This window comes from Clostridium sp. TF06-15AC, from assembly GCF_003481165.1.
Taxonomy (GTDB): domain Bacteria; phylum Bacillota; class Clostridia; order Lachnospirales; family Lachnospiraceae; genus Otoolea; species Otoolea fessa.
Window position 1 is genome coordinate 1 of the sequence record NZ_QUKS01000001.1, and the last position, 115,343, is coordinate 115,343.

Sequence of the window (115,343 nt, forward strand, 5' to 3'; positions counted from 1 at the left end):
TCCGGAAAAAAGAAACAAAAGCTTCATTTATGGAGAAAGCGGGATATTCAGAAGCTATGTGAACATCAGGCACATCGGAACAGGATTCGTGTGTCCAGAGTTAGTGCACGGAACACCAGCAGGCTGGCCTGTGACGGAAGTGGAGCGGTAGTAAGAAATCCGGAGAACCATAGCCTATGTATCTTCCAGACAGGAAAGCAGTATAACTGTGATTTGTCAGCAACTTATAATATCGGAGCGAGATATTTTATACGGGAACTTTTAAAACCCTTGCCGGAAACGGGAAGGTCTTCACTGGAGGCAAAAGTACCTGCAGTGAAGCGTAGAACCTCATGTGTTTATGCAGATTTAAGAAAGCTTTATGTAGAAGTAAACAATTTAAAAGCGGCATAAACGCAGGCAGATATACAGCGGACTACCTGTAATGTGGAAACCAGCCGTATCCGGCATGGGAAAAGTGCGTATCCGCACGAATTCTAAGTTACTGGCGTATCCGCCGATATTTAGTCTTGCCGTTTAAAACGGCCGAGAAGCACGTGACTTTAGCCATGTGAGGTTCACTGGCGTTGAGCATATTGTTAATACCTTTTTCCGTTTCTGCAAGCTGCTTTTTCAAAAGAGGCAGATCGGTGCTTTCTTTCTTCTGCAACTCCATCAGCGTATCAATCAGTCGTTCCATGACTTCATCATTCATAATTGCTTTCATACAGTAATTGAGCGTACATATAAATTAGAGGAGACCGAGGCAGTGATGCAGAAACAGATCCGGGTGGCAAACCATCGGATCGCAGATTTGGAAAAGCAGATGGAGGGATAAGGTATGCAGATTAAAGATTATGTAAAGCCGGAATTACTTGTGGTAGCAGTAGTGCTGTACTTTATTGGGATGTGGCTGAAGCAGAGTGAGACAGTGAAAGACAAATACATCCCACTCATTAATGGGCTGATTGGCGTTGCGATTTGTGCCATCTATGTGTTCGCCACCTGTGCCTGCGGCAGTGGTCAGGATATCGCGCTGGCAGTTTTCACGGCACTTACGCAGGGCGTCCTTGTGGCGGGATTGTCTACGTATGTAAACCAGATTTTTAAGCAGTCAGGAAAAGAAGAGTAGAAGGAGGCGATCCGACTATCTCCCGCGGCAGTTCGGGGCGTGGCTGCCGTTGCGGCATCGCAACAATAGGGGAAAATCGACGAAAGCCGATAGTAGGAATAAAAACCCCCAAGGAGTCGCGATCCTTGGGGGTTTTGTCGTTGCCTGTGATGGACAACTACTATCTCTTAGCCTATCGGCATTATAGCATATGCGAAAATTCTTTGCAAGATACCCCCGGAAAACAAAATGTCATATTTTTCATATCATAAAGAAAAGAGGACAAATCTATGAGAGATATCACATTATGCCATCCGCGTCTCCAGGCGCTGACTGCGCAGCTCGTTGATAAGTGTGTCGGTGCAGGTTTGCCGATTAAAATCGGGGAATCTTTCCGGAGCGTCGCCGAACAGGACGCTTTGTATGCACAAGGGCGGACTCGGCCGGGCAGTATTGTCACGAATGCTAGGGGCAGCAGCTATAGCAGCCAGCACCAATGGGGCATTGCAGCAGATTTCTACCGGGCAGATGGAAAAGGCGCCTATAATGAGTCTGGAGATTATTTTAAGAAAGTCGGAGAGCTTGCCAAAAATCTGGGGCTTGGATGGGGCGGCGATTGGAAAAGCATCGTAGACAAGCCACACGTATATTTGCCGGATTGGGGCAGCGGTACTGGGATTTTGAAACAGAAATATGGGACATTTGAGGCGTTTAAAAAGACCTGGGCGGCGGAGAACAGCACGGTACCAGAACAGTCAAAAACGGTGATCACCGATCTTAAAGAAATTAAGAGCGGCATACGCGGGTTGAGAGTCACTGCGTCCTCACTTATCATACGAACAACTCCAAAAGGTACAGACACAGGCAAGCGCTACACCAAGGATCAGCGTGTGCAGCCAATTAATAAATGCTTTGCCGACGGCGATCCGTGGATCCAGACTGCGGACGGCTGGGTGTCTGGCAAGTATCTTACTGGCTGGGTGTGCCAGGACGGGCGCTGGTGGTATCTGCTGAGTGAGTACACCTACCGGCACGATGCAGTCTGCCAGATTGACGGGCAGGCGTATGCGTTTGATTCGGATGGCTGGATGATTACCGCAGATCGGATAGCAGAGGATGGACATATACGATAAAATATGATGAAAAACACAATATAAGCGCATAATAAGGGGCTGTCATTCCTTGAAAATAAAGGAAAAACAGCCCTTTTTTCGTGTGATATTTCGTGTGATATTTCCCCAGAAAAAGGGGTTCTTTATACTGAAATATGCTTTCGTGGTAGATGCTCCAAAAACACCGGAAACCCTTGTAAATAAAGGAAAAATCCAGCATTTACAAGGGTTTCCGCATCCATCAAAAAAGCAGATAACGGGAATCGAACCCGCCTTTCCAGCTTGGGAAGCTAGCGTTCTACCGATGAACCATATCTGCCAATATATATTAAGTATACTGTTTTTTCTGAAAAAGTCAAGAAATTTATCTTGCCAAAAAGGGAGGAAAGTTACTGTACACGGGTAGGCACTTTTGGGATCGAAAGAGACAAATATATTCAAAACACCCACAAAATGCCCTCTTAACACAATTTATATTTCAAAAACTCGCAGAAGGTGTTATAATAATTCCGTATGGATTAGGGCGCGGTTTTCAGGCACCCTTTTTCCGTCATAGGAAAGTGTTAAGGCACATTTTTTATTTTGTATATAAAATAGAGACTTTCTGTATCGGTATGGCGGATAAACAGAAAATAACGGAGGAAACTATGGATATAATCATTATCGGATGCGGCAAGGTTGGTACGACGCTGGCGGAGCAGCTTGTCCGGGAGGATTACAATGTGGTGATGATCGATACGTCTGCGGAGCGGATGCAGCGGGTGTCAGATGATATCGATGCGATCAAGCTGGTGGGAAATGGTGCCAGCATTTCCATGCAGATCGAGGCAGGTGTGCAGACGGCGGACATGCTGATTGCCGTGACAGGGTCGGATGAGATGAACCTTCTCTGCTGCCTGATTGCGAGAAAAGTGGGGCATTGCCACACGATTGCGCGTGTGCGGAATCCGATTTACAGTAACGAACTTACCTTTATCAAGCAGCAGCTGGGAATTTCCATGATTATCAACCCGGAATATGCGGCGGCGACGGAGATTTCGAGAATTCTGCGCTTCCCGTCAGCGATCAAGATCGATCCATTTGCCAAGGGAAAGGTAGAGCTTCTGAAATTTAAGGTAAAACCGGAGTTTAAGCTGGACGGGCTTTCGGTCATGGATATTGACAGCCAATTCCGCTGTGATGTCCTGATAGGCGGTGTTGAGCGCGGCGATGAGGTGGCGATCCCGGATGGTAAATTTGTGATTAAAAACGGGGATATGGTGTCGATCATCGCCTCCCCGGCAAATTCGGCAGAATTTTTCCGCAAGATCGGCATCCAGACAAACCAGGTCAGAAATACGATGATTGTCGGAGGCGGTACGATTGCTTATTATCTGGCGAAACTTTTGGCGGCGATGAAGATCCGGGTTAAAATTGTGGAGAAAGATAAAGCGCGCTGCGAGGTTCTGACAGAGCTTCTGGACGATGCGTTGATCCTCAACGGCGACGGAACGGATCGGCAGCTTCTTCTGGAAGAGGGGCTGATGACGGCGGAGGCATTTGTCACCCTGACGAATATGGATGAGGAAAATGTCTTCCTTGCGCTGTATGCGAAGGAAAATTCCAGCGCGAAGCTGGTGACGAAGGTTAACCGGATCGCCTTTGACGAGCTGATCAGCAAGCTGGACCTGGGAAGTCTGATTTATCCGAAATACATCACAGCGGACTACATTTTACAGTATGTGCGCGCGATGCAGAATACGATCGGCAGCAATGTGGAGACGTTGTACCATATTCTCGACGGTCGGGCGGAGGCGCTGGAGTTTGTGATCCGCGAGGAGTCGGAAGTGACGGGCATTCCGCTGATGAATTTGAATCTCAAGAGCAACCTGCTGATCGGATGCATCAACCGCGGCGGCAATATCAAGATCGCGCGTGGACAGGACTGCATCCAGCAGGGCGATACAGTGATTGTCCTGACGAGTCAGAAAGGTCTGCGGGATATCCGTGACATCCTGAGAAAGTAGGCGGCATAGATGAATTATTCGATTGTATTTTATATCATAGGCTGGATCCTGAATTTTGAGGCGGCTTTTATGGCGCTTCCGACGGCAGTGGCACTGATTTACCGTGAGTCGGAGGTATGGTGCTTTCTGGCAACGATGGCAGTATGCCTGATGGTTGGTATGATTCTGGTACGCCGGAAACCGAAAAATCAGATCTTTTATGTGGCGGAGAGCTTTGTGGCGGTTTCTCTAAGCTGGGTTTTACTCAGTGTGATGGGAGCGGTGCCGTTTGTATTAAGCGGCTATATTCCGAATCCGATCGACGCCTTGTTTGAGACGGTATCGGGCTTTACGACGACCGGTGCAAGTATTCTGAGCAGTGTGGAGCAGCTGCCGAAATGCTTATTATTCTGGCGGAGTTTTACGCACTGGATTGGCGGTATGGGCGTTCTGGTATTCCTTCTGAGTGTCCTGCCAATGGTGGGCGGTTCCCATATGAATTTGATGAAGGCGGAGAGCCCAGGACCGATCGTGAGTCGTCTCGTTCCGAAGGTCCAGATGACGGCGAAGCTGTTATACCAGATTTACCTGGGAATGACGATCCTCGAGGCTGTGATTCTGATTCTTGGGAAAATGCCGATTTTCGACGCGATCACGATCACGGTCGGAACAGCAGGTACGGGTGGTTTTGCAATCCGGAATGATAGTCTGGCGAGCTACACGGCATTTCAGAAAAATGTCGTGACGGTGTTTATGATTCTGTTCGGAGTGAATTTTAACTTTTACTTCTTCCTGCTGATGCGAAAAATAGGACAGGCCTTTAAAATGCAGGAGGTGCGGGCATATTTTCTAATCATTGCATCGGCGGTTGGCATCATTACAGTCAATACGGTATCACTCTGCGGCAATGCACTGCAGGCATTCCAGGATGCGGCATTCCAGGTCGGTTCGGTTATCACGACGACCGGTTACGCCACGGTGGATTTTGATAAATGGCCGCAGCTTTCAAGAACGATTATGGTACTTTTGATGTTTATCGGCGCCTGCGCGGGCAGTACAGGCGGCGGTATCAAGGTGTCGCGCGTCTTGATTCTGCTTAAATCGGTAAAAAAGGAACTGAAGCAGTACCTGCATCCGAGTGTAGTGGAGAAGATCAAAATGGATGGAAAGATCGTAGAGCATGAGGTTGTGCGCTCGACGAATGTGTTTATGGTTGCGTATGTGCTCATTTTTGCGGTATCTGTTCTATTGATTTCTCTGGATGAATACGATCTGGTGACGAATTTTACGGCGGTTACGGCTACGTTTAATAATATCGGACCGGGTCTGGCACTGGTCGGACCGACCGGAAACTTTGGGTTTTTCAGTAATTTCTCAAAACTGGTTTTAATCTTTGATATGCTGGCAGGACGTCTGGAGATATTTCCGCTACTTCTGCTGTTTTCAAGGGAAACCTGGAAACGGTTCTAGGGGAGGAGAATACGGATGGATATACTGTTCTTTTTGACGGGGTGTCTGGGACTGGCAGAGACAATTGATTTGTTCTGCGGCAAAGATTTCCTGATTTTTATATCGGATTCGATCGATCCGAAGAAATATAACCTGAAAAAGGTGTATGCGGTTGAAAAATGGCTGTTTGCGATTGATACGCTGTCGCTGTTTGGCATGGCGTTTCATCTGGGCGGCGGTACGGGCGATCTGGTGCTGGCGGCAGTTGTGCTGGTGACACTGTTCGCACATGTGTATGTGTTTAAGAGCCGGAACTTCCGGGTGTAAGTAGATAAAAGTGGGCGTGATGTGTCTGGCATGCGCCCATTTTTGCTGCCATGATGCAGAGAAAATGGCTGGTGGCTGGTTTGGGGATAGATGCTTGAAACGGCTGACAGTGTGGCTTCCGGGGAAGTGGGACACACTTTGCGTTGACAGGCATATGATATAGTATCAATGAAAAATGAAAAGGAGATTATCATATGTGTTGGTCTTGGGGTAATGGTTGTGGACACTGCGGAGGATGCGGCGGATGCGGAAACAATGGATGGGGCTGGAATAGCTGTGGAAATAACGGAAGAAATTCCTATCGGAGAGGTTTCAACGATGGTTATGCCATCGGCTACCGGGATGGCTACGATGCAGGAAGAGACAGCCAGTCTGGCTGCGGCTGCAGTAATAATGGCGGCTGTGGCTGCGGAAATTAGAGATGGAGATTCAGCTTGCATGGGGGATGAACTGAGAGGAAGAAAGCCGGGCGGTGAGAGCTGCCCGGCTTTCTTCCCTTCAGTTATTAAGAACTCTAAGAATACGCTAAAAATCGGGGCAACAGGATTTGAACCTGCGACCTCTCGGCCCCCAGCCGAGCGCGCTACCAAGCTACGCCATACCCCGAAAATAAATCATAGCTGCACTTTGCCAAATGTTCAGCTGACATATACCGCCATTTGTTGAAGTATTATATGCGTATCATTATATCAAAATTACATCAAAAATCAACTATGACTTCTAAATTTTCGCTGCCGGATGTTTGTTTTTTGATGTAATTTTGATGGCTGAGTGGAATTTTACGAATCGATGGAATGGATCAATAGAATGAATATTTTCCCAATATTGACTCCAAATTTGAAAAATGGTATGATGAAAACGTGGATAATTAAAAGAAAAGGTCATAGCAGAGTCTTCGGCTGTGACCTTTTGTAGTAACCAACCCCAAGGAGAACATCATGATAAGTTTTGACCTCGACATGACCCTCTTAGACCACCGGACGGATCAGATCACACCGAGTGCGCTGGAGGCGATTGAAAAGCTGCGCCCGAAGCACAGGATTGTGCTGGCAACGGGGCGCGATATGGATAATTATTACAGTACATCGTACCGGGACATCGTCCGTCCGGATGCGATTGTACATATGAACGGGACGAAGATCACAGTAGGAGATAAGCTGCTGTTTGAGCACATCTTTGATCCGGAACTCCTGCGCCGGGTGCTGAGTTTCTGCGATGAAAAGGGATTCGGAATCGGCATGACGGTGGGGAATGAAGATTACTATATCCATCCGGAGATCATTGCGGCTAATGATATCCGCTTCTGGGGAAGCTGCGGGCGGCAGTTCCAGGATCCGTGGAAGATGCTCACGATGCCGGTCCGGACACTGGCGTTTGTCGGCAGCCGTGAACAGGTGAAGGAGATGGAACGGGAATTTCCGACCCTGAAATTGCCGATGTTTGCGAGCGGACATGGCGCGGATGTGGTCGAGAAAGGCAATTCCAAGGCGGACGGACTCCGCAGGCTGGCGGTGTATTTTGGAGAAAAAGAAGATCTCTCCGATACAGTGGCATTTGGCGACAGCATGAATGATATTGAGGTTGTGCAGGAAGCCGGCATCGGCGTGGCGATGGGAAATGCAGTGGATGCGCTTAAAAAAGTAGCCGATTACGTGACGGCACCGATCGGGGAAGATGGAATTTATAAAGCGTGCGAACACCTTCATTTATTTTAAAGAAGTTATTTTCCTATTTTACCTGTTCCCATTTTCCTATATAAATGATATAATAGCTACCAAACGGTTATTGTCCACAGGTGAGTTTCTTTGAGTAGAAATTTCATGCAGTACAATAACAAGAAATGACTTAAAAGGCGCGTGCCTGCAAGCTTTGACTAAAAGGATGAACTGCGGCTGCAGAAATCGGCAGTGCGGCAGGGAACCGGACACGCACCGGGAAAAAAGAGAGGATGTAACAGATGGAACATTTAATTACTCCGGCTGGTTATAAACCGGTATTGGATTTGAGAGAAACACAGGTTGCTATCAAGGAAATCAAGGACTTTTTTCAGAGAGAACTGGCAAAACAGCTCAATCTGACCCGTGTGTCCGCACCGCTTTTTGTACTGCCGGAATCTGGTCTGAACGATAACTTAAACGGCGTAGAGCGCCCGGTATCCTTTGGAATTCTGGAGCAGAAGGATCGGAAGGCTGAGATTGTACATTCTCTCGCCAAATGGAAACGTCAGGCATTAAAAGAGTACGGATTTCAGGAAGGTGAAGGCCTTTACACCGACATGAGCGCGATCCGTCGTGATGAGGATACAGACAACATCCATTCCATTTATGTGGATCAGTGGGACTGGGAGAAGATCATCAGTAAAAAAGATCGTACCCGTGAGACACTGGAATCCATTGTCCGTTCGGTTTACAAGGCACTGAAAGTGACCGAGGACTATATGGCATATGAGTATGAGTACATTGGACGTTATCTTCCGGAAAATATCACATTTGTGACGACCCAGGAGCTGGAAGATATGTATCCGGATTGCACACCGAAGGAGCGCGAGTACAAGATTGCGAAGCTGCACGGTGCGGTATTTATTGAGCAGATTGGTGACAAGATGAAATCCGGTGAGAAGCACGATGGTCGTGCCCCGGACTATGATGACTGGAAATTAAACGGCGATATTCTGGTATATTATCCAGTTCTGGATATCGGACTGGAGCTTTCTTCCATGGGTATCCGTGTTGATGAGGATTCCCTGAAAGAGCAGCTGGTAAAGGCGGGATGTGAGGAACGCGCGGAGCTGCCATTCCAGAAAGCAGTTCTGGAGGGAGAGCTTCCGTATACAGTCGGCGGCGGTATCGGTCAGTCCCGTATCTGTATGTTCTTCCTGCGGAAAGCACATATCGGAGAGGTGCAGGCGTCGATCTGGCCGGACGGTGTGCGCGCAGAGGCAGAGGCTCACAACATTCATCTGCTGTAAAAATAAAATTGATGAAAAGCTGCCCGGGAAAGTGATTTTCTGCGGCAGTTTTTTGTGTAATGGAAAGCCCATAGAATGAGAGGATAGGATATTTATATGACGGATCATATCTATGATTTAATTATTATCGGTGCGGGACCGGCGGGATATACGGCAGCGCTGCGTGCGGCGGCGATGGGGATGGATGCAGTTCTGATCGAGAAAAAAGCGCTGGGCGGCTCATGCGTCAATACCGGCTGTATTCCTGCCAAGGCGCTTCTGCAGGCGACGGCGGTCTACCGGGATATGTTGAAAGCATTCCGGTTTGGCATCGTGGCGGAGAAGGTCAGCTTTGACTGGCGGCAGATGCAGATTTATAAAAATGAGTCCGTGGAATCATTCCGCTCAATGATTCAGGGAATGTTAGAAAAAGCGGAGGTGGAGATGATTCACGGCGATGCGCGCCTGCATGCGGATAATGTGGTGCGTGTGACGACCTCCAAAGGCGCATTGACGCTGAAAGGAAAAAATGTGATTCTGGCAACCGGTTCCAGCCCTGTGATTCCGGATATCCCGGGAATTGATCTGCCGCAGGTTATGACAAGCCGTGATATTCTGCGGATGGATGACTGGAATTTTGACTGTCTGACGGTCATCGGCGGCGGTGTCATCGGTGTGGAGATCGCGACGATCTTCGCGGCGCTCGGTTCCCGCGTGACGCTTTTGGAGCAGGCAAATCGTCTGCTGGAGTCGATGGATCCGATGATTTCCGAGCAGATGGAAGCAAATCTGCGTTCTAAGGGTATTGAAGTCCACTGCAATGTACAGGTCATGGAGATCAAGGATCGCGGCAATGACACGGTGTCGGTCAATTACCGTTGTGAGCGCGGCTGGAAGGAAAGCCCGGCGGACCGCGTGCTGGTGGCGGTCGGCAGACGCCCGAATATGTCGAAGGTTCTGGCGGACGATTGTCAGGTACAGCTGGAAAATGGGCGTCCGCTCATCAAGGGAACCTACCGCACGACGCAGGAAAATGTCTATGCGATCGGCGATACTGTGGCGCGGAAACGTCTTGCCCATGTGGCAGCGTCCCATGCGGCTTATCTGGTCGAAAACCTGGCGGGACGCGGACACCGGATGCAGCTTTCGGTCGTGCCGAACGGTATGTATGTCGTGCTTCCGGTTGTGCCGACCTGTATTTATACGGAGCCGGAGATTGCGGCGGTTGGATTTACGGAAAATGACGCCCGCCTTTATAATATGAAGATCAAGTGCGGTGTGGCATATATGACGGAAAATGGAAAAGCGCTTCTGGCGAGAAACAGCCGCGGCTTTGTGCGCCTGATTTTTGAGGCGTATACCAACACGCTGATCGGGGCGCAGATCATGTGTGCGCGTGCGACGGACATGATTGGAGAGATGGCAACGGCGATCGCCAACGGTCTTACGGCATATCAGCTCTCGACGGCGATGCGCGCGCATCCGACGTACAGTGAGGCGATCACGGAGGCGATCGAAGATGCGTTGAAAAATGGATAATAGAGAAACAACAGGAGGCAGAAAAATGGGACGTGAGGTTCGGGCGAGAATTGAACAGCTTCGCGAGAAGATGGCGGAGCGTGGAATGGACGCATATCTGATTCCGACATCGGATTTCCATGGCTCGGAATACGTGAGCGGGTATTTCAAATGCCGGAAATATATGACAGGCTTTACCGGTTCGGCGGGAACGGCGGTCATTACGATGGAGGACGCAGGTCTCTGGACGGATGGCAGATATTTTGTGCAGGCGGCAGCAGAGCTTTCCGGCAGCGGGGTGGAACTTTACCGCTCCGGTCAGGAGGGCGTGCCGACGACGCTGGAATTTTTGAAAAAACATATGCCGGAACAGGGTGTTCTGGGTTTTGACGGCAGAGTGGTCGATACGACCGAGGGCGAGCGCATCGCGAAAGCACTGTCCGGGAAAAAGGTACGCATTTCGGAGGGTGAGGATCTGGTTGGAAGCATCTGGGACGACCGCCCGGCGCTTCCGATGAATCCGGTCTGGATTCTGGAAGAGAAGTATGCGGGAAAATCGGCGGAGGAGAAGATTGCAGATCTGCGCGGGGAGATGAAAAAGCGTCAGGCGACGGTGCATCTGCTGACGAGTCTTGATGATATCGCGTGGCTTTTAAATATCCGGGGTGATGACATTGTACATACGCCGGTTGTATTGTCCTACTTAATTGTAACAAAACAGGAATTATTCCTCTTTATTCATGAGAAGACGCTGAACGAAGAAGTACGTGCCTATCTGCATGGACTGGGCGTTCGGATCATGCCATATGAGGCGGTATACCAGATTGCATCCGCATTCCGCTATGAGCGAGTTTTATTGGAAAAGTCGAAGATCAATTACCGTCTGTTCCGGTGCCTGGATGCGAGCGTGAAAGTGATCGAGGCGATGAATCCGACGGCAGCGGCAAAAGCAGTCAAAAATCCAGTGGAACAGGAAAATATGCGCCGTATGCATGTGCAGGACGGTCTGGTATTGACCCGTTTCCTGCGCTGGGTGAAGGAACATGCAGGCGAAAAAGGACTGGACGAGTGGACCGCAGGGGAATATCTGGATAAGCTGCGCCTGGAACAAAAAAACTGCCTGGATATGAGCTTTACGACGATCTCTGCGTGGGGACCGAACGCGGCGATGTGCCATTATACGGCGTCTGAGACAGAGAAGAGCAGTGTGCCGAATAAGGGGCTGTATCTGGTCGATTCCGGCGGACAGTATTATGAGGGAACGACGGATGTGACGCGTACCATCGCGGTCGGACCGATCACGCAGGAAGAAAAACGCTGCTGTACGCTGGTGGCGTGCTCGATGCTGCGTCTGCTGGATGCGAAGTTTATGTATGGCTGCCGCGGTATCAATCTGGACTATATTGCGCGCGAACTCCTGTGGAAAAACGGCATGGATTTCAATCACGGAACAGGGCATGGCGTCGGATATCTGGGCTGTGTGCATGAGCGCCCGAATTCCATCCGATGGAGGCTGCTCACATCGCCCGCTGAAAATGCGGTTCTGGAGGAAGGTATGGTTACATCTGATGAGCCGGGTCTTTATCTGGAAGGAAAATTTGGCATCCGGACGGAGAATCTGATGCTCTGTGTGAAGGATGTGAAGAATGAATTTGGTCAGTTCATGAAATTTGAAAATCTGACCTGGGTTCCGATCGATCTGGACACGATCGACATATCGCTGATGGAAGCGCGCGACCGCGAGCTTTTGAACGCGTACCATAAGGGCGTGTATGAGAAGCTGTCTCCGTATATGACGGAGGAAGAGAAAGCATGGCTGACAGAGGCGACGCGAGCGATTTAGAGGAGGAGAACAAGGAAGATACGGCAGTAAAACATTAAAAAGCGGTTAAAAACCGGCATAGATAAAAGATGCCGGATATAAACTGTAAATGACCATGTAAAATAAATGTGAGGCTGCGTGTATGCGCTATCATTTGTTCGACCGTGTTCGAATCTGTGAGACAACTGGAATGCAGGACGGCTATCTGAGGATCGATGTGGTAAACCGTGAAAACAATTTCCCGATTGAGGGAGCAGAGGTTTCGGTCAGCTATGGCAATTCAGGACAGACGCAGGAAGTGCTTAGAACCAATTTATCCGGGCAGACGGAGGAGATTGCGGTAGCGGCGCCTCCTGCGTTGCTTTCACTGGAAGAACAGAACCGGGAAAAGCCGTATGCGAATTATACGGTGGAAGTGCGGGCAGCGGGCTATGAGCCGGTAAGGGTAAAGGGAACAGAGGTGCTGGCGGGCGTGCTGGCAGTCCAGCCGATCCGGATGATTCCGCTTCCGGCTCAGACCGGAGCGGAGGAGAATATCCAGATTCCGGACCATACCTTATATGGTTCCTATCCGCCCAAGATTGCCGAAGATGAGGTAAAACCGGTGCAGGAGAGCGGCGAGATCGTGCTGAGCCGCGTGGTGGTGCCGCAGACGATCGTCGTGCATGATGGCGTACCGACCAATGCCTCCGCAAAAGATTACTATGTGGCATACCGGGATTATATCAAAAACGTGGCGTCGAGCGAGATCTACGCGACCTGGCCGCGCAGCACGATCGTCGCCAATGTGCTTGCGATCATGTCATTTACACTGAACCGGGTGTATACGGAGTGGTATCGGAACCAGGGCTACGATTTTACAATCACTTCCTCGACGGCATTCGATCACAAGTGGATTTACGGGCGTGATATTTTCGAGCCGATCTCAGAGGTGGTGGACGACATTTTTGACAACTATCTCTCCCGCCCCGGTGTGCGGCAGCCGATTCTGACACAGTACTGCGATGGGCGGCGGGTGTCCTGCCCGGGCTGGATGACCCAGTGGGGTTCGTGCAGTCTGGGAGAACAGGGATACAGCGCGATCGAGATATTGCGGCGCTTCTATGGAAATAGTATTTACATCAACACTGCGGAACAGATATCAGGAATCCCGATCTCCTATCCGGGGGAACCGCTTAAGGTGGGGTCCAGCGGCGATAAGGTGCGGCAGCTGCAGCAGCAGCTTGACGCGGTGGCGACTGTGTATACAGCGATCCCGCGGGTTACGCCGGACGGGATCTACGGATCCGGAACGGAGGCGTCCGTACGGGCGTTCCAGTCGGTGTTTGGACTTCCGCAGACGGGCGTGGTCGATTTTGCTACCTGGTACAAGATTTCTCATATCTATGTGGGGATCTCGCGGATTGCGGAGCTGAATTGAGTTGGAAATGGGATTTGCGGGAGAAGAATAACGAAAAGACATATGAATTCATATAGGTGAAATATCTGTGAGCAGGATGCATACAGGAAACAGAGACAAAGAACATAAGAGGGGGTGGATTGGATGAAAGATACCAGACGGGAAGAGGGAGTCAGACAAACCGGGGGGACTGGCCGGGCAAATGCGATCACAGAGGGAGTGATCTGGAAACAGCTTCTGCTATTTTTCTTCCCGATTTTATTTGGAACTTTTTTTCAGCAGCTCTATAATACGGCAGATGCGGTGGTAGTAGGCCGTTTTGTCGGAAAGGAAGCGCTGGCGGCGGTCGGCGGAAGCACATCGATGCTTACGAACCTGCTGGTTGGCTTTTTTGTGGGACTTTCTTCGGGTGCGACAGTTATCATCGCCCAGTTTTACGGGGCGGGACGCGGTCAGCGGGTCAGCGAGGCAGTCCACACGGCGATTGCCTTTTCGCTGCTGTGCGGTATCCTCATGACGGTTGGCGGACTCCTTTTTTCTGACACGGCGCTTCGCCTGATGGGGACGCCGGAGGATATCATGGACAATGCAAGCGGGTATCTGCACATTTATTTTGTCGGAATCACGGCGAACCTCTTATATAATATGGGTGCCGGAATCCTGCGGGCGATCGGTGATTCCAAAAGACCGTTCTATTTCCTTGTGATCAGCTGTTTTACAAACATTGCGCTCGATCTGTTGTTTGTAGTAGGACTTCGGATGGGCGTGCGTGGTGCGGCGGTGGCGACGATCCTTTCCCAGGTGGTCAGCGCGTGTCTGGTATTGGGAACGCTGATGCGTGCGGATGGCTCGTACCGGTTTGAGATCCGGAAAACGCGGATCACACCGGTGATTCTGGTGCGGATCATCCGGATTGGGTTTCCGGCTGGACTCCAGTCGGTTATGTATTCCTTTTCCAACCTCGTGATCCAGAGCAGCGTCAATGCACTGGGAACAGACACGGTGGCGGCGTGGGCTGCATATGGAAAGATCGACAGCACTTACTGGATGATCATTAATGCGCTGGGGATCTCCATCACGACCTTTGTCGGACAAAATTACGGCGCGGGGCGGCTGGACCGTGTGAAACGCAGCGTGTACGTCTGCCTGGGAATTTCCTGTATTATCACGGTGGGGCTGAGCACGATCCTGTATCTGACGGGCGGCTATATTTATCTGTTGTTCACAACGGATGCGGAGGTAATCGCGATCGGCATGAAGATTCTTCACTTCCTGGTGCCGGCATTTGTGACATACCTCTGTATTGAGATTTATTCCGGCGCACTGCGCGGTGTGGGAGACTGCTGGATTCCGATGATTATGACGGCGCTGGGCGTGTGCGTCCTGCGGGTTGTCTGGATCCTGATCGCTGTTCCGATCCGCCCGGATATCCTGACAGTGGTATTCAGCTATCCGCTGACCTGGACGATCACAACGGTTCTCTTTAATATTTATTATTATTTTTTCAGTGCACTGAAAAAATGGAATGTGCCGCTTCCGTGGAAGAAAAAGAGGCGGGAGCTTCATAACCTGTAAACAGTTATAAATGGTTTCGAAAATGATTGACAAAACGGGGTGACACTGGATTTTTTTCAGAAAGTGTGATATTCTTACGTTACAAAAGATAGGTGACAGTGTTTCTTCCTGGATGGATGCCGCGCAAGCGGCAGATAAAACGGAGATTCGAAACAGAGGGCAGAGGCACTTGCCGCTGGTCAGAAAGAGAGGCAGAATTATGGGCTATGAACCAATGAATGAGTCCTGGCAGATGGCGGGGGAACGCCATGAGACACTGGGACAGTATGTAGCGAAGACATATTTATGGATGTTTGCAGGGCTTCTTGTGACATTTGGCATCGCATTAGCCGGATACGTGACGGGAGCGATTCTGTATGTATTTCAGGTTCCGTATGCGACCCTCGCATTGACGGGACTGGAGCTTTTGACGGTGATCTGGCTGAGTGCCCGGATTCACAAGTTATCGGTGGGAGCGGCGAGAGGGCTGTTTCTATTCTATGCAGCTTTAAACGGCGTCGTTTTCTCGATGTATTTCCTGATCTTCGGTGTTGTGGAGATGGTGTTTGTATTTGCAGCAACCGCGCTGTTCTTCGGAATGATGGCGGGTGTCAGCCTGATCTTCAAGCTGGACTTGAGCGGAATCCGTCCACTGCTTGTTGGCGGACTGCTGTTTCTGATTCTCTTTGGTCTGCTTTCAATGTTTTTAAATCTAGGCAGCTTTGAGACAGTGCTCTGCTATGCCGGTATCGTGGTATTCTTAGGCTTTACCGCTTATGATACAACCAAGATCCGGGATAATTACCAGATTTTCTCTGCGGATCCGGAGCTGCTTCAGAAAGCATCGGTATTCTCGGCGCTGCAGCTGTATCTCGATTTTATCAACCTGTTTCTGTACATTATCCGCCTGATGAACCGGAATCGGAAATAGGAAAAAATCTTTCAGGAGAACGGAAGTTCCTTTGCAGGAATAAAGAAAAGTGGAATTTTGCGGAAAACTGAATAAGCAAAAATGAAATGCCGGAACGGGGGAAAGCTTTGTTCCGGCATTATTGTGTTTTTCTGCTTGAAAATCCTGTTTTTGGCATGGACGGCTTCATTCTTTTAGCAGAAAGGGAAGCATTCTGTAATAAATTTGACAGATTTTATTTAAAGTTTCTCTATTGAAGTGGATGGGGAGTATCTGTTAAACTAGGTTATAATAGGAAATGTTCTGCTGTTGGTTACACAGTGTGTGGATGAACCATATTTGTTTCGCATATGCCCCCGCCGGATCAGGCGGGGAAATGTATATAAATGGTGAACAGACAACAGGGATAAAAGGATAATCAAGGAGGTTTTTTGGCATGAATCGGAATAGAGTGAACAAAAAAAGGATGGGGGGCGCGCGTGTGCTTTCACGGGCAGCGGCTGGCATGCTGGCAGCAGCGCTGTGCTTTCAGCCGATGACAGCGCTGGCAGGACCGGCGGGAGATTCTTCTCTTACATCGTCATCCTCGAATGCGGGGCCGGGCGGCGGTTCGGGCAGCTCCAATTCGGGAAGTACAGGCAGCTCTGGCGGTTCGACTTCTGTTTCCAATGGGAGTGTGAGCGCGGTCACATCGGGGCTTGGCGTGTACCGGGTGACGGAGAATGAGGGGATCGGTGCGATTGCGCGCGGCGTGGATGTGTCTTACTGGCAGCAGAATGTAAATTGGAGTCAGGTGGCATCGGATAATGTACAGTTTGCGATGCTGGCAACCCGGTTCCGCGGTAATGTGGATCCGTTTTTCGCTATGAACGCGGCAAATGCGAGCCAGGCAGGGCTGCGGCTGGGCGCGTACATTTATTCGTATGCGACTTCGGTCGAAATGGCGCAGCAGGAGGCGGATTTTGTCCTGAATCTTATCAAGGATTATCCTATCTCTTTCCCGGTTGTCTTTGATGCCGAGGATGCTAATACGCTGGGAACCCTGACGCAGTCTCAGGTCAGCGATGTGATCAACGCGTTCTGTAAGCGGATTCAGGATGCAGGATATTATCCGATGGTCTATGCAAATGAATACTGGATTGCCAATAAGATCGATATGTCGAAGATTTCGTATGATATATGGGTGGCAAAATACCAGCAGAAGTATACATATTCAAAGACCTCGATGTGGCAGGCGTCCAACACCGGTTCGGTCAAGGGCGTGAACGGCAATGTGGATATTGATTATCTGTATAAAGATTATACGCAGATCATTCCGGGCAATACCTGGCGGACGATCGCGGGGAACCGTTACTATTATCAGAACCATGTGATGCAGAAAGCGGCGTGGATCAACGATGGTCAGAATTGGTACTATATGAATGCGGCGGGCAATCCGTCCACAGGATGGCTGGAGCTTTCGGGCAAAAAGTATTATTTGGAGGCGGACGGTCATATGATTACCGGCTGGAAGACGCTGGACGGCGGCTGGCGTTACTTTGACGCATCCGGCGAACAGGCGACGGGCTGGCGTGCGGTCGATGGAAGCTGGTATTTCATGGCGGACAATGGTCTGATGCAGACCGGCTGGCTGGAGACGGGCGGCAAGAAATATTATCTGAACGCATCCGGCGCGATGCAGGCGGGCTGGCAGAACCTGGGCGGAAGCTGGTATTACTTTGACGGCTCCGGCGCCATGACGACGGGCTGGCAGGCAGTCGGCGGAAAGTGGTATTACATGAATGAGTCCGGCGTGATGCGGACCGGCTGGCTGGATCTTGGCGGTAAGAAATATTACCTGGATGCCAGCGGCGCGATGTACGCAGGTATTACGTTCGAGATGGATGGAAATACCTGGCAGGCAGCGGCAGACGGAAGCTGCACGGTAGTTCTGCCGGAGGAGAATGCGGCGGGAAATGGCGGTTCGACGGACGGACAGACTCCGATAACCGGAAGCCAGTCACCGGTGCAGCCGTCCGGTCCGGCAGGGGTATAATATAAATATGATTTGAACCAGTACCCAGATATTGGAGCTGATTCAGTTAAAAAAATGAAAAAGTAAACAAATTCGAACGGAAATAACTTGCTTTTTTGCCGACCTCATTATACAATGTTAAACAGGCAAAAAAATGGACTTGCTTATGGGATGGAGGAAACCAGCATAAGTAATCTGGCATAACATGACGTTTCAAACTGCTATATCAACTGTATGTGCAAGATAAGCTGCGGCTGTTCCGGTGCGGATTTGACGAAAGATGCGAGGCTCTTCTGGCTGCAAATTAGGAAGAGCCTCGGTATGCGTTATATCGGCAAAAGCGCAGAATCGGGATGGCGGGCACAGAAGTAGTGCGAAAGCGGGGGCGTTTGTCAGCAGGAAACTGTGAAAGCAGTGGTTCGCAGGCAGACAGCTGCGCTAAGACGCAGGCAGGGAAAGGTCGGAGAATGCAGATTCCGGATTTAGTACTGCATGGAAGCAGCGTGTTTTTACATATTGTATAATGATTATATAATCAGAACCGTCGGCGGAGTTGTAGTGCTAAAAAAGGGATGTCAGTGCGGCTGGCTGCCGGAATCATTTCCGGAAACAGGGATGAGGGCAGTGTTTGTCATCAGTCAGGCACCGGACAGCGCTTATGTGAGAATCGAATAACAAGTCAGTGGTACAGATGTTTATGTATGCATGGCTATTAAAGTCGGATTCGCATAGACGGAAGTGCATGCCATTTATGTATGCAGAGGAGATTGTACAATCCTCTGTTGCCGCAGCGTGTCAGATGGAGAATTCCCGGAGTGGATGACAAGCTCTGGAAATTTTGCAAAAACACCTGCAAACACAGATAGGTGGGAAGTATCACGGATGGCGCCATGAAAGAAACATGGATGCTGTCAGGATATGATTCACGAAGAAAGAGGGACGTCCGTCAAAGCATGGAACGATCTAATTACGAGGTGACACATTTATGAAACAGAATATGAAAAGAATGCTGCTTGTACTTTGCATGGCAGTCTGCTTTTTCGCTCTGTCCGCCTGTGGTAGCGCTTCTGAAGAAGCGGTAGAGCCGATTTCTCCGGAGATCGAGCAGACCATGAGCGATGGCGCTAAGAGCTATCTGGAGCAGTTCGCCAGCTACAGTGACGAAGATCTGGCAGCACAGCTGAAACAGGCTGAGAAGCAGAAAAACACAGTCATTGAGTCTGCAATTTCTTCCTGGACCAGTTCTAAGGACGATTTAGGCAAGATGGGTGAGATTCAGAGCGTGACCGTAGAGCGCGCCGATGATGACAGCTACACAGCAGTTGTTCAGGCTTCCTTTGAGAAGAGAGACTTGACTTTCTCCCTGACCGCTGAGGAGAGCGTAAGCAGCTACGGCGGTACTTCTCTGGTACCGACCGAGTTATCCTTTGTTGTAAACTACAGCTTCGGTGAGAAGATGGAGAAGGCAGCATTAAATACCCTGATGGGTATGGGTACCGTATTCCTGGTACTGATTTTCATCAGCTTAATTATCAGCAGCTTCAAGAAGGTTAACGAGATTGAGGCAAATGTAAAGGCTAAAAAAGCAGGAGCAGAGGCACCGGCAGCAGCACCGGCACCTGTACAGACTGCAGCGCCGGCACGTACCGCAGCACCAGCAGCAGGCAATGCGGCAAACGATGGAGAACTGGTAGCAGTTATCACTGCAGCGATCGCAGCAGCAACCGGCGTACCGGCAGACAGCGTAAATATCCGCTCCATTACACGTAAATAATCATCGATAAAATCTGGAGGAATTTAAAATGAAGAATTATACTATCACCGTAAATGGTACAGCATATCAGGTAACCGTAGAAGAAGGATTTGCAGGCGCAGCAGCACCGGCTCCAGCAGCAGCTCCAGCACCGGCAGCAGCTCCGGCTCCAGCAGCAGCACCGGCAGCAGGCGGCGTAACCATCACATCCCCGATGCCAGGTAAGATCCTTGGTATTAAGGCAGCAGCTGGCACAGCTGTAAAACGTGGTCAGGTTATCCTGCTTCTGGAAGCTATGAAGATGGAGAACGAGATCGTAGCTCCTCAGGACGGTACCGTTGCCAGTGTTAATGTTGCAGTAGGCGATATGGTAGAACCGGGCGCAGTTCTTGCTACATTAAACTAATCTAATTTTTATAAAACTGGCTGAAAAAATACGGGATATGTTATTCCGTTTGGAGGAATTAATATGGAATATATAACAACTACATTGTCCAATCTTCTTCAGCAGACAGCATTCTTAAACCTGACATTTGGAAACATCGTTATGATTTTCGTAGCGCTGATTTTCCTGTATCTGGCAATCGGAAAAGGATTCGAGCCGTTACTGCTTCTTCCGATTTCCTTTGGTATGCTGCTTGTAAATATCTATCCGGATATTATGAGATCGATTGAAGACTCATCGAACGGAGTTGGTGGACTTTTACATTACTTTTATTTACTGGATGAGTGGAGTATCTTACCATCCCTCATCTTCATGGGTGTCGGTGCGATGACAGACTTCGGTCCGCTGATCGCTAACCCGAAGAGCTTCCTGCTCGGTGCAGCTGCTCAGTTCGGTATCTACGGCGCTTACTTCATGGCTATCTTCATGGGATTCAACGATAAGGCTGCGGCTGCTATCTCCATTATCGGTGGTGCAGACGGCCCGACCTCTATCTTCCTGGCAGGTAAACTTGGTCAGACAGGTCTGATGGGACCGATTGCCGTAGCAGCTTACTCCTACATGGCTCTGGTTCCGATTATCCAGCCGCCGATCATGAAACTCCTTACCACCAAAGAGGAGAGAGAGATCCGTATGGAGCAGCTTCGTCCGGTATCCAAACTGGAGAAGATTCTGTTCCCGGTTGTTGTTACAATCGTTGTCTGCATGATTCTGCCGACAACTGCTCCGCTGGTTGGTATGCTTATGCTTGGTAACCTGTTCCGTGAGTCTGGTGTTGTTAAGCAGCTGACAGAGACTGCTTCCAACGCCCTGATGTACATCGTCGTTATCTTCCTGGGTACTTCCGTAGGTGCTACTACCAGTGCAGAGGCTTTCTTAAACCTGGATACCATCAAGATCGTAGTTTTGGGTCTGATTGCATTCGCTCTGGGTACTGCAGCAGGTGTTATCTTCGGTAAGATTATGTGCAAGGTAACTCATGGTAAGGTAAACCCGCTGATCGGTTCCGCAGGTGTATCTGCAGTTCCGATGGCAGCACGTGTATCCCAGAAGGTTGGTTCTGAGGCAGATCCGAGCAACTTCCTTCTGATGCACGCAATGGGACCGAACGTAGCTGGTGTTATCGGTACTGCCGTAGCAGCAGGTACATTCATGGCTATCTTTGGCGTGAAATAGGATCGAGCAGATTTATTCTGAATAATGTATTTATATAGTAGGGTGGGATTCTTCGGGATTCTGCCCTATTGTTATATGCAAACGCCGGTTGCTGTTCACAGGTAGGAATTTTCTGAACTGAAAATTCCGTACGATACAGTTCCGGCAGCAGATTTTGCCGATTTGGAATGCGTAGCATCGGCAAAATCCCGTTGCTGGGCACACGTGTGTGAACAGTAACAAACGTCGTTTTTTGTCGAATTTAATCGGTCGAAATAGTTTGCTTTTTGCTGGTGGAAGACGTAAAATGACAGTGAAGTAAGGAGGAATGGCACTAGAGAATAGAAAAGGAGAATGCATAGGATGGCGGATATGAGAGAAGAATTAGTTCAAAAGATTGAACGGGCAAGACAGCAGCTGAATCAAAATATTGACACAAAGGCAGCATATGACACAATTTATCACTACAGTGTGGAGCTTGACAAACTCTTAAATCAGTATATCGGGCTGGAGACGGAGACTGAAAGAGGGCTGGAAACGGCGCTATAAAATAAGAGTGGAAATAGAAACAAATATAGATAAGTACAGAAAACTCAGGTACATGTGTTCGGAAAAAGAACCGGTGCCTGAGTTTTCTGATTTTTTTTCGATTTAGACCTTGCCATTTTGATGGGCATGTACTAAAATAAACATAACAAGTGGTAGAAAGTGGTGAAAAGTGGAACGAAATGGATTTTCGGGACACAAAAGTGGTACACATCGGATGACGGGTGATTGATATGTTCATGGGAGAATACAATCATACAATCGATGCGAAGGGACGTTTGATCGTTCCGTCGAAGTTCAGGGAACAGCTTGGAGACGAATTTGTGGTGACAAAGGGGTTGGATGGCTGTCTTTTTGTGTACGATAACACCGAGTGGAAAAAGTTCGAAGAGAAGTTACAGGCACTCCCACTTACCAATCAGAATGCCAGAAAATTCTCCCGTTTCTTTCTGGCAGGTGCCTCGGCGTGTGAGGTGGATCGTCAGGGACGAATCCTGCTTCCTTCGGTTCTGCGGGATTTTGCAGGACTCGAGAAGGAGGTTGTCCTGGTCGGCGTCGGAAGCCGGATCGAGATCTGGAACAAGGCGACCTGGGCGGAGAAGAATGTCTATGATGACATGGAAGAGATTGCAGAAAATATGGAAGGCCTTGGCATATGATATTTAATCACAAATCAGTATTATTAAATGAGACGGTTGACAGTCTCTGTGTAAAGCCCCAGGGTATCTATGTGGATGGGACACTGGGAGGTGGCGGTCACGCGAGCGAGGTGGCGGCACGGCTGGGAGACGGCGGACGCCTGATCGGGATTGATCAGGATGCGGACGCGATTGCGGCTGCGTCAGAACGTCTGGCTCCCTTTGGAGATAAGATAACCGTTGTGCGGAGCAATTATGAGCGGATTGCACAGGTGTTAGATGAGCTGGAGATTCCGCAGGTGGATGGAATTTATCTGGATCTGGGTGTTTCTTCCTTCCAGCTTGACACAGCGGAACGGGGATTTACCTATCGCGAGGACGATGCACCGCTGGATATGCGGATGGATCAGAGAAATGAGCAGACCGCGAAGGACATCGTCAATACCTACAGTGAGATGGAACTGTACCGGATCATCCGGGACTACGGTGAGGATCGGTTTGCGAAGAATATTGCAAAACACATCGTACAGGCACGACAGAAAAAAGAGATTGAGACGACAGGCGAGCTGACGGAGATTATCCGGGCATCGATTCCGGCAAAGGTCCGGGCGACCGGCGGTCATCCGGCAAAGCGTACGTTTCAGGCGATCCGGATCGAGTTAAACCGGGAACTGGATGTGCTGGAAGATTCGATCGATACGATGATTGAACGCCTGGCACCGGGCGGACGGCTTTCGATCATTACGTTCCATTCCCTGGAAGATAGAATCGTAAAGAACCGTTTCCGGACGAATGAAAATCCATGCATCTGCCCGCCGGATTTTCCAGTCTGTGTCTGTGGACGCAAAAGCCGCGGCCGGGTGATTACAAGAAAACCGATTCTTCCGACCGATCAGGAGATGGAAGAAAACCCGCGTTCCAAGAGCGCAAAGCTCCGGGTATTTGAAAAATCATAAACAAAAGCATAACTGCACCTCAGAACAGAGATCGTTTCAGGTGCGGGGGAGATAAAAGAGAGAAAAAGCGAAAGAGCAGGGAGGGAACGTTATGTCTGTCAGAAGGAGACAACATGTATCGGCCTCCACGTATGTGGACGGTAATACCGTGCGAAAAGTTCAGAGAACCGTGGAGATAAGACCAGAAAGAGATGAGAGAGAGGAGTACCGGCATAAACACGCCGTGCGCCGCAACCAGGAAAAGGCGCTTTACATGAACGGACCGTATGTGCTGGCGCTGACCATCGCTGCGCTGATCACGCTGGTTTTATGTATGAATTATCTGCATAAGCAGGCGTCGATCACGACCCGTATCAACCACATTGAGGATCTGGAGCTGAAACTGGAGAACCTGAAGTCCGAGAATGATGCACTTCAGACCCGGATTGACACGTATGTGGATCTGGATCATGTATATAAAGTGGCGACCGAAGAGCTCGGCATGGTATATGCAAATAAGGATCAGATTCTTTTATATGACAAGACGGAAAGCGAGTATGTAAGACAGTATGAGGACATCCCAAAACACTAACGGCAGACAGACCTTTCGGAAATATATGCAGGAAAAGCTGGCAATTACCGTCCTGGTAATTATGCTGGCTTTGTTTGCATTGGTGCTGGTGCTTTATAATCTGGTAAAAAGTAAGGGCGAGTCGTACAATCAGATAGTCCTGAGCCATCAGGACTATGAGAGCCGCACGATTCCCTACAAGCGCGGCAATATTATCGACCGGAACGGGACGTATCTGGCGATTAGCGAGAAGGTTTACAATCTGGTCGTCGATCCGAAGCAGATTCTGGATACGGAGGAGAACTACCAGTATCTCGATGCCACGCTGGACGCGCTGGTGGAGTGCTTCGGTTACAAGCGGGACGAGCTGCAGGCGATGATCGAGGAGAAAAAAGACAGCCAGTATGTGATCTATGCGAAACAGCTTCCAGCGGAAGACAAAGAGAAGTTTGAGACTTATGAGAAGGACAAGAACAAGGAATACCGGGCGCTGCCGACGGAGGAAGGCGGCAACCAGCGTATCACGGGCGTATGGTTCGAGGAAGAATATAAGAGAACGTATCCGTACAATGAGCTGGCATGCAATGTGGTTGGTTTTGCCCTCAAGGATGGCAATGCATCTGGCGGTGTTGAACAGTATTATAATGATATCCTGAACGGTGTGAGCGGTCGTGAGTATGGTTATTTAAACGGCGATTCGAACGTCGAGCGAACGGTAAAACCGGCGCAGAACGGAAAGACGCTGGAGTTGACGATCGACGTCAACATCCAGAAGATTGTCCAGAAATATCTGGATGAGTGGCAGGCGGGCATTGGAAGTAATCTGGCGGCGGCGATCGTCATGGATCCGAACAGCGGTGAGATCCTGGCGATGGATACGACGACCCGTTACAATCTGAATGATCCGTACAATTTAAGCACCTACTATACGGATGAGGAAATCCAGGCGATGGATGAAAAGGCGAAGTCCGAGGCGTGGTATAAAATGTGGAGAAACTTCTGCGTGAGCGACTCCTATGAGCCGGGTTCTCCACAGAAAGCATTTACGGTAGCCGGGGCGATCGAGGAAGGCGCGATTTCCGGAAACGAGGTCTTTGAGTGCGGCGGAAAACTGCATTTCGGAGACTGGGATATCCGGTGTGTTGCCCGAGCCGGTCACGGACCGCTGACGATCACACAGGGATTGATGAAATCCTGCAACGTCGTTATGATGCGTATTGTATCACTGGAAGGAAAAGAGAAGTTTGTCCAGTATCAGAAGATTTTCGGATTTGGCGAGAAGACGGGCATCGACCTTCCGGGCGAGGCGTCCGGTCTGATTTATCAGGCATCCAATATGGATCCGGCTTCTCTGGCGACCAACGCATTTGGACAGAACTATAACTGTACGATGGTGCAGATGGCAGCCGGATATGCGTCCTTAATCAACGGCGGTTCCTATTATGAGCCGCATGTGGTAAAAGAGATTCTGAACGACGAAGGATCCGTTGTCAAATCCGTTTCCCCAAATCTGGTGCGAGAGACGGTTTCGGAATCGACCTCGAACTTCATTAATAATGCGCTTTACCAGACAGTATCAGGTGATGGCGGTACCGCGGGCGCGGCGGCAGTTGCCGGTTACGAAGTGGCTGGTAAGACAGGTACGGCGCAGAAGCAACCGCGTGCGGAGAAGAATTATCTGGTTTCCTTTATCGGATATGCACCGGCATACAATCCGCAGGTGCTCTGCTATGTGGTAGTAGATACTCCGCATCTGCCGGGCGAGCAGCAGGCACATTCGACTTTTGCCAGCGAGATTTTCAGCAAGATCATGGCGGAAGTCCTTCCATATAAGAATGTATTCCCGGCAGGCGGCGCGGCACAGGATCTCGAGACCAATCTTTCCAGCCAGGAAGAAGGCATTATAAGCGGCACAGCGACCGAGGATCCGAATGCAGCTGAAACACCGGCAGAGACGACTCCGGCTCCGGAGGGCGGCTGGGCGAACTACGATGAGGAATTTATCGATTCCGGAGACGAGTACAGCTATCCGGATACGATGGGAAATGTGCAGGATGAATCGGCGGCGGTTGGAAACGGTGAAACGGCTGGAACGGGCAGAGACACCGGAACAGCGGATAATGCCGGAGAAACGGCATCTTCCCAGGAAGCGCAGGCAGCGGGAGATTAAGAATTGTGCCTGTCGGGAAGAGTTATCTATCCTGCGTGGAAAATACGTAACTGTTCACAGGTAGGAATTTTCTGAACTGAAAAATCCGTACGATACAGTTCTGGCAGCAGATTTTGCCGATTTGGAATGCGTAGCATCGGCAAAATCCCGTTGCTGGGCACACGCGTGTGAACAGTAACGAAAATACAGAATAAAGAAACGGTTCTTATGATATACTGTAGCAATGAGATCAGACAGGAAGCAGTATGAATCGGAACCGGACGCATCACAGAGGAAGAACTGTCTTTTTGTGCGCCGCCATCTGCCTGTGCATGGCAGGATTGGCGGGGAGACTGTTCTTCCTTATGCTGTATAAAGCGGATTATTACAGTCAGATGGCGGAGGAGCTGCATCGGCGGGAGCGCAGTATCAAAGCGCCGCGCGGGCGGATCCTTGACCGGAACGGAACGGTGATCGCTGATAACCGGACTGTGTGTACTATCTCAGTGATTCATAATCAGGTAAAAGATCCGGAGACAGTTATCCGGGTTTTAAGCGAAGAACTGGGACTTCCGGAGGCGGAGGTGCGGAAAAAGACGGAAAAACGATCTTCCAGAGAGGTGATCAAGTCTAATGTAGAGAAAACGCGGGGCGATGCGATCCGGGCAAGGCGCCTGGAGGGGGTCAAGGTAGATGAGGACTATAAGCGATATTATCCATATGGACGTCTGGCATCGAAGGTACTGGGATTTACCGGGGGAGACAACCAGGGGATCATCGGTCTGGAAGTACAGTATGAGAAGTATTTAAAGGGCACGGATGGCAAGATCCTGACGCTCACGGACGCGGCGGGGATCGAGCTGGAAAATGAGGCGGAGGATCGCATCGAGCCGGAGGCAGGGCGGGATCTGCAGGCGAGTCTGGATGTCAATATCCAGATGTACGCGGAACAGGCGGCGTACCAGACGATGCAGAAAAAGAATGCGAACCGCGTCTCGATCATCGTGATGAACCCGAAGAACGGGGAAATCTATGCAATGGTAAATGCACCGGAGTTTTCATTGAATGAGCCGTTTGAGCTGGTGACAGATGGAAAAAACGAAGATTCAGAAACAGAAGAAGACATATCCTGGAAGAATGAAGTGCGGTCACACGCAGCATCAGCGCAAAATAAACAAGCTCTCCTCAATCAGATGTGGCGCAATCCCTGTTTAAATGATACATACGAACCGGGGTCTACATTCAAAATCGTGACTGCCGCTGCGGGACTGGAGGCGGGCGTGGTCAACCTGACTGATCAGTTTTCCTGCCCAGGATTCCGGATCGTGGAAGATCGGAAGATTCGGTGTCACAAGGTGGGCGGACACGGCGGGGAGACGTTTTTACAGGGAATGATGAATTCCTGCAATCCTGTTCTGATCGATGTCGGACAGCGGCTGGGACCGGAGCGGTACTATCAGTATTTTAAGCAGTTTGGTCTGCTGGGAAAGACTGGGATTGATCTGCCGGGTGAGGCGGGGACGATCATGCACCAGCCGGATCAGATCGGACCGGTGGAGCTGGCGACCGTCTCTTTTGGGCAGTCGTTTCAGATCACGCCGATCCAGCTCATTACAACGACATCCTCCCTGATCAACGGAGGCACGCGCATCACACCGCACATCGGGATCCGTGCCGTGCGGGCAGATGGTCAGGCAGTCCACGTGTTTACCTATCCAAAAGGGGAGAGAATCTTATCGGAGCAGACGAGTGAGACGCTGCGTTATATTCTGGAACAGGTGGTGGCGGAGGGGAGTGGAAAAAACGCCCGGATCGAGGGCTACCGGATCGGCGGAAAGACGGCAACCTCGGAGAAACTTCCAAGGAGCCGGAAAAAATATATTTCCTCATTTTTAGGGTTTGCACCGGCGGACGATCCGCAGGTGATCGCGCTTATCACCATCGATGAACCGGAAGGAATCTACTATGGCGGGACGATTGCCGCCCCGGTGATCCGCGATCTGTTTGAGGTCATTTTGCCGTATCTGGGGGTGGAGAAAAGAGGTTGATTATTCCCCTAAAAAGACGTATACTATTGAAGTGTATAATTTGAGGAACTATCTCTGTATACATAGGAAGATAAGTTAGAGGTGTGACATGGTAAATGAAACAATACTGGCGGTTATCATCGCATTTGTGGTCAGCGCAGTGCTGTGCCCGATCGTGATACCGTTTCTCCACAGGTTGAAATTCGGACAGCAGGTGCGCGATGACGGGCCGCAGACGCATCTGAAAAAGCAGGGAACCCCGACGATGGGCGGTCTGGTAATTCTTTCCAGCATCATCATTACGTCCCTGCTCTATATCCGGGATTATCCGAAGATCATTCCGGTGCTGTTTATGACCGTCGGATTCGGCGTGGTTGGATTTCTGGACGATTACATCAAGATCGTGATGAAACGTTCGGAGGGCTTAAATCCGATTCAGAAGCTGATCGGACAGTTTGTGATCACAGGTATTTTTGCCTATTATATTGTAACCTCACCGGACATCGGAACAGGGATGCTGATTCCATTTACCGGCAAGTATTTACAGCTTCCGGTCTGGCTGTTTGTACCGGCACTGTTCTTCATCATTCTGGGAACTGACAATGGCGTGAACTTCACAGATGGTCTGGACGGTCTGTGCACCAGTGTGACGATTCTGGTAGCAACGTTCTTTACGATCGTGGCGATCGGGGAGAACAGCGGCATTAGCCCGATTACCGGCGCAGTAGTTGGAAGTCTTCTGGGCTTTCTTCTGTTCAATGTCTATCCGGCGCGTGTGTTCATGGGCGATACCGGTTCACTGGCACTCGGCGGTTTTGTCGCTTCCAGTGCCTTTATGATGCAGATGCCGATCTTTATCGCGATCGTGGGTCTGATTTATCTGGTGGAAGTATTATCTGTTATTATTCAGGTAACCTATTTTAAGAAGACGGGCGGAAAGCGCTTTTTCAAGATGGCGCCGATCCATCATCATTTCGAGCTCTGCGGATGGTCTGAGACCAGGGTCGTAGGCGTATTTTCGATTATTACGGCAATCCTTTGCCTTATAGCATACTTAGGATTATAGGAGGAAGATTATGAGTCAGAAAGTATTAGTAGCAGGAACAGGTATCAGCGGTATTGCAGCTGCAAAGCTCCTTCTCTCAAAAGGCGGGGAGGTAGTGCTTTACGATGGCAATGAAAAACTGGATCCAGAGGAGCTGAAAAAGAAATTTGACGAAGGCGCGACGATCACGTTCGTCCTCGGAGAGCTGAAAAAGACGGATTTGTTAGGCGTGGAGCTGGCAATTTTAAGCCCGGGCATCCCGACCGATGCACCGTTTGTAGAGATGATCCGTGAAACCGGTATTCCGATCTGGGGCGAGATGCAGCTTGCATATCACTGTGCAAAAGGACGTATGGCAGCCATTACCGGCACGAACGGAAAGACAACGACGACTTCCCTGACCGGCGAGATCATGAAGTCATTCTATGACAGCGTATTTGTAGTTGGAAATATCGGTGAGCCGTTTGCATTCCACGCATTGGAGACAACGGATGAGACCGTAACCGTCGCAGAGGTATCGAGCTTCATGCTGGAGACCATGACTGATTTCCACCCGAATGTAAGCGCTATTTTAAATATTACCCCGGATCATCTGGATCGTCATAAGACGATGGAATGCTACATCGAGACGAAAGAGAGCATTACCAAGAACCAGAAAGAGGGCGATGTCTGTGTCCTGAACTATGAGGATCCGGTACTGCGTGAATTTGGTGAGACTTTAAAAGACATCAAGGTGGTATATTTTTCCAGTCTGCGTACCCTGAAACAAGGTTTCTACCTGAAAGAGGATGAGATTGTATACAACGACGGCGAGAAAGAGACCGTGATTGTCAATATCCACGATCTGAAGCTACTTGGCCGTCATAACCATGAAAATGTTATGGCAGCGGTTGCTATCAGTATGAACATGGGCGTTCCGCTGGAGAAGATCCAGAAGGTGATCAAGGAATTCAAGGCAGTTGAACACCGCATTGAGTTCGTAACCGAGCGTTTCGGCGTCAAATACTACAACGATTCCAAGGGAACCAACCCGGATGCAGCGATGCAGGCGATCAAGGCGATGCCGGGACCGACCTTATTAATTGCAGGCGGATATGATAAGCATTCCGAGTTTGACGAGTGGATCGAGAGCTTTGGCGGAAAGGTACGCTATCTGGTGCTGATCGGCCAGACCCGCGACAAGATTGCCGAGTGTGCAAAACGCCACGGCTTCAATGATATCATGTACGCGGAAGATCTGCAGGAGGCTGTACAGGTATGTGCATCCTACGCAAATCCGGGCGATAACGTCCTGCTTTCACCGGCATGTGCAAGCTGGGGGCAGTTCAAGAACTTTGAAGAGCGCGGACGCAAATTCAAAGAGTTTGTGAGAAATTTGTAATACCAAGGTTCAAAGGTCGGAAATCCGACGTAAGATTGCTTGCAGGAGGAATTGTGACTTTTGAGAATTGTGGAGTGCAAAGCACGCAGCAATTCGGTATTGGAAGAATAAAGGTTACTGGGCACGTATGCGTGAACAGTAACGAATAAAGGCTTAATGTATTTAAGGGGGCTGTCGCAGCCGGCATTTGTCTGCGGCAGCCCTGATTTGAAGGAAAACTGTCGTTTACAGGCAGAATTTCGAAACTGTAACAACAAAAAGCAGGGGAGTGGAAGTATGCCGGAACCGGGAAAAATTAAAAAGAAAAAACCACATCGGTTTTATGATTACAGTCTGCTGTTTACCATCATTTTCCTGACGGTATTCGGACTGATCATGATTTACAGCGCGAGCTCCTATAAGGCGCAGCTTGATTACGGCAATCCGGGATATTTTATGCTTCGTCAGGCGGGCATCGCGGGTGTCAGCTTTGTTGCGATGTATATCGTCTCCAAGATAGATTATCACTGGTTTGCGCGGTTTGCGATGCTGGGATATATCGTTTCATACGTGACGCTGCTTCTGACGCGTTTTACACCTCTGGGCGTGGCATCGCATGGTAAGAAGCGCTGGCTGCGCCTGGGACCGCTCCAGTTCCAGCCGACCGAGATTGTCAAGATTTCCCTGATTCTGCTTCTGGCGGTTCTGATTGCCAATCTGGGCGTGCGGATCAACCAGCTGCGGGCAGTCGGATTTATCGTGGCGCTGTCGGCGCCGCTGGCACTTTTAGTTACGGCGAACAACTTAAGTTCTGGTATCATCATCTGCGGCATCGTGTTTGTGATGCTGTTTGTGGCGTGCAAGATCAAATGGCCGTTTTTCCTCTGCATCGGAGGCGGCGTCGGACTTCTGGCGGTCGCCCCCTATATAGGGCATCTGCTGGTAAAGCTCCATATCCTGAAGGATTATCAGCTGGGACGAATCAATGTCTGGGTCAACCCGGTGCAGTATGCTCGTTCCGGCGGTTATCAGGTGCTCCAGGGTCTGTACGCGATCGGTTCCGGCGGTCTGTTTGGAAAGGGACTGGGCGAGAGTCTTCAGAAGCTCGGTTTCGTGCCGGAGGCGCAGAATGATATGATTTTTTCGATTATCTGTGAGGAATTAGGTCTGTTTGGCGCGATTTCGGTCATTCTGATTTTCATGTTTATGATTTACCGCTTCATGGTAATTGCTGGAAATGCACCGGATCTGATGGGTGCGATGATCGTGATCGGCGTGATGGCACACATCGCGATTCAGGTTATCTTAAATATCGCGGTTGTTACGAATACGATCCCGAACACGGGTGTTACGCTGCCGTTTATCAGTTACGGAGGTACGTCCGTCATGTTCCTGATGCTGGAGATGGGGATGGTGTTAAGCGTCTCGAACCAGATTAAGCTGGAGCAGTAGGAATATTTGGCGGAGTTACATATTTACTTCGGGAAATGTAGAAAATGAGAACCATTTTCTCTCGTTGGCATATAATAATACATAGATGCCGGTGGGAGGGGATTGTTTGGCTTTCATCGAGATTCACGGACCGTGCCGGATTCAGGGCGGACTCACGGTGCAGGGATCGAAAAATGCAGTTTTGCCGATAATGGCGGCGTCGGTGTTAAACCGCGGAATTACCGTGCTTGAAAATGTCCCCAGAATACAGGATGTGTTCTGTATGATGGGGATTCTTGATTCTCTGGGATGCCGGTGTGCGTTGCACGGAAACCGTCTGGAAATCGATACTTCAAAGATGAATGGCTGGCGGATCGAGCAGAAAGCGATGGGGAAAATGCGCTCGTCCATTATGCTTTTGGGAGCGCTCTTGGGACGCTTTTGCGAGGCGGGGATCTACAGCCCCGGCGGATGTATGATCGGAAAACGTCCAATCGACTGGCATTTGCGGGCACTCCGTGCGCTGGGCGCGGAAATACAGGAACCGGAGCCGGACGGCTTCCTGCATGCACAGACAACGGGACTTCGCGGGGCAGAGATTATTTTTCCGTTTCCGAGTGTCGGCGCGGTGGAAAATGCCCTGTTTGCCGCTGTGGCAGCGGTGGGGCGGACGGTTCTGCGGGGATGCGCGCGGGAACCGGAGATTGGACAGCTGTGCCATTTCCTAAATGGTATGGGGGCATCGATCCGGGGGATCGGGACGGATGCGCTGATCATAGAAGGCGGATTGCCGCTCCATGACAGCCGGTTTGTGATCGGCGGCGACCGGATCGTAGCCGGGACCTATCTTCTTGCCGCTGCGTCCTGCAGCGGTGAGGTGATCGTGGACGGCGTGCAGACACAGGAGCTGCGTGCATTGACCGGGGTGCTGGAGCATATGGGCGTTTCGCTTTATCAGGAACCGGAACTTATATATGTACACAGCGGACAGCGCCTGCGGGCGGTATCGGTGAAAACCGGACCGTATCCGGCGTTTCCGACCGATCTGCAGCCGTTTTTGATGGCGGCGCTGTCACGGGCAGATGGAACCAGTATGCTGCGGGAGACGGTATTTGAAAACCGGTTTGGCACAGCGGCGGAGCTTCAAAAAATGGGGGCGAACATCGAATGCAGCGGGAACATTGCCCGGATTGACGGAGTGGAAACCTTGCGGGGAGCTTTGGTGCGTGCCCGTGATCTGCGGGGCGGTGCAGCCCTGACGGTGGCAGCCCTGGGGGCGGACGGATGGACCAGAGTATCAGAATGTGAACATATTGAGCGGGGATATGAAGATATTTGCCGGGACTTGCGGGCATTAGGAGCAGAGATCCGGCGCCGGGAGGATGATGGAGATAGAGAAGATACAGATTGAAAAAAAGACAGAGGAAAAGGTATGGCGCCGCCGTGGAAAAAAACATATCTGGATCACGGCGGCAGCACTTCTTGTGGCAGCCGCGTTTTTTGTCGGTCTGTCGCTGCTTCGGATCAATACAATCCATGTCAGTGGAAACCGGCAATATACGGCAGAGCAGATAGAGGCGTCTATTTTCGATTCGCGGCTGAGCCGGAATCCGGTGTTCTGCTATCTGCAGTACCGCTTCCGGCCGCACAAGTCAATTCCGTTCGTGCAGGATTACAAGCTGGTGTTCCGCAGCCCGTCGGACGTGGAGGTGATCGTCTACGAGAAGAGTGTGGTTGGTTACGTTTCCTACATGAACAGCCGGATGTATTTTGACAAGGACGGCATCATTGTGGAGAGCACAAGCGAGACATTGCCGGGTGTGCCGAAGATTGCCGGACTTTCCTTTGGACATATCGTGCTGCATCAGCCGCTGCCGGTCGAGGATATCAGCGTTTTCAACGAGATTCTGAACCTGACGCAGGTGCTGTCGGTCAACGAGGTTGCGGTGGACGAGATTCGTTTTAATAAGGAAAAGGAAGCGACGCTTCAAATCAGGAGCTTGAAGGTTGAGCTGGGAAGCAACAGTGAGATGAACGGGAAACTTTCGGAGCTGACGGATATTCTGCGGGATTATCCGGATCTGTCCGGAACCCTCTATCTGGACAGCTACGATGAATCGAATGCAAATCCGATGTACCGGTTTGATAAAAACTAGGAAGAATCGGCAAAATCCGTTACTGGCACGTATGCGTGAACAGTAACATTGTGACTGGTTTATTGAAAATTTATAAAAGAAACGATTGATTTTTTGCTGAAAATCAAATATAGTATTAGGTAGGCTAGATTTAAAAGACCCTAATTTTAGTATAAAAATGATAAAACCGGAACAGATGGGAAAATGAAGGAGGAAGTATCTTGTTAGAGATAAAGATAAATGAAGCAGAGAACTCTGCCAGAATTATAGTAGTAGGTGTCGGCGGAGCCGGTAACAACGCTGTCAACCGCATGATCGATGAAGATATTGCCGGTGTAGAATTTATCGGTATCAATACAGATAAGCAGGCACTGCAGTTCTGCAAGGCGTCCACAGCTATGCAGATTGGTGAGAAGCTGACCAAGGGACTTGGTGCAGGCGCAAAGCCGGAGATCGGTGAGAAAGCAGCTGAGGAAAGCCAGGAAGAACTGGCACAGGCTCTCAAGGGTGCAGATATGGTATTCGTTACCGCAGGTATGGGCGGCGGTACCGGTACAGGTGCAGCTCCGGTTATTGCACGTATCGCAAAAGATATGGGCATTCTGACGGTCGGCGTTGTCACAAAGCCGTTCCGTTTCGAGGCAAAGACCCGTATGAGCAACGCGCTCAATGGTATCGAGAAACTGAAAGCAGCTGTCGATACTCTGATCGTTATCCCGAATGATAAACTTCTTGAGATCGTAGACCGCCGTACCACGATGCCGGATGCACTGAAGAAAGCAGATGAGGTTCTTCAGCAGGCAGTACAGGGTATTACCGACCTGATCAATGTTCCGGGTCTTATCAATCTTGACTTTGCAGATGTTCAGACCGTTATGGTGGACAAGGGTATCGCTCATATCGGTATCGGTCATGCGAAGGGTGATGACAAAGCACTTGAGGCTGTTAAGCAGGCTGTATCCAGCCCGCTGCTTGAGACAACCATCGAGGGTGCAAGCCACGTTATCATCAATATTTCCGGCGATATCAGCCTGATCGAGGCAAATGACGCAGCCAGCTATGTACAGGAGCTTGCAGGCGACGATGCCAATATCATCTTCGGTGCGATGTACGATGAGAATGCACAGGATGAGGCGACGATCACTGTTATCGCGACTGGACTGGATTCCCACGGTGTGAACACACCGGTCGCAAAAGCGATGACTGAGTTCAAGACTCCGTTCAAGGCAAAGACGACTGGCAATACATACGCTCAGCCGGCAGCACAGACTGCAGCGGCAGCGCAGCCGACCTACAAGGCACCGACCTTCCGTGCACCATCTGCAGCAGCACCGGCACAGCCAGTCGCTCCGAAGGAAGCACCGCAGTCGGCACCGGCACAGCCGTTCCGCCCGATGCGCCAGGAAACACAGATCAATATTCCGGATTTTCTGAGAAATAAGAAATAATATAAGAGTGAGAGATGAACTGCTCTTGCTTTCGTAAAAATATGAAATATTTACAGAAGCAGTTGCTTTTGGAAGAGACACGCATTAGAAGTGAAAATTTCTGATGCGTGTTTTTTTGTCGATTCAGATCTTCGACTTATGTCGAATCTACTCAAATTTTACGTTTTCCCCCGATTTTTGGCGATCAAAACAGGCGTTTTGCGCCCTCGGTTTGACAAATTTTGCGGATTTTTTTTCTTATAATATCCCGTGTCGGACAGAAAGGTGGGAAGAGACAGTGACTTATCGTGTGTATGCGGATGTCATCCTGCTGCAAAATCTGGCAGCGGATTTCCTGCTTCTGTCGGTGGTGAAGAATTGCCTGCGTCTGCCGGAACGCCGGTATGGGCGGTTGGCAGGGAGTCTTCTGGGAGCCGTGTATGCGTTAGGAATGGTGTTAGCTCCGATTCCGCTGGGATATGCCGGGCGGATGCTCCTAAGCGCCACGATGAGCGTGCTGATGGCATGGACGGCATTTTCCATCCATAGGAAGTCGGAGGCGGCAGAAGCTGCGATCGGGCTTTACATAGCATCTATGCTGGCGGCTGGCTGCATGGAACTGGTTCAGCCGCTTGGAATACGGGTGAATCTTCTGTTCTGGCTGTTTACCGCGGGGGGGAGTTTTCTGATTCCATCTGCGGTGTGGCGGTTTGGTATGCAGCGGTGTATGAAGCTGGAACACCAGTACGCGGTAACGCTTTTTAACAAAGGCAGGGAGCGGCATGTGCAGGCGATTCTCGACACAGGCAACCATCTGACGATGCCGCTTTCGGGGCGTCCGGTGCAGGTGCTGGATGCGTGTGCGGCAGAGAAATTTTTTTCCTGGGAGGACGGTGTCCAATACATCCCATTTCGGAGTGTCGGAAAGGGCGGCGGCGTGATTCCGGCATATCAGGCGGAGCGGATGGAAGTGTCCGGTCAGGGCGGTATGCGGGTGATTGAGAAGCCGTGGATTGCCATTTCACAGGAGGCGCTGTCGCAGAAGGGCGAGTACCAGATGCTGCTCAATGAAAAATATTGGTTGTGAAGAAAACCATGCAGACAATCGAACCATAGCGAACAACATAAGGGGGAAAGCGTATGTTTATAAAAGTTTCAGTTCCAGGTCAGTTTCGTTTAAAAATGATGCCGTCGTTCCGGTCATTTCTGATGCACCGGGACGGGGAAGTTCATTATATCGGGGGAACCGATATCCTTCCGGCACCGTTTGACAGTGTGCGGGAGGCGGAGGTTTTAAGAAAATTTGGAACCAGTGAGGATAAAGAGGCGCGTTCGGCGCTGATCGAACACAACCTGCGCCTGGTGGTCTACATAGCAAGAAAGTTTGACAACACCAGCGTGGGCGTGGAAGATCTGATTTCGATCGGGACGATCGGTCTCATCAAGGCGATCAACACGTTTGACGTGGATAAAAATATTAAGCTGGCGACCTATGCATCCCGTTGTATTGAAAATGAGATTCTGATGTATCTCCGGAGAAATAATAAGACGAAGCTCGAGGTTTCGATCGATGAGCCGTTGAATGTGGACTGGGATGGAAATGAATTGCTTCTGTCGGATATTTTGGGAACGGATGAGGATATTATTTACCGGGATCTGGAGGATGAGACAGAGCGGAAACTGTTGAATGCGGCGATCGACCGCCTGAATCCGCGGGAACAGAAAATCGTGAAGCTGCGCTTTGGTCTGGGGAGAGAGCAGGAAGATGAAATGACCCAGAAGGAGGTTGCCGACCTTCTGGGTATCTCGCAGTCATACATATCGAGGCTGGAAAAGAAGATTATGAAACGCCTCAAAAAAGAAATTTCGCAGCAATGCGGTCTATATACCAGCCGATAAGTGCTGGAAGAAACAGACCGATCAGGATGTAAAACGGACCCATTTCATAGCGGAAGGAGACCGGGAAGTTGGAAAGCGTTTCCGGTATTTCCTTCAAAATGAAGCGGGCATAGGCAAAATCGATCAGCTTGAACAGCGTGAAATGAATCGCCATAATGTCAAAGGAATGGCGTCCTAAAAAGGCAAGGACCTTTGCCAGCGGTCTGATGCGCTCGGACAGGTCAGAGAGCGAAAGGACGAAGTAAATTCCAATGATGGAGATCGGATAAAATAAGACGCCCGGAATGTGCATGCTTGCCAGATCGATGAAAATGTGAAGCTTTGTGTTCGTCAGGTGCAGAAGCAGGGCGCTTATCAGGCAGCCGTACCAGACCGTATAGTGGCGGAAATTGGAGAAAAACTGCTGCATCAGCCAGGCGATGAGATAGACCGGAACAACGAGCAGCGCCGCCTGCAGATTGTAAGGGAGCGGGCAGCTTCTCATATTTAAGAAGACACCGGCAAGGCCAATCAGGATGCATGCAAATGCACATACAGGAAGCTTGACATTATCTTTCCGGGCGAAGCGGGCAGCTGCGCGTCCAAACCAGACGCATCCGGCAAAGAGTCCGGAGGACACCAGCCAGACCGGCAGAAACCAGAGGGCACCCTGAACCTGTTCCGGGGAGTTGAAGGAAAGACTGCTCATCCATGCCGTAAGCATTCTGGTATGGTTGTAAAGTTCCTGTCCCGCATAGAGCCTGTGCGTTACAAAAAAGTTGTGAAGCAGGACAAAAAACAGCGTGTAGAACATATACCTGGGCCATGCACCGGCGAGACGGGAGCCGAAGTAGAGAAACGGCGTATCCCCGTATTTCGTTTCATTATAAAAATAGCCTGTGATAAAGAAGAACAGTGCCAGGTGGAACAGATAGACGAACGCACCGGCGAAATATCCGGTATGCCCCAGCACGATCGCAATAATGCCCCATCCCTTTACGATATCCCAGTAGAGGGAACGGGCTTTTTTTTGTGTGTTCATGAATGGATCTCCTTGTGGTTGAATTCTATTTTCTATAAATAATATTGATCGTAAAACCCCTGAAAATATATTTTACTATGGAACGGCAGAAAAGGCAAGAAATTGGAATGGGTGAAAACGGTTCTCATTTGTCCGGGTATAAATGAGCTTTGAATTGTCCATTCTAATGTATAGGTGACAAAACAAAAATCAAAACGATTCAACCGTTTGCGTTGATCGTCCATCATACGGAGGGAATGGAAATGCCGGTCTATAAAGTGGAAATCTGCGGGGTCAATACATCCAAGCTGCCTCTTTTAAGTAATGAGGAGAAAGAAGAACTGTTTCGCCGGATTCTAAAGGGCGATCGGGAGGCAAGAGAACAGTATATCAAGGGGAATCTGCGGCTGGTGCTCAGTGTAATACAGCGCTTTTCGGGTAGCCGGGAAAATGTGGACGATCTGTTCCAGATTGGCTGTATCGGCCTCATCAAGGCGATTGATAATTTTGATATTACCCAGAATGTCCGTTTTTCGACGTATGCGGTTCCGATGATCCTGGGGGAGGTGAAACGGTATTTGAGGGATAACAATTCAATCCGGGTCAGCCGGTCGCTCCGCGATACGGCATACAAAGCGATCTATACCCGTGAAAATCTGCTGAAAAAGCAGTCAAAGGAGCCGACACTCTGCGAGATTGCCAAAGAATTGGGAGTCAGCAAAGAGGAGATTGCGTATGCGCTCGATGCTATCCAGAGCCCGGTCAGCCTGTACGAACCGGTCTATACGGACGGCGGCGATCCGCTCTACGTGATGGATCAGCTCAGTGACAAGAAAAATTCAGAGGAACATTGGGTCGAGGATCTGTCGCTGGGGGAGGCGATGCAGCGCCTGCCGGACCGGGAACGCCGCATTATTGATATGCGCTTTTTTGAGGGAAAGACCCAGACAGAGGTTGCCGAAGAAATCCATATTTCGCAGGCGCAGGTGTCACGGCTGGAGAAGAGTGCGTTAAAAAGCATGAAGCATTATTTGAGCTGAATGTTGATAGGGATTGTGTTATAGGGATTGTGTGAGATTCTTCTGATTGATTGTTTGGCGGCTCTGTGTTAAAATATAGGAGATATAGTCTGCAAAAAGAATCTGAAAATCAAGCAGATGATTGTTATCTGAACTGGGGTTGAGCGGAGTATTCCATCTGATATAGTGATAAAGGCAGCTTGGCGATGCGACACTCAGGCAGTCATGGACAGCAGACAGAGTAGAAAAGACAGGCGCAGGCGGATTGAGCCTCGCGCATGATAAAATGTACTCTCGGAGTCTTTTCTGCACTCGCTTTTGTGGCTGATTTTCCGCCAGCCGTACCCGAATTTCATCAACGTACGCACCGCGTACGCCTCAGAAATTTGGGCACAGCTGACAAAAAATCATCTCACAAAATCAAGCACAGAAAGATTCCGAGAGTACATTAAAAAGAGCCGGAGGAATTCAAATGGAGAAATTACGTGAGCTGATGAAAGAACATCAGGATAAAGCAGATAAAAAAGTGATGGGAGAGGTTCTGGAGCTGCTTCAGAGAGAGCCGGGACTGTTTGTTGTGACTGTCCATGCGACGAAAAACTTCTTCCTGGGTGCAGAGAACGGCAAGGCGGCTGCTTTCCTTTACACCAGCCGCGAGTATGCAGATGAGTTCGTGAAAGGGCTGGAGATGGTCGGTGTAGAGACGAAGGTACTGGAGATCCGCCCATTACAGCGTATTTCCTTTTTCAACGACCTCTACCGCAGCGGTTTTGAGGCAGTTGTGATCGACAAGGGACAGGAAAATCATATGTCCATGTCGCTGTTCAGCATCATCGAGAAACCAAAGGATACATCCGAGATCGTGATGAACCCGTCCCTGGTCCGTTCTGCAAATCAGTTCTATCAGGCACTGGTACAGCACCAGGCATTCCCACAGATGCAGGATCTGATGTGCAAAGAGCTTTACGGTGCGCGTCTGCTGGTTCCGGTTGCTGACCCGCAGAAGACGACGGCAGTACCGGTTCTGACCACCGGAAAGGGTGTACGCTATTACCCGGCATTTACGGATTTAGTAGAATTTGGCAAATTTGACCGTAAACATCAGTTTGGAGCGATGGAAGTCCGCTTCCGCGATCTGAAAAAATATCTGGATTACGTGAATGGAATCGTGGTAAATCCGTTTGGATTTGCACTCCGTCTGGACGGCGAGAAGCTGGATCGGATTGAGAAAGAGAATATGAAGCTGAAGGTTGTAAAATAAATGCTGCTGTGACCGTGACCGGTAATGAATAGATGTCAGCATAATAAACTGTGGTGAAAAGGCTGTCTCCCATCAGAATGTATCATATAGATGCATCTGCCGAGAGACAGCCTTTTTGATTATTCGGTTCTCCTGTTTTTTTCATATAAATGTAGTAATCCCTTCATCAACAGCGCCCCATCATACGTGATCGTATGCGAACAGAGCGGCAGGACAATCTTGGAGATGCCGCCGGTGGCGATGATGGAAGTTTTCTCTCCGAGTTCTTCCTCGATGCGATCCAGCATACCGTCGATCATCGCGGCATTGCCAAATATGACGCCGCTTCTCATGCAGTCTATGGTATTTTTGCCAATGACACGGCGCGGCGTATCGAGGCTGATGCGCGGCAGCTGGGCAGTGCTGGCGCTCATGCTGTCGAGGGAAACGCGAAGTCCCGGCAGGATCGCGCCGCCGACATAGCGTCCGTTTTTGTCGATGACAGACATGGTCGTAGCGGTTCCCATTTCGATGATGATGATTGGCGGTTCATGCTCTGCAAGGGCACCGACTGCGTTTACGATCATATCACTGCCGACGGATTTCGGGTTGTCCATCAGGATGTTTAAGCCGGTTTTCATGCCGGAACCGACCAGCATTGCGTTTAGTCCCGTTATTTTACGGATGGCGGCAAGAATCGTCCGGTTAAGCGGCGGAACGACCGAGGAGACGATCGCACCATCAAGCTGATCTGGGGCAATATGGTAAATTTCAAGAATACTTTTCAGCGCCACGGCATATTCCAGATTCGGTTTTCCGATGGTGGTCGTGATGCGTTCTACAAAATACGTTTTTTTTGCGTCGATCACGCCGATAATAATGTTGGTGTTTCCAACGTCGATAGCTAGAATCATAAAATAACTCCTTTATATCTCCTGCATCTCTACAATAATCAACATCTCTTATAAAAAGTTGATTGTATAGTTATCGCAACGGTTTCATATGTTCAACTGTTACTATTTATTATATATCCACGTTAATAGTATGATTATATGTTTTTTAAAGAAAAGGATCAAGAAGAAGATGAAAAATGTTTTTAAGATCTGTTACCGATCGCGCGTGAGTGAACCGTAACTTGGACTTGCGTATTCGTTTAAAATAATATAGAATAAATACGTTTAGACAAAGTTAAAGAATGGTAGTAAGTTTGGAGGAAGATTTTTTTGGAAAATATAGCGGAGCAGATCAAAAAACGGCGTACATTCGCCATTATTTCCCACCCGGATGCTGGTAAGACAACCCTGACGGAGAAGTTTCTTCTCTACGGAGGCGCGATCAACCTGGCTGGTACGGTCAAGGGAAGAAAAGCGGCCAAGCACGCGGTTTCTGACTGGATGGAGATAGAGAAGGAGAGAGGTATTTCGGTTACCTCTTCCGTATTACAGTTTAATTATGAGGGATTTTGCATCAATATCCTGGATACACCGGGACATCAGGATTTCTCGGAGGATACCTACCGTACTCTGATGGCAGCCGATTCGGCGGTCATGGTCATCGATGGTTCTAAGGGTGTCGAGGCGCAGACGATCAAGCTTTTCAAGGTTTGCGTTATGCGCCACATCCCGATTTTTACCTTTATCAACAAGATGGACCGCGAGGCGCGCGATCCGTTTGAGTTGATGGATGAGATCGAGAGCGTGCTCGGCATCCGTACCTGCCCGGTCAACTGGCCGATCGGCTGCGGTAAGAATTTTAAGGGCGTGTATGACCGTGCCACAAAGAAGATCACAACCTTCACAGCAGCAATGGGCGGACAGAAGGAGGTCGCATCTCAGGAGTTCTCGTTAGAGGGCGATGAGGTTAACTCCATCATCGGTCCAGACTACCATCGGCAGCTGATGGATGATATCGAGCTTCTGGACGGCGCATGCGATGAGCTGGATATGGAGCGTGTCAGCCGCGGAAATTTATCCCCGGTATTCTTTGGTTCGGCGCTGACAAACTTTGGTGTAGAGACATTCCTGGAGCATTTCCTGAAAATGACAACCTCGCCGCTGCCGAGAAATACGACAACCGGCATGGTGGATCCGTTCTCTCCGAATTTCAGCGCGTTTGTCTTCAAGATTCAGGCAAATATGAACAAGGCGCACCGCGACCGTATCGCATTTATGCGTATCTGTTCCGGCAAATTTGAGGCGGGCATGGAAGTAACGCATGTGCAGGGCGGACGCAAGATCCGTCTCTCCCAGCCACAGCAGATGATGGCGCAGGATCGAAAGATCGTCGAGGAGGCATATGCGGGCGATATCATCGGTGTATTCGATCCGGGTATTTTCTCGATCGGTGATACACTTTGTACAGGTGAAAAGGTAGAATTTGAAGGCATTCCTACGTTCGCACCGGAACATTTTGCACGCGTGCGCCAGATGGACACGATGAAGCGCAAGCAGTTCATCAAGGGCATCAGCCAGATCGCCCAGGAAGGTGCGATCCAGATCTTCCAGGAGTTCAACACAGGTATGGAAGAGATCATCGTCGGCGTAGTCGGCGTCCTCCAGTTCGAGGTACTGACCTACCGTCTGGAAAATGAGTACAATGTAGAAGTCAAGCTGGAAAAACTTCCATACGAGTACATCCGCTGGGTAGAAAACGCTGACGAGATCGACGTAGCTAAGATCCAGGGAACTTCGGATATGAAGCGGATCAAAGACCTCAAAGACAATCCACTGCTTCTGTTTGTCAACAGCTGGAGTGTGGGAATGGTGGAAGAGCGGAATCCGAAGCTTAAGTTAAGCGAGTTTGGGCGTAACTAAAGCCATGCAGCGGAAAGCACCGTTTCAGCGAATGGAAAATTTATTTTTCAGGCGCTGAAAGGGGGATTTCTGCTATACGGCGCAGCCGGACAGAGGTGTGAAACCGCAGGTTTTGCACCCCTGGGCATGGTAAAACAAGAGAGAGTCCCTATTGCACCCCTGGGCATGGTGAAACAAGAGAGAGTCCCCATCGTCCCATCTGGGCATGGCGAGACCATAAAAAAAGAAAAGGAGACATTTCATATGAGCAGAGTAGATGTAGTACGTGCAGCCATGGTAGAAGCCATGAAAGCAAAGGACAAAGCAAGAAAAGATTCCTTATCCATGCTGTTATCCGCACTGAAAAATGCGGAGATCGACAAGCGTTCTCCGCTGACTGAGGAAGAGGCGGACGCAGTTGTAAAGAAAGAGATCAAGCAGACGAAGGAGACTCTGGAACTGGCTCCGGCAGATCGTGCGGATATCCGCGAGGAGGCACAGGCACGTCTGGCAGTTTATCAGGAATTTGCACCGGAGGATCTGACCGAAGAGCAGATCGCAGAGGTGATCAAAAGTGTTCTGGCAGAGCTTGGCATTGAAAATCCGGCACCGTCTGACAAGGGCAAAATCATGAAAACCCTGATGCCGAAGGTAAAGGGCAAGGCAGACGGAAAGGTAGTGAACCAGGTACTGGCTGGAATTCTGTCCAAATAATAACCAAAGGAAAAGAACGAGGCGGAAGATTTATGTATAAAAAGAAAATCGAGCAGTATATCGAGGCGCACAAGCAGGAGATGTTAGATGACATATGCGCGCTGTGCAGCATCAACAGCGAGCGTTCGGCATACCAGGAGGGCGATCCGTTCGGCGAAGGTCCGAGCCGCGCACTGGCACAGGCACTCAAAATGGCGGAAGAGTATGGATTTTCCATCAACAATTACGATAATTATGTAGGAACCGCCGATTTAAACGACGGTGAGCACCAGCTAGATATTCTGGCACACTTGGATGTTGTCCCGGCAGGCGAGGGCTGGACTGTGACACAGCCGTTTGAACCGATTGTAAAAGACGGAAAGTTGTACGGACGCGGCACGGCGGATGACAAGGGACCGGCGGTAGCAGCTCTGTATGCGATGCGTGCGGTCAAAGAACTGGGAATCCCGGTGACAAAAAATGTCCGCCTGATTCTGGGAACGGATGAGGAGTGCGGCAGCAGCGATATTGAACATTATTATAAAGTGGAGAAGGAAGCGCCGATGACATTTTCCCCGGATGCTTCGTTCCCGGTTATCAATATCGAAAAAGGACGTTTCCCGGGGCATGTGACAGCTTCTTTTGAGGTATCGACGGAGAATGCGCGGATCCTGTCCATCGAGGCTGGCATCAAGATCAATGTTGTTCCGGGCAAGGCGCATGCGACAATTACAGGACTGACCGAGGAAGAGGTACGTCCGATGGCAGAGGGCGTGACGAAGGAGACTGGCGTACAGTTTGAGCTTCAGGCAGAGGAAGATGTGATCGTGATCACCGCAGTCGGTGAGGGCGCACACGCCTCGACACCAGAGGAAGGCAAAAATGCGCTGGCATCCCTGCTTCTGCTTCTGGATCGCCTGCCATTTGCATCCTGCGGACAGACGAAGCTGATTCACAGCCTGACTGAGTGCTTCCCGTGGAATGATACCGAGGGAAAGGCGCTTGGCGTGGCGATGCAGGCAGAAGGATCCGGAGCGCTGTCTCTGGCATTCACGATGCTTACGATGACGGAGACACGGATGGAAGCGTACTTTGATGGACGTTTCCCGATCGGCGGCAATGATGACAACCTGTTGAAACCGGTGGAGGCAAAACTTGCGTCCCACGGCATGAAGTTGGAGTCCCCGCAGCTGCGAGAGCCGCATTTTGTAGATGGCAATTCCGAGTTTGTCAGAACACTTCTGAATGCTTATGAGCTTTATACCGGCAACAAGGGCGAGTGCAACTACACCGGCGGCGGCACATATGTGCATGACCTGAAAAACGGCGTTGCATTTGGCGCGTCGATGCCGGGCGTGGACAACCGTATGCATGGGGCGGATGAATTTGCCTATGTGAGTGATCTGGTGGCAAGCGCGAAGATTTTTGCACAGGTGATTGCGGATTTGTGTAAGTAACAGAAAATTTCGTTTTTTCCGCCGTAAGAATTAAAGAAACCTTAATTGATTCGCCGCAGGTTCTATGTTAGACTGAAATCCACAACCGAGAGGTACTGTGCATGTTTGAAGACAGCTGCAGGAACTCCGGCGAGAGGGAAAGGAGAGAACGATTATGAAAAAATCATTCCATACAGTTAAAAAGGCAGGGATTCTGACGGCGGCAGCGGTTCTGGGAACAGCGGCACTGGCGGGATGCGGCAGTAAGGCAGATACAACAGAGAGTGCAGCGGCAAGCGAGGAAGCAACCGAAGCGACCGGAGAGGCAGAAGCATCGGATGCACAGCTTGTCATCGCAGGTGGAGACAGCGCCGGACTGATCGCGGCGGTTCAGGCGGCAGCCGAGGGCATGGATCCGTCGAAGATCCTGATTCTGGCACCGGGCGAAGAGCTGGCGGCAGATATGACGGAGATGGCACCGTATGTCAATGCAGCCGATACGGATGAGCAGTTCCAGGCGAATCTTACGGATGATTTTGAGATTTATCTGTCCGATATTATGACGGCAGGAAATAATACGAACAATTCGGATATGGCGGCATATGTATCGGAGAACAGCGAAGAGGCGAAAGACTGGCTTGCCGACACACTGGGAATGGAGTATGGCGATCTGGCACAGGAGGCAGGTTCCTCGGTGGCCCGCAGTTTCCCGGCAAAAGAGGGAAATCTGAACGAGCTTGCACAGGAAGCGCTGCTTAAAAAAGTCGAAGAGCTGAAGATTCCGGTTGAATATAAGGCAGAATTAAAGAGCGTCGCTTACAATGAAGAAGGTGCCCTTGACCGCATCACTGTGACGGTGGACGGCAAGGATCAGGAGATTGACTGCCTGGCACTGGTAGCGACCGATGTCTCCCTGATTCCGGTTTTTGAGGAATCTCAGGTATATGAGGCAGATGGAAAGGCAGCTGCCTTGGTTGTCAGCAACAATGCGGAACAGCTAAACAAAGATAGCGGCGAGCTGATCAATGGTCTTTATGCAGCAGGTCCGATCCTGTCAGCGGCAGTAGACGGTGAAGGTGTGCTCTCCGGCAATGAGCTGACCGAGGCGGTTGTGTTTGGTTCGACTGCAGGAACAGAAGCAGCGGTTTATGTTTCGGATAACCAGTAAAAGCTAAAATGATTCACATATAATGCCATTTCTAAAAAGTAGATGATGCAGACGAAATAAAATAGAAACCTTTAAGAAGAAGGTTCAAGCAAGAAGCGGGTAAAAGCGAAAAAACTTTTACCCGCTTTTGGTATTTTACAGAAAACAGCACGGAACTGATTTGCAAAAATAAAATTGTTTTTATTATGGAGATAATACCTAAAAAGTAAGTCAGAACTAACTCTGTATCACTGAATTATTATAACTTATTCGCGATTCGATATATTTGTTTATAATAATCCGGCTTTTTGATACTATGTAGTCAAACCTCATGAGGAACACGAGAAATAAAAAACCATTACATAAGGGGGTATCACATGGTGGAGAAAACTAAAAATGGGGCGGAGAAAAAAGAAACTCCGTTGTACGTGAAAATATTCATTGCATTGTTTGCAGGTATCGCGTTTGGTTACGTCTTAAATTTTATGGGCGGCGTGGAGAATGAGATCATTAACGGATATGTCCTTCCGTTCTTCCAGTTCATTGGAGATTTGTTTATCAAGTTGATCAAGATGATTGTCGTTCCGCTGGTGTTCTTCTGTATCATCGACGCGGCGCTCTCACTGGGTGATATCAAGAAACTTCGAAGCATCGGCGTTAAAACCATCATCTGGTTTTTAGCAACGGGCGGTATTTCGGCAACCATCGGTCTGATACTTGCCAATATTATCAAACCGGGACACGGCTTGCAGCTGGGAACGGCAGAGACAGCAATGGAGGTGAAAGAACTTCCGGGTATCTACCAGACACTGCTTGACTTAATCCCATCCAACCCATTCCAGGCACTGACAAGTGGCGAGATGATGCAGATTATCGTCTTCTCCCTGTTTCTTGGATTTGCCATCATCAGCATCGGCAAGGAAGCGCAGCCGTTATGTGACATCATCAGCCTTTGCTCACGGACGATGTTTAAGGTTATCGATATGATTCTTGGAATCATCCCTTACGGCGTATTCAGTTTGATGACGGTAGCACTTGCAAAATATGGCGTTGCCATCTTCGGACCGGTTCTGAAATTCATCTTAACTGACTATCTTGCCTGCATCACCATGAGTATTGTTGGATACAGCATTTTCCTTAGCGTGATTGGAAAGGTAAATCCGATGAAGTTCTGGCGCAAAGCGTTTGAACCTTGGATGATCGCATTCAGTACCTGTACCTCTTCCGCAGCACTTCCGGTATCGATGGAAGTAGCACCGAAGAAGATGGGCGTTCCGAGAGATATTGCGAGTTTCGTACTTCCACTTGGATGTACCGCTCAGATGAACGGAACATGTGCATACTTTGGTATCGTTGTTCTCTTTGCCGCACAGCTGTACGGCGTAGAGTTAAGTATTCAGCAGCAGATTATGCTGGTTGTACAGGCAACCTTCTTAAGCGTTGGCTGTGCAGCAACTCCGCAGATTGGTCTGGTTATCAGTTTAACCCTGATGACCCAGATGGGACTTCCGCTGGATGCATACGCACTGGTAGCTGGAATCTATCGAATCATCGACCAGATTCACACATCTACTAACTCTGTAGGCGACCTGGTAGCATCTGTCTGCATTTCTCAGATGGAGGGCGAACTGGATCACGAGATTTTCAATCAGGAAGAAGCCAAAAAGGCAGCTTGAGTTTTAGAAAGAGACATCCCGGATTCGTATGAAATGTGAAATATATCTGGGCAGTAGTTATGTATGGAACCCGGAAAGCGGGGAAACGACAAATTTGTGCAGAACGTGAATCAAAGATGGAATATGGAACACCCGGTTCTGAAAAGTCCACGTTTTCCGGATAAAAAGGAAAAAAACAGAAATAATTCCCACTTGCAAAGGTGCAAAAATTTAAGGAAACCAGACAAAACAAGAAAAGGAGATTAAAACTATGAGTGATAACAGAATTATCGAATGTATGGAACGTGCACAGTATCTTCTTGGCAACCTGATGGCTGTTAAACCGGGCGAGGAAGTTTTGATTGTCGTTGACCCTCAAACCGACGAGAGAATGACCCAGGCGATGGCAGCAGCCGCTTTAAACTGCGGCGCTGAGTACGGCGTATACATGATGCCGATTCGTGGAAAAGACAAAGCAACCATTTTCCCGAAGTCACTGGAGCTTGGCATGGATGCCTGCGATGTATTTGTCGGCATGACCACCGCATCCGGTGCAGCTATCTACAATAACCACCTGAAAGAGCTCATCAACCAGAAGAAACTTCGCGAGGTTTCCATCTGCTTAAGAAGCATCGATAACTTCACAAGAGGCGGCGCACTGGCAGATTATGAAGCAGTTTACGCAGACGGCGAGAAGCTGCAGGCAATCTGGAGAGGTCATAAGATGGCTCACATCACCACACCGGCTGGTACCGACCTGTACATGGAAATGAATCAGATGGAGCCGATCATCGAGTGTGGTATCGCGAGAAATCCGGGCGATGCAATGGCATGGTCTGACGGAGAGGTTTCCTTAGGACCGGTGATCGACACAACCCATGGCAAACTGGTAATTGATGGACCTATCTGCTACTACGGCTGCCCGACCACACCGGTTGAGTTAAAGATTGAGAAAGGCCGTATCGTAGAAGTAGTCGGCGGCGACCCGAAGATCTGCAAAGAGATCCGTCGTCAGATTGCAGAAGTCAAAGATTCCGACAACATCGCAGAGATCGGACTTGGACTTAACCCGGCTTGTATGTTCAACGGAGACTTCGAGGAAGAGAAGAAGGCAAGAGGAACCTGCCACATCGCAATGGGCAACGGCTTCTACTATGGACAGCCGGCACGTTCGACCGTACATATCGACATGGTACAGTACAATCCGACCGTTATCTTCGACGAGGGAACACCAGAAGAAGTTCTGATCGTAAAAGACGGCAAGGTTGTTTGTTTGGGCGACAAATAATATGGCTATATATTAAGAAATATCAAGAACGAATTGTCAATGAAAGACTGCATGAATTGCGGCTGTGATTTCCCCTTGAGCAGCCGCAATATAAAACATCAGGAATTTGTAAAAGCTTAGGAATTGAATAAACCTCCATATTAAAAATGGAAGCTGTGGACGCAGGTTAGCTGCCTTAGATGTGCAGAGCGCAGGTGTTCGCAGCTTCTTTTGAGTGCTGATTCACGCACCTGGAAGTTTCGTAAAACAAGCTGGATTCTGTCTGAAAAACGACAAATGGACGGAAAATACAGTTTATTTGTTTACAGATATAGAAATCTTATGATAAAATAATAACAATAAAAAATAACTGTTAGATATGGCGGTTATATTCGTTTATAGCAGATTTTAGCATAGAGATATGGGAAAGTGGATCAGCCATATTTAAGTGTAGAGCCATGGCAAAATTCGTTATGGGTCATGTGTGCAAGAACCGTAACATCATTTAAGCAAAGCAGGATGGAAAATGGACAGGGGGAATTGACAAATGCTGAATGAAATGAAGTACGTGTATGAGGTTTACAAAGAAAAGAGTTTTTCCAAAGCGGCGAAGAAGCTTTTTATCAGCCAGCCAGCACTCAGCAACATGGTGCGGAAGGCAGAGAAAGAGATGGGAGCGCCGATTTTTGATCGCAGTACGATTCCGCTGACGGTGACGAAGGAGGGCGCGTATTACATCCGTACCGTTGAAAAGATTCTTTTTCTGGAACGGAATTTGGAACGGTATTTTCAAGATATTGCGGGGCTTCAGGGCGGCACGCTGGCGCTCGGCGGTGCATCTTATTTCTGCTCGTTTGTGTATCCGGATCTGATTGCCCGTTTTCAGACAAAATATCTGCAGGTTACGATTGACCTAACAGAAGGAAATACGCGGGAGCTGAAAGCGGGGTTGGAAAATGAGTCGCTGGATCTGGTGTTGGAGACGGCGATGGAGAAGGACGATACTTCGATCAAACGGTATTTATTCCGGAAGGAAAATCTGATTCTGGCAGTTCCGGAAAGTTTTCCGGTTAACCGGAAGCTGCAGCCATACCGACTGTCCAGGCAGGAGATTCTGTCCAAGTCCTTTTTAAAACCGGAGGTGGAGGCGGTTCCGTTAAAGGAATTTAAGGATGTGCCGTTTATCACGATGAAACCGGGCAATGATATGTATAAACGAGGCGCGAAAATGTGCCGCAACGGCGGTTTTACGATGAAAACTGTGATGATGGTGGATCAGGTGCTGACTTCTTTAAATATCGTCTCCAACGGGGTTGGAGCGATGTTTGTGCGTTCTGATATTGTACAGTGGCGTCCGGAGGACCCGAGGCTGGTCTATTATAAGCTGGACGACCCGCTGTCTGAGCGGGAGATCACATTTTCGGTCAAGCGGGGGCGTTATGTGACGGCAGCGATGCGTGAGTTTATGCGTCTGGCAGGCATCCGGTCGGATGATCCGGACACCGATCCGGCTGCCGGGAGGCAAAAGGAGTAACGGCAATTTCCGAAGACAGGGACTGAATGCGGCGTAAATTCCGAAATGCGGTTGCAAAATCAGTTAATCGTGTAAATTTTATATAATTTTACGTCGATTTAGACTTTACCAGCAGTCTAAAGTATGATAAACTATAACAATGAGGGTAAATGAGTTGCCGATTAAAGGCGGAAGAATTTCTATTCTGGAGAATTCGCGGGATGCTATGAGAGACAGGAGCAAAGGCGGATTTTATGAAGGAGACAGAGGGGATTTATTTATCCAAGATGATGAGGAATAGGAGGAATGGCGGGCAGGAACATGGAAATCACAGTTGCGAAGACGGCTGGCTTCTGCTTTGGCGTGAAGCGGGCAGTCGAGAAGGTATATGATCAGATAGCGACGGGGAAGAAGCAGATCTATACCTACGGTCCCATCATCCACAATGAAGAGGTGGTGCGGGATCTGGAAGAGAAGGGCGTACAGGTCATCAATTCGAAGGAGGAACTGGAAGCCCTGAAAGAAGGCGTGGTCGTCATCCGTTCCCACGGCGTAGGTAGGGAGATCTATGAGCTCCTGGAACGCCAGGGACTGGAGCTTGTGGACGCGACCTGTCCATTTGTCAAAAAGATCCACAAGATTGTCCGGGAACAGTGTGAAGCCGGACGCCGCGTGATTATCGTGGGAAATGAGCACCACCCGGAGGTCGAGGGTATAAAAGGCTGGGGAAATGAGTATACTCTGGCAGTCGAGTCACTGGAGGAATTTGAAAATCTGGCACTCAGGCCGGATGAAAAGCTCAGCATCGTGGCGCAGACGACATTTAACTACAATAAATTTCAAGATTTAGTTGAAAAAATTTCAAAAACGTATTATGATATACTTGTTTTAAATACGATTTGCAATGCAACACAGGAGAGACAGGTTGAGGCGAGGCAGATAGCTTCACAGGTGGATGTTATGATTGTTATCGGAGGACGAAACAGTTCTAACACACAAAAGTTGTATGAGATTTGCCGCAGGGAATGTAAACACACTTACTACATTCAGACACTGGAAGATTTCAAGCCTGAGATAACAGGTACTGTGCGCAGCGTAGGTATTACAGCCGGGGCATCGACCCCAAATCAAATTATCGAGGAGGTTCATACTAATGTCAGAATTAAGTTTTGAACAAATGTTTGAAGAATCATCATTCAAGAGATTACGTACAGGAGAGGCTGTTACCGGTCAGGTTATCGGTGTCAAGGAAGACGAAATCATTCTCAGCATCGCTGGAAGCAAATCCGAAGGCATCATCACAAGAAGCGAATTCACCAATGAGCCGGGCGTAGATCTTAGAACCAAAGTTCAGGTCGGCGACGAACTGGAAGCAAAAGTTCTGAAAGTAAACGACGGAGAGGGCATGGCTGCTTTATCTTACAAGAGACTGGCTGCTGATAAGGGTCTGAAACGTCTGAAAGAAGCTTTCGAGAACAAGGAAGTTCTGAAAGAGAAAGTTACACAGGTTATGGAGAAAGGCCTCGTAGTAGAGGTTGAGGGAACCCGTGTATTCATTCCGGCAAGCATGGTTTCTGATACTTATGATAAAGACTTATCCAAGTACGCAGGTCAGGAGATTGAGTTCGTAGTTACCGAGTTCAATCCGAGCGGAAGAAGAAGCCGTATCATCGGCGACCGCAAGCAGATCCTGCTTGAGAAGAAAGCTGCTATGCAGAAAGAATTATTCGAGAAGATCGCTGTTGGTCAGACCGTAGAAGGTGTTGTTAAGAATGTAACTGATTTCGGTGCATTTATCGACCTTGGCGGCGCTGACGGTCTGCTTCACATCTCTGAGATGTCCTGGGGCAGAGTTGAGAATCCGAAGAAGGTTTTCAAAGTAGGCGATAAAGTAAAAGCTCTGATCAAAGATATCAACGGCGAGAAGATCGCTCTGAGCTTAAAGTTCCCGGAGAGCAATCCGTGGGCAAACGCAGCTGAGAAATATGCTGTAGGCAACGTAGTAGAAGGCAAGGTAGCACGTATGACTGATTTCGGCGCATTCGTTGAGCTGGAGCCAGGTGTAGATGCACTTCTTCACGTATCCCAGATTTCCAGAGAGCATGTTGACAAACCATCCGACGTACTGAGCGTAGGACAGGTTATCACTGCTAAGGTAGTTGATTTCAACGAGGCAGACCGCAAGATCAGCCTGAGCATGAAAGCTCTTGAGAATCAGGAAGCAGAAGAAAACTAATCAAACGGTTGACGCCAGTTTCTCATCGGACAGATAGTGCGTCAGACGGAGGATGAAAGAATCATCAGGCTGTCACTTCCACAGGAAGAATGTGGAGGTGGCAGCCGTTTTTGCGATGGCGTGGGGCATGGTATTCTTGACCGGAACGCAGTTGGGTATTTCTGGGATTGGAAGAAAGAGCTGGCTGTTTCTGGCGCTGTAGAAAGCTATTTGGTGATTTTATTAAGATAAAAATGAAAACAGGCAGTATGGCGTATGTGATGGAACATAGGTTGTACGGTCTGTTTTTTGCGTGATGAGGAGCGGGATACGGCGTGGTGAAGGGTTGTGGGAGCAGAAAGATGGATTGGAGTGAGTCATAAGGATATTTGGAAAAATATTGACAAAGAAGGTACACTGATATATAATTTAGATACAATATTATATAACATATAATATTAAACAAGAAAAAATATTATATTTTGAATTAGTGAATCTTAGGAGGGATAAGATGGTTTTTAATACAGGAGCTGCGCTTCTGGATGCGATCGTCCTTTCAGTTGTATCAAAATCTGCAGAAGGAACATATGGGTATAAGATCACGCAGGATGTCCGTCAGGCAATCGAAATATCGGAGTCCACGCTTTATCCGGTGTTGCGGCGGCTTCAGAAGGATGACTGCCTGGAAACATATGACCGGGCGATCGACGGCAGAAACCGACGGTATTACAAAATAACGGAGGCGGGACGGATTCAGCTGAATCTTTACCGGGGTGAGTGGAACGTGTATGCAGGAAAAATTTCAGAGATACTGAAAGAGGGATAAGGAGAGGCAGATCATGAAAAAAGAAGCATTTTTAGAGAGGCTGGAAGCGCTCTTGCAGGATATTCCGGAAGAAGAAAAACGGGATGCGATTGACTATTACCGCGATTATCTGGAGGAAGCGGGACCGGAGAAGGAAGAAGAGGTACTTGCAGAATTTCAGAGTCCGGAGCATATTGCCGAGGTAATCCGGACGGAGCTGCAGAGTGAATGGAGTGGCGGCGAATTTACAGACCGGGGGTACAATGACAGCCGGTTTGAAGAAAAGCGGACGACTTTATCCAGAAGCGGTGGGGCAGAACAGGGAGAACGAGAAAAAGAAGCAGGATTTCAGGCTGGAACCGAGGATGCCCCATTCCGGGAATTTCGGGATGAGGAAACGGGAGAAAATGCGGCATCCAATGAGAATCAAAGAAGCCGTCTGAGCGAGATGCTGCATTGCTTAAAAGAAAAAATAACCGGTTCCAAGATTGGAATGGTTGTGGCAGTTCTGGTAGTGCTTGCAGTTCTTCCATTTATCTTTTCGCTGGTAACGGGAACTGTGGGAAGTGTTTTTGGGCTGGCAGTCGCACTGGCAGCGATATTGGTGGTGCTGGGACTGATGACGGTGCTGGTGTTTGTTGGCGGAATTATGCTGTTTGTTCTGGGTACGGCGAGTCTGTTTGAACATTTTGCGATGGGACTGATGTTCATCGGATTGGGTATCGCGGCAGAGGGCAGCTGTCTGCTTCTGATATGCGGCTGTATCCTGTTTTACGGTGTATTTCTGCCGTGGGCAGTCAAGGGAATTATTCAGCTTTGCCGTCAGGCGGCAGGTTATCTGTCAGCCAGGGCGTAGGAGGATAGGAAAATGAAAAAATGGATGAAAAAAATGGCAATCATTGGCGCTGTCCTCTTTGTGGGTGGAATCGGTGTGACATCGATCGGGGCTGCCATTGGAGGCGCAGCTGCCGGACTGGATTTTCTGATCGATCAGGAAAAAAAATTTCAGGATAAATATAACTGGGGTGATTCGGAGGAGATATGGGATGATACGGAGCAGCTGCCGGATGAGATCGACGAGTCGGATGAGATGGAAGAGCAGCTGGACAGAGAAAAACAATGCGAATAGTTTTCCAGAAAATGGACATACTCTGAGTACACAAGATGGAAAGGAGTATGTTTTTTTATGGATGAAAATAAGGTGGATTTTGAGAAAATGACCCCGGCAGAGCGGCTGAAATATGAGGTGGCGGAAGAAATTGGGCTGGCAGACAAGGTACGGCAGTATGGCTGGAGAAGCCTGACTGCCAAGGAGAGCGGGCGGATTGGCGGTCTGATGACGAAGAAAAGGCGGGAGATGAAACAGGATAAGAAAGGCTGATAGATATTTGCTTGAAAACACCAAAAGCCCTTGAAAATAAAGGAAAAATCCAATATTTTCAAGGGCTTTCAAATCTGCCGGCTGCGGGACTTGAACCCGCACGGTGTTGCCACCAATGGATTTTGAGTCCACCTCGTCTGCCATTCCGACAAGCCGGCTGTCTATCGACGCTTTTTATCTTACCAAAATTGGAGACAGATTGCAACTGTTTTTTTGTTTGTTTTGAAATTAAGAAGCGAAGCATTCGCAGGGGCTTGCGTGTTTCATTAAAATAAGGTATGATTAGGTTCAAATGGGTTTATGAACGCGTCATGCGTGAATGATAATTCATATGGAATGACAGACTGGAAAAGGAGGTGGCGTCTGTGACCTGTCGGGAAGCGGAGCGTCTTGTGACGCCGTATATCCAGGATAAACTGAGCGGGGATGAGCTGGAAGCGTTTCTGGAGCATCTGGAACATTGCCGCAACTGTCAGGAAGAATTGGAAATTTATTTTATGGTGGATGTCGGACTGAAACAGCTGGACACCGGATCGGGTACTTTTGATATCATGGGCGCACTGCAAAAGCGGATCGCTGAGTCATATGCCCGTGTGCGCCGGATGTGGCGCTTCCGGAAAATGGAGTATGCGGTCAATACGCTGGGCGTGATGGCGGTATTGGTGACGGTGATGCTGCAGGTCAGGATTTGGCTGGCACCATAGAAAAAAGCAACAAGTGATAGAACAGGAGACGGAAACAGATGGGCAAATTAGTGCTGATAGATGGTCATAGTATACTCAACCGGGCATTTTACGGGGTGCCGGAGTTGACAAATTCGAAGGGACTCCACACCAATGCAGTGTACGGATTTTTAAATATCATGTTCCGGGTGATCGAAGATGAGGGGGCAGACTATCTGGCAGTGGCATTTGACTTGAAAGAGCCGACATTCCGTCACAAAATGTATGCGGCATACAAGGGAACGAGAAAACCGATGCCGCAGGAGCTGCATGAGCAGGTTCCGGTGATGAAGGAAGTGCTGACAGCGATGGGCGTGCCGATTCTTACCAAGGCGGGGTATGAGGCAGACGATATTCTGGGAACGATCGCGAAACGCTGTGCGGCGGAGGGCGTGGAGGTTTCTATCGTATCAGGAGATCGTGACCTGCTGCAGCTTGCAGATACGCACATTAAGATTCGGATGCCGCGTACTTCGAAAGGTACGACGGAGATACGCGACTATTACCCGGAGGATGTGAAGGCGGAGTATCAGGTGACGCCGATCGAATTTATTGATGTAAAGGCGCTGATGGGCGATACTTCGGATAATATTCCGGGGGTGCCATCGATCGGTGAAAAGACGGCAACCAGCCTGATTACCACCTACGGAAGCATTGAGAATGCGTATGCACACATTGATGAGGTAAAGCCGCCGCGCGCACAGAAAGCGCTTCGGGAGCATTATGACATGGCGCAGATGAGCAAGGATCTGGCAACGATCCGCATCAATTGCGAGATTGGTTTTTCGCTGGAGGAGGCGAAGCTGGATTCGCTTTACACGCCGGAGGCATATCAGTATATGAAGCAGCTGGAATTTAAGTCCATTCTGCAGAAATTTGGTGAGGACGCCTTTGCGTCATCAGAAATGGAAAAATCTTTCCGTCTGGTAAATGATTTTGGCGAGGCACAGGTGATTTTTGACCGTGCACAGCGCGCGGAGGAGATCGGCGCGCAGCTGGTGATTGAAAAAGGAGAGGTTGTAGCACTGGCGCTCTGCCTGGATGGGACATCGATCTATGCGATCCCGGCGGTTGGGTTCCTGACCGGACAGTATCTGGCGGAGGAGCTGGAACGCCTGATGGAGGTGGTTCCGTCTGTGACGGTTCTGGATCTCAAGAACCAGCTTCCATTTCTTAAAAATCACAGCCGCCGGATCGTGGACGGCATCCGGAATGCAGAAGGAAACCGTGCGGTTATGGACGCAGGCGTGGCGGCGTATCTGTTAAATCCGCTCAAGGATACCTATGGATATGATGACCTGGCGCGCGATTACCTGGATATGACCGTGCCGTCACAGGTCGATTTGCTTGGAAAAACGGCGCTGTCGGATGCATTTGAGACAATGCCGGAGAAAGCGTTGAATTGTGTCTGCTACATGGCATATACGGCGTGGAAATCGCGGGAAATCCTGCTGGGGCGGCTTCGAAGACATGGAATGCTGCATCTCTTTTATGAGATAGAGATGCCGGTTATTTACAGCCTCTACCATATGGAAGAGGAAGGTATTCAGGTGCGCCGGGAGGAATTGAAAGCCTACGGCGAACGCCTCCAGACGCAGGTAGAGAAACTGGAGCAGGAGATTTACGCCGAGACGGGCTGTGAATTTAATATTAATTCCCCGAAGCAGCTGGGTGAGGTTTTATTTGAAAAAATGTCCCTGCCGGGCGGCAAAAAGACGAAGACCGGCTATTCGACGGCGGCGGATGTGCTGGAAAAACTGGCGCCGGAGTATCCGGTTGTGAGGAAAGTATTAGATTATCGCCAGGTGGCGAAACTCAAATCGACCTATGCGGACGGGCTGGGTGCATTTATCCGGGAGGACGGACGAATCCACGGAACCTTTAACCAGACGATCACAGCGACAGGACGTATCAGCAGTACAGAGCCGAACCTGCAGAACATTCCGGTGCGTATGGAGCTGGGACGCGAGATCCGGAAGCTGTTTGTACCGCGCGAGGGTTGTGTGCTGGTTGACGCTGATTATTCCCAGATTGAGCTGCGTGTGCTGGCGCATATGTCGAATGACAAGAACCTCATCCAGGCATACCGGCAGGCGGAGGACATCCACGCGATCACGGCGTCGCAGGTATTCCATGTGCCGCTTGAGGAAGTGACACCGCAGCTTCGCCGCAATGCAAAAGCAGTCAATTTCGGTATCGTATATGGTATCAGCGCGTTTGGGCTGGGCGAAGATCTCGGTATTTCCCGCAAGGAAGCGACCGAGTACATTGAGCGCTACTTTGAAACCTACCCGGATGTCAAACGTTTTCTCGATGGTCTGGTAAAAACGGGCAGGAAATACGGCGAGGTCAAGACTATGTATGGGCGTGTGAGACCGATTCCGGAGCTGAAATCCGGCAATTTTATGCAGCGTTCGTTCGGTGAGCGTGTGGCGATGAATTCCCCGATTCAGGGAACTGCAGCCGACATTATCAAGATTGCGATGATCCGCGTCGATCAACGCCTGCGCCGCGAAGGACTGCGTTCCCGCATTGTCCTCCAAGTGCACGATGAACTCCTGATTGAAACCTGGAAAGAAGAGCTGGAACAGGTGCAGTCGATTCTGGCGACGGAGATGAAACGTGCGGCGCAGCTGCAGGTGGAGCTGGAAATCGATATGAAGATGGGAAATTCGTGGTTTGAAACGAAATAATGGAAAGGTACAGATAAACATGAAGATAATCAGTATTACCGGAGGCGTTGGTTCCGGTAAGAGTGAGGTCCTGCGTGTGCTGCAGGAGGAATTTGACGCGGAAATTATTAAGGCAGATGAAGTGGCTCACCAGCTCATGGAGCCGGGTAAGAAAGGCTATCAGCATGTGGTAGAGGCGTTGGGTGATTCCTTTTTAAATAAGGACGGCAGCATTGACCGCAAAAAGCTGGCGGCGCTTATTTTCCAGAATAAAGAGGCGGTGGAGACGATGAACGCCATCATCCACCCGATGGCGTGGGAGGAGATCCGCTATGCGATCAACCATTCCGACAAGGAGATCATCGTTGTGGAGGCAGCTCTCTATGATGACGACCACAATGCGATGTTTGATGAAATCTGGTATGTATACACATCGGTGGAGAACCGCATCAAGCGTCTGATGGCAAGCCGCGGCTACAGCGAGGAAAAATGCCGGGGCATCATGGCAAATCAGGCATCCGAGGACGATTACCGGAGTTTTGCGACGCGTGTGTTGGACAACAACGGCGGGATTGAGGATATTCGGAAGCAGATAGCGTCATTTTTAGGAAAAGAGGATTAGGATACATATGCGGATGGTTAGTATTGCCAGCGGCAGCAGCGGGAATTGTATTTATATAGGAAGCGACAACACCCACGTTCTGGTGGATGCGGGGATCAGCAACAAGCGTATTGAGATGGGGTTAAATGACCTGGGGCTGAATGCGCGGGAACTGGATGGAATTCTCATCACGCATGAACATTCCGATCACATCAAAGGGCTCGGCGTGCTGGCGCGCAAATATGGCACACCTATTTACAGCACAAAAGAGACATTAGAGGAAATTCAGGATTCCAAGAGTCTTGGCGAGATTCCGGAAGATCTGATGCACCCGATTACGCCGGATGTTGATTTTATGGTAGGAGATCTGGAAGTCAAACCGTTCCGGATCGACCATGATGCAGCGAATCCTGTTGCCTACCGGGTTCAGAATGAAAAAAGATCGGTGGCGGTGGCGACGGATATGGGGCATTATTCCCAGTACATCATTGACCATCTGCAGGGGCTGGATGCGATTTTGCTGGAAGCCAACCACGATGTCAAAATGCTGGAGGCAGGACCGTATCCGTATTACCTGAAGCGTCGTATCTTAGGCGATTACGGACACCTTTCCAATGAAAATGCGGGGCGGCTTTTAAGTTCCATTCTGCATGACAATTTGAAGCACATTTTCCTGGGGCATCTGAGTAAGGAAAATAATTACGAAGAGCTGGCATATGAGACGGTGCGTCTGGAGATCACAGAGGGAGATACGCCGTATAAGGCGAATGATTTCCCGATCACAGTGGCAAAACGCGATGCAGTGTCGCAGATTGTGACGGTGTAGAAGACGTAAAAGTATTAAAATTGGTTATACAAAGTCTGAAAATAAGCCAGAAGATATATTTGGGGTTATGGCTTGGAGGCATGGACAAACATCGTTACTGTACACGCATACGTGTCCAGTAACGGAATTTGCCGTGGCTTCGCATTTAAATACGGCAAATTCCTTCTGGCACCACGTTTTCTTACGGCACTTTCGGTTCCAAAAGTGCCTACCCGTGTACAGTAACGAAATATCATTTTAGGTATAAAAGTTAGCAGCCGGAAGGCAGTTGAATTTTTATAGAAATTAGTAAGTCATAAAAACATTTCCGCCATAGGACGGAGAGCACACAGGAGGATGAAACCTATGAGTAAGATTATTATTACTATCGTTGGACAGGACCGCGTCGGTATCGTTGCAAAAACGTGTAATTATCTGGCTGACCACAACATGAACATTCTTGACATCACGCAGACGATCCTGCAGGAATATTTCAACATGATGATGATCGTGGATATTTCCGGTTCCAAGACATCCTTTGATGATATGGCGCATGAGCTGGACAAGCTGGGACAGGAGATCGGCGTAAAGATTCTCTGTCAGAGAGAAGAGATTTTTACCAGTATGCACAGAATCTAAGCAAATATTTTCAGAAAGGACGTAAAACCAATGATTAACATGCAGGAAGTTCTGGAAACTAATAACATGATCGCGCATGAAAAACTGGATGTGCGGACGATCACGATGGGTATCAGCCTCTTAGACTGTGTGGACAGTGATCTGGCGAAGATGAATGAGAAGATCTACAATAAGATTACAACTTATGCGAAAGATCTTGTATCGACCGGCGATGCCATCGGACGTGAATTTGGGGTTCCGATCGTCAATAAACGTATCTCGGTTACTCCGATCGCGCTGGTAGGTGGAAGTGCCTGCAAGAAGAGCGAGGATTTTGTAGAGATTGCGAAAACACTTGATAAGGCAGCGAAAGAAGTGGGCGTCAACTTTATCGGAGGCTATTCTGCATTGGTTTCCAAGGGAATGACACCGGCGGAAGAACTTCTGATCCGCTCGATCCCGCAGGCACTTGCCTGTACAGACCGTGTGTGCAGCTCCATCAATGTCGGTTCTACCAAGACAGGTCTTAACATGGATGCGGTCCGTCTGATGGGCGAGATGGTTGTGGCAACCGCAGAGGCAACGAAGGACAATGATTCCCTCGGCTGTGCGAAGCTGGTTGTATTCTGCAACGCGCCGGATGATAACCCGTTCATGGCAGGTGCATTCCATGGCGTGACTGAGGCGGATGCGATCATCAACGTCGGCGTCAGCGGTCCGGGAGTTGTAAAGACGGCTCTGGAAAAGGTACGTGGCGAGAACTTTGAGGTGCTGTGTGAGACGATCAAGAAGACGGCGTTCAAGATCACCCGTGTTGGACAGCTGGTAGCACAGGAGGCATCCAAACGTCTGGGCGTTCCGTTTGGCATCATTGATCTGTCGCTGGCACCGACTCCGGCAGTCGGAGACAGTGTGGCGGAGATTCTGGAAGAGATCGGCTTAGAGCGCAGTGGTGCACCGGGTACAACAGCAGCGCTGGCAATGTTAAATGATCAGGTTAAGAAGGGCGGCATCATGGCGTCCTCCTATGTTGGCGGACTCAGCGGTGCGTTTATTCCGGTCAGCGAGGATCAGGGCATGATCGATGCAGTTTCTGAGGGTGCGCTTACGATTGAGAAGCTGGAAGCAATGACCTGTGTCTGCTCTGTAGGTCTTGATATGATTGCGATCCCAGGCGATACGAAAGCGACCACGATCGCCGGTATCATCGCGGACGAGGCGGCAATCGGCATGATCAACCAGAAGACAACGGCAGTCCGCCTGATTCCGGTCATCGGAAAAACAGTGGGCGATACGGCAGAGTTCGGCGGTCTGCTTGGCTATGCGCCGATCATTCCGGTCAACCGTTTCTCCTGCGACAACTTTGTCAAACGTACCGGACGTATCCCGGCACCAGTACACAGCTTTAAGAACTAATAGGAGTTTCATATGGATAAATCACAGGAACTGAGAGAGGTGCTTCTGCGGTATCTTGATGCCGATCTGGAGCGAATCATTTTCAGCAACCCGAGAACCCGTGAATCCTATCTGAAATTAACTGTGCGTCCTCTGCTTCTGCGGGGGGCGCTTGCTTTTCAGACGGAAGAATTTACGGAAAAACAGGCATTTCAGAAAAATCAGAACGCAGAAAAGACCGCCGAGTACCTGCTCGGAGAACTGGAAAACCGTTACCGCAATGCGGAGATCGCGTCGCTTCACGGGATTGTCAATATTCTGATCAGTAAGAAGGGGACAGTGACGATCAAAGAGAAGAAGGTAGGGGTTAAAAGGGCAGAGAATCGGACGGTATCGGTGGCAGCAGGTGATGTGCAGAAAGCTGGAAAGCAGATGTCGGCGAAGAGTCATGCAGATGTGAAAGAAAATTCGCTCGAAAAATCGGGTCAGAGTCAGTCAAGTCACGAAAACGGAAAGATGTAGAGAAGTGCTAAAATACAGGGAAATGGTAAACTGCAGAGCAATGCGAAACAGCAGAAAAATGCCGGAACAGGACTGTCAGCTGGCATGGATGCCGCAGCGTTTTCAGAACGTCTGGCTTCGTTATCCCATAACCGTACTAAAAAATACGTCCTTCAGGAAGGCGTCCCAGTCCCATTTCTGGTAGATCTCGGTGTCATGACGGCAGAAGGCAAAGTTGTAAAATCCCGCTACGACAAATTTCGCCAGATCAACCGTTTCCTGGAATTTATTGAGGATGTACTTCCGAATCTCGATCCGAACCGGACGAATACGATCATTGATTTCGGATGCGGGAAATCATATCTGACGTTTGCGATGTATTACTATCTGCATGTGCTGAAAAAATATTCGATCCGTGTCATCGGTCTGGATTTGAAAAAAGATGTCATTGCGCTCTGCAACCGCCTGAGCAAGAAGTTTGGATTTGAGAACCTGACCTTCCTGCACGGCGACATCGCCGGATATGAGGGCGTCGATCAGGTCGATATGGTCGTGACGCTGCACGCCTGTGATACAGCGACCGATTATGCGCTGGCAAAAGCGGTCAAATGGGGCGCAAAAGTCATTCTTTCCGTTCCATGCTGTCAGCATGAGATTAACAAGCAGATTCAGAACGACCTTCTGTCGCCGGTTTTACAGTACGGCCTTCTGAAAGAACGTATGTCGGCGCTTCTGACCGACGGAATCCGTGGGCAGCTCCTCGAAATGTCCGGCTACCGGACGCAGATTCTCGAATTCATCGACATGGAACACACACCGAAAAATATCATGATCCGTGCGATCCGCCAGGGCAAGAAAGCAGACGGGGCGGCACTGGAAGCGATGATGAAGAAACTGCATGTGAAGCCGACGTTGTATGGGTTGTTGGTGGGGGAAGAGGCGTAGGAAATTTAGAAAGCACTTTTATGGGGGTTGATAATGCTGGACAGTTATAGCTGATAAAACCTCTTCGCAAATTCCAAAAACACCCCGCCTTCCTCTGCCATATACTTAACCGGCGAATACACCAGATAGAGTTTCCGGAGAAAGGCAGCTTCCCCAAGCGGAAAGAGAAGCAGTTTCCCCTGCCGTGCATCTGCCTGCACAGTTGCTTTTGAGAGAATGGAGATGCCCATTCCCAGCATGATACACTGCTTGAGGGCGGCGGCATCGTCCATCACGGCAATAACATTTAAATCATCGAGTGAAAGCCCTTTATTTTTCAGGAAATGAAGGGTTTCCTGCTTTGTGCCGGAATTATCTTCCCGGAGCAGAAACGGTTCTTTTAAGAGGGCATCCAGCGGTGATGGCATAGTCTGGTAAGCCTGATAATGCGGCGTGGCGGGGGCGGCGATCACAAGCTCATCGGAGGCAAAGGGGAGAAATTCGCAGGAGGTGTCCGAGGTAGTAGTTCCGACCAGACCGATGTCGCAGATGCCGTCATCCACCTTATGTACAACGTCCAGGCTGTCTGAGCAGGAGGCATAGACACGGATATCAGGATGAACTGCGTGATAAGCGCTTAAAAGTTCCGGCAGAAAATAAAGGGACGGAACGGAGGATGCGCCGATCCGAAGCTGCGGTTTCGTCTCGTTGGCGAGTTCCACGATTGCTTTCTGCTGCAGGGTCAGAATCTCCGTGGCATAGGAATATAATTTTGTCCCGGCAGGAGTCAGGGAGAGCGATTTGGTGGTGCGCTTTAAAAGCTGGGTGTGAAATTCCTCCTCCAGACTGCGGATGTGGGCGCTGACAGTCGGCTGTGAGATGTACAGCTTCTGGGCGGCAAGCGAAAAACTCTGATATTTGACGGTGTACACGAAAGCTTCTAATTGGCGGATGTCCATATATTTAAAATCCTTTCTATAGATAAAATCAATTTTTAATGATTCTGTGATAAAATCCAAAATTAAAATGAATAGTAGACAGGTGAAAACAATCTCTAAAGAAGAGTGTAGCTTTATTTATTGAAAATATCAATAAGTTTATAGCAAATATCAATATAAACGATTTTACCATAAAAATACAGGATGTTATACTTGTCTGCGGAAAGTATGGATAGATCCATGAAATGTACGCGCTTGAAATTTTTCTTGTTTGATTTTGTGAGATGATTTTTTTGCCAGATGCACTCAAATTTCTGATATGTATTGATGAAATGTGAGTGTGGTGCGTGAAATCACCCACAATGACGAGTGTGAGAAAAACTTTAAGAGTACATGAAATAAAAAATGAGGCAGGTATGAAAGTATTTGACAAGACATGGAAGCTGGCAGTGGCAGGCGCGCTTGTGGGTGTGCTGGCAGCATTGCTGGCGTATTTTGGAAATCCGGCCAATATGGCGATCTGTATTGCGTGCTTCGTACGTGATACGGCGGGCGCTCTGAAACTTCACTCAGCAGCACCGGTTCAGTATTTCCGTCCGGAGATTGTAGGATTTGCAGTGGGAGCATTTGCGATCTCACTGGCGACGAATGAGTATAAGGCGACGGAAGGCTCTTCACCGATGATCCGCTTTGTTCTGGGTGCGATCATGGTAATCGGCGCGCTGGTATTCTTAGGGTGTCCGCTGCGTATGGTTCTGCGTATGGCAGCCGGTGACCTGAATGCGTATGTAGCGCTGGTTGGATTTGCAGGCGGTATTGCAACTGGTTCGTTCTTCCTGAAAAAGGGATTTTCGCTGGGCAGAGCGTATGAGACGCAGAAATCAAGCGGATATGTGCTTCCGGTGCTCCTTCTGGCGCTTTTTATCATTGGAGCAGTAACAGGCGTATACGCAGCCAGCACGGAAGGACCGGGAAGCAAGCATGCACCGGTTCTGATTTCCCTGGTTGCGGCTCTCCTGATTGGTGCATTGGCACAGAAGAGCCGTATGTGTTTTGCAGGTAGCATCCGTGATGTGATTCTGATGAAAAACTTTGATCTGCTCAGCATTATCGGCGCACTGTTTGCAGTCATGCTGATTTTTAACCTTGCAACTGGCAATTTCCATTTGAGCTTTTCCGGTCAGCCGATCGCGCACTCCCAGCATCTCTGGAATATTCTGGGTATGTATGCCGTTGGATTTGCAGCCGTTCTGGCTGGCGGATGCCCGCTGCGTCAGATCATTCTGGCAGGGCAGGGCTCCTCGGACAGTGCGGTAACCTTTCTGGGAATGCTGTTAGGTGCGGCACTTGCACACAATTTTAACCTGGTTGGTGCGGCAGCAAAAGCGGCAACCGAGACAGAGGCAGCCGTTTTGGGTGGTCCGGCGATGCCGGGCAAAATTGCCGTAATTGTATGTATTGCCCTGTTATTCGTGATTGCAGCGGCAAATATGAAACGTAGAAAGAAATAAAGAAAAGAGGAAACGGAAAATGTCAGATTTTGTTGAGGTAGATGTGCGGGGACTCTCCTGTCCGGAACCGGTTTTGATGGTGATGGATGCGATGGATGAACATCCGGGAAAACAGATCCGTGTGCTTGGCGATGAGGCACACACCCGGACGAATATTGAGCGCACGTTGGAGTATCATGGAAAAGAGGGGCACACCAAGGTGCTGGAAAACGGCTGTTTCACCATTACCTTTGAAGCGTGATGCTGCTCTGGAATATTAAATAGGTGGAAATGATGAGGCAGAAACGGGAATATCGGATTTTTACCTTTCACACGACGGCTGCGGCGATGGAGATGGAGGCATTCTGCCGGGAACAGGGAATCAGAGGGCGCCTGGTGCCTGTCCCACGCGAACTCTCAGCAGGCTGTGGAATTGCCTGGCGGATGGAACCGGCGGAATATGAACGGTTTCAGGGAGTGATTGCGGAGAGCCAAATTGAGATCGAGCAGAGCTGTGTGGTTATGAATTAAATAAAATGTTATGTTAGAGCAGGCATCATAGAAAAAGTATATAGGAAAAAGCGGCGGTATCGGCAGTGGCGAGACATTCAAAAAAGAATGGAGCGCTGACTGTGTGATATCGCTGCTTTTTGGCGTGTAAATCGAGGTCAGAATGAGGTCATTGAGGTCAGAAATCAAATCATGACCTCGATGACCTCATTTGTGACCTCGATGATCCCAATATTTTGAAATATTATTCTCCCGCCTTCGCCTCCTCCAGCAGCCGTGCAATCTCCCCCCGCACCAGCGAGAATGCAACCTCATTCCGTCCACTGTTTGTAACGACATCCGCGTAGGCGCGGGTCGGTTCAACAAAGAGAGCATGCATCGGTTTGACGGTAGTCAGATACTGGTCGATGATGTTTTCGATATCGCGTCCGCGCTCTTTCGTGTCACGTAAGATTCGGCGGAGGATGCGCTCGTCGGCGTCGGCATCGACGAAAATGCGGATGTCGAGCAGATTGCGGAGTGCTTCGTCATAGAGAACGAGAATGCCCTCCAACAGGATAACCGGGCGCGGCTCGATGTGAATGGTTGCTTTGGCGCGGTTGTGGTTGGCGTAGTTGTAGGTTGGACAGTCGATCGCCTCCCAGTTTTTCAGTTTATTAAGGTGCTCAAGAAGCAGCTCTGTCTCAAATGCATCCGGGTGGTCGTAGTTCAGCTTTTTGCGCTGTTCAAATGGCATGTCATCGTGGGCGCGGTAGTAGTTGTCGTGGTAAAGCACGGTTACCTGATCACCAAATGCGTCTTTCAGACGGTTTGTAAAAGTGGATTTTCCTGAACCGGTTCCTACGGCAATTCCGATGATAATAGGTGATTTTCTATTCACTGTGGTTTCCTCCGTTTGTAAGTTTTATTTCAGTCGAGAAGAGTCCCACCTCTTTAGGTGGCGAGTAATAGCAAATTTGTCTCAGTGGGAGGTGGGTCTCCGACTGAGATAAATGCTTCGCGGAGATGCGCAGTGATTCTGTATGGAATATGTCAGCTTCGCTGACCAGAATCACGCGCCAAGTCTCACGGACGTTCACTTGAAAATTGGTTCATTTTTATACAAAAACCAGTCCTTCTGTATATTCATTTTGAAATACGCCGCTGCGCTTCATCCGCACCGTCTGGTATAAATGCGAGGCGTACACCTCCTGCTCCAGCAGCGAGAGCGCCGACGGGGATAGGTTCTGGGCGGCATCTGCCATTTTAGTGATGAGGGGGATGCTGCTTTTTTTATGCAGACAGGAGAGCAGAGGGCTGCTCTGCCTGCGAAAACCGAGAATCCGTGCATAGAGTGCATAGCCCTCTTCCTTCCACCGGGAAATATCTTCCTCGCGCATACCGAGTACCAGATGCAGAAGCGCCCGGCTGACACGCGTGTAGGTAAGCTGGCGCGTCTTTAATGCCTGAATCCGTTCTTCAAAAGAGAGAGGAAAGTAAGGTGGTTTTGCAAGGCGGGCGGCAAGCTCCGGGGAGAGATCTGCGATAGAAAATGTCGCCTGCAGCTGTAAAACAGCAGCATTCAAAAGCTCTGAAAAATCATCCACAAAAACTGGAACCGCACCTGTATATGCGGGATGTGTTACGGCTGGCAAGTGAGATGCCAGAATATCGAGCAAATATTTGTCTTTTGAAAGTGAGTTTCGAATTATTCCGCGAATTGCCGAAGCCGATGGAAAGTTAGCATCTGCCAGTGTATCTTCATGATATCCGCTTCCCTTCCGCGAAATCGTATAAAATTCCATCGGACTATGCAGATCTTCCGCCGCCCGCAGATATTCAATCCCGAGAATATTGTTCGGAGAACTCAGAACCGAGGCCCATGTATCCTCCATTTCCAGCGCCTTCGCCCGTGCCTGCGGATAAGTCAGTCCCGCCTTCAACCCTTTCCGCAGCCGTTCCTGAAATTCTGCCGATTCGTGGTTCAGCGCAGAAGCAGCCTGCTTAAGGAATTCAATCTGCCCGCATTCACTGCCGAACACAACGGCATCCACACCGATCGCCGACAGAAGCGCGACTCCATAGGCGGCAAATTCATGCGCCGAAGCGGTAGAAAAAGCGATCGGCATCTCAAGTACCAGGTCGGCACCGGCGAGAAGAGCGGCTTTTGTACGACGGTACTTATCAAAGATGGCGGGTTCGCCGCGCTGGACGAAGCTGCCGCTCATCAGGACGACACAGTAGTCCGCGCCGGTCAGTTCCCTTGCCTGCTGCATATGATACAGATGTCCGGCATGGAACGGGTTATATTCGGTAATTAAACCAACGATTTTCATAAATTTCAATCCTGTTTTTTGCATTTTTGCGAGGAATTTTGTAGCAGCCTTTTATAATAAAAGTAAGAATAAAAGACTGTTGCTGTTGCGGCAGAAAAATCTGTAAAAAATAGCAGCCATTTTCTGCTTCATTTACATTATATAGTGGAAGTGTGGGAGCGTAAAGGGAAAATTATAGTGCATCTTGTTAAAAATTTAATTAATCAAAAATTTGAAAATCGCTCTTGTATACAATAAACAACTGGTATATAATGTTAGCAGTAATAGACACACACTTATGAAAGGGGTTTTATAACCATGGCATTTATTGACAAAATTAAGGAAAGAGCAAAAGCAGACAAGAAAACCATCGTTCTTCCAGAGTCAATGGACAAGAGAACATACGAGGCAGCTGAGAAAATTCTGAAAGAGGGTATCGCAAATCTGATCATCATCGGTACTCCGGAAGAGATTGAGAAAAACGGCAAAGGCTTCGACATTTCCGGTGCCACCATCGTTGACCCGTACAATGATCCGAATAAGCAGAAATACATCGACAAGTTCGTTGAATTAAGAGGCAAAAAAGGTGTCACTCCGGAAGTCGCAAAAGAGCAGATGGAGAAAGACTATATGTACTATGCTTGCCTGATGTGCAAGTGCGGCGATGCTGACGGCGCTGTATCTGGTGCATGCCATTCTACCGGCAACACCATTCGTCCGGCTCTGCAGCTTCTGAAGACCAAACCGGGTATCAGCTCTGTATCTGGCTTCTTCCTGATGGAAGTTCCGGATTGCGAGTTCGGTGAGAACGGTCTGTTCGTATTCGCTGACTGTGCAGTAAACACTGACTTCGATTCCAACAAGCTGGCTGAGATCGCTGGTCTGTCCGCAGAGAGCTTCAAGATGCTGGTTGGCGCAGAGCCGAAGGTAGCTATGCTGTCCTATTCTTCTATGGGTTCCGCTAAACATGATGATGTTACCAAGGTAGCAGATGCAGTTAAGATTGCTCATGAGAAGTTCCCGGAACTGAAACTGGATGGCGAGCTTCAGCTTGATGCAGCACTGGTTCCGTCTGTAGGCGAGGCTAAGGCACCGGGCAGCTCCGTAGCTGGACATGCTAACACCTTAGTATTCCCGTCCCTGGAAGCAGGCAACATTGGTTACAAACTGGTTCAGAGACTTGCAAAAGCTGGCGCTTATGGTCCGGTTCTTCAGGGTCTGTCCATGCCGGTAAACGATCTGTCCAGAGGATGCTTCGCAGACGATATCGTAGGCGTAGTAGCTATCACAGCTGTACAGGCTCAGCAGGCATAATTAATACCAATTGGAATCAAATGGATGGAGAACTGGCACCGCGTCAGAGAATCTTAAATCCGTTTAATTAAGAATTAAAAGTGATAATTACAGTTCAGCCCGGTATTCATACATAATCCTGCAGTTCACAACAGGGCAGTGCAGACGTTTTTGCAGATGCTTCCGTGTGAACCGCATATAGAGAGAATACCTGCGGCTGAATTGTGATGTTATAAAGAAAGGAATCTATTACCATGAATATTTTAGTTATTAACTGCGGAAGTTCTTCCTTAAAGTATCAGTTAATCAACTCTGAGACAGAGGGCGTTCTGGCTAAGGGCCTTTGCGAGAGAATCGGCATCGACGGTATGCTGACTTACCAGCCGGAGGGCGGCGAAAAAGAGAAATCTGAGATCGCTATGCCGACCCATACAGAGGCTATCAACGCAGTTCTGGCAGCCCTGACTAACGAGAAGAGCGGCGTTATCAAGAGCCTGTCTGAGGTAGGTGCAGTTGGACATCGTGTCGTACACGGCGGCGAGAAATTTACTTCTTCCTGCTTAATCAACGACGAGTCCATGAAAGCGATCGAAGAGTGCAACGATCTGGCACCGCTTCACAACCCGGCAAACCTGATCGGTATCCGTGCCTGCCAGGAACTTATGCCAGGCGTACCGATGGTAGCTGTATTTGATACCGCTTTTCATCAGACCATGCCGGATGTTGCTTACACCTACGGTATTCCGTATGAATACTATGAGAAATACAAAGTTAGACGTTACGGCTTCCATGGTACTTCCCACAGCTACGTATCTAAGAGAACCGCTGAGATCGTTGGAAAACCGTATGATCAGATGAAGATCATCGTTTGCCACCTGGGTAACGGCGCCAGCATCTCCGCTGTAAACTGCGGCAAATCTGTAGACACCAGCATGGGTCTGACTCCACTGGAAGGTCTGGTTATGGGTACACGTTCTGGTGACCTCGATCCGGCTATCATCGATTTCGTAGGTAAAAAAGAAGGTCTGTCCCTGGATGAGATGAACGAAGTCCTGAATAAGAAATCCGGTATGCTCGGTATCTCCGGCGTATCCAGCGATGGTCGTGATCTGGAAGCAGCAGCTGAGACTGGCAACAAGAGAGCACAGCTGGCCCTGGACGTATTCGATTACCGCGTAATCAAATATATCGGTGCATACGCAGCAGCTATGAACGGAGTAGATGCAATTGCATTTACCGCTGGTATCGGCGAGAACAACATCAAGATGAGAAAAGATGTTTGCAGCAGCCTGACCTACTTAGGCGTTAAACTGGATGAGGAGAAGAACAACGTAAGAGGTGAGGAGAGAATCATCTCTGCTGACGACTCCAAGGTTCAGGTTCTCCTGGTTCCGACCAACGAAGAGCTGGCTATCGCCCGCGAGACTCTTGCACTGGTAAAATAATTAAATATGAATTAAAATTTGCAAAAATATGTAAAATTAATCATTGACAAACGCGCTCGACCTTTGTATAATATCAAAGTGCGTATTAGGAGATTAGTATGCTGATTCATTTATCGGAACTTTTTAACTGCGAGGGTAGAAAGAAAGTCTATACAGTCGAGACTGCGCTGGACTCTGTTGATTTTGACGGAGAGACGTTTCAGATTGAGAAGGCTGAGCCTTTTGAACTGGAACTGACGGCTAAGACACGGCATAAGTATACGATGAGTGGTCATGCGACGCTGACGGTGGGAGGTCACTGTGCGCGTTGTCTGGAGCCAGTATCTTTCGACTGCGAACTGGATTTTGGACGAGAGTTTGAGGTGCAGGACGGTCAGGAGGAGAGTTTAGATGATGAACCCTTTATGAAGGGGTACAATCTGGATGTAGACCAGTTGGTTTGCAACGAACTGCTACTGAGCTTGCCTATGAAAGTCCTGTGCAGAGAAGACTGCAAGGGGATTTGCAATAGATGTGGTACAAATCTTAATCTTCGGACTTGTACCTGTGACACTAGGTCGCTCGATCCAAGGATGTCGGTTATCCAGGAGATATTCAATGAATTTAAGGAGGTGTAACCATGTCTATCTGTCCTAAGAACAAATCTTCCAAAGCAAGAAGAGACAGCCGCAGAGCTAACTGGAAAATGAGTGCTCCGAACTTAGTAAAGTGCAGCAAGTGCGGTGCTCTGATGATGCCTCACAGAGTGTGCAAAGCTTGCGGAAGCTACAACAAGAAAGAAATCGTTAAAGTAGAAGACTAATTCAATACTTTAATATCAGGGGTTAGGTCGTAAAGACCTAACCCTTATGTACAAGCCAATATCCTACTTACATAATATGCATTAGGGGTAAGGACGCAAGAGCACTTTGATTACTTTTGTAGTTGTAAAATATCTTTCATTTTCTTATTTAAATGCGTTGCAAGTTGTTTTTAGCGGAATGGTTTTATTTTTTTTATCATACAAACCTACTAAAACAGTCGGAAAGATGGATTTAACACATTACTCCCACAAAGAAAATGAAATGAAAACAGACGGAGGAGTTATGACAAACGAAACGAAAAAGTATGCGGAAACGTATGGAGGAATGGCAGGAGCAGTTCTCCCGCTGATTATCATGATGGGAACGATGATCTTCATGGTTGCCTTTGGAATGCGTTCTACCAAAAATTTCTGGTCGGCTGGTTATTTTGCTGTTTTGGCTGGATTTCTTGTATATAAGGATAAGAAAGCATTTCAGAAAGCGCTGATCGACGGCGTGCGCGACAATATTTTTGCATTTATGATCGCCTGTTTCTTATTTGCGGGCGTGATGTCGAAGATTCTGACAGCATCGCATCTGATTGAAGCGCTTTTATATGTAATGACAAAGATCAACATGTCACCGGCACTGATGCCGATCATCTGTTTCTTTATCTGTGTGGTGCTTTCCAGTGCAACCGGCAGTGCGGCGGGTGCGTTAAATACAGCCGGACCTCTTCTGATTCCGCTTTCCGTCGGAATGGGCTGTAATGTCAACCTGATCTGCGGTGCGATTCTGGCAGGCAGCTGTTTCGGTGATAACCTCGCACCGATCTCGGACACGACGATTGCATCCTCTCTGTCCCAGGAAGTCGATGTCATGAAGGTTGTCCGTTCCCGTTTTAAATATGCACTGATCGCAGGTGCCATTTCTGTGGTTGGCTATCTGGTATTTGGCTTTATGGATGCTGGAAATGGTGTTTCTGCTGAGATGGCGGCGGTTGACGCAACCTACGCTTCCAGCATTGTATTCCTGATTATCCCGGTTCTGGTGGTTGTGCTGATGCTGCGTGGCAGCGGACTCTTTACCTCTCTGTTAGTCAGTGAGATGGCTGGTTTTGTTTTACTCTTTGCATTTGGTTATCTGACACCGGCAGAGCTGGTTGCGAAAGATGGTCTGATTGCGAATGCGTTTGACGGTATGTTAAGTTCCATCATTTTCATCCTGTTTATCTTCGTTATGGTCAGCCTGATCAGCGAGGCAGGTGTGCTGGATGCGATTCTTGTATGGATGCGTAAATATGCGAAATCTGAGAAGTCGGCAGAAATTGCAGCCGGTGCGATGGTCAGCGTCATGGGTATCGTCATCAGCAGCGGTACTTCCGCCATTTCTTTCTGTGGCCCGATCATCCGCAAGCTGCTCCGCCCATTCAAGATTGACCGTGCCCGTGCGGCTAACTTCCTGGATGGTCTTGGATGTGGCGTCGGCTATCTGGTTCCGACAAACCCGGGGTGCTTGAACCTGGCGGCGATTGCGGTTGCCAGCGGCGTTGTGTCCGAGGGCTATAACGCGGTATCTTTTGTCGGCTACAACTTCCACAGCATGGCGCTGACGCTGGTTTTCTGGTTTGCAATTCTCTCTGGATGGGGAATGAAGCATGAGACAGACGAAGAGCTGGCGGCAGATGGAGTCGTGATTGAAGACGGCAATTCTGAGAAATAAAAAAGAATAGATTTTTGGCGTACATACATGACAGACGATAAAAAAGAATTTATAATAGAGTCTGTGTGAGAAAAAGAACAACTGTGCTATATCACCTGCATTGAAGCCTATTGTATATGGGAAAATCAGGTATATAGCATGCTTGCTATAGAAGAGAGGTTCAAATACGTGGGAACAGCAGAAAAATATTTAGATGCTGCGAAGGCAGCCATGAATTTTATCAACACAAGAAAGAGAACGGATGAGGAAGGTATCTACTGGACGCTTGCAGATGCGGCGGCGGGAAAGCCGAGTTATTATGACGAAATATGCATGTACGCAGGTGCTTCGGGCATTATCTGTTTTCTTCTGTCTCTGTATGAAGATACGCAGGATGCGGCATATCTGGATGAGGCGAAAGAAGCGGGCTGTTATCTGGAATACCGCTGGAGAAAGAGACGCGAACTGAAACGCAATTTCTCCCCGTATGCATTTTCAACCGGATGGGGCGGCGCCTCGTTTGCCTTGCTTCAGATGTATCTTGTAACGAAGGACGAACATTACCGCGCGCTGGTAGAGGAGATTCTCGACCAGGCGGTTCGGGATGCAATCCCGGTCAAAGAAGGCGAGGGCTATTACTGGTCCACATATCCGGGCATCGTCGGAACCGCGGGAACCATTCTCGTTATCTTAAATGCGGCTGAGAAATTGGGACGCGAGGACTGGAAGGAGTTTGCGGTCAAAGCAGGACGCTATTTTCTGACAAGAGGACGCGATATGGGAAATGGAATGATCTGCTACACGGGCGTCGATCCGACCTACTTTGGCGCTGGAAAAGATTATATCGACCCGAATTTCCCGATGGGAACCGGCGGAATCGGATTCCTGATGCTGAAGCTTTACGAAGTCAGCGGAAAGAAGGAATTTCTGGATGCGGTCAAGGGCGTGCCGGAGTATATGGACACGGTGGCAGTCAAGATGCGTGCTGGAAAATTGCTTCCGCATGCGCTCCCGGATCGTCCGGATCTCTTTTATCTGGGCTACTGCCACGGACCGGCAGGAACCAACCGTTTCTACTATGAGCTGTACAAATTCAGCGGCGATGCGAAATACCGCCATGAGATCGAGGAGCTTGTCAAAGGACTTGAGGCGACCGGTGCACCGGAGAAACGTTCGGCTGGATACTGGGATACGGAAAATATCTGCTGCGGAACCGCAGGTCTCTTAAATATGTACCTGGGACTCTGGGCGGCATTTGGCGAAGAGCATGATCTGGAGTATGCGAGACGCTGTGCAAAGGTGCTGATGGATACGGCGGTCTTCGAAGATGGTGCGGACGGCGGACAGGCAAGCTGGAAATTTGCGCTTGATCGCGTAGCACCGGAACGCCTGAGCACGCCGATTGGTTTTCTCGACGGTGCGGCAGGTATCGGTTCGGTTCTCCTTCAGATGGCGCGGGCAGAGCGCGGCGATTTCCATACGGTAAGAGCGGTGGATGATCCGTTCCCGGAGAGAAAGTTAGAGAAGTAAAATGGCTGTTCGGGCAGAGGTGCTGTTTGTGGGCGGTATATTTGGATGTGTTTGAAATAAAATGTGCTGTGAGATAGTTGCTGTTCACGTATGTGTGAACAGTAACGTGAGATACTGATACTATGTAGATGGCGGTGTTGTATGCAAAAAGGTGTACAATGCCGCTATTTTTTGTTAATATAGAGAAGAAAGAAAAAAGAGGGATAATATTTTATAAATATCACGTTAGGAGGTTTTACATATGAAAAGGGGAAAATATTTACTTTTGACCGTCACAGCCGCCGCGCTTCTGGCGGCGATCCCATTTCAGGCATTTGCGTCGAAGGATACGGAGGACCGCAGCCCGGTTGGCTCGATCGGCTTAAATGTTTCGTCCTCGATCCATGTCGGTGATGAGAGTTCAGATGTGGATGTTTCGCTCGATTTCGGTGACTGCGATATTTCCAATGTTGATGTGATCAACGAGCCGTCCGGTAAATGGGTGGACAAGGATAAGCCAAAGCTGGAGGTTACTCTGGAGGCGGACGATGATTATTATTTTAAATCCGGTTATGCGAAAAAGAATGTGACCCTGAGCGGTGACAGTGCGACGGTTACTTCCATCAAGCGCAAGGGCGATGAGGAACTCCGGGTCGTGATCACCCTGAAAGCTTTAAAAGGAACCTCCAGTGATTACAGCCTGGATGTTGATGAGGCAGAGTGGGATCAGATGGATGGCGTTGCAGAGTGGAACGGCAGTGAGGATGCGAAATACTATGAGCTGCGCGTTTACCGGGATGAGAAATTTTTAAGTACGGTAAAACCGGGAAAAGAAACGAAATACAATCTTGGACGTTATCTCACGCAGGCGGGAACCTACACGTTTGATGTGCGCGCGGTTTACAGCGATTCACGGCACGGCGAATGGCAGACATCGGATTCCTTCACAATCACGGCGGAGCAGGCGCAGGAGATTCAGAAGACGCTTGCCTTCAAGGAAGCGGGCAGCGGTCCGGCAGCCGGTGCGTGGGAACAGGATGCGCTTGGATATAAGTACCGCAATTCCGATGGAAGCTATGTGACCAATAACTGGCAGCAGATTGGCGGTGCGTGGTATTTCTTCGATGAAAATGCATATTGCAAGACGAATACCTGGGTGTTCTGGAATGGAAAATGGTATTATCTGGATGTAAACGGCGCGATGTTAGTTAATACGACGACGCCGGACGGCAAGCAGGTCGGGGAAGATGGGGCGCTTCTGTAAAATTTTTAAGAAACAATTTTGATGAAAATCCGTCAGGGAAGATGGAGACAGAATTGTAAAATAGATGTGAGAAGAGGCAGATTGCACGGAATATGCGGTCTGTCTCTTTTACATTTAAAAACAGAGAAAAATAAAGAGAATATTTGCAAACAGAACGATGGTAGAATGAAAACACATACATGAAAAGAGTGCCAAAGGACAAGCTGGCAGTTATTTCTGATGGAATAAAAAAATTAACAAAAAGTATACTTGCATATTGTGAAATAAGTAGTAAGATAGAGGTGGTATCTCATGACTGCCTATTTTTTAACAATCTAGGGGAAGGGGCGGTCTGAGAAGAGACTGCAAGGGGTTCTAAGCCAGTATGGAGGATGGCAGAAAAAGGACTGACAAAGGAGGGGCACAAAGATGGCAGCACAAATTTTGGCTGTGATTATTTTTATTGTAATGTTTGGACTTATCATCTGGGATCACATTGAGAGGCATATCGTATCGCTCGGATGCGGGCTTCTGACGCTGGTGCTGGTGTTTGGCGTCTGTATGCACAGTGAGGCGGCAGCGTCGGAGACACTGAGCCTGCACAGCTTCATGGTTCCGAACTTCTGGTTTCAGACCGAGGCGGCGGCAGAGTCCTCGAGCGGCATCAACTGGGCGACGATTCTTTTTATTGCCGGTATGATGCTGATGGTGGAGGGCATGGAGCGCGCGGGATTTTTCCGGTGGCTGTGCCTGACAATCGCCAAGGCGGTACATTATAAGACGATCCCGATTTTTATTTCATTTATGCTGATGTCGGCGTTTCTGGCGATGTTTATCGACAGTATTACCGTTATTCTTTTTTTGGCAGCGGTCACGGTAGAGCTGGCGCATCTTCTGCATTTTGATCCGATTCCGATGATCATTTCAGAGATCTTCTGTTCGAATCTGGGCGGCTCTGCGACGATGTGCGGCGATCCGCCGAATATCATCATCGGAACCTCGCTCGGATATTCATTTAAAGATTTTATTTTAAATACAGGTATGATGGCGGGTGTTTCGCTGATTTTTATCGTGCTGTTTTTCTATTTTTCCTTTAGGAAAGAATTAAAGGCGAGTGAAAAGCATGACGAAGCGGTTACATATCCATCCCCACAGGAGGCGATCGCGGATCGGAAACGGTTTGCGGTCAGCGTGGTGATCTTTGCGGCGGCGATCGTGATGCTGGTGACGCATGCACAGACGGGACTGACAGTTGCGACGATCGGCGTATTTATCGGTGCTTTTTCGCTGCTGGCATCCGGCGGTGAGGCGCTCAGCATGATTAAGAAGCTTGACTATAAGACGCTGCTATTCTTCATTGGTCTTTTTGTCGTGGTCGGCGGCATGGAGCAGACGGGCGTCCTAAATTCTTTAGCAGGGATCATTGACGCAGTCAGTGGAAATAATGTAAAATGGGTAGTAGCGATTGTGCTGTGGCTGTCGGCGCTTGCGAGTGCATTTGTGGACAATATCCCATTTGCGGCGACGATGATCCCGGTTATCCGGAGTCTGGCGCAGGCAGGCGGCATGGATCTCTCGGTTCTGGCGTGGGCGCTTTCGATGGGTACGGATATTGGCGGCTGCGGAACTCCGATCGGAGCCTCGGCAAACGTAGTTGGTATCTCAGTGGCAGCGAAAAACGGACATTTTATCGGCTGGGGGAAATATTGCCGGTATGCAGCTCCGGCGACGGTGCTGGTAATCCTGATTTCCATGGTTTGTATATATGTGAGATACTTTTAAGGGGGCTTTTATATGGAGGAGAGGAAAAACAGAGTGATCATCTCGGTCAGCAGACAGTTTGGCAGCGGCGGACACAAGATAGCGGAAGCGCTGGCAGAGCATTTTGAACTTCCGATTTATGATCATAGGATGCTGGACAGTATTGCCAAGGAAAAGGGGGTGGATCCGCGTGTGCTGGAAAAATACGACGAGAAGCCGCTAAACCGTTTTCTGGCGCGCAATGTCAGCGGATTTTCAAGCTCTCTGGAGAACAATCTGGCGCAGATGCAGTTCAGTTACCTGAAAGACAAGGCCGATTCAGGGGAATCGTTTGTGGTAGTTGGACGGTGTGCGGAGACGGTTTTAAAGGAATATGACGGACTGATCACGATCTTTGTGCTGGGCGATGAGGAAACACGGGTGAAGAGAATTGAGCAGCTGCACGGACTTTCAGAGGACGAGGCGAAACGTCTGGTAAAGACGAAGGACTGGCGGCGGAAATCCTACCACAACTGTTACAGCCGCGGACGCTGGGGAGATTCCAGAAATTATGACCTTTCGATCAACAGCAGCCGGCTGGGAATTGAGGGAACGACGAAGATGCTGGAGGAGTATGTGCAGGCGCGGATGGACGCGATGCAGAAATAAAATAATAGAGATGTCGAAGAAAAAGAGAAAGGGGAACGTGTGCATAGGCGGCGCACGTCCCCCTTTTCCTGCCGAGGTGTTATACGGTTACTGTTCCCGGGTAGGTACTTTTGGAAGCGAAAGTGCCGTAAGAAAACGTGGTGGCAGCAGGAATTTGCCGTATTTAAATGCGAAGCCACGGCAAATTCCGTTACTGGGCACGTATGCGTGAACAGTAACGTTATACTAAAAAATATGGAATTAGATAGAAAAATCGTATTTGCTATCTGTTCGATCTTGTTTTATAGTATATAAGATATTTAATAGGAGTTTGATGATATATGACAGAGTTAAAAAAAGAAAAAAAGACCGGTCTCGTTCTGGAGGGCGGCGGGATGCGCGGTATTTACACAGCGGGCGTCCTGGATGTGTTTTTGGATCATGATATTTCATTTGACGGAGTGATCGGCGTCTCGGCGGGGGCAGTGCATGGGGCTTCGTTTGTGTCGGGGCAGAAGGAGCGGAGCATCCGTTATTATAAAAAATACTGCAATGACAAGCGTTTTATGAGCTTTAAAAACTGGCTGCGGACGGGAAATCTGGTGGACGAGCAGTTCTGCTTCCATGATATACCGGAACGGCTGGATCCGTATGATTACGAGGCATTTGACCGGGGAAATACACGGTTTTATGTGGCATGCAGCAATGTGGAGACAGGGAAAGCAGAGTATCTGGAGATTAAAGATATGTTCAAAGATGTCGAATATTTCCGTGCGACGGCATCCCTTCCGTATGTGTCCCATATGGTCGAGGTTGGTGGAATGAAGCTTCTGGACGGCGGCTGCACGGACAGCATTCCGTTGCATGCGTTCGCTAAGATGGGGTATAAAAAATGCGTCGTTGTGCTGACCCGTCCGGCGGGCTACCGCAAGAAACCGGGCAATCTCTGGCTGCCGGAGGCGGCATATCACAAATATCCGGCGTTCGTGAGGGCGCTTCGCAGCCGCTATTATTTCTATAATAAGACGGTGGAATGGATCGATCGCCTCGAACAAGAGGGAAAAATTTTTGTTATCCGTCCGAGCGTGGCGCTTCCAATCGGCAGAACCGAACATAGTGTTGAAAAATTGCAGGAGACGTACGATATCGGCAGGAAGGATGCTGCCAATCAGATGCATGCAATGGAAAATTGGTTCAAATCTTATTGATTTATAGATTGATCTCTAGTATAGTAAAGATTGATGTAATGTGGCTGTGGACAATAAAAAGCGGGACAGCTGCAGCGTGACGATGAAAGAGCGATTCGTTCGGACCACATATGCCGCAGTGGCGGAAGACAGGTTTGGTATGTGTATCGCTATAAATATAGAAGGAGAACACGCAATGGTTAAGATAGCAGTAGATGCCATGGGGGGCGACAACGCACCGGGTGAGATCGTGGCAGGTGCCGTGATGGCAGCCCAGTCGAGGGAAGATATTCAGATTTTCCTGATCGGCAAGGAAGAAGTCGTATCAGAAGAATTAAAAAAGCATACATATAAGAAAGAACAGATCGAGGTTGTCAATGCGACTGAGGTCATCGAGACGGAGGAACCGCCGGTCAATGCGATCCGCACGAAGAAAGATTCGTCTATCGTGGTCGGCATGAATATGGTCCGCAGGGGTGAGGCGGATGCATTCTGTTCCGCGGGCAGCTCCGGCGCGATTCTGGTCGGCGGACAGGTGATCGTCGGCAGAATCAAGGGCGTTGAACGTCCGCCACTGGCTCCATTGATTCCGACAGAAAAGGGCGTATCCCTGCTGATCGACTGCGGCGCCAATGTCGATGCAAGACCGTCCCATCTGGTACAGTTTGCAAAGATGGGCTCCATCTACATGGAACACGTGGTTGGCATCAAGAATCCGCGTGTGGCGATCGTCAACATCGGTGCGGAGGAAGAGAAGGGCAATGCGCTGGTGAAAGAGACATTCCCGCTCTTAAAAGAATGTAAGGACATCAATTTCATCGGCAGCATCGAGGCACGCGAGATTCCGCACGGCGGCGCGGATGTCATCGTTTCTGAGGCATTTGTCGGAAATGTCATCCTGAAACTCTATGAAGGTGTTGGTGCAACCCTGATTTCCATGGTAAAACAGGGCATGATGACGAGCCTGCGCTCAAAGATCGGCGCATTGCTTGTAAAACCGGCGTTGAAGACGACGCTCAAAGCATTCGATGCGAGCCAGTACGGCGGCGCACCGCTTCTGGGCTTGAAGGGGCTGGTTGTCAAGACGCACGGAAATTCCAAGCGCATCGAGGTGTGCAATTCGATTCTTCAGTGTGTGACCTTTAAAGAGCAGGCGATTAATGAAAAGATCAAGGAAAGTCTGTGAAACTTTCGTGAAATTATAAAATGTAGCGGAAAAACGATATGTTTTTAATCAATCTAGAATTCTAAATATTTTAAAATAAGTTCATAGAAAGGAAGAAAATTATGGAATTTGAAAAATTACAGAACATTATCGCGGAGGTACTGAATGTTGAAGCAGATGAAATTACGTTAAATACGACGTTTGTGGATGATCTGGGCGCAGATTCGCTGGATATTTTTCAGATTATCATGGGAATCGAGGAGGCGTTTGATATCGAAATTCCGACTGAGGAGGCAGAAAAGATTGTATCTGTGGGCGACGCAGTAGAGCAGATCAAGAACGCACTGAACTAATTCAATGTTTGTTAAAAAGTTATAGAGAAGTCTGTCAGGCAAAGGGGCTGGGCGGGCTGCCGAAGGGCAGGATCGCGACAGCTCCTTTCCAAAAAGAACGGATGTTTGATTCTGGCTCACAGACACAAATAGCAATGATTGCCGGAATCAGTCAGCAGCAGGACAGGCTGGAAAGAGAGAAATATATGGAGTATACATTAAATAAATTGGAAAAACGGATTGGCTATTCGTTTCAGGACAAGAAGCTTCTGGAACACGCGATGATACACAGTTCGTATGCCAATGAGCACCATCTTGGAAAACTGGGATGCAACGAGCGTCTTGAATTTTTAGGCGACGCGGTGCTGGAAGTGGTATCGAGTGATTTTCTGTTCCGCACGTTTCCGGAGATGCCGGAGGGCGATATGACAAAGACACGTGCGAGTCTGGTCTGCGAGCCGACGCTTGCATTCTGCGCACAGGAGATCGATCTGGGTGGATTTTTGCTGCTTGGAAAAGGCGAGGATGCGACCGGTGGACGGGGGCGCGATTCGGTGGTGTCGGATGCGATGGAGGCACTGATCGGTGCGATTTATCTGGACGGTGGTTTTGCTAATGCAAAAGAGTTTATTCATCGATTTATTCTGAACGATATGGAACACAAAAAGCTCTTTTATGATAGCAAGACTATCTTGCAGGAGATTGTGCAGGGACATACGGACGAGACACTTACATACGTTCTTCTGAAAGAAGAAGGACCGGATCACAACAAGAGCTTCGAAGTGTCCGCGATGCTGGACGGTCAGGAGATCGGGCGCGGCATCGGACGGACGAAAAAATCAGCGGAACAGCGTGCGGCGTATCGTGGGATCCTCACTATCAGAAAACCGCAGGAGTAGGTATGTATTTAAAGAGTATTGAAATACAGGGTTTTAAGTCATTTGCCAATAAAATTCTGTTTGAGTTCCACAACGGAATCACGGGCATCGTCGGGCCAAACGGCAGCGGCAAGAGCAATGTCGCCGATGCAGTGCGCTGGGTGCTCGGTGAGCAGAGAAGCAGGCAGCTGCGCGGCGGCACGATGCAGGACGTTATTTTTGCTGGTACGGAGCTTCGAAAACCGCAGGGATTTGCCTACGTGGCGATCACACTGGATAATGCCGATCACAAACTTCCGATTGAGTACGATGAAGTCACGGTTTCAAGACGTCTTTACCGTTCTGGTGAGAGTGAATATAAGATTAATGGAACGAGCTGCCGTCTAAAAGATATCAACGAGCTCTTTTACGATACGGGTATCGGTAAAGAGGGATATTCCATCATCGGACAGGGACAGATTGATCAGATTTTAAGCGGGCGGCCGGAGGAACGGCGCGAGCTGTTTGATGAGGCGGCTGGAATCGTGAAATTCAAGCGGCGCAAGGCGATCGCACAGAAGAAGCTGGAAGATGAAAAACAGAACCTGATTCGCGTGACGGATATTTTGTCCGAGCTGGAAAAACAGGTAGGACCGTTGGAACGGCAGTCGGAGGAGGCGAAGGAGTATCTGCGTCTGCGGGAAGAGCTGCGCTGCCTGGACGCCAACCTGTTTTTGGCAGAATCGGAGGAATTGAAGCGCCAGATCCGGGAAGTGGAGCAGAAGGAGATAATTCTGACCGGCGATCAGGAGAGTGTGCGGGCGGAATCGGAGACACTGAAATCGGAGTACGAATTGCTCGGAACCGAGCTGGATGCGCTGGATGCGGCGATTGCCGCGGATCGCGAGGCGTGCAGCCGGGAAGACCTGGAACGCCAGGAGAAGACCGGACGGATCGGGGTTCTCAGAGAGCAGATCCGGACGGAGCAGATGAACGAAGAACATATCCGCAGCCGGATGGCATCGATCGACGGCGAAATGCATCAGAAAGAGGAAGAACAGGCGGAATATGAGTCTGAAAAACAGGCACTAAATGCATCGGTGCAGACGATCGAGGCAAAACAGCAGGAAGCGGAGGCAGCAGTCCGTTCGATGGACGAGGCGGTCAGCCGGACGGAAACCTTGATCGAGACGGCAAAAGCCGAGATCATGGACGCTCTGAACCAGAAAGCGGAACTTGCCGCCCGCCGTCAGCGCTATGAGACGATGCTGGAGCAGGCGGATGTGCGCCGGGCGGAAGTGACGCAGAAGCTTTTGAAATTCAAGAGCGATGAGTCGGTTCAGGAAGAGCAGAAAAAAGAAGAAGAAGCCAAATTAGGGAAGGTGCGGGAATCTCTGGAAGCGTTTTCGGCGCAGGAAAAAGAGCTGCAGGAGCAGACGCGCACGGAGGAAGAACAGGAACGCCGCCTGAACCAGAAACTTTCGAGCCTTCAGCAGGATTACCACACGAACCGGACGAGGCTGGAATCGATGCGGAATCTGGCGGAGCGCTACGAGGGCTACGGCGGCAGTATCCGCCGCGTGATGGAAGTCAGGGACCGTGTTCCGGGCATTCATGGCGTTGTGGCGGATTTGATCAGCACGACGAAGAAATATGAGACGGCGATCGAGACGGCGCTTGGCGGCAGCATCCAGAACATTGTGACGGATTCCGAGGAGACGGCGAAACGCCTGATTGAACATCTGAAAAAGAACCGGTATGGCCGTGCGACGTTTCTGCCGCTGACCAGCATGGAACGCCGCCAGAGTTTTGGACAGCCGGGGGCGCTGAAAGAAATGGGTGTTCTTGGACTGGCAAGCGAACTGGTCTCTGCGGATGAGAAATACAGCGGGCTGGTGTCCTATTTGCTGGGACGCGTGGTCGTGGTGGATCAGATCGATCATGCGATTGCGCTGGCAAAGAAATACCGGTATTCTCTCCGGATCGTGACGCTGGACGGCGAGCTTTTAAGCCCTGGCGGTTCGATGACTGGTGGTGCATTCAAGAACAGCAGCAATCTGCTGGGACGCCGCCGTGAGATCGAAGAACTGGAAGCTGCCTGCAAAAAGGCATTGGAACAGGTGGAAGCGGTACAGAAGGAGCTGGCAGAGACAGGGCGCAGGCTGACGGAAGCGAAGAGAACACTGGCATCCGTCCAGGAGAGGCGCCAGCAGATGCAGATCCAGCAGAATACGTTGGAACTGACGATCTGCCAGTTAGAGGCGAGACGGCAGGAGATTGCAGATTCTTCGCAGGATCTGTCTTCAGAAAATCAGGAACTCGAACTGCAGGTAGGCGATCTGCGCGGGGCGCTGCGGGAGCTGCAGACCGAAGAGACGAAGCTTGAAACGTTAAGCAATGAGAAGAACCAGTACGTGGAAGAGCAGCAGACGGGTCTTGAGACGGCGAAAAAGCAGCGTGGGGAAGCGGCGGCAGCCCTTTCAGAGATACAGCTTGGGCATTCCCAGGCGGAGCAGAAGGGCGCGTTTATCGAGGAAAATCTGCGCCGTGTATTGCAGGAGCAGGAACGTCTCCGGGCAGAGAAAGAGAAACTTTCCGGCGGTCACGCGGACAGCAGCGAGACGATCGCTGCCAGAGAGCGCGAGATTGCAGCGCTGGAAGCCGAGATACAGGCGTCCGGGGACAAGCGGACGCAGATGGAACTGGTAATCCAGAACAAGCAGCGTGAGAAGGAAGAAAAGGCGGGGCGGCAGAAAACTTTCTTTGATAAAAAGGAAGAGCTGAACGAACGTCTCCAGCTTTTAGACCGAGAGAACTTTCGTCTCCAGAATCAGAGAGAACGCCTGAATGAGCGCCTGGAGTCGCAGGTCGATTATATGTGGAGTGAGTATGAGCTTACGTATTCGCGCGCGGAAGAGCTGCGGAAGGAAGAGCTGACCTCGATTCCAGAAATGAAGCGGTCGATCAATGAGAAAAAGATGGAGATCCGCGCCCTTGGGAATGTCAATGTCAACGCGATCGAGGACTACAAGGAGATATCCGGCCGATACGAATTTATGAAAAACCAGCATGAAGATCTGGTAGCGGCCCAGGCGGCGCTGGAAAAAATTATCGAGGAGCTCGATGAAGGAATGCGGCGTCAGTTCCGGGAAAAATTTGGTGAGATCCGCCGCGAGTTTGATAAAGTATTTAAGGAATTATTTGGAGGCGGAACGGGTACGCTGGAGCTGTCGCAGGAAGAAGATATTCTGGAGGCAGGCATCCAGATTATTTCACAGCCGCCGGGCAAAAAACTGCAGAATATGATGCAGCTCTCCGGTGGGGAGAAAGCATTGACGGCGATCGCACTGCTTTTTGCAATTCAGAACTTAAAACCGTCGCCATTCTGCCTGCTTGATGAGATTGAAGCGGCACTCGACGATTCCAACGTAGACCGGTTTGCCGGGTACCTGCATAAGCTGACGCGCTACACGCAGTTTATCGTCATCACCCACCGAAGAGGCACGATGGTGTCGGCAGACCGCCTGTACGGTATCACGATGCAGGAAAAAGGTGTGTCCACGCTGGTATCGGTCAGCCTGATCGAGGCGCAGATGGAGCGGGAAGAGGAAAAAGCAGAATTATAATTGCAAAAAAGAGTTCAGAAATAGAAAAGGAGGCGCAGCCATGGGAGATAAGAAAAAGGGTTTTTTCAGCCGTCTGGTAGAAGGGCTGACGAAAACGAGAGATTCCATTGTAGGCGGAATTGATTCCGTATTCAGCGGTTTTTCCGCGATCGATGATGATTTCTATGAGGAGATCGAAGAGACGCTTATCATGGGCGATCTAGGTATCCAGACGACGATGGCGATCGTCGAGGATCTCCGGAAAAAGGTAAAAGAAAACCACATCAAGGATCCGGCAGAGTGCAAGGATCTTCTGATTGCCAGCATCAAGGAACAGATGGATCTGGGCGAAAATGCCTACGAATTTGAAAACCGCAAGTCGGTTGTTCTGGTGATCGGCGTCAACGGCGTCGGGAAGACGACCTCGGTCGGCAAGCTGGCGGGTCAGTTAAAGGATCAGGGCAAGAAGGTCATTCTGGCGGCGGCGGATACATTCCGTGCGGCAGCGATTGAGCAGCTGACGGAGTGGGCAGGACGCGCGGGCGTTGAGCTGATCGCCCAGCAGGAAGGTTCTGATCCGGCAGCTGTTATCTACGATGCGATCGCGGCGGCAAAATCAAGAAATGCCGATGTGCTGATCTGCGACACGGCAGGTCGTCTGCACAACAAGAAAAACCTGATGGAAGAGTTAAAAAAGATCAACCGGATCATCGACAAAGAATATCCGGACGCCTACCGTGAGACATTGGTTGTCCTTGACGGAACGACCGGTCAGAACGCGCTTGCACAGGCAAAACAGTTTATGGAGGTGGCGGATATCACCGGCATCATCCTGACGAAGCTGGATGGCACGGCAAAGGGCGGTATCGCGGTTGCGATTCAGTCCGAGCTTGGTATTCCGGTTAAATACGTCGGAATCGGCGAAAAAATCGACGATTTACAGAAATTCGATGCGAATGATTTCGTCAATGCACTGTTTAAGAGAAATGAAGCATTGACAGAGAATGAATAAAGCTAAAAATAGCTGAGCATGCCACGGCTGAAACTGGTTTGGCGGAGAACAAATCTGCTTAAGCCGTAGATTCAGATAAACAGGACACACCCGGCAGACTGTCTGGTCAGAGAACCGGCAAAAGCAGGGCGCATTCTGAGAAATACGGATAAATGGAGGAAAGACAATGAGTGAGACAATAAAGGAAGAGACAGCAGAGGCGGTACAGGCTGAGCCGCAGGGACTGACGCTGGAGAAATTCGAAGAAGCAACTGAGGTTGTCAGCAAGGTTATTTCCGAGACAAAACTGGTTTACAGTGAATATTTTTCGAATTTGACCGGCAATAAAGTATATTTAAAACCGGAAAATATGCAGTATACAGGTGCTTACAAGGTAAGAGGTGCATTTTATAAGATCAGCACCCTGAGCGATGAGGAGAAACAGCGCGGCCTGATCACCGCATCGGCTGGAAACCATGCACAGGGCGTTGCATACGCGGCAAAACTGGCTGGCTGCAAGGCAACGGTTGTTATGCCGACGACCACGCCGCTCATGAAGGTAAACCGTACCAGAAGCTATGGTGCAGAGGTGGTTCTTCACGGCGATGTATTTGATGAGGCGCTGGCATATGCAAATGAGCTGGCAGCGGAGCACGGATATACCTTTATCCATCCGTTCAACGATCTGGACGTAGCCACCGGTCAGGGAACCATCGCGATGGAGATCATCAAAGAGCTTCCGACCGTTGATTATATTCTGGTTCCGATTGGCGGCGGCGGACTCTGTACCGGTGTTGCAACGCTGGCAAAACTGCTGAATCCGAAGATCAAAGTGATCGGTGTAGAACCGGCAGGTGCAAACTGTATGCAGGAATCCCTGAAAGCAGGAAAGGTAGTGACTCTTCCAAGCGTCAACACAATCGCGGATGGTACTGCCGTTAAACGCCCGGGCGATCTGCTGTTCCCGTACATCCAGATCAATGTGGATGATATCATCACCATCGAGGATTCCGAGCTGATTGTGGCATTCCTTGATATGGTAGAAAACCACAAGATGATCGTTGAGAACTCCGGTCTTCTGACTGTGGCGGCTCTGAAACACCTGAATGTGAAGAAGAAAAAAGTCGTATCCATCCTGAGCGGCGGCAACATGGACGTGATCACAATGGCATCCATCGTACAGCATGGTCTGATCCAGAGAGACCGCGTATTTACCGTATCGGTACTGCTGCCGGATAAGCCAGGCGAACTTGCAAAAGTCGCAACCCTGATGGCAGAAGAGCAGGGCAATGTCATCAAATTGGAGCATAATCAGTTTGTCAGCATCAACCGCAACGCAGCAGTGGAGCTGCGGATCACCGTTGAGGCGTTTGGTACGGATCACAAGAATAAGATAGTGGAAGCGCTCAAGGAAGCAGGCTACCGTCCAAAGCTGGTAAAATCCAAAAATATCTATGATGTCTAAGATGGAAATGAAAAGCAGTGTAGATAGAGCAGACAGGGGAGAGTTGAAATGAAGCGGGAGAAATATGAGCCGGTGTTAAAAAATATTTCCTATTTTATAAAATGGGCGGAAGGCGCGATTGTGATTGGAATTGTGAGCGGCTGCATCGGCACGGCATTTGGAAAATGCGTCCTATGGGTGTCGGCATTTTTTCAGAGCCACCCGTGGATGGTCTTTCTGCTGCCGCTTACCGGTCTTCTGGTTCTGGGTGTTTACCATGTGCTGGGAGAGGATAATAACCGGGGCACAAATATGGTGATCGAATCGATCTATTCGAACACAGAGATCAGTTTTGCGACTGCCCCGGCAGTCTTTGCAGGAACGCTTCTGACGCACTTGGGCGGCGGTTCTGCCGGACGGGAGGGCGCGGCGCTGCAGATGGGAGGAAGCATCGGAACCCAGATCGGAAAATGGCTGAAATTTGATGAGAAAGATAAGAAGATTGCGGTCATGTGCGGCATGAGCGGTGTATTTGCCGCCTTGTTTGGCACACCGATGGCGGCGGCGATCTTTTCAATGGAGGTTATCAGCATCGGCGTTATGTACTATGCAGCGCTGGTTCCGTGTGTCTTTTCTGCCTTTACGGCGGCGGCGCTGGCGAGGTTCTGGGGACTGATGCCGGAGCGGTTTGCGATTGGTGCGGTTCCGGCGTGGAGTATTGAAACAGCGATCGTGGCTGTCGGTCTGGCGGCTGGCTGCGCGCTGGTGTCGGAGCTTTTCTGCATCACGCTCCACACAACGGAACATCTCTACAAAAAATACCTTCCATCGCCGGTCTGGCGGATTCTATCCGGCGCGGCGATTGTGATTGTTTTGACGCTTCTGACCGGTTCGACCCGCTACAACGGGAGCGGCGTCTCCCTGATTGAAAAATGTTTCGAGGGCGAGGGACTTCCATGGGATTTCCTGATGAAAATTCTCTTTACGACGGTTACGCTGGAGGCAGGCTTCAAGGGAGGCGAGATTGTGCCGACCCTGACGATCGGCGCGGCGTTTGGCAGTTTCTTTGCATTTCTCTTTGGACAGCCGGTCGGTCTTATGACCGCCTGCGGTATGCTGGGACTCTTCGTGGGTGTCACAAACTGCCCGATCTCAACGCTTCTGCTGGGCTTTGAGCTTTTTGGCTATGAGGCGATGCCGTTTTTCGTGCTGGTGATTGCAGTCAGCTTTAGTTTCTCTGGTTATTACAGCCTGTATGCGAGTCAGAAATTTATCTACTCGAAGACGAGGACGGAGTTTATTAACCGGAAGACGAATAAATAGGTGGAAAATGCTCACCATAATTTTGATTTTTTACTTTTGAATACCACAAAAAGGGTTCCAATTTATCTTTGGAACCCTAAAATGTCATGCTTTAAAGAAATTCATGAATCTACGTACTCTATCACGATTTATTCATGAAAATCCTGCGGTTTCTCATCACGGAAATCGAGCAGGGCGCGCGGTGCAACCTGCAGAACACCTGCAATATCAAAGAGACTCTCTAAGGAAAGACTCGTTTTCATGTTCGGTGCCTCGATGTTGGATATATGAGTCCGGCTTAAATCGGTCGCCTCTGCTAAAGCCATCTGGCTCATGCCACGGAGTTTGCGGTAATAAGCGATGTTGAGACCTATCTGACGGTAATATTTTTCATAACGGTTTGTCTGCTGCTTGTTAATTTGTTTTTGATCGATTGCTGTCATATTTTTCAAGTGCCTCCCCGATCCGAAAGAATCATGCGTTATTGTTATTTCAGAGATAATAAATAATTACAACTGATATAACTATTGTAGCTGGAAATTGATTTTTATCAAACAATATAATGATTCAAATTTGCAATGTTATAAAATGCATATCCAATAAAACAATGCACATACATGGATTGCACCTAGGAAGGCTGTCAAATAATGCACAGAAAAAGATTGCAGAGGATAAGTGCAGATAAATAATGAGAAGCGGGGGGCAGAATGAGAGCGGCGGGAAAAGGTGAAATAGAAAAAGAAGTAAAACGGGCACTAAAATTTGAGAAAAAATGAAAAACAGGGCGAAGAATCCGTATACAGAAAGGCGTTTTGGGAAAAGGATGAAAGGATGCACAGGATTTACGAAAATTCTATCGCACATTCGGATTTTTTGTGGTAGAATATCTTTGATAAGGTGACGCAGCTTTTTACGGTCATCACAGATAAAATGTACATCAGAACGTACATATAGACAGGGAGAACCGAATTATGGAATTAAAGCGGGTATTACTGAAGCTGAGCGGAGAAGCGCTGGCAGGCGACAAGAAAACCGGGTTTGATGAAGCAACGGTCAAGGAAGTAGCCAGACAGGTTAAGACGGCGGTCGATGACGGAATCGAAGTAGGTATCGTGATCGGCGGCGGAAACTTCTGGAGAGGCCGCCAGAGCAATGCAATCGATCGGACCAAGGCGGATCAGATCGGAATGCTGGCAACGGTCATGAACTGTATTTACGTGTCGGAGATCTTCCGGAGCGAAGGCATGATGACACAGATTCTGACACCATTTGAGTGCGGCTCCATGACGAAGCTGTTTTCAAAGGACAGAGCCAATAAATATTTCTCAAAGGGTATGGTTGTATTTTTTGCAGGCGGTACAGGTCATCCGTATTTCTCAACTGATACCGGTGTAGCGCTGCGTGCGATTGAGATGGATGCAGACTGCATTCTTCTGGCTAAGGCGATCGACGGCGTCTATGACAGCGATCCGAAGATCAACCCGGATGCAAAGAAGTATGATACGATCACGATTCAGGAGGTGATCGACAAGCAGCTGGCGGTCGTAGACCTCACAGCTTCCATCATGTGTATGGAAAATCACGTTCCGATGGCAGTATTCAGCCTGAATGAAAAAGACGGAATTGTAAATGCAATGCGCGGAAAAATTAACGGTACAGTGGTTACCGCATAACTAGGAGGATTTTATGCAGGAGAGATTAAAAGTTTACGAAGAGAAGATGAATAAGTCCTATGACGCACTGCTGAATGAGTATACATCCATTCGTGCTGGACGTGCGAACCCGCATGTACTGGACAAAATCAAAGTAGATTACTACGGCGCACCGACCCCGTTACAGCAGGTGGCAAATATCTCTGTGCCGGAGCCGCGTATGATTCTGATCCAGCCGTGGGAGAAGAAGCTCATTAAGGACATCGAGAAAGCGATCCTGACTTCCGATCTGGGTATCAACCCGAACAACGATGGAAGTGCAGTCCGCCTGATTTTCCCGGAGCTTACTGAGGAACGCCGTAAAGATCTGGCAAAGGATGTTAAGAAAAAGGGCGAGGGCGCGAAGGTTGCAGTCCGCAATATCCGCCGTGATGCAAACGACCTGTTAAAGAAGCTGGAAAAAGGCGGCGAGATCACCGAGGACGAGCTGGCAGATGGCGAGGATCAGATCCAGAAGCTGACTGACAAGATGATCGCAAAGGTTGATAAAGCAGTAGAAGAAAAAACAGCTGAGATCATGACTGTATAAAAATACAATAGAGTTTAAATGTAAAAATCAGGCTGCCTCAAGCAGGGCTGGCCGGCATTGCAGATGCGGATGGCCGGCTGGTCCTGTTTTCTGGCTATTAAGGGAATATTATGGAGGAAAACTGGATGGAAAGGGACATCGAAAACCTGGTAATTCCGCAGCATGTCGCCCTCATTCTGGATGGCAACGGCAGATGGGCGAAGAAGAGAGGTCTCCCGAGAACCGCAGGTCATAAACAGGGGTGTGTGACGGTTGAACAGACGGTTGAGGATGCAGCGAGACTGGGAATCCGTTATCTGACGGTATATGGTTTTTCAACGGAAAACTGGAAACGTTCTGCTGAAGAAGTAGGGGCGCTGATGCAGCTCTTCCGTTTTTATCTGAAACGGCTTTTAAAGATTGCCAAGAAAAATAATGTAAGAGTCAAAATGATCGGCGACCGCACGCGCTTTGACCGTGATATCATCGAGGGCATCAACCGTCTGGAAGACGAGACGGCGGCAAACACGGGCATGACCTTTGTGATCGCAGTCAACTACGGCGGCAGAGATGAGATCACGCGCGCGGTGCGCCATATGATGATGGACTGTCAGGACGGAAAGCTGGTGCCGGAGAACGTGACAGAGCAGACCGTTGCGTCCTATTTAGATACGGCGGGCATCCCGGATCCGGATCTTCTGATCCGCACCAGCGGCGAGATCCGCCTATCCAATTATTTGCTGTGGCAGCTTGCCTACAGTGAGATTTATATCACGGACTGCCTGTGGCCGGATTTCAACCGCGACGAGCTTATAAAGGCAATTGAGCAGTTCAATCAAAGAGACAGACGCTTTGGCGGAGTCAAGGCATAAGGAGGAGTTGCCATGTTCAGAACGAGGCTGATAAGCGGGATTGTGCTTGTAGTACTCGCGATTTTACTGGTTACAAAGGGCGGTGTCCTTCTGTACTGTGTGACCGCCGCGATCTCCCTGATCGGTATGTTTGAGCTTTACCGGGTTATGGGGATTGAGAAAAAAGCGCCGGGCATCGCCGGGTATCTGGCGTGTCTGGGATATTATGGGCTGGTGTGGTTTGAAGGGCAGCATTATGTGACGCTGCTTGCGATTGCAGCCCTGATGGTGCTGATGAGCATTTACGTGTTCACGTTTCCGAAATATGGGACCGAGCAGATTACAGTAGCATTTTTCGGCATTTTTTATCTGGGAATTATGCTTTCCTACCTGTATCAGGTGCGGGCAATGGCGGACGGAAAATACCTTGTCTGGCTGATCTTTTTAAGCTCCTGGGGCTGTGACACCTGCGCATACTGCGCGGGAATGCTCCTTGGAAAACACCGTCTGGCACCGGTTTTAAGCCCGAAAAAATCGATCGAGGGCGCCGTCGGCGGTGTGGTCGGATCGGCTCTGTTAGGCTGCATTTATGCGTATTTCTTCGGTGCGAAGATGGACGAGGTCAGCAATCCGATGGTGGCATGCGCGGTGGCGTGTGCGATTGCGGCGGTCATTTCCCAGATCGGGGATCTGGCGGCGTCGGCGATCAAGCGGAACCACAATGTCAAGGATTACGGAAACCTGATTCCGGGACACGGCGGCGTGCTGGATCGGTTCGACAGCATGATTTTTACGGCACCGGCGATTTATTTTGCACTGACGTTTTTACGATAAAACGAAAGCATGTATGAAAATACAGAAACAGGAGAATAAGAAATGAAAAAAATTGCGATACTTGGATCAACCGGATCGATCGGAACACAGACATTGGAAGTGGTTCGGGCGAATAAAGATATAGAAGTAACGGCTCTGGCGGCTGGAAGCAATATTGATCTTCTGGAGAAACAGATCCGGGAGTTTTCTCCGAAGATCGCGGCGGTCTGGAACGAGGAAAAAGCAAAAGAACTGAAAGACCGTGTGCGCGATCTGGATATCCGTGTCGAGAGCGGCATGGATGGACTTCTCGCAGTGGCAACGGAGCTGGGTGCGGAGATTGTGGTGACAGCGGTAGTCGGAATGATCGGTATCCGCCCGACGATCGCAGCGATGAATGCTGGAAAAGATATTGCACTTGCAAACAAAGAGACCCTGGTAACGGCCGGGCATATCATTATGTCGCTGGCAAAGGAGAAGCATGTCCGCATTCTGCCGGTGGACAGCGAGCACAGCGCGATTTTCCAGAGTTTGAACGGTGAGACGGGAAATAAGATCCACAAGATTCTCCTGACAGCGTCTGGCGGACCGTTCCGCGGATGGACGAGAGAGCAGATGAAAGGTGTTCAGGTCGAAGATGCGCTGAAACATCCGAACTGGACGATGGGGCGCAAGATCACGATCGACAGTTCCACGATGGTAAACAAAGGTCTGGAAGTTATGGAGGCAAGATGGCTCTTTGGCGTGGAGATGGATCAGGTGCAGGTGGTTGTGCAGCCGCAGAGTGTGATTCATTCAATGGTAGAATACGAGGACGGCGCGGTGATAGCGCAGCTCGGCACGCCGGATATGAAGCTTCCGATCCAGTATGCGCTGTATTATCCGGAACGCCGCTTCCTGGCGGGCGACCGGCTGGATTTTGCAAAGCTGGCACAGATTACCTTTGAAGCGCCGGATTTTGAGAATTTCCACGGACTTTCCCTGGCATACAAAGCCGGACGGCGCGGCGGCACGCTTCCGACCGTGTTCAACGCGGCAAATGAGCGGGCAGTCCAGAAATTCCTCGATCGCGAGATCGGATATCTGACCATCACTGATATGATTGAGGCGGCGATGGAACATCACACCGTGAAAGAGAATCCGACGGTCGAAGAGATTCTGGCAGCAGAACAGGAAACCTATGATTTTATAGAGAGCAGGTGGTAGATTGGTAAGTTTGCTGGCGGCGCTGATTGTATTCAGCCTGATTGTGCTGTTTCACGAATTTGGACATTTTTTATTGGCAAAACGGGGCGGAATCTGCGTCGTTGAGTTTTCGCTCGGCATGGGTCCTAGACTTTTCAGTTTTGTGAAAGGCGGGACGCGGTACTCGCTGAAGCTGCTTCCGTTTGGCGGTTCTTGTATGATGCTGGGGGAAGATGAAGGGTATGATGCGCCGGGTGAGACGGAAAAAGGGAGTTCCTGCGATCAGAACCAGAGTCTGACAGATGGAAAAACGGATCGGCTCCTGCTGCCTCCGGGCGCAACGGGGACTTATTTTAATGCGGTTTCTGCCTGGACACGTTTTAAAGTCGTGGTGGCAGGACCTGTATTCAACTTCATTCTGGCGTGGTTTTGCGCCTTTTTCGTGATCAGCTGTGTGGGATTTGATCCGGCGTCGGTTGTCAGTGTTGAGGACGGCTATCCGGCACAGGAGGCGGGGCTGCAGGCGGGCGATACGATCGAGCGCTTAAATGGTACGCGCACCTATCTGTACCGCGATGTGCAGACGTATCTGCAGTTTCATCCGGGAAAGAGTGTCACGGTGGAGTATGTGCGGGATGGGAAATCCTACACGACGCAGATGGTTCCGCGCTATTCCGAGGAGGCGGGACGCTATCTTATTGGAATCAGCGGCGGCGTTTACCGGAAACCGGCGTCCGTGATTCAGACGGCGCAGTATAGCTTCTATGAAGTGCGCTATTGGATCCGTGTGACGTTCAGCAGCCTTGGCATGATTCTGAAGCGGCAGGTCAGCTCGAACGATATCGCGGGTCCGGTGCGGATTGTGTCGATGATCGGCACGACGGTCAAGGAGAGCCAGAGCTACGGACTTATGATTGTGCTTGTCAATCTGGCCAATATGTGTATTCTGCTCAGCGCCAATCTGGGTGTCATGAACCTGCTTCCGGTTCCAGCGCTGGATGGCGGACGGCTTGTATTTATCATTCTGGAGATGCTGCGCGGCAAGCCGGTTGATCCGGAAAAAGAGGGCATGGTCCATATGGTGGGCATGGCGGCGTTGATGACGCTGATGTTATTTGTATTGTTTAATGATATTAGAAATTTATTGTAATGATAATTCATTTGATTCAAAGGCATGAAAGATTCGCTCGAAAAAGGTCGGAAATTTTGTGTCGGAGAAGAATGGTTTGGGAGGAACGATATGGGATACCGGGACGAGACGAAAGTGGTGCAGATTGGAAAACGACAGATCGGCGGCGGCAATCCGATTCTGATCCAGTCGATGTGTAATACGAAAACAGAGGATGTGAAGGCGACCGTCGAGCAGATTCTGGCGCTGGAGCACGCGGGCTGCGATATTATCCGTGTGGCAGTGCCGACAATGGAGGCGGCTGCTGCCCTGACGGAGATTAAACGCCAGATACATATTCCATTGGTGGCGGATATTCATTTTGACTATCGTCTCGCGATCGCGGCGATCGAGTGCGGCGCGGACAAAATCCGTATCAATCCGGGAAATATCGGTTCCAGAGAGCGGATCCAGGCGGTGGTTGACAAGGCAAAAGAGTATGGCGTGCCGATTCGTGTCGGCGTCAACAGCGGTTCTTTGGAAAAGCCATTGGTAGAGAAATATGGCGGCGTGACAGCGGAAGGACTCGTTGAGAGTGCGCTGGATAAGGTTGCCCTGATTGAGCAGATGGGTTATGACAATCTGGTTATCAGCATCAAATCTTCGGATGTTATGATGTGTGTAAAAGCACATGAACTAATTGCAAAAAAGACTCATTATCCGCTGCATGTCGGTATCACAGAGGCGGGAACTGTGATTGCGGGCAATATCAAGTCAGCGGTCGGTCTGGGACTGATTTTGAGTCAGGGAATCGGTGATACGATTCGCGTGTCCCTGACAGGCAGCCCGCTGGAGGAGATCAAGTCGGCAAAGCTGATTTTGAAGACGCTGGGACTTCGTCGGGGTGGCGTGGAAGTTGTTTCATGTCCGACCTGCGGACGCACGCAGATCGACCTCATCGGTCTGGCAAACCAGGTGGAGACGCTGGTACAGGGATATCCGCTGGATATCAAGGTTGCCGTCATGGGCTGCGTGGTCAACGGACCGGGCGAGGCGAAGGAAGCCGATCTCGGTGTAGCCGGCGGTATCGGCGAAGGACTTCTGATACGCAAGGGCGAGATTGTGAAAAAACTGCCGGAGAGTGAACTTTTACCGGCGCTCAAAGCGGAGCTTGACCGGATGGTGGAAGAGAAAAAAGCAAAGGAATGATAGAATGAAAACATTTCTGGAGGTGTTTCCAGATTTACATATTGCGGAAAATGTGCGGGGACTGCTTGAAATGATCGGGATCGAGAAGATCTCGACGAACCGTGACCGGAGCGTGATCCGCGTCTACATCGACAGCCCGCGCCTGATGCACAAGCAGAGTATCTATGATCTGGAAAAAGGCATCAAGGAGCAGTTGTTTCCGGGCAAACGGGTGACGATCAAGATTTTGGAGAAATACCATCTGTCCAGCCAGTACACGCCGGAAAAACTTATGAATGTGTACCGGGACAGTATTTTGATGGAGCTGAAAAATTACAGTATCCTTCTTTATAATATGTTCCGTAAGGCGGAGATGGATTTTGAAGAAGAAGGATACCTGAAGCTGTCGCTGGAGGACACGATGATCGTGCGCGATAAGGCACAGGAACTGGTGCGGATTCTGGAGAAAATCTTCACCGAGCGCTGCAATGTGCCAATGGTTGTGAAGACTTCCTACCGTCCGGTTGAGAAGAAGAATACTGAGCCGGAGATCATCTACATGAAGCCGCAGGCGGCAGGCGAGAGTGGCGCGGCAGGCGGAAGCGGCGCGGCTGCCGGGGCAGCAGGTGCCAATGAGGCGTATATGGAACCGTCGGGGGCAGAACCTGCCTCTGGCGGTGTCGATCTGCCATTTGACGAGGGAAAGACTGTTTTAAAACCGGTTGGTAAGCTGAAAGCCGGTGGGAATCCGGCAGGAGGCAGAAACCAGGCAGGCAGCGCAAATGCTGGATCTGGCAAGGGCGGCGAGTACCGTCGTTCGGGCTATATGAAGAAATCCTATAACCCGGATGTGCTGTTTGGGCGCGATTTCGATGAGGAGGCGAGCCCGATCGAGGAGTTGGAAGGCGAGGTTGGGCAGGTTGTCATCCGCGGAAAGATCCTGACCTGCGAGTTAAGGGAGCTTCGCAGCGGCAACACACTGTTTATGTTTTCGGTAACGGATTTTACAGATACAATCGGCGTCAAGATCTTTGCACGGGAGGATACGCTGGATGATTTGAAGACGGCGACCAAGGCGGGGCAGTTTGTCCGCATCAAGGGTGTTGCCAACATTGATAAATTTGACGGCGAGCTGACGATCGGTTCGGTTTCCGGCATCAAGAAATGCGAAGATTTCACCAGCAAGCGGATGGACAACAGTCCGGTCAAGCGCGTGGAGCTTCACTGTCACACAAAGATGAGCGATATGGACGGTGTTTCCGAGGTCAAGGATATCATCAAACGTGCCAAACAGTGGGGCATGGACGCGATCGCTGTTACCGACCACGGCTGTGTGCAGGCGTTTCCGGATGCGAACCATGCGGTTGATAAGGGCGAAAACTTCAAGATCCTCTATGGCATTGAGGGCTATCTCGTCGATGATATGAAGGAACTGGCGGAGAATGAGAAAGGGCAGACTTTAGACCACACCTGCGTTGTATTCGATATCGAGACGACCGGCTTCAGCCCGATCAAGAACCGCATCATCGAGATCGGCGCGGTGCGTGTGACGGATGGAAAGATTGTGGACAAATTCAGCACATTTGTCAACCCGGAAGTGCCAATCCCCTATGACATTGAACAGCTGACAAGCATCAACGACGGCATGGTAATCAGCGCGCCGACGATCGAAGAGGTTCTGCCGGAGTTTCTGGCATTCTGCGAGGGTGCGGTCATGGTCGCGCACAACGCGTCGTTTGATATCAGTTTTATCAAAGAAAATGCGAGACGGCAGGGACTCACATTCCAGCCGACGGTTCTCGATACGGTTTCGCTGGCGCGTGTCCTGCTGCCGAACCTGAACCGCTTCAAGCTCGACACGGTAGCGAAAGAGCTTAAAATTTCCCTCGAAAACCATCACCGGGCGGTCGATGATGCGGGGGCGACGGCAGAGATTTTTGTCAAGTTTATCGAGATGTTAAAGGCTCGTGATATCGAAAATCTGACGCAGCTCAACGAACTCAGCAAAATGACGCCGGAAATGATCCGGAAGATGCCGACCTACCATATTATTATTTTGGCGAAGAATGATGTCGGGCGAATCAACCTGTACCGGCTGATTTCCCAGTCAAACCTGACGTATTTTGCAAAACGTCCGCGGATTCCAAAGAGTCTGCTGGCGAGCCACCGCGAGGGGCTGATTCTTGGATCGGCGTGCGAGGCGGGCGAGCTGTTTCAGGCGATCCTGCGCGGGGTTCCGGAGGAGGAACTGGGAAAAATAGCGAATTTCTACGATTATCTGGAAGTGCAGCCGCTTGGAAACAACGCATTTATGCTGCGGGATGAGAAAAGTTCGGTCAACACCTGGGAGGATCTGCAGGATCTGAACCGCAAAGTGATTGAACTTGGCGAACAGTGGAACAAGCTGGTCTGCGCGACCTGCGATGTCCATTTTCTCGATCCGGAGGATGAGGTCTACCGCCGTATCATCATGGCGAGCAAGGGCTTTAAGGATGCAGACGATCAGGCACCACTGTATCTGCGGACCACCGAGGAAATGCTGGGGGAATTTGAATATTTAGGCAGCGATAAGGCGGAGGAGATCGTTATCACAAACACGCGCAAGATCGCGGCGATGTGTGAGCGCATTTCCCCGGTACGCCCGGACAAGTGTCCGCCGGTTATTCCGAATTCGGATGATACGCTGCGTACCATCTGCTACAACCACGCGCATGATATGTACGGCGATAAGCTGCCGAAGGTGGTAGTCGATCGGTTGGAGCGTGAACTTCACTCGATCATTTCCAATGGATTCGCCGTTATGTATATCATCGCGCAGAAGCTGGTTTGGAAGTCGAATGAGGATGGATATCTGGTTGGTTCGCGAGGATCCGTTGGTTCCTCGCTGGCGGCGACGATGTCTGGTATCACGGAGGTAAATCCGCTGAGCCCGCATTATTACTGCCCGAACTGCCATTATTACGATTTTGATTCCGAAGACGTAAAGAAGTTTTCGGGTATGGCGGGCTGCGATATGCCGGATAAGATATGTCCAAAGTGCGGAAAACCGTTGAAAAAAGACGGGTTCGACATCCCGTTTGAGACGTTCCTGGGATTCAAGGGCGATAAGGAGCCGGATATAGACTTAAACTTCTCCGGCGAGTACCAGAGCCGGGCGCACAGCTATACGGAGGTCATCTTCGGAAAAGGACAGACCTTCCGTGCGGGGACGATCGGTACGTTGGCGGATAAGACAGCGTATGGTTTTGTGGCGCATTATTATGAGGATAAAGGAATCCGTAAGCGCCGGTGCGAGATTGAGCGCATCGTGTCCGGCTGTGTCGGCGTGCGGCGTACCACCGGACAGCATCCGGGCGGTATCATCGTACTGCCCCTCGGAGAGGAGATTGACACGTTTACACCGGTGCAGCACCCGGCGGACGATATGACGACACGCACCGTCACGACGCATTTCGATTACCACTCGATCGACCACAACTTGTTGAAACTCGATATTCTCGGACACGATGATCCGACCATGATTCGTATGCTGCAGGATTTGACGGGACTCGACCCGGTTAAGGATATTCCACTGGATTCGAAGGAGGTCATGAGTCTCTTCCAGAACACGGAGGCGCTCGGTGTCACGCCGGAGGATCTCGGCGGCTGTAAGCTCGGGGCGCTTGGCATTCCGGAGTTTGGTACAGACTTCGCGATGCAGATGTTGATCGATGCCAAACCGAAATATTTTTCGGATTTGGTGCGGATTTCCGGTCTGTCCCACGGTACGGATGTATGGTTAGGAAACGCGAAAGACCTTATCCTGAGCGGACAGGCGACGATTCAGACGGCGATCTGTTGTCGAGACGATATTATGATTTATCTGATTCAGAAAGGACTCGAAGAGGGACTCTCCTTCACTATCATGGAGTCTGTCCGAAAAGGAAAAGGACTGAAACCGGAGTGGATCGAGGAGATGAAAGCTCACGATGTGCCGCAGTGGTATATCGATTCCTGCCTGAAAATCAAGTATATGTTCCCGAAGGCGCACGCGGCGGCTTACGTTATGATGGCGTGGCGTGTGGCGTACTGTAAGGTATTTTACCCGCTGGCGTACTATGCGGCATATTTCAGCATCCGTGCGAGTGGATTTACCTACAAGCTGATGTGCCAGGGGCGCGATAAGCTGGAGTACCATCTGGCGGAGTACAAGAGCCGGTCGGATTCTCTTTCCAAGAAAGAGCAGGACACGCTGCGCGATATGCGTATCGTACAGGAAATGTACGCGCGCGGATTTGAGTTCATGCCGATCGATATTTACCGGGCAAAAGCCCGCAATTTCCAGATCATAGACGGAAAGCTGATGCCGTCGTTAAGCAGTATCGATGGACTCGGCGAGAAAGCGGCAGACGCGATTGTTTTTGCGGCGGAGGACGGAAAGTTCTTGTCGAAAGAGGACTTTATCAACCGTACCAAGGTTACGAAGACGGTGTGCGATCTGATGGCAGAGCTGGGAATTCTGACGGGGCTGCCGGAGAGCAATCAGCTTTCGCTGTTTGATATGGTGATGTAAAAGAGCCGTACTAAAAAATGGGCTCAATTACTATATAATTATTTAAAAATAAACATATGAAGGAGAAGAAAAATGAAACGTTCAATGGAAACAACGTGCATCCAGGGCGGATGGCAGCCGAAAAATGGCGAGCCGAGAATTCTGCCGATCTACCAGAGCACGACCTTTAAGTATTCAACCAGTGAGCAGATGGGAAGACTCTTCGATCTGGAGGAAAACGGATATTTTTATACCCGTCTGGCAAACCCGACCAATGATGCAGTCGCAGATAAGATCCGTGAGCTGGAGGGCGGCGCGGCAGCAATGCTGACATCCTCCGGACAGGCGGCAAACTTTTATGCGGTATTTAATATCTGCGGCGCGGGCGATCATCTGGTCTGCTCGGCAACCGTATACGGCGGCACATCAAACCTGTTTGTCGTTACGATGAAAAAAATGGGCGTCGATGTTACGTTAGTTGACCCGGATGCGCCGGAAGAGGAGATCGAGAAGGCGATCCGCCCGAACACAAAGTGTATCTTCGGTGAGTCGATTGCAAACCCGGCTCTGGTAGTGCTGGATCTGGAAAAATTTGCCCGGATTGCACACAGAAATGGTATTCCATTTATTGTAGATAATACGTTTGCAACTCCGATCAACTGCCGTCCGTTCGAGTGGGGCGCAGATATTGTAACGCATTCTACTACAAAATATATGGATGGACATGCGATGACCGTCGGCGGCTGCATCGTGGACAGTGGCAACTTTGACTGGGAGGCACATGCAGATAAATTCCCGGGTCTGACGACGCCGGATGAGTCTTACCACGGCATTATTTACACGAAGAAATTCGGTAAGGCGGCTTATATCACCAAGGCAACCGCACAGGTAATGCGTGATCTCGGTTCCATCCCGTCCCCGCAGAATTCCTTCTTATTGAATATCGGTCTGGAGACACTGCATCTGCGTGTGCCGCGCCACTGTGAGAATGCACAGAAGGTCGCCGAGTATTTACAGAGCCGTGAAGATGTGGCCTGGGTGAATTATCCGGGACTTGAAAATGATAAATACCATGCACTGGCGCAGAAATATATGCCGAACGGTACATGCGGCGTTATTTCTTTCGGCTTAAAAGGCGGTCGTCAGGCAGCTGGCGAGTTCATGGATAAGCTGAAACTGGCAGCCATCGTAACCCATGTTGCCGATGCGAGAACCTGCGTTCTGCATCCGGCAAGCCATACTCACCGTCAGCTCTCCGATGAGCAGCTCAGGGAGGCAGGCGTTGATCCAAGCCTGATCCGTTTGAGTGTCGGAATTGAGAATGTGGATGATATCATCGAGGATATCCGTCAGGCGCTGGAGGACTAAAATGCCAAGAATGGCGATATAACAGCTTTATGCCGGGTATCCGTGAGATGTTTCAATGCGGTTGTTAAAATGAGCGCTTACAACGACAGGTCAGTCGGGATGACACATAAATCTGTGTCAGTCTCCGGCTGACCTCTTGTTTTATTTGCAAAAATCTGCCATACTATGAGAGATGGCACTGTAGTTTTCAATGATACGGCAGGTGCCTGATGAATGAGGCAGAGAAATGGACTGGTAGAAAATGGAGAAAATACTTAAAAAATTGAAAAAACTGCTGCGTCTGATTTTCGGGCGTACCACGCTGGGAACGCTGTTTCTGCTGATACAGATTCTTGTGCTCTTTGCCGGGTTTGACTGGTTTAGAGAGTACCTGATCTATATGTACGGTGGATCTGCGATGCTCAGTGCGCTGGTTTTGATCTATATTATCAGCGATGAGGGAAACAGCACGATCAAGTTGTCCTGGGTAGTGCCGATATTGATATTTCCGGTGTTTGGAACGCTGTTTTATCTGTTTTTGACGCTGCAGCCGGGCACGCGCCGCATTAACCGGCGGATCGAAGAGGTTGGGACAAAACTTCGTCCGTACCTTTTACAGGATCCGGAGGTGCTGGCACACTATGAGAGCATCAGCGCCAGCGGCGGCAATCTCGTCCGCTATATGAACCAGTACGGACGTTTCCCGGCGTATGAAAATACGGGGGTACGCTATTTCCCACTGGGAGATGATATGTTTCCAGTATTATTGGAAGAACTCAAAAAAGCGGAACATTTTATATTTATGGAATATTTTATCGTAGAACACGGAGTGATGTGGGATGCGATTTTACAGGTGTTAGAGACGAAGGTCGCCGAGGGCGTGGAAGTCCGGTTTATGTATGACGGCATGGGAAATCTCTTCACGTTGCCGCACGGCTATGAGAAAGCGATGCAGGAGAAAGGTATCCAGTGCAAGATTTTTGCGCCGGTGCGTCCGGCTCTCTCAAGTTACCAGAATAACCGCGATCACCGGAAAATCTGTGTGATCGATGGTCATACCGCGTTTACCGGGGGCGTGAACCTGGCAGATGAGTATATCAACCAGCGGGTGCGCTTCGGACATTGGAAGGACACGGCGGTCATGCTCAAGGGAAAAGCTGTAGACAGTTTTACAATGATGTTTTTGCAGCTCTGGGATGTGACGGAACGGGATGCGGAAGAATATCGCCGTTTTCTGTGTCCGGAGACATTTCATATGCCGGAGGGCATGGACTATGGCGGCTTTGTGATGCCATATGCGGACAGCCCGCTCGACGGGGAAAATGTCGGCGAGTCGGTGTACCTCGATATTTTAGGGCGTTCACGCCGGTATGTGCACATCACGACTCCGTATCTGATTCTCGACGATACGACGCTGGCGGCGCTCAAGTTTGCGGCAAAGCGCGGCGTGGAGGTCATTATTATCATGCCGCATATACCGGATAAGTTATATGCGTACCTGCTGGCGCGTAGCTACTATGCGGAGCTTCTGCGGGCTGGTGTTCAGATCTATGAATACACGCCGGGCTTTATCCATGCGAAGATGTTTACGAGCGACGATGAGAAGGCGGTGGTCGGAACGATCAACCTTGATTTCAGAAGCCTGTATCTGCATTTTGAGTGCGCGTCCTATTTCTTCCGCAATGCGGTTGTGATGGATGTGGAAGAAGATTTCCAGAAAACACTTGCAAAGAGCGAGCGGATTACTCTGGAAAACTGCCGGAAGTATCCGTTTATCCGGCGGTTTGCGGGGAAGGCACTGCGGATTCTGGCGCCGCTTATGTAGGCGAAGGGAGAAAAACATGGAATGGCACGATGGAAAACACCGCTGCCGCTGGGCGAATCCAAAGAATGAATTGTATATCCGTTACCACGACGAGGAGTGGGGAAAGCTGGTTCGGGATGATGCGAAGCTCTTTGAGATGCTGATCCTTGAATGCTTTCAGGCAGGGCTTTCGTGGGAGTGCATTCTCAATAAGCGGGAGGCGTTCCGCGCCGCGTTCGATGAATTTGACCTGGACAAGGTGTGCGGTTACGACGAGGCGAAGGAGGAAGCACTCCGGACCGCCCCGGGAATTGTACATAACCGGCTGAAAATTCATGCCGCTGTCACGAATGCACGGATATTCCGGGAAATTCAGAATGAATATGGGAGTTTTGACGCGTATCTGACTCACTGGACAGGAGACGCGGTGATTCATGAGACAGGCAAGGTCAGCTCGCCGCTCTCAGATGCAGTGTCGGCAGATCTCAAAAAGCGTGGGATGAAGTTTGCCGGGACGGTGATTATTTATTCGTATCTGCAGGCGGTCGGGCGGATTGAGTCGCATGAGGATGGATGCTTTCTGGGATATAAGATGTAAAATAACAAGATGGCAGGTGCAGGAAAACGGGCGTGCCAGGGTTTTTGTTTCATGGGAAATTATGTCCTATGAAACAAAAAACGCTCCGCGAGGATGCGCACTCGCGCGAAGCAGAAACATGTTGCAAGCGACCGCGCTTGGCGCGAGAATGTGCCAAGGCACATTCTTTTTCACGGGAGGACGGAGCGATGGATTCCGAGAATGCGAATAAGAGTAAGAAGAAAAAGACTTCAAACATAATACAGATCTGCATCGGCGTGCTGGCGGTTGTGCTGGCGGCACTGATTATCGTGATGATGGGAATTGTCTCCAGTATTCAGGGAACGGCGCGTGTGGTCAATTATGCGGGACTGGTGCGCGGAAAGACACAGCGTATCATTAAATTGGAAATTTCCGGTCAGCCGGAGGATGGTATGATTCAGGATATTGAGGCCTTCGTCGACGGTCTGCGAAATGGCAATGGCGAACTGGGTCTGGTGCGCCTTGATGACGGGGCGTTTCAGAGTAAGATGCAGGAGTTGGAGGAGTACTTTGCCGCGCTTCACTATGAAATCCTGCGTGTCCGAGAAGTCGGCTATGAGAATACAGAGATCATTGATAAGAGCGAGCGGTTCTTTGAAATCTGTGATGAGGCGACGGGACTGGCGGAGGCGTATTCCCAGAGGAAGGCATCCTCGCTGACGGTAATTGAAAAATATATCACGATTGATATTATTGTTCTGATGCTTCTGATTGGATATGAATTTATCAAGGCGGTGCGCTTTGCGGCGATGAACCGTGCGCTGCAGAAAAAGGTGTATTTGGACAAGGCGACCGGACTTCCCAATAAGAATAAATGCGAAGAATTGCTGGATGATCCGGAACCGGCGGCAGAGAATGTGGGAGTATGCAGTTTTGACCTGAATAATCTCCGCCGAATCAACAACAGCATGGGGCATGAGGCGGGGGATGCCTACATCAGGCGGTTCGCCGTCTGCCTGCGCGCGTCCATGCCTGCGGAACAGTTCGTAGGGCGGGACGGCGGCGATGAATTTATTGCCGTTACGCATGGTCTGGATGAGGAGGCCATGCGGGAATGCCTCACCCATGTGCGGGAGGCGATGACAGAGGAGTCAAAGGGATATCCGGATATGCCGCTCAGCTATGCGGTCGGGTATGCACTTGCCAGTGATTTTCCGGGCAGCACGATGCGGGAGCTTTTCAGTTTTGCCGATAAAAATATGTATATCAACAAAAACCATGTAAAGCGCGAGGAAGCGGCAGCGGAAAAACGGCTGGATTTCCACCTGCTCAAGCTTTTAAACCGGTACGGGAGAAACTTTTCGGATTGTCTCTACTGCGACGCGCACATGGATACCTACCGGGCACTCCGTGCCAGTGCTGATTTCTTTCTGGCGTCAGACGGAAGCTATTCCGGTGCGGCGGAGCAGATAGTAGCGGAACGGGTGGCTCGTGCTGACCGCGCCAACATCCGCCAGAGCCTGCAGGTTTCAGAGCTTTCCGGGAAGCTGCAGGCGGAGGGAGATCTACTCGAATTGCAGTATGACACCAACGGTCAGGGACTCTACAGCCGCCTGACGCTGATCCCGGTAGATTGGGATGAGGAAGGAAAGCTGCATCATTTCCTGCTGGCATTTGAGACGATCCGGAAAAGTTCAGAAGGGCGGGCAGATGCGAAGGAACAGCTGACGCTTTATTATGAACAGCTCAAACAGTCGATTCTGGAAAATGACAGCTATGTGGATGCACTCCTGGATCTGTCGGATATGATATATACAGTTAATTTGACAAAGGATATTCTGGAGAAGAGTGTTGTCTTGAATGGAAAAGACGAGGAATGCCGGGAGCTATTTATGGACTATCCGCTGCCGTGTTCTTACCGTGATTATTGCAGTGAATATATGAAGATGGTCACCCAGGAGACCTTGGGAAGCTATCGTCTGGCAGATGATCCGGCTAAGTTGTTGAAGCGGTTTGAGGCAGGGGAGAAACATATTTCCGTGGAATACTGTATCCAGGAGGAAGATGGCACGATCTGCTGGGTACAGAAAACAGTTCTGATGACGCAGACGATCGTGTTTGATACGGAGCTTTCTTGTGAGATGCCGGTGGTTCATGCGATCATTCTTCTGCAGGATACGTCGCAGATGCACGCGCGGGATGAACAGGAGCACGCGCGCCTGCAGGCGGCATTTGATGAAATGCGGACGGCAAACCGGGCGAAAACAGATTTCTTAAGCCGCATGAGTCACGATATCCGGACACCGCTCAATGGTATTATCGGTCTTTTGAAAATCGATGAGGCACATTTTGATGATAAGGAGATGCTGATGGAAAATCACCGGAAAATGCAGGTGGCGGCGGGGCATCTGCTGTCCCTCATCAATGATGTGCTGCAGATGAGCAAGCTGGAAGAGGGAAAGATCATTCTGGCACATGATTATATTTCATTGGCAGAGATGACGCACGATATCGTGAGCATCATCATCGAGCGCGCGGTAGATGCGGGCATTCAATGGGAGTATGATAAAGGAAAAGCGGAGATTCCGTATCCGTATATTTATGGCAGCCAGCTCCATCTGCGCCAGATTTTCCTGAATATTTATGGAAACTGCATCAAATACAATCGTCCGGGCGGAAAAATCAGTACCAGGGTGGAGGCGCAGGATGTACGGGACGGCTGGTGCGTCTATAGGTGGACGATCTCGGACACGGGAGTTGGCATGAGCCAGGAATTTCTGGATCACATCTTTGACCCGTTTGCACAGGAGAAAAATGATGCGCGTAGTGTTTACCAGGGAACTGGGCTTGGCATGACGATCGTCAAAGGGCTGATTGAACAGATGCACGGAAACATCGAGGTGACGAGTGAGGTCGGCATTGGAACGACGTTTGTGGTGGAAATTCCATTTGAGATTGCACCGCCGCCGGAGGAGTTCCCGGTTAAGGAAGCAGCGCCGTCAGGAGATATTCACGGTTTGAAGCTGCTTTTGGCGGAGGACAATGAGTTGAATGCAGACATCGCGGAGACACTTCTGACCGATGCGGGTGCCCATGTCACGATTGTGGAGAACGGGAAGAAGGCATTAGACTGCTTTGAGGCGGCACGTCCGGGGACGTTCGATGCGATTCTCATGGATGTGATGATGCCGGTGATGGATGGTCTGGCTGCGACACGCGCGATCCGGGCGATTCCGCGGGCGGATGCAAGGCAGATTCCGATTCTTGCCATGACGGCAAATGCCTTTGAAGAGGATGCCAGGCAGTGCTTGGCAGCTGGGATGAATGTGCATCTGGCAAAACCACTGCAGATGGATAAGGTGGTAGCGGCGCTCATGGAGTGCTGCGGCAAAAAGAGGGATCTATAAAGTTTGGAAAGGGCGAAAAGGAACGCAGGTGGTATGAAAGCAATCTCTATTTACACGATTACCCGAAATCAGAATACGGAATACCTTCAAAAGCTGGAACGACAGCTTTCGGGGCGGGATGTGTTTCTGAAAATACGGGAATGGGAGCTGGACAGCATGAAAGCGCTGGTTTCGGAGTTGGAGAGACATATACAGGCGGTGTACGCACTGCGTTTTTTCTATTCCTTTCAGATTCCGAGACTGGGAAAAGAGTTTGATCTGCTTCAGATCAAGGAAGAACAGATTTTAAATATTGAATTAAAGAGCGGACAGGTGTCGGATGAGGCGATCCGCAAGCAGCTCATACAGAACCGGTATTATCTGGCGGCGCTGGGAAAGCCGATTCGTTCGTACACTTATATTAGCAGTCAGAACCGCCTGGTGCGTCTGACGAATCATGACCGCATTGTGGAGGCGGACTGGGAACAGCTCTGCCGGGATTTGCAGCAGGAGAGTGCTGATTATCCAGGCGATATCGAAGACTTGTTTCAGGCGGAGCTGTACCTGATTTCGCCGCTTACAGAGCCGGGACGGTTCTTAAAGAAAGAATATTTCCTGACATACCAGCAGAGGGATATTGAACGCCAGATTTTAAAGAAAATCCGGGCAGACCGGACGGGATATTTCTGGTTTACCGGTCTTCCGGGGACGGGCAAAACGCTGCTTTTATATGATATTGCGATGAAACTCTCCGGGCGGCAGCGGGTGTGCATGATCCACTGCGGTGAAGCGGGAAAAGAGTGGAAGGTGCTGCATGAGCGGCTGCGGCGGGTGGAGTACCTGGCGGAGGATAGTGTTCAAACGGGAGCGGAAATCAGGTTTGAAGCATACAGCGCGATCTTAGTAGATGAGGCACACCTTCTGTCGCCCAATACATTGGAAATTTTGCTGGAGATCGGCAAAACGCGTCCGGTTATTTTTTCCAGTAACTGTGAGGATATGATTTCGCCGGAAGAATTGGATCTGGGTGCAATAAAGCTCTTGGGGGAGCAGCCGGGAATCCAGACATTCCACCTGACGAATCGGATCCGTGCGAATGCAGAACTTTCCTATTTTATACAAAATATGATGCACCTGCCGCACGGACGCGGAATGCGGCGCTATCCCCATGTCGCGGTGGTTTATGCCAACGATGAGTCAGAAGCAGCTAATTTGCTGAATGATTACATTCGTCAGGGATATGAGTGCCAGGAATCCGATTGGCAGGAAAAACCGGAAAAGCCATCCGATTCTGCCGTAGAAATACAATCTCGCCATACGCGAGAAGTCGATCGCATGGTGCATCGGCTGGATGGGCGCTATTATTATGATGAAATGGGATATCTGCGCTCGACAGAGCGCGATGTGAGACATCTTTTTTATCAGCTCAGCGAGGCAAAAGAAGAACTGGCGCTGGTGGTGATGGGAAATGAGAAGCTGTATGGAACGCTGCTGAACTTGTTTTAAGGTGTTTTGAAGGAAAGGTTTTATATAAAATGTTGGAATGTGCTCAAAAAGCATATTTCCAACATTTGTTGTCGTTCATTATGCTAAGGACAAGAAAAAAGCCTCAGGCAGACACCTGAGGCCAGTTAAACTCGATTTAGGCTCTTTCAACTAAACCGGATCTTAAGCAAGAAGTACATACATACATCTTCTGAGCTCCGCCATTAGTTTTAACCTTAACAGACTTAACGTTAGCTTTCCACATTTTGTTAGATCTTCTATGTGAATGACTCACTGCATTACCAAAATGAGCAGCTTTCTCGCAGATTGCACACTTAGCCATCGTAGCACCTCCTTAACCGATCATTGGACTTCCTATTAAAATCCATAACAAAGGTATAATAGCAGAAAATAGGAAAATATGCAAGTGAAAAACCAAAAAAAATAAAAAAAGTTTTCGACAGATGTCTATTTTCTATTTCCTTTTTAACGTGGGTGGTGTATAATATACGCGTAAGCCATGAGTCATGCGGATAAAAAAGGCTGAAAAACGGTGTTGTGCTTGCACATAAGCCGTATTTCAGACATTTTTATCCATAGGGCGAAGCCCGTGAGCGAGATGGAGCGAAGCGGAATCGAGCTGCATGACGGGGTAGAGAGACGCATATATTTCATCCCACGCGCCGACACAGGAGCCGCTCCGGCTCCGCATGTCCAGCCCGTAAAAATCATGGCATAAAATTCGAATCAAACAAAAACAAGGAAAGAAACGGAGGCTGTCAATATGAAAGGACGCATCGACAATAAAATGGGTTCGATCCAGATCGATCCGGAAGTAATTGCAATGTACGCCGGAACGACAGCAGTAGAATGCTTCGGTATCGTTGGCATGGCGGCTGTCAGTATGAAAGATGGTCTGGTAAGACTGCTTAAAAGAGAAAGCCTGACACACGGCATCAACGTAGCCATCAAGGACAATGCACTCAGCATCGATTTCCACGTAATCGTGGCATACGGGGTCAGCATCTCTACCGTTGCGGACAACCTGATCGAGAGTGTAAAATATAAAGTAGAAGAGTTTACTGGCATGAAGGTTGAGAAAATCAGCATTTATGTTGAAGGCGTAAGAGTGATAGATTAAGGAGGAACAAACCCTGTGGGCATGAATTATATAGATGCCGGGATGTTAAAGAATGCATTTCTGGCTGGAGCAAAGGGCCTGGAGGCCAACAAGGAATGGATCAATGAGCTGAACGTATTTCCTGTTCCAGATGGAGATACCGGTACGAACATGACGATGACGATTCTGTCAGCCGCCAGAGAAGTGGCAGCCGTTGAAAATCCGACGATGGAGGCGCTGGCGAGAGCGATTTCCTCCGGTTCCCTGCGCGGCGCACGAGGCAATTCCGGCGTTATCCTTTCACAGCTCTTCCGCGGATTTACGAAAGAGATTGAGACGGTAGATGTCATTACGACGAGTGTTCTCTCAGACGCATTTAACCGTGCGACGGAGACAGCTTATAAGGCAGTTATGAAGCCGAAGGAAGGTACGATTCTGACTGTTGCCAAGGGAATGGCGGATAAAGCGGCAGAACTGGCACCGCAGACAGAGGACGTACTTGAATTTTCAGAGAAAGTATTGGAGCACGGCGAGTATGTTTTAAGCCAGACACCGGAGATGCTTCCGGTTCTGAAAGAGGCAGGTGTAGTGGATTCTGGCGGACAGGGTCTGATTCAGGTTATCAAGGGCTGTATTGAGGGCTTAAAAGGAAAAGTCGTGGATATCGACGCGGCAGTTACTCCGTCTGTATCGGGAAATGGAGCGGCAAAAACAGCAACAGGCGCCGGAAGCACGCAGGCAGCGGATATCCGTTTTGGTTATTGTACGGAATTTATTATCAATGCAGAAAAACCGGCGGATGAGACGACAGAGCAGGAACTGAAAGATTATCTGAGCACGATCGGCGACTCCCTGGTAGTTGTGGCAGATGATGATATTGTCAAGATTCACGTTCATACAAACGATCCAGGTCTGGCGATTCAGAAAGCACTGACCTACGGTTCCCTGTCCCGCATCAAGATTGACAATATGCGTGAGGAACATCAGGAGAAACTGATCAAAGATTCCGAACGTCTGGCGGCACAGCAGAAGGCAGAAGAGGAAGCCAAAGAGAAGAAGGAAGAACCACGCAAGAAATATGGATTTATCGCCGTATCGGTCGGAGAAGGTCTTTTTGAGATTTTCAAGGGTATCGGCGCTGACTATATCATCGAGGGCGGACAAACGATGAATCCGAGTACGGAGGATATGCTGGAAGCAATCGAAAAAGTCCATGCCGAGACAGTTTACATTCTGCCGAACAATAAAAATATTATTCTGGCGGCAGAGCAGGCAAAGAGCCTGTCAGAAGATACCAAGGTATATGTAGTTCCGTCCAAGACGGTTCCGCAGGGTATCACGGCGCTGATTAATTTTGCTCCGGATCTGACGGCGGAAGAAAATATGGAACAGATGACTGAGGAGATGAGCCACGTTAAGACCGGTCAGATTACCTACGCGGTCCGCAATACATCGATCGATGGTATGGAGATCGCAGAGGGCGATATCATGGGGATCGGCGACAGCGGCATGCTGGCAGTTGGCAAGAATATCGAGGAGACCGCGATGGAGTCACTTCGTAAGATGGTAGATGATGAGTCTGAGCTTGTGACGATCTATTATGGTGAGGATGTCACGGAAGAGGACGCAGAGGCATTCTGTGAGAAAGCCCGCAAAGAATTTACATCCTGCGAATTTGAATGCCAGAATGGCGGGCAGCCGATTTACTATTATATGATTTCGGTAGAGTAGATTTAGGTCGTTTAAAGTGATTGAAATGCGTTAAATGAATCTGCACTATTGGCTGAGAAAATGCAGATAACGAGAAAATGAATTTTCTATGTGATAGCGCAGATAAAACATTTGACGTATAAAACAAAATAATTCATAAGTATGAAATGAGGCAGGTCAGGGGAGAGATCCCTGCGTCCTGCCTCTCTTTCATTCCAATGTATTCCCGGATTTTTTGTCCGGTAACTGTCCGCGTGGCTGATTTTCCGGAGAATATTCTGAAAAGCAGGAGGAGATAAATGGAACAGCAGAATATAACCGCTGTCAAGGGCATCGGTGAAAAGACGGCAAAGCTATTTCAAAAAATAGGCGTGGAAACGGTGGAAGAACTGCTTCATTATTATCCGCGTGCTTATGACGAGTTTAAGGAACCGCAGCCGATCGCGGAACTGAAGGAAGATACGATCGCGGCAGTCGGCGGAATCCTGGCAAAAACGGCGGATGTGGTGCGGTATGGAGCGCGCCTGCAGGTTACGACGGCTGGATTGCGGGACAGCGGAGGCACACTGGCGCTGGCATGGTACAATATGCCCTATCTGCGCGGGACGCTCAAGGCGGGGGAACGCTTTATTTTCCGTGGTCGTGTGGTAAAAAAACGGGGAAGACTTACGATGGAGCAGCCGGAGATCTACCGCCCGGAACAGTATGCGAAAGTCGTGTCGTCTATGCAGCCGGTTTACGGACAGACGAAGGGACTTGGCAATAAGACGATCGCAAAGGCAGTCACGGAAGCCCTCACGATGCGCCAGATGGAACGGGAATATCTGCCGGCTGGTCTGCGGGAAAAGTACGGATTGGCGGAAATCAACTATGCGCTGGAGCACATCCATTTTCCGGCAAACCGGGAAGAACTGATGTTTTCCCGGAAACGTCTTGTGTTTGATGAATTTTTCATGTTCCTGATGTCGGTGCGCCTGCTCAAAGACAAAAAAGAAGATAAAAAGAGCGCATATCCATTTACGTTTTCCGGGGAAATGGCGTCGGTGGAAGAGCGCCTCCCATATGCTCTGACCCGGGCACAGAAAAAGGTAATCCGGGAGGTGTACGCCGATTTGTCCGGCGGGCATATCATGACCCGATTGATTCAGGGCGACGTTGGTTCGGGTAAGACGATTGTGGCGATTCTGGCGTTGCTGCAGGCGGCGGCAAATGGATATCAGGGGGCGCTGATGGTACCGACAGAGGTACTGGCGCGCCAGCATTACGAGTCGATGACCGAATTGTTTGCGTCGCTGGGAATCACATATCGTCCGGTGCTTCTGACCGGTTCGATGACAGCGAAGGAAAAAAGGCTTGCCAGAGAGTCGATTGAAAATCATGAGGCAGATATCGTGATTGGAACCCACGCGCTGATTCAGGAAAAAGTGGTGTACGACAATCTGGCATTGGTAATCACGGATGAACAGCACCGTTTTGGAGTGGCACAGCGGGAAATGCTGAGCAAAAAAGGCGGCGA

The 115,343-nt window shown here is 49.7% G+C and carries 99 protein-coding genes and 3 tRNA genes (1 of these 102 running past the window's edge); 91 read left to right on the top strand and 11 right to left on the bottom strand.

Features of this window, described 5'->3' with window-relative positions; translation table 11 throughout:
- Window positions 1-481: 481 nt before the first annotated feature.
- On the bottom strand, window positions 482-694 hold the full coding sequence (locus tag DXC57_RS15380) for a hypothetical protein (protein WP_182427292.1): 213 nt from the start codon (window positions 692-694) through the stop codon (window positions 482-484).
- Window positions 695-820: 126 nt separating this feature from the next.
- Here DXC57_RS15380 and DXC57_RS00015 point away from each other — a divergent pair, with 126 nt between their 5' ends.
- Both DXC57_RS00015 and DXC57_RS00020 read left to right on the top strand, forming a co-directional pair.
- Entirely contained in the window at window positions 821-1,111 is a 291-nt protein-coding gene (locus DXC57_RS00015; protein ID WP_022359091.1) for a phage holin family protein, read from the top strand.
- A 269-nt stretch (window positions 1,112-1,380) separates the two neighbouring features.
- Window positions 1,381-2,223: a M15 family metallopeptidase gene (locus DXC57_RS00020; protein ID WP_118650641.1), complete on the top strand. Its 843-nt coding sequence runs from the start codon at window positions 1,381-1,383 to the stop codon at window positions 2,221-2,223.
- A gap of 227 nt (window positions 2,224-2,450) precedes the next feature.
- Here the strand turns inward: DXC57_RS00020 and DXC57_RS00025 are convergent.
- Window positions 2,451-2,521, bottom strand: a tRNA-Gly gene (locus tag DXC57_RS00025).
- 328 nt (window positions 2,522-2,849) lie between these two features.
- On the opposite strand from DXC57_RS00025, the gene trkA reads away from it, so the two are divergent.
- The 4 genes from trkA to DXC57_RS00045 all read left to right on the top strand — a co-directional run bounded on the left by trkA (window position 2,850) and on the right by DXC57_RS00045 (window position 6,382).
- Window positions 2,850-4,208 carry a Trk system potassium transporter TrkA gene (gene trkA / locus DXC57_RS00030; RefSeq protein ID WP_022359093.1) on the top strand — a complete coding sequence of 453 codons (1,359 nt, stop codon included), beginning with the start codon at window positions 2,850-2,852 and terminating at the stop codon, window positions 4,206-4,208.
- A 9-nt stretch (window positions 4,209-4,217) separates the two neighbouring features.
- Window positions 4,218-5,657 carry a TrkH family potassium uptake protein gene (locus DXC57_RS00035; RefSeq protein ID WP_106999713.1) on the top strand — a complete coding sequence of 480 codons (1,440 nt, stop codon included), beginning with the start codon at window positions 4,218-4,220 and terminating at the stop codon, window positions 5,655-5,657.
- Between the two features lie 15 nt (window positions 5,658-5,672).
- Window positions 5,673-5,963, top strand: coding sequence for a hypothetical protein (locus DXC57_RS00040; RefSeq protein WP_022359095.1), 291 nt, complete (start codon window positions 5,673-5,675; stop codon window positions 5,961-5,963).
- Window positions 5,964-6,157: 194 nt separating this feature from the next.
- Window positions 6,158-6,382, top strand: coding sequence for a hypothetical protein (locus DXC57_RS00045; RefSeq protein WP_022359096.1), 225 nt, complete (start codon window positions 6,158-6,160; stop codon window positions 6,380-6,382).
- A gap of 113 nt (window positions 6,383-6,495) precedes the next feature.
- On the opposite strand, the gene DXC57_RS00050 is transcribed toward DXC57_RS00045, so the two are convergent.
- Window positions 6,496-6,569, bottom strand: a tRNA-Pro gene (locus DXC57_RS00050).
- Between the two features lie 332 nt (window positions 6,570-6,901).
- On the opposite strand from DXC57_RS00050, the gene DXC57_RS00055 reads away from it, so the two are divergent.
- The 25 genes from DXC57_RS00055 to sigE all read left to right on the top strand — a co-directional run bounded on the left by DXC57_RS00055 (window position 6,902) and on the right by sigE (window position 37,643).
- The gene (locus DXC57_RS00055) at window positions 6,902-7,678 is read left to right on the top strand and encodes a Cof-type HAD-IIB family hydrolase (RefSeq protein ID WP_118650643.1); all 777 of its coding nucleotides are present in this window, start codon (window positions 6,902-6,904) and stop codon (window positions 7,676-7,678) included.
- Window positions 7,679-7,920: 242 nt separating this feature from the next.
- The gene (gene asnA, locus DXC57_RS00060) at window positions 7,921-8,931 is read left to right on the top strand and encodes an aspartate--ammonia ligase (RefSeq protein WP_022360200.1); all 1,011 of its coding nucleotides are present in this window, start codon (window positions 7,921-7,923) and stop codon (window positions 8,929-8,931) included.
- 96 nt (window positions 8,932-9,027) lie between these two features.
- Window positions 9,028-10,449 (top strand): dihydrolipoyl dehydrogenase, encoded by a 1,422-nt coding sequence (gene lpdA, locus DXC57_RS00065; RefSeq protein ID WP_118650645.1) that lies wholly within the window; start codon window positions 9,028-9,030, stop codon window positions 10,447-10,449.
- A 25-nt stretch (window positions 10,450-10,474) separates the two neighbouring features.
- Complete coding sequence (locus DXC57_RS00070) at window positions 10,475-12,271, top strand: aminopeptidase P family N-terminal domain-containing protein (RefSeq protein ID WP_118650646.1); 1,797 nt, start codon at window positions 10,475-10,477, stop codon at window positions 12,269-12,271.
- Between the two features lie 121 nt (window positions 12,272-12,392).
- Window positions 12,393-13,670 (top strand): peptidoglycan-binding protein, encoded by a 1,278-nt coding sequence (locus tag DXC57_RS00075; RefSeq protein ID WP_118650647.1) that lies wholly within the window; start codon window positions 12,393-12,395, stop codon window positions 13,668-13,670.
- A gap of 123 nt (window positions 13,671-13,793) precedes the next feature.
- Complete coding sequence (locus DXC57_RS00080) at window positions 13,794-15,224, top strand: MATE family efflux transporter (protein WP_118628891.1); 1,431 nt, start codon at window positions 13,794-13,796, stop codon at window positions 15,222-15,224.
- A 199-nt stretch (window positions 15,225-15,423) separates the two neighbouring features.
- Window positions 15,424-16,134: a Bax inhibitor-1/YccA family protein gene (locus tag DXC57_RS00085; protein ID WP_107000382.1), complete on the top strand. Its 711-nt coding sequence runs from the start codon at window positions 15,424-15,426 to the stop codon at window positions 16,132-16,134.
- Window positions 16,135-16,549: 415 nt separating this feature from the next.
- The gene (locus DXC57_RS00090) at window positions 16,550-18,148 is read left to right on the top strand and encodes a GH25 family lysozyme (protein WP_243101254.1); all 1,599 of its coding nucleotides are present in this window, start codon (window positions 16,550-16,552) and stop codon (window positions 18,146-18,148) included.
- A 964-nt stretch (window positions 18,149-19,112) separates the two neighbouring features.
- Complete coding sequence (locus DXC57_RS00100) at window positions 19,113-19,901, top strand: OadG family transporter subunit (protein WP_118650649.1); 789 nt, start codon at window positions 19,113-19,115, stop codon at window positions 19,899-19,901.
- Window positions 19,902-19,929: 28 nt separating this feature from the next.
- On the top strand, window positions 19,930-20,286 hold the full coding sequence (locus DXC57_RS00105; RefSeq protein ID WP_106999722.1) for a biotin/lipoyl-containing protein: 357 nt from the start codon (window positions 19,930-19,932) through the stop codon (window positions 20,284-20,286).
- A gap of 63 nt (window positions 20,287-20,349) precedes the next feature.
- Entirely contained in the window at window positions 20,350-21,501 is a 1,152-nt protein-coding gene (locus tag DXC57_RS00110; protein ID WP_022360208.1) for a sodium ion-translocating decarboxylase subunit beta, read from the top strand.
- 342 nt (window positions 21,502-21,843) lie between these two features.
- Complete coding sequence (locus DXC57_RS00115) at window positions 21,844-22,029, top strand: aspartyl-phosphate phosphatase Spo0E family protein (RefSeq protein ID WP_106999723.1); 186 nt, start codon at window positions 21,844-21,846, stop codon at window positions 22,027-22,029.
- A 230-nt stretch (window positions 22,030-22,259) separates the two neighbouring features.
- On the top strand, window positions 22,260-22,685 hold the full coding sequence (gene mraZ, locus DXC57_RS00120) for a division/cell wall cluster transcriptional repressor MraZ (RefSeq protein WP_022360210.1): 426 nt from the start codon (window positions 22,260-22,262) through the stop codon (window positions 22,683-22,685).
- The gene (rsmH, locus tag DXC57_RS00125) at window positions 22,682-23,620 is read left to right on the top strand and encodes a 16S rRNA (cytosine(1402)-N(4))-methyltransferase RsmH (protein WP_022360211.1); all 939 of its coding nucleotides are present in this window, start codon (window positions 22,682-22,684) and stop codon (window positions 23,618-23,620) included. Before mraZ ends, rsmH begins: the two co-directional genes overlap by 4 nt.
- A gap of 91 nt (window positions 23,621-23,711) precedes the next feature.
- Complete coding sequence (locus DXC57_RS00130) at window positions 23,712-24,191, top strand: hypothetical protein (RefSeq protein ID WP_022360212.1); 480 nt, start codon at window positions 23,712-23,714, stop codon at window positions 24,189-24,191.
- On the top strand, window positions 24,169-26,340 hold the full coding sequence (locus DXC57_RS00135) for a penicillin-binding protein 2 (RefSeq protein ID WP_243015172.1): 2,172 nt from the start codon (window positions 24,169-24,171) through the stop codon (window positions 26,338-26,340). The genes DXC57_RS00130 and DXC57_RS00135 overlap by 23 nt, the downstream gene beginning before the upstream one ends.
- Window positions 26,341-26,585: 245 nt before the next feature.
- The gene (locus DXC57_RS00140) at window positions 26,586-28,367 is read left to right on the top strand and encodes a penicillin-binding transpeptidase domain-containing protein (RefSeq protein WP_118650651.1); all 1,782 of its coding nucleotides are present in this window, start codon (window positions 26,586-26,588) and stop codon (window positions 28,365-28,367) included.
- Window positions 28,368-28,455: 88 nt separating this feature from the next.
- Window positions 28,456-29,412, top strand: coding sequence for a phospho-N-acetylmuramoyl-pentapeptide-transferase (mraY, locus tag DXC57_RS00145; protein ID WP_022360215.1), 957 nt, complete (start codon window positions 28,456-28,458; stop codon window positions 29,410-29,412).
- A 10-nt stretch (window positions 29,413-29,422) separates the two neighbouring features.
- On the top strand, window positions 29,423-30,772 hold the full coding sequence (gene murD, locus DXC57_RS00150; protein ID WP_106999726.1) for a UDP-N-acetylmuramoyl-L-alanine--D-glutamate ligase: 1,350 nt from the start codon (window positions 29,423-29,425) through the stop codon (window positions 30,770-30,772).
- Between the two features lie 276 nt (window positions 30,773-31,048).
- Complete coding sequence (locus DXC57_RS00155; RefSeq protein ID WP_117795227.1) at window positions 31,049-32,203, top strand: putative peptidoglycan glycosyltransferase FtsW; 1,155 nt, start codon at window positions 31,049-31,051, stop codon at window positions 32,201-32,203.
- A 106-nt stretch (window positions 32,204-32,309) separates the two neighbouring features.
- Complete coding sequence (gene murA, locus DXC57_RS00160; RefSeq protein WP_118650653.1) at window positions 32,310-33,593, top strand: UDP-N-acetylglucosamine 1-carboxyvinyltransferase; 1,284 nt, start codon at window positions 32,310-32,312, stop codon at window positions 33,591-33,593.
- Window positions 33,565-34,338 (top strand): cell division protein FtsQ, encoded by a 774-nt coding sequence (locus tag DXC57_RS00165; protein ID WP_207722914.1) that lies wholly within the window; start codon window positions 33,565-33,567, stop codon window positions 34,336-34,338. Before murA ends, DXC57_RS00165 begins: the two co-directional genes overlap by 29 nt.
- A 200-nt stretch (window positions 34,339-34,538) precedes the next feature.
- Window positions 34,539-35,765, top strand: coding sequence for a cell division protein FtsZ (gene ftsZ / locus DXC57_RS00170; protein ID WP_022360220.1), 1,227 nt, complete (start codon window positions 34,539-34,541; stop codon window positions 35,763-35,765).
- 277 nt (window positions 35,766-36,042) lie between these two features.
- On the top strand, window positions 36,043-36,831 hold the full coding sequence (locus DXC57_RS00175) for a sigma-E processing peptidase SpoIIGA (RefSeq protein ID WP_182435361.1): 789 nt from the start codon (window positions 36,043-36,045) through the stop codon (window positions 36,829-36,831).
- Window positions 36,832-36,884: 53 nt separating this feature from the next.
- Window positions 36,885-37,643 carry an RNA polymerase sporulation sigma factor SigE gene (gene sigE, locus DXC57_RS00180; protein ID WP_106999729.1) on the top strand — a complete coding sequence of 253 codons (759 nt, stop codon included), beginning with the start codon at window positions 36,885-36,887 and terminating at the stop codon, window positions 37,641-37,643.
- On the opposite strand, the gene DXC57_RS00185 is transcribed toward sigE, so the two are convergent.
- The gene (locus tag DXC57_RS00185; RefSeq protein WP_106999730.1) at window positions 37,597-38,664 is read right to left on the bottom strand and encodes an acyltransferase family protein; all 1,068 of its coding nucleotides are present in this window, start codon (window positions 38,662-38,664) and stop codon (window positions 37,597-37,599) included. The two genes, sigE and DXC57_RS00185, sit on opposite strands and share 47 nt — an antisense overlap.
- Window positions 38,665-38,906: 242 nt before the next feature.
- Between DXC57_RS00185 and sigG the strand changes: the two genes are divergently transcribed.
- Both sigG and DXC57_RS00200 read left to right on the top strand, forming a co-directional pair.
- Complete coding sequence (gene sigG, locus DXC57_RS00190; protein ID WP_106999731.1) at window positions 38,907-39,683, top strand: RNA polymerase sporulation sigma factor SigG; 777 nt, start codon at window positions 38,907-38,909, stop codon at window positions 39,681-39,683.
- 451 nt (window positions 39,684-40,134) lie between these two features.
- Window positions 40,135-40,923 carry an SseB family protein gene (locus DXC57_RS00200; RefSeq protein WP_022360225.1) on the top strand — a complete coding sequence of 263 codons (789 nt, stop codon included), beginning with the start codon at window positions 40,135-40,137 and terminating at the stop codon, window positions 40,921-40,923.
- A gap of 119 nt (window positions 40,924-41,042) precedes the next feature.
- On the opposite strand, the gene DXC57_RS00205 is transcribed toward DXC57_RS00200, so the two are convergent.
- Complete coding sequence (locus DXC57_RS00205) at window positions 41,043-41,816, bottom strand: type III pantothenate kinase (protein WP_106999733.1); 774 nt, start codon at window positions 41,814-41,816, stop codon at window positions 41,043-41,045.
- Window positions 41,817-42,125: 309 nt separating this feature from the next.
- Between DXC57_RS00205 and DXC57_RS00210 the strand changes: the two genes are divergently transcribed.
- From DXC57_RS00210 to DXC57_RS00280, 14 genes are all read left to right on the top strand, one after another.
- Entirely contained in the window at window positions 42,126-43,715 is a 1,590-nt protein-coding gene (locus DXC57_RS00210) for a peptide chain release factor 3 (protein ID WP_106999734.1), read from the top strand.
- A gap of 243 nt (window positions 43,716-43,958) precedes the next feature.
- Entirely contained in the window at window positions 43,959-44,408 is a 450-nt protein-coding gene (locus DXC57_RS00215) for a GatB/YqeY domain-containing protein (protein WP_022360228.1), read from the top strand.
- A gap of 32 nt (window positions 44,409-44,440) precedes the next feature.
- Entirely contained in the window at window positions 44,441-45,844 is a 1,404-nt protein-coding gene (gene pepV / locus DXC57_RS00220) for a dipeptidase PepV (protein ID WP_117795236.1), read from the top strand.
- 154 nt (window positions 45,845-45,998) lie between these two features.
- Window positions 45,999-46,991 carry an FAD-binding protein gene (locus DXC57_RS00225; protein WP_118650657.1) on the top strand — a complete coding sequence of 331 codons (993 nt, stop codon included), beginning with the start codon at window positions 45,999-46,001 and terminating at the stop codon, window positions 46,989-46,991.
- Window positions 46,992-47,347: 356 nt separating this feature from the next.
- A complete protein-coding gene (locus DXC57_RS00230; RefSeq protein WP_118637465.1) occupies window positions 47,348-48,646 on the top strand; it encodes a dicarboxylate/amino acid:cation symporter in 1,299 nt (432 codons plus the stop codon).
- 250 nt (window positions 48,647-48,896) lie between these two features.
- The gene (locus DXC57_RS00240; protein ID WP_118538676.1) at window positions 48,897-49,913 is read left to right on the top strand and encodes an aminopeptidase; all 1,017 of its coding nucleotides are present in this window, start codon (window positions 48,897-48,899) and stop codon (window positions 49,911-49,913) included.
- Between the two features lie 526 nt (window positions 49,914-50,439).
- Window positions 50,440-51,426: a LysR family transcriptional regulator gene (locus DXC57_RS00245; RefSeq protein WP_118650659.1), complete on the top strand. Its 987-nt coding sequence runs from the start codon at window positions 50,440-50,442 to the stop codon at window positions 51,424-51,426.
- Between the two features lie 300 nt (window positions 51,427-51,726).
- Window positions 51,727-52,578 (top strand): 4-hydroxy-3-methylbut-2-enyl diphosphate reductase, encoded by an 852-nt coding sequence (gene ispH, locus DXC57_RS00250; RefSeq protein WP_118651298.1) that lies wholly within the window; start codon window positions 51,727-51,729, stop codon window positions 52,576-52,578.
- Complete coding sequence (gene rpsA / locus DXC57_RS00255; protein WP_022360427.1) at window positions 52,559-53,641, top strand: 30S ribosomal protein S1; 1,083 nt, start codon at window positions 52,559-52,561, stop codon at window positions 53,639-53,641. The genes ispH and rpsA overlap by 20 nt, the downstream gene beginning before the upstream one ends.
- A gap of 52 nt (window positions 53,642-53,693) precedes the next feature.
- Complete coding sequence (locus tag DXC57_RS15850) at window positions 53,694-53,843, top strand: hypothetical protein (RefSeq protein WP_333490962.1); 150 nt, start codon at window positions 53,694-53,696, stop codon at window positions 53,841-53,843.
- Window positions 53,844-54,131: 288 nt separating this feature from the next.
- Window positions 54,132-54,446, top strand: a complete 315-nt coding sequence (locus tag DXC57_RS00265; RefSeq protein ID WP_022360428.1) for a PadR family transcriptional regulator — start codon at window positions 54,132-54,134, stop codon at window positions 54,444-54,446.
- Window positions 54,447-54,459: 13 nt separating this feature from the next.
- Window positions 54,460-55,281, top strand: coding sequence for a DUF1700 domain-containing protein (locus tag DXC57_RS00270; RefSeq protein WP_106999742.1), 822 nt, complete (start codon window positions 54,460-54,462; stop codon window positions 55,279-55,281).
- Window positions 55,282-55,293: 12 nt separating this feature from the next.
- Window positions 55,294-55,554 carry a hypothetical protein gene (locus DXC57_RS00275; RefSeq protein WP_118650661.1) on the top strand — a complete coding sequence of 87 codons (261 nt, stop codon included), beginning with the start codon at window positions 55,294-55,296 and terminating at the stop codon, window positions 55,552-55,554.
- 57 nt (window positions 55,555-55,611) lie between these two features.
- Entirely contained in the window at window positions 55,612-55,806 is a 195-nt protein-coding gene (locus tag DXC57_RS00280) for a small, acid-soluble spore protein, alpha/beta type (protein WP_106999744.1), read from the top strand.
- Window positions 55,807-55,881: 75 nt separating this feature from the next.
- Here the strand turns inward: DXC57_RS00280 and DXC57_RS00285 are convergent.
- A tRNA-Leu gene (locus tag DXC57_RS00285) sits at window positions 55,882-55,964 on the bottom strand.
- A 207-nt stretch (window positions 55,965-56,171) separates the two neighbouring features.
- Between DXC57_RS00285 and DXC57_RS00290 the strand changes: the two genes are divergently transcribed.
- From DXC57_RS00290 to DXC57_RS00325, 8 genes are all read left to right on the top strand, one after another.
- Complete coding sequence (locus DXC57_RS00290; protein WP_022360432.1) at window positions 56,172-56,510, top strand: zf-HC2 domain-containing protein; 339 nt, start codon at window positions 56,172-56,174, stop codon at window positions 56,508-56,510.
- A gap of 38 nt (window positions 56,511-56,548) precedes the next feature.
- Complete coding sequence (gene polA, locus DXC57_RS00295) at window positions 56,549-59,221, top strand: DNA polymerase I (RefSeq protein WP_118491321.1); 2,673 nt, start codon at window positions 56,549-56,551, stop codon at window positions 59,219-59,221.
- Window positions 59,208-59,822: a dephospho-CoA kinase gene (coaE, locus tag DXC57_RS00300; protein WP_333489851.1), complete on the top strand. Its 615-nt coding sequence runs from the start codon at window positions 59,208-59,210 to the stop codon at window positions 59,820-59,822. The genes polA and coaE overlap by 14 nt, the downstream gene beginning before the upstream one ends.
- 7 nt (window positions 59,823-59,829) lie before the next feature.
- Window positions 59,830-60,627 carry an MBL fold metallo-hydrolase gene (locus DXC57_RS00305; RefSeq protein ID WP_022360435.1) on the top strand — a complete coding sequence of 266 codons (798 nt, stop codon included), beginning with the start codon at window positions 59,830-59,832 and terminating at the stop codon, window positions 60,625-60,627.
- A gap of 345 nt (window positions 60,628-60,972) precedes the next feature.
- Window positions 60,973-61,245, top strand: a complete 273-nt coding sequence (locus tag DXC57_RS00310) for an ACT domain-containing protein (RefSeq protein WP_022360436.1) — start codon at window positions 60,973-60,975, stop codon at window positions 61,243-61,245.
- Window positions 61,246-61,275: 30 nt separating this feature from the next.
- The gene (locus tag DXC57_RS00315; protein ID WP_106999746.1) at window positions 61,276-62,640 is read left to right on the top strand and encodes a PFL family protein; all 1,365 of its coding nucleotides are present in this window, start codon (window positions 61,276-61,278) and stop codon (window positions 62,638-62,640) included.
- A gap of 12 nt (window positions 62,641-62,652) precedes the next feature.
- The gene (locus DXC57_RS00320; RefSeq protein WP_118650663.1) at window positions 62,653-63,141 is read left to right on the top strand and encodes a hypothetical protein; all 489 of its coding nucleotides are present in this window, start codon (window positions 62,653-62,655) and stop codon (window positions 63,139-63,141) included.
- Window positions 63,142-63,225: 84 nt separating this feature from the next.
- A complete protein-coding gene (locus DXC57_RS00325) occupies window positions 63,226-64,065 on the top strand; it encodes an SAM-dependent methyltransferase (RefSeq protein ID WP_118650665.1) in 840 nt (279 codons plus the stop codon).
- Window positions 64,066-64,109: 44 nt separating this feature from the next.
- Here the strand turns inward: DXC57_RS00325 and DXC57_RS00330 are convergent, their stop codons facing one another.
- Entirely contained in the window at window positions 64,110-65,003 is an 894-nt protein-coding gene (locus DXC57_RS00330) for a selenium metabolism-associated LysR family transcriptional regulator (RefSeq protein WP_118637455.1), read from the bottom strand.
- Window positions 65,004-65,398: 395 nt separating this feature from the next.
- Here DXC57_RS00330 and yedE point away from each other — a divergent pair, with 395 nt between their 5' ends.
- Genes yedE through DXC57_RS00345 form a run of 3 tightly spaced genes read left to right on the top strand, consistent with a single transcriptional unit; the run spans window position 65,399 to window position 67,003 of the window.
- Window positions 65,399-66,493 (top strand): YedE family putative selenium transporter, encoded by a 1,095-nt coding sequence (yedE, locus tag DXC57_RS00335; RefSeq protein ID WP_118491324.1) that lies wholly within the window; start codon window positions 65,399-65,401, stop codon window positions 66,491-66,493.
- Between the two features lie 19 nt (window positions 66,494-66,512).
- Window positions 66,513-66,734 (top strand): sulfurtransferase TusA family protein, encoded by a 222-nt coding sequence (locus DXC57_RS00340; RefSeq protein WP_118481752.1) that lies wholly within the window; start codon window positions 66,513-66,515, stop codon window positions 66,732-66,734.
- Between the two features lie 32 nt (window positions 66,735-66,766).
- Window positions 66,767-67,003, top strand: coding sequence for a DUF3343 domain-containing protein (locus DXC57_RS00345; RefSeq protein ID WP_106999761.1), 237 nt, complete (start codon window positions 66,767-66,769; stop codon window positions 67,001-67,003).
- 223 nt (window positions 67,004-67,226) lie between these two features.
- Here the strand turns inward: DXC57_RS00345 and udk are convergent, their stop codons facing one another.
- Together udk and DXC57_RS00355 are read right to left on the bottom strand one after the other, a co-directional pair.
- Window positions 67,227-67,862, bottom strand: coding sequence for a uridine kinase (gene udk, locus DXC57_RS00350; RefSeq protein ID WP_118650667.1), 636 nt, complete (start codon window positions 67,860-67,862; stop codon window positions 67,227-67,229).
- Window positions 67,863-68,079: 217 nt separating this feature from the next.
- Window positions 68,080-69,297, bottom strand: a complete 1,218-nt coding sequence (locus tag DXC57_RS00355) for a nucleotidyltransferase family protein (protein ID WP_118650669.1) — start codon at window positions 69,295-69,297, stop codon at window positions 68,080-68,082.
- A 297-nt stretch (window positions 69,298-69,594) separates the two neighbouring features.
- Here DXC57_RS00355 and pta point away from each other — a divergent pair, with 297 nt between their 5' ends.
- From pta to DXC57_RS00440, 17 genes are all read left to right on the top strand, one after another.
- Window positions 69,595-70,590, top strand: coding sequence for a phosphate acetyltransferase (gene pta / locus DXC57_RS00360; protein WP_022360441.1), 996 nt, complete (start codon window positions 69,595-69,597; stop codon window positions 70,588-70,590).
- Window positions 70,591-70,823: 233 nt separating this feature from the next.
- Entirely contained in the window at window positions 70,824-72,014 is a 1,191-nt protein-coding gene (locus DXC57_RS00365; protein WP_022360442.1) for an acetate kinase, read from the top strand.
- Window positions 72,015-72,112: 98 nt separating this feature from the next.
- Window positions 72,113-72,631: a DUF177 domain-containing protein gene (locus DXC57_RS00370; RefSeq protein ID WP_022360443.1), complete on the top strand. Its 519-nt coding sequence runs from the start codon at window positions 72,113-72,115 to the stop codon at window positions 72,629-72,631.
- Window positions 72,632-72,633: 2 nt separating this feature from the next.
- Entirely contained in the window at window positions 72,634-72,816 is a 183-nt protein-coding gene (gene rpmF, locus DXC57_RS00375) for a 50S ribosomal protein L32 (RefSeq protein WP_003499726.1), read from the top strand.
- 283 nt (window positions 72,817-73,099) lie between these two features.
- Window positions 73,100-74,518: a Na+/H+ antiporter NhaC family protein gene (locus DXC57_RS00380; RefSeq protein WP_182457167.1), complete on the top strand. Its 1,419-nt coding sequence runs from the start codon at window positions 73,100-73,102 to the stop codon at window positions 74,516-74,518.
- 168 nt (window positions 74,519-74,686) lie between these two features.
- Window positions 74,687-76,027, top strand: a complete 1,341-nt coding sequence (locus DXC57_RS00385; protein ID WP_182457169.1) for a lanthionine synthetase LanC family protein — start codon at window positions 74,687-74,689, stop codon at window positions 76,025-76,027.
- A gap of 241 nt (window positions 76,028-76,268) precedes the next feature.
- The gene (locus DXC57_RS00390) at window positions 76,269-77,270 is read left to right on the top strand and encodes a hypothetical protein (RefSeq protein ID WP_118650675.1); all 1,002 of its coding nucleotides are present in this window, start codon (window positions 76,269-76,271) and stop codon (window positions 77,268-77,270) included.
- 408 nt (window positions 77,271-77,678) lie between these two features.
- A complete protein-coding gene (locus DXC57_RS00395) occupies window positions 77,679-79,031 on the top strand; it encodes an SLC13 family permease (protein ID WP_118650677.1) in 1,353 nt (450 codons plus the stop codon).
- A gap of 12 nt (window positions 79,032-79,043) precedes the next feature.
- Complete coding sequence (locus tag DXC57_RS00400; RefSeq protein WP_118293659.1) at window positions 79,044-79,658, top strand: cytidylate kinase-like family protein; 615 nt, start codon at window positions 79,044-79,046, stop codon at window positions 79,656-79,658.
- Between the two features lie 320 nt (window positions 79,659-79,978).
- Entirely contained in the window at window positions 79,979-80,845 is an 867-nt protein-coding gene (locus DXC57_RS00405; RefSeq protein WP_118650679.1) for a patatin family protein, read from the top strand.
- Window positions 80,846-81,020: 175 nt separating this feature from the next.
- The gene (gene plsX / locus DXC57_RS00410) at window positions 81,021-82,010 is read left to right on the top strand and encodes a phosphate acyltransferase PlsX (RefSeq protein ID WP_106999768.1); all 990 of its coding nucleotides are present in this window, start codon (window positions 81,021-81,023) and stop codon (window positions 82,008-82,010) included.
- 101 nt (window positions 82,011-82,111) lie between these two features.
- The gene (acpP, locus tag DXC57_RS00415) at window positions 82,112-82,342 is read left to right on the top strand and encodes an acyl carrier protein (protein WP_106999769.1); all 231 of its coding nucleotides are present in this window, start codon (window positions 82,112-82,114) and stop codon (window positions 82,340-82,342) included.
- A 185-nt stretch (window positions 82,343-82,527) separates the two neighbouring features.
- Entirely contained in the window at window positions 82,528-83,220 is a 693-nt protein-coding gene (gene rnc, locus DXC57_RS00420; protein ID WP_107000387.1) for a ribonuclease III, read from the top strand.
- A 2-nt stretch (window positions 83,221-83,222) separates the two neighbouring features.
- Window positions 83,223-86,804, top strand: a complete 3,582-nt coding sequence (smc, locus tag DXC57_RS00425; RefSeq protein WP_118650681.1) for a chromosome segregation protein SMC — start codon at window positions 83,223-83,225, stop codon at window positions 86,802-86,804.
- A gap of 40 nt (window positions 86,805-86,844) precedes the next feature.
- Window positions 86,845-87,795 (top strand): signal recognition particle-docking protein FtsY, encoded by a 951-nt coding sequence (gene ftsY, locus DXC57_RS00430; protein ID WP_117795274.1) that lies wholly within the window; start codon window positions 86,845-86,847, stop codon window positions 87,793-87,795.
- 166 nt (window positions 87,796-87,961) lie between these two features.
- Window positions 87,962-89,239 carry a threonine ammonia-lyase gene (gene ilvA / locus DXC57_RS00435; RefSeq protein WP_118650683.1) on the top strand — a complete coding sequence of 426 codons (1,278 nt, stop codon included), beginning with the start codon at window positions 87,962-87,964 and terminating at the stop codon, window positions 89,237-89,239.
- 48 nt (window positions 89,240-89,287) lie between these two features.
- Window positions 89,288-90,541, top strand: coding sequence for a chloride channel protein (locus DXC57_RS00440; RefSeq protein ID WP_118650685.1), 1,254 nt, complete (start codon window positions 89,288-89,290; stop codon window positions 90,539-90,541).
- A gap of 128 nt (window positions 90,542-90,669) precedes the next feature.
- Here DXC57_RS00440 and DXC57_RS00445 read toward each other — a convergent pair whose 3' ends face one another.
- The gene (locus tag DXC57_RS00445; RefSeq protein WP_022360458.1) at window positions 90,670-90,963 is read right to left on the bottom strand and encodes a helix-turn-helix transcriptional regulator; all 294 of its coding nucleotides are present in this window, start codon (window positions 90,961-90,963) and stop codon (window positions 90,670-90,672) included.
- 528 nt (window positions 90,964-91,491) lie between these two features.
- Here DXC57_RS00445 and pyrH point away from each other — a divergent pair.
- The 13 genes from pyrH to DXC57_RS00510 all read left to right on the top strand — a co-directional run bounded on the left by pyrH (window position 91,492) and on the right by DXC57_RS00510 (window position 111,018).
- Window positions 91,492-92,193 (top strand): UMP kinase, encoded by a 702-nt coding sequence (gene pyrH, locus DXC57_RS00450; RefSeq protein ID WP_106999774.1) that lies wholly within the window; start codon window positions 91,492-91,494, stop codon window positions 92,191-92,193.
- A 13-nt stretch (window positions 92,194-92,206) separates the two neighbouring features.
- Window positions 92,207-92,761: a ribosome recycling factor gene (frr, locus tag DXC57_RS00455; RefSeq protein WP_022360460.1), complete on the top strand. Its 555-nt coding sequence runs from the start codon at window positions 92,207-92,209 to the stop codon at window positions 92,759-92,761.
- 125 nt (window positions 92,762-92,886) lie between these two features.
- Window positions 92,887-93,612: an isoprenyl transferase gene (locus DXC57_RS00460; RefSeq protein WP_118650687.1), complete on the top strand. Its 726-nt coding sequence runs from the start codon at window positions 92,887-92,889 to the stop codon at window positions 93,610-93,612.
- 12 nt (window positions 93,613-93,624) lie between these two features.
- Window positions 93,625-94,425 carry a phosphatidate cytidylyltransferase gene (locus DXC57_RS00465; protein WP_022360462.1) on the top strand — a complete coding sequence of 267 codons (801 nt, stop codon included), beginning with the start codon at window positions 93,625-93,627 and terminating at the stop codon, window positions 94,423-94,425.
- A 42-nt stretch (window positions 94,426-94,467) separates the two neighbouring features.
- Entirely contained in the window at window positions 94,468-95,610 is a 1,143-nt protein-coding gene (locus DXC57_RS00470) for a 1-deoxy-D-xylulose-5-phosphate reductoisomerase (protein ID WP_022360463.1), read from the top strand.
- Window position 95,611: 1 nt separating this feature from the next.
- Window positions 95,612-96,739, top strand: a complete 1,128-nt coding sequence (gene rseP, locus DXC57_RS00475) for an RIP metalloprotease RseP (protein WP_118650689.1) — start codon at window positions 95,612-95,614, stop codon at window positions 96,737-96,739.
- 90 nt (window positions 96,740-96,829) lie between these two features.
- Window positions 96,830-97,906, top strand: coding sequence for a flavodoxin-dependent (E)-4-hydroxy-3-methylbut-2-enyl-diphosphate synthase (gene ispG / locus DXC57_RS00480; RefSeq protein ID WP_117795284.1), 1,077 nt, complete (start codon window positions 96,830-96,832; stop codon window positions 97,904-97,906).
- Between the two features lie 4 nt (window positions 97,907-97,910).
- The gene (locus DXC57_RS00485) at window positions 97,911-102,437 is read left to right on the top strand and encodes a PolC-type DNA polymerase III (RefSeq protein WP_118650691.1); all 4,527 of its coding nucleotides are present in this window, start codon (window positions 97,911-97,913) and stop codon (window positions 102,435-102,437) included.
- Between the two features lie 72 nt (window positions 102,438-102,509).
- On the top strand, window positions 102,510-103,784 hold the full coding sequence (locus DXC57_RS00490; RefSeq protein WP_117795288.1) for an aminotransferase class I/II-fold pyridoxal phosphate-dependent enzyme: 1,275 nt from the start codon (window positions 102,510-102,512) through the stop codon (window positions 103,782-103,784).
- Window positions 103,785-104,025: 241 nt separating this feature from the next.
- On the top strand, window positions 104,026-105,588 hold the full coding sequence (gene cls / locus DXC57_RS00495) for a cardiolipin synthase (protein ID WP_022360469.1): 1,563 nt from the start codon (window positions 104,026-104,028) through the stop codon (window positions 105,586-105,588).
- Window positions 105,589-105,604: 16 nt separating this feature from the next.
- Window positions 105,605-106,165 (top strand): DNA-3-methyladenine glycosylase I, encoded by a 561-nt coding sequence (locus tag DXC57_RS00500; protein ID WP_118293668.1) that lies wholly within the window; start codon window positions 105,605-105,607, stop codon window positions 106,163-106,165.
- A 188-nt stretch (window positions 106,166-106,353) separates the two neighbouring features.
- Window positions 106,354-109,533, top strand: coding sequence for an ATP-binding protein (locus DXC57_RS00505; protein ID WP_118650693.1), 3,180 nt, complete (start codon window positions 106,354-106,356; stop codon window positions 109,531-109,533).
- A gap of 33 nt (window positions 109,534-109,566) precedes the next feature.
- The gene (locus DXC57_RS00510; protein WP_118637427.1) at window positions 109,567-111,018 is read left to right on the top strand and encodes an AAA family ATPase; all 1,452 of its coding nucleotides are present in this window, start codon (window positions 109,567-109,569) and stop codon (window positions 111,016-111,018) included.
- 136 nt (window positions 111,019-111,154) lie between these two features.
- On the opposite strand, the gene rpmB is transcribed toward DXC57_RS00510, so the two are convergent.
- Complete coding sequence (rpmB, locus tag DXC57_RS00515; protein ID WP_003504147.1) at window positions 111,155-111,340, bottom strand: 50S ribosomal protein L28; 186 nt, start codon at window positions 111,338-111,340, stop codon at window positions 111,155-111,157.
- A gap of 441 nt (window positions 111,341-111,781) precedes the next feature.
- Here rpmB and DXC57_RS00520 point away from each other — a divergent pair, with 441 nt between their 5' ends.
- The 3 genes from DXC57_RS00520 to recG all read left to right on the top strand — a co-directional run.
- The gene (locus DXC57_RS00520) at window positions 111,782-112,138 is read left to right on the top strand and encodes an Asp23/Gls24 family envelope stress response protein (RefSeq protein ID WP_022359718.1); all 357 of its coding nucleotides are present in this window, start codon (window positions 111,782-111,784) and stop codon (window positions 112,136-112,138) included.
- 15 nt (window positions 112,139-112,153) lie between these two features.
- A complete protein-coding gene (locus DXC57_RS00525) occupies window positions 112,154-113,848 on the top strand; it encodes a DAK2 domain-containing protein (protein ID WP_118650695.1) in 1,695 nt (564 codons plus the stop codon).
- A 278-nt stretch (window positions 113,849-114,126) separates the two neighbouring features.
- Window positions 114,127-115,343 carry the 5' portion of an ATP-dependent DNA helicase RecG gene (gene recG, locus DXC57_RS00530; RefSeq protein ID WP_118650697.1) on the top strand. The gene runs 841 nt beyond the window's last position, so 1,217 of the gene's 2,058 nt are visible here — the first part of the coding sequence; its start codon is at window positions 114,127-114,129; its stop codon lies off the right edge, out of view.

What these genes read in the sequence shown, in the direction of transcription:
- DXC57_RS15380 (WP_182427292.1), bottom strand. Translation starts at nt 694, where the DNA reads ATGAATGATGAAGTCATGGAACGACTGATTGATACGCTGATGGAGTTG.
- DXC57_RS00015 (WP_022359091.1), top strand. Translation starts at nt 821, where the DNA reads ATGCAGATTAAAGATTATGTAAAGCCGGAATTACTTGTGGTAGCAGTA.
- DXC57_RS00020 (WP_118650641.1), top strand. Translation starts at nt 1,381, where the DNA reads ATGAGAGATATCACATTATGCCATCCGCGTCTCCAGGCGCTGACTGCG.
- trkA (WP_022359093.1), top strand. Translation starts at nt 2,850, where the DNA reads ATGGATATAATCATTATCGGATGCGGCAAGGTTGGTACGACGCTGGCG.
- DXC57_RS00035 (WP_106999713.1), top strand. Translation starts at nt 4,218, where the DNA reads ATGAATTATTCGATTGTATTTTATATCATAGGCTGGATCCTGAATTTT.
- DXC57_RS00040 (WP_022359095.1), top strand. Translation starts at nt 5,673, where the DNA reads ATGGATATACTGTTCTTTTTGACGGGGTGTCTGGGACTGGCAGAGACA.
- DXC57_RS00045 (WP_022359096.1), top strand. Translation starts at nt 6,158, where the DNA reads ATGTGTTGGTCTTGGGGTAATGGTTGTGGACACTGCGGAGGATGCGGC.
- DXC57_RS00055 (WP_118650643.1), top strand. Translation starts at nt 6,902, where the DNA reads ATGATAAGTTTTGACCTCGACATGACCCTCTTAGACCACCGGACGGAT.
- asnA (WP_022360200.1), top strand. Translation starts at nt 7,921, where the DNA reads ATGGAACATTTAATTACTCCGGCTGGTTATAAACCGGTATTGGATTTG.
- lpdA (WP_118650645.1), top strand. Translation starts at nt 9,028, where the DNA reads ATGACGGATCATATCTATGATTTAATTATTATCGGTGCGGGACCGGCG.
- DXC57_RS00070 (WP_118650646.1), top strand. Translation starts at nt 10,475, where the DNA reads ATGGGACGTGAGGTTCGGGCGAGAATTGAACAGCTTCGCGAGAAGATG.
- DXC57_RS00075 (WP_118650647.1), top strand. Translation starts at nt 12,393, where the DNA reads ATGCGCTATCATTTGTTCGACCGTGTTCGAATCTGTGAGACAACTGGA.
- DXC57_RS00080 (WP_118628891.1), top strand. Translation starts at nt 13,794, where the DNA reads ATGAAAGATACCAGACGGGAAGAGGGAGTCAGACAAACCGGGGGGACT.
- DXC57_RS00085 (WP_107000382.1), top strand. Translation starts at nt 15,424, where the DNA reads ATGGGCTATGAACCAATGAATGAGTCCTGGCAGATGGCGGGGGAACGC.
- DXC57_RS00090 (WP_243101254.1), top strand. Translation starts at nt 16,550, where the DNA reads ATGAATCGGAATAGAGTGAACAAAAAAAGGATGGGGGGCGCGCGTGTG.
- DXC57_RS00100 (WP_118650649.1), top strand. Translation starts at nt 19,113, where the DNA reads ATGAAACAGAATATGAAAAGAATGCTGCTTGTACTTTGCATGGCAGTC.
- DXC57_RS00105 (WP_106999722.1), top strand. Translation starts at nt 19,930, where the DNA reads ATGAAGAATTATACTATCACCGTAAATGGTACAGCATATCAGGTAACC.
- DXC57_RS00110 (WP_022360208.1), top strand. Translation starts at nt 20,350, where the DNA reads ATGGAATATATAACAACTACATTGTCCAATCTTCTTCAGCAGACAGCA.
- DXC57_RS00115 (WP_106999723.1), top strand. Translation starts at nt 21,844, where the DNA reads ATGGCGGATATGAGAGAAGAATTAGTTCAAAAGATTGAACGGGCAAGA.
- mraZ (WP_022360210.1), top strand. Translation starts at nt 22,260, where the DNA reads ATGTTCATGGGAGAATACAATCATACAATCGATGCGAAGGGACGTTTG.
- rsmH (WP_022360211.1), top strand. Translation starts at nt 22,682, where the DNA reads ATGATATTTAATCACAAATCAGTATTATTAAATGAGACGGTTGACAGT.
- DXC57_RS00130 (WP_022360212.1), top strand. Translation starts at nt 23,712, where the DNA reads ATGTCTGTCAGAAGGAGACAACATGTATCGGCCTCCACGTATGTGGAC.
- DXC57_RS00135 (WP_243015172.1), top strand. Translation starts at nt 24,169, where the DNA reads ATGAGGACATCCCAAAACACTAACGGCAGACAGACCTTTCGGAAATAT.
- DXC57_RS00140 (WP_118650651.1), top strand. Translation starts at nt 26,586, where the DNA reads ATGAATCGGAACCGGACGCATCACAGAGGAAGAACTGTCTTTTTGTGC.
- mraY (WP_022360215.1), top strand. Translation starts at nt 28,456, where the DNA reads ATGGTAAATGAAACAATACTGGCGGTTATCATCGCATTTGTGGTCAGC.
- murD (WP_106999726.1), top strand. Translation starts at nt 29,423, where the DNA reads ATGAGTCAGAAAGTATTAGTAGCAGGAACAGGTATCAGCGGTATTGCA.
- DXC57_RS00155 (WP_117795227.1), top strand. Translation starts at nt 31,049, where the DNA reads ATGCCGGAACCGGGAAAAATTAAAAAGAAAAAACCACATCGGTTTTAT.
- DXC57_RS00165 (WP_207722914.1), top strand. Translation starts at nt 33,565, where the DNA reads ATGATGGAGATAGAGAAGATACAGATTGAAAAAAAGACAGAGGAAAAG.
- sigE (WP_106999729.1), top strand. Translation starts at nt 36,885, where the DNA reads ATGTTTATAAAAGTTTCAGTTCCAGGTCAGTTTCGTTTAAAAATGATG.
- DXC57_RS00185 (WP_106999730.1), bottom strand. Translation starts at nt 38,664, where the DNA reads ATGAACACACAAAAAAAAGCCCGTTCCCTCTACTGGGATATCGTAAAG.
- sigG (WP_106999731.1), top strand. Translation starts at nt 38,907, where the DNA reads ATGCCGGTCTATAAAGTGGAAATCTGCGGGGTCAATACATCCAAGCTG.
- DXC57_RS00200 (WP_022360225.1), top strand. Translation starts at nt 40,135, where the DNA reads ATGGAGAAATTACGTGAGCTGATGAAAGAACATCAGGATAAAGCAGAT.
- DXC57_RS00205 (WP_106999733.1), bottom strand. Translation starts at nt 41,816, where the DNA reads ATGATTCTAGCTATCGACGTTGGAAACACCAACATTATTATCGGCGTG.
- DXC57_RS00215 (WP_022360228.1), top strand. Translation starts at nt 43,959, where the DNA reads ATGAGCAGAGTAGATGTAGTACGTGCAGCCATGGTAGAAGCCATGAAA.
- pepV (WP_117795236.1), top strand. Translation starts at nt 44,441, where the DNA reads ATGTATAAAAAGAAAATCGAGCAGTATATCGAGGCGCACAAGCAGGAG.
- DXC57_RS00225 (WP_118650657.1), top strand. Translation starts at nt 45,999, where the DNA reads ATGAAAAAATCATTCCATACAGTTAAAAAGGCAGGGATTCTGACGGCG.
- DXC57_RS00230 (WP_118637465.1), top strand. Translation starts at nt 47,348, where the DNA reads ATGGTGGAGAAAACTAAAAATGGGGCGGAGAAAAAAGAAACTCCGTTG.
- DXC57_RS00240 (WP_118538676.1), top strand. Translation starts at nt 48,897, where the DNA reads ATGAGTGATAACAGAATTATCGAATGTATGGAACGTGCACAGTATCTT.
- DXC57_RS00245 (WP_118650659.1), top strand. Translation starts at nt 50,440, where the DNA reads ATGCTGAATGAAATGAAGTACGTGTATGAGGTTTACAAAGAAAAGAGT.
- ispH (WP_118651298.1), top strand. Translation starts at nt 51,727, where the DNA reads ATGGAAATCACAGTTGCGAAGACGGCTGGCTTCTGCTTTGGCGTGAAG.
- rpsA (WP_022360427.1), top strand. Translation starts at nt 52,559, where the DNA reads ATGTCAGAATTAAGTTTTGAACAAATGTTTGAAGAATCATCATTCAAG.
- DXC57_RS15850 (WP_333490962.1), top strand. Translation starts at nt 53,694, where the DNA reads ATGAAAGAATCATCAGGCTGTCACTTCCACAGGAAGAATGTGGAGGTG.
- DXC57_RS00265 (WP_022360428.1), top strand. Translation starts at nt 54,132, where the DNA reads ATGGTTTTTAATACAGGAGCTGCGCTTCTGGATGCGATCGTCCTTTCA.
- DXC57_RS00270 (WP_106999742.1), top strand. Translation starts at nt 54,460, where the DNA reads ATGAAAAAAGAAGCATTTTTAGAGAGGCTGGAAGCGCTCTTGCAGGAT.
- DXC57_RS00275 (WP_118650661.1), top strand. Translation starts at nt 55,294, where the DNA reads ATGAAAAAATGGATGAAAAAAATGGCAATCATTGGCGCTGTCCTCTTT.
- DXC57_RS00280 (WP_106999744.1), top strand. Translation starts at nt 55,612, where the DNA reads ATGGATGAAAATAAGGTGGATTTTGAGAAAATGACCCCGGCAGAGCGG.
- polA (WP_118491321.1), top strand. Translation starts at nt 56,549, where the DNA reads ATGGGCAAATTAGTGCTGATAGATGGTCATAGTATACTCAACCGGGCA.
- DXC57_RS00305 (WP_022360435.1), top strand. Translation starts at nt 59,830, where the DNA reads ATGCGGATGGTTAGTATTGCCAGCGGCAGCAGCGGGAATTGTATTTAT.
- DXC57_RS00310 (WP_022360436.1), top strand. Translation starts at nt 60,973, where the DNA reads ATGAGTAAGATTATTATTACTATCGTTGGACAGGACCGCGTCGGTATC.
- DXC57_RS00315 (WP_106999746.1), top strand. Translation starts at nt 61,276, where the DNA reads ATGATTAACATGCAGGAAGTTCTGGAAACTAATAACATGATCGCGCAT.
- DXC57_RS00320 (WP_118650663.1), top strand. Translation starts at nt 62,653, where the DNA reads ATGGATAAATCACAGGAACTGAGAGAGGTGCTTCTGCGGTATCTTGAT.
- DXC57_RS00325 (WP_118650665.1), top strand. Translation starts at nt 63,226, where the DNA reads ATGGATGCCGCAGCGTTTTCAGAACGTCTGGCTTCGTTATCCCATAAC.
- DXC57_RS00330 (WP_118637455.1), bottom strand. Translation starts at nt 65,003, where the DNA reads ATGGACATCCGCCAATTAGAAGCTTTCGTGTACACCGTCAAATATCAG.
- yedE (WP_118491324.1), top strand. Translation starts at nt 65,399, where the DNA reads ATGAAAGTATTTGACAAGACATGGAAGCTGGCAGTGGCAGGCGCGCTT.
- DXC57_RS00340 (WP_118481752.1), top strand. Translation starts at nt 66,513, where the DNA reads ATGTCAGATTTTGTTGAGGTAGATGTGCGGGGACTCTCCTGTCCGGAA.
- DXC57_RS00345 (WP_106999761.1), top strand. Translation starts at nt 66,767, where the DNA reads ATGAGGCAGAAACGGGAATATCGGATTTTTACCTTTCACACGACGGCT.
- DXC57_RS00355 (WP_118650669.1), bottom strand. Translation starts at nt 69,297, where the DNA reads ATGAAAATCGTTGGTTTAATTACCGAATATAACCCGTTCCATGCCGGA.
- pta (WP_022360441.1), top strand. Translation starts at nt 69,595, where the DNA reads ATGGCATTTATTGACAAAATTAAGGAAAGAGCAAAAGCAGACAAGAAA.
- DXC57_RS00365 (WP_022360442.1), top strand. Translation starts at nt 70,824, where the DNA reads ATGAATATTTTAGTTATTAACTGCGGAAGTTCTTCCTTAAAGTATCAG.
- DXC57_RS00370 (WP_022360443.1), top strand. Translation starts at nt 72,113, where the DNA reads ATGCTGATTCATTTATCGGAACTTTTTAACTGCGAGGGTAGAAAGAAA.
- rpmF (WP_003499726.1), top strand. Translation starts at nt 72,634, where the DNA reads ATGTCTATCTGTCCTAAGAACAAATCTTCCAAAGCAAGAAGAGACAGC.
- DXC57_RS00380 (WP_182457167.1), top strand. Translation starts at nt 73,100, where the DNA reads ATGACAAACGAAACGAAAAAGTATGCGGAAACGTATGGAGGAATGGCA.
- DXC57_RS00390 (WP_118650675.1), top strand. Translation starts at nt 76,269, where the DNA reads ATGAAAAGGGGAAAATATTTACTTTTGACCGTCACAGCCGCCGCGCTT.
- DXC57_RS00395 (WP_118650677.1), top strand. Translation starts at nt 77,679, where the DNA reads ATGGCAGCACAAATTTTGGCTGTGATTATTTTTATTGTAATGTTTGGA.
- DXC57_RS00400 (WP_118293659.1), top strand. Translation starts at nt 79,044, where the DNA reads ATGGAGGAGAGGAAAAACAGAGTGATCATCTCGGTCAGCAGACAGTTT.
- DXC57_RS00405 (WP_118650679.1), top strand. Translation starts at nt 79,979, where the DNA reads ATGACAGAGTTAAAAAAAGAAAAAAAGACCGGTCTCGTTCTGGAGGGC.
- plsX (WP_106999768.1), top strand. Translation starts at nt 81,021, where the DNA reads ATGGTTAAGATAGCAGTAGATGCCATGGGGGGCGACAACGCACCGGGT.
- acpP (WP_106999769.1), top strand. Translation starts at nt 82,112, where the DNA reads ATGGAATTTGAAAAATTACAGAACATTATCGCGGAGGTACTGAATGTT.
- rnc (WP_107000387.1), top strand. Translation starts at nt 82,528, where the DNA reads ATGGAGTATACATTAAATAAATTGGAAAAACGGATTGGCTATTCGTTT.
- smc (WP_118650681.1), top strand. Translation starts at nt 83,223, where the DNA reads ATGTATTTAAAGAGTATTGAAATACAGGGTTTTAAGTCATTTGCCAAT.
- ftsY (WP_117795274.1), top strand. Translation starts at nt 86,845, where the DNA reads ATGGGAGATAAGAAAAAGGGTTTTTTCAGCCGTCTGGTAGAAGGGCTG.
- ilvA (WP_118650683.1), top strand. Translation starts at nt 87,962, where the DNA reads ATGAGTGAGACAATAAAGGAAGAGACAGCAGAGGCGGTACAGGCTGAG.
- DXC57_RS00440 (WP_118650685.1), top strand. Translation starts at nt 89,288, where the DNA reads ATGAAGCGGGAGAAATATGAGCCGGTGTTAAAAAATATTTCCTATTTT.
- DXC57_RS00445 (WP_022360458.1), bottom strand. Translation starts at nt 90,963, where the DNA reads ATGACAGCAATCGATCAAAAACAAATTAACAAGCAGCAGACAAACCGT.
- pyrH (WP_106999774.1), top strand. Translation starts at nt 91,492, where the DNA reads ATGGAATTAAAGCGGGTATTACTGAAGCTGAGCGGAGAAGCGCTGGCA.
- frr (WP_022360460.1), top strand. Translation starts at nt 92,207, where the DNA reads ATGCAGGAGAGATTAAAAGTTTACGAAGAGAAGATGAATAAGTCCTAT.
- DXC57_RS00460 (WP_118650687.1), top strand. Translation starts at nt 92,887, where the DNA reads ATGGAAAGGGACATCGAAAACCTGGTAATTCCGCAGCATGTCGCCCTC.
- DXC57_RS00465 (WP_022360462.1), top strand. Translation starts at nt 93,625, where the DNA reads ATGTTCAGAACGAGGCTGATAAGCGGGATTGTGCTTGTAGTACTCGCG.
- DXC57_RS00470 (WP_022360463.1), top strand. Translation starts at nt 94,468, where the DNA reads ATGAAAAAAATTGCGATACTTGGATCAACCGGATCGATCGGAACACAG.
- ispG (WP_117795284.1), top strand. Translation starts at nt 96,830, where the DNA reads ATGGGATACCGGGACGAGACGAAAGTGGTGCAGATTGGAAAACGACAG.
- DXC57_RS00485 (WP_118650691.1), top strand. Translation starts at nt 97,911, where the DNA reads ATGAAAACATTTCTGGAGGTGTTTCCAGATTTACATATTGCGGAAAAT.
- DXC57_RS00490 (WP_117795288.1), top strand. Translation starts at nt 102,510, where the DNA reads ATGAAACGTTCAATGGAAACAACGTGCATCCAGGGCGGATGGCAGCCG.
- cls (WP_022360469.1), top strand. Translation starts at nt 104,026, where the DNA reads ATGGAGAAAATACTTAAAAAATTGAAAAAACTGCTGCGTCTGATTTTC.
- DXC57_RS00500 (WP_118293668.1), top strand. Translation starts at nt 105,605, where the DNA reads ATGGAATGGCACGATGGAAAACACCGCTGCCGCTGGGCGAATCCAAAG.
- DXC57_RS00505 (WP_118650693.1), top strand. Translation starts at nt 106,354, where the DNA reads ATGGATTCCGAGAATGCGAATAAGAGTAAGAAGAAAAAGACTTCAAAC.
- DXC57_RS00510 (WP_118637427.1), top strand. Translation starts at nt 109,567, where the DNA reads ATGAAAGCAATCTCTATTTACACGATTACCCGAAATCAGAATACGGAA.
- rpmB (WP_003504147.1), bottom strand. Translation starts at nt 111,340, where the DNA reads ATGGCTAAGTGTGCAATCTGCGAGAAAGCTGCTCATTTTGGTAATGCA.
- DXC57_RS00520 (WP_022359718.1), top strand. Translation starts at nt 111,782, where the DNA reads ATGAAAGGACGCATCGACAATAAAATGGGTTCGATCCAGATCGATCCG.